Source organism: Amycolatopsis sp. lyj-90 (assembly GCF_046549035.1).
In the GTDB taxonomy this organism is placed as follows: domain Bacteria; phylum Actinomycetota; class Actinomycetes; order Mycobacteriales; family Pseudonocardiaceae; genus Amycolatopsis.
Map to the genome: position 1 here is coordinate 172,845 of NZ_JAJPWP010000011.1, position 115,343 is coordinate 288,187.

A 115,343-nucleotide genomic window follows, 5' to 3' on the forward strand; every position below is an offset into this window, starting at 1 on the left:
CGCGCGGACGCGGTGGTCTGCGTGGCGAACAAGAAATTGACCTGGGCGGTGGTGAACGAACTCGAGCGCCGGGGCATCCCCACACACGGCGCGATCTGGGATTCCTGAACGGCACCCGGCGCCTCCGGGTGCCCTTTCCACCGCACGACGACTGCGTTCAAAGCCTGCCCCAGCAAGACCTCGGTGACGGCCGCCTCGCAGATCGAGCCGACATCGCGACCGGGAAACCTTCAGGACCGCGGATTCGACTTGCGCAAGTGCAACAGGGTTCCCGGATTCCGAGAAATTGCTCGCGGCGACCCTGATCACGATCGTTGGCCGTCACCCGCTCGATTCCCATGCCCGAATGGGCAGATTTACTGACCAGAAGCCCTCCACCTGACCGAATGTGATACCTGCCACTTAAGGTCGTTTCACCTGGCCACGCCTACCGCGAGACCTGTCACCGAGTCCGTGACCCACCTTCGTGCGATACCGGCCCAGGAACGCCCGTCGGCCCCTGCAAACCCACGGACGGGCGACCGATCAGAGGAGGAAGTGTGATCATCCAATTCTTGCATTTCGCGTTCCGCCAAGAGAGCACGGAGGAACAGCGAAACCGGGCCTTGAAGTTGATCCGCGACATCTCTGCGGTCGAATCGGTGTCGTTCGCCGTACACGGCCGCTTCATCGGGGATCCGGCCGCGGGCTACAGCCACGCCTACAGCTTCGGACTCGCCGACCTCGACGCGGTCGAAAGATACATGTACGACCCAGTGCATTTGGCCCATGACCCGGAGATCCTGCCTCACCTGGCCAAATTGCACGTCGGCATCGCCGCCTCCGACGACCCGGACCCCAATCTGTTCACCAAGATCACCCAGATCTACCAAGGCAAGGTCGCCAGGCATCCCGAATGGGAACGGCTGATGGCATCGATCCCCGAAGTCCGCATCGGCTGACCCTGCGATCTGCCCGCTCGCCGCGAAGTGACGCTCGCGGTAAGGACTTGCCCCTCACGAACCGGTAACCCACCCCGCGCGCCTTCCGTCGGAGCCCGGTCCCATCACGCCATCGGCCAGACAAGTGTGTCAGCGGGTTTCATCGTCCGGAAGCGCCGACGCGGCTTCGCAATGCCGACCACACCATGTCCGGCTTGGGGCGCCGGTCCAGCAGTTCGGAAGCGGCCTTCGCTCGCGCTCCCAGCTTCGGCTCGTGCAGCAACATCGACACCGCCTCTTTCAAGGTGACCTGTTCATCGCAGACGAACCCGGCTCCGAAATCGGAGACGAGGGAAGCCACAAGTGGCTGGTTCGCGACACGCGGCACGAACGCCATCGGCAGGCCTCGCGACAGCGCGGCGAGCGTGGTCCCCGAACCACCCGCGGCGACCACTGCCTGAACCTTGTCCAATAGCTGGCTGATCGGGGCGAACGGAATCGCGTGGACTCGGCCGGCTTCACCGTCGATCTGCTCGGGCGTCGCGGTGAACCCGGTCGTGACCAGGGCGTCGGCACCGGCGTCGAGGACACCGCGTACGGCGGAGTTGAGCAATTCCAGATCCTCCACGACCGTGCCGAGAGTCACCAAAACGACCGGGCGCGGACCGTCGAAGGCCGGGAGATCAACTTGGTTCGAGGTGTTGTACGGGGTGGCTCCGATCGTCATCGCGGCGACCTGGTCAGAGGTGTTCGTTTCGAGCCATTCCGGCCACAACTGAACAGTCGCCAGCCGCGCAGGCATCGTCAGCTCGCGCTGCTCCAACGCTTGCACGAGGCCGCCTTCGAAAGCCGCATCGATCGCAGTAGCAGGGCTGTGCACGAAGTTCACCCACGGGATATCGAGTCGTTGCGCGACCATCGGTGCCACGTAGTCCCACATCTCGGCGACGATGACGTCCGGGCGCTCGTTGACGACGAGTTCGCATAGCTCGTCGAAGGCCAGGTCCGCACGGGTCGTGGTAAACAGCGCGACAGTCGCGTCGAGCAAGGCGTCGCTGTCACTGCGGAAGCCTCGAACGTCTCCCCCGGACCGGCGCTCGTTCTCGTCGAGAAGATCGGGCAACGACGTCCGGAGAGCACGCATCGCCAGGTCATCGACCGTCCCCCGCAATTCCTCCGAGGCGACCACGACCGCCTCGTCACCGGCCGCGACAGCCGCCGCGGCCAGCGGAAGCATCGGCAGCAGGTGTCCATACGCGGGAAAGGTGGTGAAAAGCGCCTTCACGACATCCTCGTTTCAGAGCCGGAGATATTCGGCAGAGCCAACTCTGATGAAAAGTAGCAGCTATGATCGACGACATGGCGCATGAGCGAGGAGACAGTGCCCGAAAGGGCAGAAGGAGTGAATACGCGCAGCTCACACGCCAGGCCATCCTTGACGCGGCGCGGGAACTGTTCGTCCGGAAAGGATACTTCGACACCAAGGTCGAGGAGATCGCCCTCATAGCTCGTGTCGCTCCCGCCACCGTGTACGCGGTCGGCGGTGGAAAGCACGGACTGCTCCGCACGCTGATCGAGTCCGGCACCACCGCCGAGGACATCACCGAAATCCTTGCTCGTATCAAGTCGATCACCGAGCCCCGAGAGTTGATCGGCTTCATCGTGCACGCCACCCGCGGCAAATTCGAGCAGTGGTCGGGACTGATGCGGCAGGTCGTCGCCGCAGCCCCCCGAGAGCCGAGTGTGCGTGAGGTACTCCAGATCGCTCACGACAGCATGCGCGGCGGACTGGCCCTGACCGCCCGCCGCCTCGCGGACATGGGCGCGCTGCGTGAAGGCGTCGAGGCTTCCCACGCCACCGATCTGCTCTGGTTGCACCTCTGCGATGCGGCCTACTTCATCCGCACCGACGACCTCGGCTGGTCACTGGAAGAATCCGAGACCTGGCTCAACGAGGCATTGCCTTGCGCACTGCTCGCCCCCTCGGCCAGGGCTCGTTAAAACACCGCGCCCAGCTCATCCACGACGTTCCCGTCGCGGATGGAGCCCGGTTCGGCCTCACCAACCAGGAAACAGGCCCGCCTATGGTCGCCCCGGCCGGACAGCGACCACTGCGACTTTGAGTCCACAGTGGAGGCCAGTTCCAGCCCGGCCCGCTTCGGCAACGTTCCTGCCCTGACCAAACGATCTTCGACCACCCGGAAGTTGGTCATTCCCCGCCAACATGCGCGGAAATCGCCACAACCGGTTGTGGACACAGCGAATGTTGTAGTACGTTGTTCTATAGAACGTCGTTCTACAGACATCCACCCCTACCTTGAGGACCAGCTCATGGAGATCCGTCGCCGCCTGACCGATGAGGGCACCCTCGCGATCGAGACTCGCGCTTTCCAAGACACCCAGTGGGTCGCCAGCGACCCGAAGAACGCATGGGGTTACGAGCCCGCTTTTTCCCAGGAGTGGGAGGCGGAAAGGGCGACAGAGCAACACGCCCGCTCGAACGGCGGGGTGCTGCCCTTCCAGCCCCTTTCCTTCCGGGACTTCATGTTCTTCGAAGAGCACAACATCGCCGCCGCCCGCGGTTACGTCGGACGTTTCCGTCCGCGCGTTGCCAAGCTGGTCAAGGGTTTCGAAACCCTTACCCGCAAAAATTTCCCGCGTTTTCGGCCCGACCGTTTGTGGTATCAGCAGCCGACCTACTACATGGGCAACATGGCCACCATCGTGCCCAGCGGTACGCCGGTCACCGCGCCGCCGTTCACTCAGGCGTTGGACTACGAATTGGAGCTGGCCTTCGTGCTGAAGGCGCCGCTGCTGAACGCCCATCCGACCGAGGCGGAGGACGCGATCGGCATGTTCGTGCTGCTGTGCGACTTCAGCGCTCGCGACGTGCAGATCCCCGAAATGGACAGCGGCTTCGGCCCGCAGAAGTCCAAGCACTTCCTGACCTCACTTGCCACTACCGCGGTCGCCGCGGCGGACCTGCTGCCAAGGTGGCGCGATTTGACGTCCCGGGTGATCATCAACGATGAGGTGGTCGCCCGGCCGGACGCGCGCGGATCGCGGTGGAGCATGGGACAGGCCCTGGCCCATGCTTCGGCAGGCGAACAACTCTACCCCGGAGAACTTTTCGCGATCGGCACGTTGACCAGCGGTTGCGGCATGGAGATCGGCCGCTGGCTGAGGCCCGGCGACCGACTGCGCCTGGAAATGGACGAAGTCGGCGCCATCGAACACACCATCCACTGAGTCCGAGTCCGCCCGCGTTGATCGCCGCAGCTCGCAAAGTCCATTAGGAGAAACAATGACCGGCACGACTCCCCTGGCGTCCCAACGCGCACCCGGCGCGACGACGCCGGTACGAGCGCTGTCCCAAGGAGAACGGGTGGGCTTCGGCGTAGGAGCCGTTGCGACTGGCCTTTTCACCACGGTGCCCGGGCTCGTCCTGCTGTACTACTTGACCGACACCCTGGGAGTGGCCGCCGGCCTGGCCGGCGTGGTCGTCACGATCCCCAGGTTGCTCGATCTTGTCTTCAACCCTCTGACCGGCCGTCTGTCCGACCGCACCACGGGCAGGTGGGGCCCCCGCCGCCCCTGGATGGCGGCGGGAGCGCTTCTGCTGCCGCTGGCGTTCATGTCGATCTTCTGGTCGCCTTTCACCGGAACTGCCGCCGCGGTGTGGGTCGGACTCACCTTCGCCCTGGCGGGCATGGCGTTCTCGATGTTCGTGGTGCCCTGGTCGTCCCTCCCCGCCGAGACCGGCCCTGACAGCGCTACCCGGACCAGCATGATGTCCTGGCGCATCGTGTTCCTCGCCCTGGCCATCCTGCTGTCCGGCGGCTTGGCACCGGCCCTGGTGGAGATGTTCGGCGGCGGCCCCGCCGGCTACCGGGTCATGGCCTTGGCCTTCGCCCCGGTGATGCTCATCGCCATGGGCATCTCCACGCTCGTCGGCGCACGACGCTCGACCCGCGCCGGCATCGACACGGCCGCTGAAACCGGCACCCTGCGCGATGCCCTGCGCGCGGTCCGCGCCAGCCGGCCGCTGCGCAGCATGTTCGCGGTCATCGTCCTGTGCGAGGTCGCTGCGGCCATCGCTCTGGCCAGCGGCCCCTACATCGCAGGCCACATCATCGGCTCCGAAGACGCCCTCGTACCGCTCTTCATCTGCCTGGTCGCACCGTTGATGCTGACGATGCCCTTGTGGCTGCGGGCCGCGGCGCGCTGGGGTAAGCGCCCGGCATTGCAGGTGGCCGCTGCCGTCTTCGCCGCCGGTGCCGCCTTGCTGATCGCGCTGCTCTTCGCGCCCGACGCGGCCCGATTGCCGATCGCCCTGCTCGCGGTCAGCATCATGGGCACCGGATTCGCGGGCACATCCATGCTCCCCCCGGCGATGTTCGCCGACGCCGTCGCCTACGAAGCCCAGACCGTCGGGAAACGTCGTATCGGGTTGCTGACCGGCGCTTCCAACGCCGCAGAGACCATCGCGGGCAGCATCGGAGCAGGGGCGTACGCGGCGGTGCTCTCCTTCTCCGGGTTCACCTCCAGCGAGGGTGAGCAGGTCATCCAGAGCACGACCGCGCGATTCGGCATCGTCCTCGGCGTCGCAGGAGTCTCCGCCCTTGTCCTGACCGGCGTGATCCTGGTCCTGCGAGGCTATAGCATCGTCGAGGCCGACATCGACCAGCACGGAACCGCACACCGAACGGACGAAGCAACGACGTGAGCCTGCCACCCGCCGCCAACTCGGCTCGCCATCGAACCGCCAGTGAACAGGTGGGTTCGGCCCTCCTGGACGCCGCTCAAGCCGTCCTGGACCGGGAGGGTTTACCAGGAGTGTCCGTCCGGGCGGTGGCGAGCGAGGCGGGAGTGGCACCCATGGGGGTCTACAACCGCTTTCAGAACAAAGACGGCCTCCTGATCGCCCTGGCAGTGCGGGCCTTCCGTTCTCTGAAGGAAGCGGTGGTCCTCGAGGCACCTGACGAAGAACTCGAGGACCCACTGCGACGACTCCGTAAAGGGTGCCGCGCTTATCGCAAGTTCGCCCTGCGGCACCCTCAGCAGTACCACCTGATGTTCACCGGAGTGGAATCGCTGGCATCGCCGTCGCCATCCGCCGAACACGGCGCCGCCGCACTGCAGGTGCTGGTGGAGACCATCGACGCCGCCGTCCAGCGGGGAATCCTGCATACCGAGCCCGTCCAAGCCGCCCAGGTGGTGTGGAACGCCATCCACGGCGCGGTCAGCCTGGAACTGGCGGACCTGAATCTGACGCTGAAAAAACACGGTTTCGAGCCCGCCGAGACCTACGACAAGATGCTCGAGGTTCTCATCGACGGGCTGCGTTGACCCTGATGACGAGCGTCGCCCGCTTCTGTCCGGCGCTCCCTGAACGGCGGACCGGACGATCAGGGAGCGAAAGCTTGGCGGACGGCCGCGGCAAGGCTGGCTCGGCGGCGGTCGTGGTCGGTCTCCGCGTCCTCAGGGGTGGCGGTGTAGGTGAGGCTTCCGGCGGACCATGTCATGGCCAGCGCGATGACCATGGCGTGCACGTCAGCCGACGGCAAGGCGGGGTCGATGTGCCCGGTTTCCTGTGCACGAGCGATCGCATCGGTCTTGGGCTTTTCGTCGGCTTCGGCGAACAGGAAGCCCGTGGGCGATCGCTCTAGCCGAGCCCAGGTAGCCAGGCGCACGAGCTGCGGGCGGTCCACACAGGCGTCGTAGAGGCGGACCGCGTAGCCCGGCAGGTCATCGGCGGCGAGGGGGGCCGCGTCGAGAATCCCCCTGACCTGGTCGTCAAGCACCGCGTCGAACAAGGCCTCTTTACTGCCGTAATAGGCATACAGCTGAGCCTTGCTCACCTTTGCCAGCGCCGAGACACGATCGACCCGTCCGCCCGCTACGCCATGGGCGGCGAACTCCAGGGCGCCGGCGTCGAGAAGACGTCGTTTGCTCGCCTGCGTTTTGTGCACCATACAAGTCTAAACGAACTGGTTCGTTTGCGTGCTACGCACTAGCGAGCTACGGTCTGCTAGAACGAACTAGTTCGTTCCGATACTGAGGAGGCCCCGTGAGCACGAATCCCACCCTGGACGCGAGTGCGCGTCCGGCCCCCGAATTCTTGAACAGCCCCAAAGGCCTGCTGATCGACGGCGCATGGGTCCCCGCGCGCTCCGGCGCCACGTTCGACACCTACGACCCGTCGACAGGCAAGGCCCTGACCACGATCGCCGCCGCAGGCCCGGAAGACGTGGATCTCGCCGTGGCAGCCGCACGCCAAGCCTTCGACGACCCGTCATGGGCGGACATCACGCCCTACCAGAGGAGCCGGATCCTTCTGCAGATCGCGGACGTCCTCGAAACGCACACCGAGGAACTGGCGATCCTGGACTCGCTCGACATGGGCGGCCCGCTATGGATGACGCGGTGGCTGGTCGAGCACTCAGTGGAGGTGTTCCGCCATTACGCCGGCTGGCCGACGAAGATCTACGGTCAAACCGCGCCCTCTCCCCCGTCGGTGCTCAGCTACACCCTGCGCCAGCCGTTGGGCGTGGTCGGCGCCATCACCGCCTGGAATGGCCCGGTCCTGCAACTCGCTTGGAAACTCGGCCCGGCACTGGCCACCGGCAACACCGTCGTCGCCAAACCCGCCGCGTGGTCGCCACTTACCGCGCTGCGTATCGGCGAGCTACTGCTGGAGACCGACCTCCCCCACGGCGTGGTCAACATCGTCACCGGTGACGGCACCACCGGCGAAGCCATGACCAACCACCCGGGCATCGACAAGATCTCCTTCACCGGTTCGCTCGCGGTGGGCAAGCGCATCCTCGAGGTCTCCTCCCAAGACCTCAAGCGAGTAACCCTGGAACTGGGCGGCAAATCCCCGACGATCGTCTTCGACGACGCCGATCTGGAAGCCGCTGCCAAGGGCGCGGTCGCCGGATTCGCTCAAGGCAGTGGCGAGGGCTGCGTCGCCGGCTCCCGGATCTTCGTTCAGGAGTCCGTGCGTGAGCAATTCCGAGACCTCCTGATCCGCGAAATGCGGTCATACGCACTCGGCGACCCGTTCGCCCCCGACACCCAGATGGGCCCGCTGGTCTCTCCGGAGCACTTCGCCCGTGTCTCGTCGTACCTGGACGTAGCACGTGAAGAGGGCGGCACGCTGACCACGACCGGCGATCTGGGCGACGGCTTGTACATGCCGCCGACCCTCGTCGAGAATGTCGGCCCGAACGCCCGCGTCGTCCGTGAGGAGATCTTCGGCCCGATAGCCTCGTTGATGACGTTCACCGACACGAGCGACGCCATCGCCCAGGGCAATGACACCATCTTCGGCCTTTCCGCCTCGGTCTGGACCACCAGCCTCGAACGCGCCCACCGCGTCGCCGCGGATCTGCGCGCGGGCACGATCTGGGTCAACGCCTACGCCGACATGAGCACGGGCAGCGTCCCCTTCGGGGGGTTCAAGCAGTCCGGCATCGGCCGTGAACACGGCATCGAGGTCCTCGACGCCTACACCGAAACCAAAACCGTGATGATCCACCTCTGACCGCGGTGACGGCGCCGCGGCTGATCAACATCGTGTAATAGACGCGGAATCGCTACCACCCGTCGGCAAAGCCCCGGATATCGGCGCGGTGAGACCGGGACGCACCTCTGCTCCTGGCCGGTTGACCGGCCAGGAGCAGAGGTGCGGCACGACGCCTGCTAGCCGCTGACGTGCGACTCAGATTCCCGCAAGCTCATCGAACATCCCACCGTCGCCGACCTCCAGCACTGACTCACCTTGGGCTCGCCAAGGAAATCCCGCGGCGTGCAGCCGGAGGACTTGCAGCTGGGCCCACGGACTGAACAGATAAGGCAAGCGGCTGACTGCCGCTACCAGGTCTGGCCATTCCGCCCAGTGCCATTCGCATACCTCGCCAGGGTCCGGAATCGGATCCGAATCGACGACGGCTGTCCACACCGGACAGAACTCGTTCTCCACGATCCCACTCGCGTCGACTGCCCGATACCGAAAATCCGGGAGCACCGCACGCGGCTCGGCGACGGTGAGACCAAGCTCCTGCCGTCCCCGTCTCACGATGGCATCCACCATCGGCTCTCCGGGGCCTGGATGGCCGCAGAACGAGTTGGTCCACACACCTGGCCACGTCTTCTTGCCGAGCGCCCTGCGGGTCAGCAACACCTGGCCATCAGACCCGAAGACGTAGCACGAGAACGCCAGATGCAGCGGCGTGTCCGTGGTGTGCACGGTCGCCTTGCGCGCGACGCCGTTCTTCGACAGCTGATTGTCGAGAAGGACCACCAACTCCGCGTCCGGATTGCCGTCGGCTGACATGCCACCCATCACGAGACCCTCGCCGAACCGTCCAGGCCCGCATAGACGGTCACCACAGGATCCGCGGGTCGTTTATAGCTCACCCAACTGAGCCTGCGTCCGCAAGCCAGATCAGTACCGGAGATCGTGCCGGCGAGCGCGCCGAACGGCTCTGGTGCGATACCCGACATTTCCAGCAGATCCACGACTCGTGTGCTCGCCTCGGCGTCGTCGCTGATGTTCGGATCCAAGGGGCAATACAACGTGGCCGATACGGGCACCCGGCGGTCTCCCTGAAACGACAGACACGTCATCGGAGCCTTCACCAGGCGTTCGACAGGCACGTCGTAGACACGATCGAGGATCTTGGTGAACAAATCCGGCTGATGGTCCCCGCTCAGACCAGCGACCCGCTCGACCTGCTCCGGCGCGCGGCCGCCGTGCCGAAAATAGATCTTCACCCTGGACTCGGCCGAATCACCAAGATCCAGCGCGAACAAGGCGACCTCCTGTTCACGCGAGCCCAGTCCATCCCTCAGATGCTCCGCGACGAGCGCCCACTGCTCGGACAGTCCCAGACGGCTCATCGCCTCCCCGACGACCTGGTGCGGGCGCGGCTCGCCGACCGCGGGGTTCATGTACACCTTGAACAGCGGAGTTCCGCCAGTCCTCAACGCCGCGGAGCACAGCATCGAGCACGAACCGGCTGACGGCACCCCCGCGAAGAGATCCGCGACGACGCGGAACCGGCTCACGTCGATGGCGAGGATCTTGTTCAAGAGTTCAACGAAGCGATGCCCTGCCTCAGGTGAGGGTCGCGGGGGCCGACCGGCATCAAGTGGCTCGAACAGTAGCCGTACTTCCGCTCCTGACCTGGTCATCGCGCAAGAGAACTCCACCGGCGAGCCATCGTTCCCGGCAAACGAATGATGCCGGTCGAACTGCTCCACCGGCTGATCCGCCCAGGCTCCCAGCAACGAGCCCACGAGATCGATCTGCCGCCCAGCGAACCCACCTGTCGCCGAGATGGTCCTGCTCGCCAACTGGAGATGCGTCGTGGCGATGTCCCGGTATGTCGTCAGCGAATGATCAACGGCAATATTCGCCCAGGATTTCACACTGTCTGTCAACACTCACCCCCGCCTCTACGATGAGAAAGCAATTCGCCGCTCAGCGTGACCATTCTCAACCGACACGTTCAAGAGCACGAACCCGACTCGGGTCCGATAAGCAAGGACATCTGCGCGAATTTCCTCTCCTTCCGCTCCGCCGGCGGCGCCGGAGATGGCCTTACCCCCATGGTCACACCGGAAGGAGACCGATCCACAGAGATTATTTCGAAATCCGGCAGAATAACCGGCTCACACCCTCGCCTTAACCCCATCGCGACTTTTCGGGCAGAAAGATTGGACAAAAAACCGAGCCAAAGTGTCAAGTTACGAAAATCTTGATAATTATTCCTCCTGTCCAAGGTCAGGAGGGCTCATGCGAGATTCGTATGACTACATCGTGATCGGTGCGGGCTCCGCCGGCTGCGCCCTCGCCGCCCGCCTCGCACTGGGTTCCACGGACCGGATCGCCTTGATCGAAGCCGGCGGCCCCGACGATCACCCGGCGATCAAGATCCCGATCGCCTTCCCGACGCTGTTCGGCGGTGAGAACGACTGGGACTACCGCACCTCCCCACAGCCCGGCCTCGCCGGCAGGGTGATCCGGTGCCCGCGCGGCCGGGTCCTGGGTGGTAGCTCATCGCTGAACGCGAACGTCTGGACACGCGGCCATCAAGCGGATTTCGACGGCTGGACGACTGAAGGCTGGTCCTACGAGGAAGTGGAGCCGTACTTCCGCAGGGCCGAGCGCCGAAGCGGGGACGACGCCTCGGGGACATATGGCCTCGACGGCCCCTTGCACGTGGAGGACGTCCGAGGAGAGTCCGAAGCCACCGAGGCCTTCCTGCGGGCCTGTGCCGAACTCGGCCTTCCCGCCGCGAAGGACGTGAACGCCGCCGACAGCACGGGCTACTCGCGGATGCCGACGGCCCAATACCGGGGCGAGCGCTGGAGTTCCGCCGACGGCTACCTGCGCTCGCTCGTCCACCCGAACCTCGACGTCCTCACCCGGCTTCGGACGCTGAGGATCACGTTGTCCGGTGGGCGCGCCACCGGCGTCGAGGTACTGGACGAGGGCGGCACCCGCCGCACGATCACCGCCCGCCGTGAGGTCGTCGTCAGCGCAGGGGCCATCAACACGCCGCACCTGCTGATGCTCTCCGGCATCGGCCCCGCGGACCAGCTCGCCGAGCACGGGATCGACTGTGGGCATCCACTGCCCGGCGTCGGCAATGACCTGCAAGACCACATCTTTACGCCATTGATCGTCCACTGCCCCCGGCCGGTCACCCTCGCGGGCGCGGGCGAGGCCGCGGCCCTCGAAGCCTACGAGAAAGACCGGCGCGGCCCGCTGACGTCCAATGTCGCGGAGGCGGCGTACTTCACCGCGAGCGATCCCACGTTGCCCGGCCCGGATCTGGAGATCAGTTTTCTCCCGTGTGCGTTCGTCGACCACGGTATCGATCCGCCACCTCAGCACGCTTTGACCATCGCCGTGGTCCTCTTGCAGCCGGAGAGCAGAGGGCAAGTCCGGTTGCGGTCGGCCTCCCCGCTCGATAGTCCCGAAATCGACCCTGGGTATCTGTCCGACCCGGACGGCGCCGACTTCCGGCGGCTGACCCAAGGTCTGACGATCGCACGCCGGATGTTCGGCACGACCGCACTCGCGCCTTACACCGGCAAGCCGTGGTATCCGGATCTCGATCTCGACGACCCGAGGTCCGTGGAGGCTCACGTCCGTCGGCGTTCGGACACCGTCTACCACCCGGTGGGCACCTGTCGGATGGGAACGGACGACGACTCGGTGGTGGACCCGGAACTCCGCGTCCACGGCGTCGCCGGGCTGAGAGTGGTCGATGCTTCGGTCATGCCGCGGATCACCCGCGGGCACACTCACGCTCCAACGGTGATGGTCGCCGAACGGGCCGCCGATCTCCTTCTCGGCGCCTGAATCTTTCACAATCACAGTCGGGAACTCCCATGATTCATCCGAAAGTCAAAGCCTTTTTGTGGAAAACGATGGTCCGCTTGGCTCCGAAGCCCTGGTTCATCACCTTCATGCGGGCCGTGATGGTACCTGTCGACCGGTTCTTGCTGGGTCGTTCCCGCGGCCGGATCAGCTTGGGCGGGACGACCGGTGCCGGAACACTCCTGCTCACCACCACCGGCAGGCACACCGGAGAACCGCGGTCCACACCGCTCTTCTTCATGCCACACGGCGACGGGTTCGCCGTCGTCGCCTCGAATTTCGGCAGGCGCGCCCATCCCGACTGGTCCGCGAACCTGCTCGCCTTCCCGAAGGCGACCGTCACGGTCGGCAACCGGATCGCCCCGGTGACCGCGCGGCTGCTCACCGGGGCCGAACACGACGCGATCTGGAACCTCTACACCGGCGCCGGTCCTGCCTACCAGAACTACCTGGACGCCAGTGGCCGAGGCAGCTTCCGCATCTTCGCCCTCGACAAGTACGAGAACGGATCCAGCGCATGACCGCCCCCGCGAGGAGCGGCTCCGACCTCGCCGGCCTGAGGTCGAACGTGACTCAGCGCCTGGTGACCTTTCTCGACGAGAAAGAATGGCACGCCCGCGAACACGGGCTCGCCACCGAGATACCGGCTACGATCCGGGCACACATCACTGCCGGGGGCAAACGCCTCCGGCCGCTGCTGTGCCTGGCGGGCTGGCAGGCAGCCGGAGGCAGCCCAGACGCTCCCCCGATGGTGTTGCAGACCGCCGCCGCGTTGGAGATGTACCAGGCCTTCGCCCTTATTCACGACGACATCATCGACAAAAGCCTCACACGGCGTTCCCAGCCGACCGTCCATCGGGCGCTCGCCCGGCGCTACGCCCACGGCGACGACGCTCGTCATCTGGGACTCAGCGCCGCTCTTCTCGTTGGCGACATGGCACTGACCTGGTCCGACGAACTCGTCACCACCGCCGATCTCCCGGACAACCGCCGGCCCCTGGTCAATGGCCTGCTCGACACCATGCGTGAAGAAATGCACTACGGCCAGTACATGGACCTGCTGGCAACCCTCGGACCACTGGACGACCGGCAGACCCCCTTGACCGTCGCGCGGTACAAGACGGCGAAGTACACCGTCGAGCGTCCTCTGCACATCGGCGCCACGATCGCCGGAGCTGACACAGGCTTTCTGGATGCCCTCAGCAGCTTCGCCCTCCCCCTCGGCGACGCCTTTCAATTACGGGATGACCTGCTCGGGTTGTACGGGGATCCAGGGGTCACCGGCAAACCGGTCTTCGACGATCTCCGTGAAGGCAAACGGACCTTGGTGCTCGCGCTCGCGGTCGGCGAAGCCACCCCGTACCAGCAGGAATTCTTGCGCAAGCACGTCGGCGATGCCGGGCTCAGCGGAGACACCGCCCGGCAAATCCTCGACATCATCACCGCGACCGGCGCGACCGCCACAATCGAACGCATGATCGAAGAGCGCTATGCCGAAGCCGTCGGGGCACTCGACGACAGGGTCCTGTCCCGCTCAGCGGTGGCGACCTTGCGGCGGATCGCCGACGACGTGGTCCATCGCGAATCATGACCGCCGATTCGGCAGACCGGGCCAAGCACGCGTTCCTGGACATGGACGGCACCCTGCTGCCCGGCGTGCTGGGGATGCACTACCTGCGGGACCTGGCCGCCGATGGGGTGTGCGACCGCGCCTTGATAGAGGCGTGCATGGACGCGGTAAAGCGACACACCGCGTCCGCGATGGACCGCGAGCACCTCCACTCGGAGCCTTACCGGCTCTACGCGGAGGCGATCAGGGGGGCCTCTTCCGACCAGGCGCGGGCGACCGCCACGAGAACATGGAATGCCTGCCGTCGCCAGCTCTTCCCGTTCGTCGGCGAGCTGATCTCGCTGCTCAAGGTCAACGGCTACCGGATCCATCTGATCTCGGGGAACGCCGACACGATCATGACCGCGGCTGCCCTCGGGCTGGGCGTGGCTTCGGGGCACGGCGTCGGAACCGAAATCAGCGGCGGCCGGTTCACCGGACGGCTGACCGGCCCTCCCGGCCTGCCAGGAGGCAAGGACTCGATCATTCGTGAGCTCAAGGCCACCGAACCGTTCGACCATGACCGCGCGGTCGCCATCGGGAACACCATCCGGGACGCGGAGCTCTTCGACCACGTCGGCATCGCCGTCGCTTTCGAACCCGACGGCGAGCTGCGCCCGGTCGCCGTTCGGCGCGGATGGCACATCGTCGATCGCGGCACCATCGTCCCGGCGTGTGCCCGGTTGCTCGCCGGATCGTCCTCAGCCCGTACAAAGGAGTACTTACCATGAACGAGAACGAGCCCTTCGTCGAACTCGACCTGACGATCTCCGACAGGGCGAGGGAATGGCAACGGCGCGCCAGGGCGTTCGCGCGTCGGCACGCCTTACCGCTCGGGCGCGAACTGGACGTCATGAGCGCCGAGGACGCCGTCGCGCCCGGCTCCCCTTATTTCGAGTTCCTGTCGAAGGCACGGAGCGAAGGGTTCCTGCACCTGACAGCGCCGCCGGAGTTCGGCGGTCTCGGCTTGAGCCGCCTTGAGGAGTATCTCGTGCTCGAGGAACTCGCCACCGGCGACGCCGGGTTGGCGACCTCGCTGTTCATCGCCCCGCTCGCATACCAGTTCGTGTACAACTTCGGCAGTTCACGACTCGTCGATGAGCTGGCACGCCCCTTCTACACCGGGCAACGCCCGGAGTGGTCGAGTTGTTTCGCCATCACGGACTCTCGGCACGGATCGGACATGATGGCCGCGCACACCCCGTCACTGGCCGTCCCGGGTGGCGACCTCACCGCGCGGGAAGACGGCGACGGCTGGATCCTCGACGGACGGAAGGCGCCGTGGGCGAGCTGCACAGCGACGGCTACTCACGCCCTGGTGTGCTGCACCATCGACTCGTCGAACCTCGCCCGCGGCGGGATCGCTGTTGTGCCACTGGACCTCGACGGCGTCACGAGGGGAGAACCCCTCGACAAACTCGGCCTGCGGCCGATGAACCAGGCGTCGCTGAGCTTCGCCGACGTACGCATCCCCAAGGAAAACCTGCTCGTACGTGAAGATGCCTACGGCAAGGCCATGCATACCGTCCACACCGTCGCCAGCGCCTCCATGGCCCTGCTGGCATTCGGAACCGGCCGTGCCGCCTACGAGGGCGCCGTCCGCTACACCGCCGAACGAGTCCAGGGCGGGAAGCCTCTGCGCGAACACCAGGCCACCCAGATGCGCCTGTTCTCGATGTTCACCAAACTGGAAGCCGCTCGTGCGCTGACCCGCGCCACCTACGTGCACAACCACGATCTGATCGCCATGGGAAAAGCAGGCTCCCTCGCGCATTCCTGCGCCGCGAAGGTGTTCACCACGGAGACCGCGTTCGAGGTCTGCGACACCGCTTCCCAGCTTTGTGGCGCCCGGGCGACCGATCGGCGGGGGCTCCGCTTCTCCAACGGCGACGTCTTCTATCCCGAGAAGCTGCTTCGTGACGCTAAATCGTTCAAGATCGCCGATGGGGAGAACACCTTGCTAGCGCTGATCGGTGCGGCGCATCTCGACTGATGTCGGGAACGGGCATCCCCGACGAGGGATGCTCGCCGAGAACCGCGTCGCACCGTCTCCCAGCGCGTACCCCTCCGGTGTTCTGCGAGACGACTTCGCCGCAGCCATCGCCATCGCAGGGCGGGTCACCGAAACACTCGAGATTCCCAGCCGCCGATCCCCAAACAGTGGCCCGCGATGTCAGTTCGGGCACAGTCCCTCGCCATAAGTACTCTGGGCCCGCTTACCATCCGGCGCCGACAAAGCCTCGCCAACCTATGATGATCGAGGAGATCCCGATCTCATCCGCGCATATCGGCACCGGCAGGGACGCAGTCCGCACGTGCGACCGACCGATGCCGCCGAGTCCGCCCACAGAGTCGAGAAATTCGCACAGATCCCGCTGCTCAGCGCGGCGCTGCCGCATCAGGCGGCAGATCGCCGAGCGCGCCGGGATTGCCGACCGGGTCGCGACTCGCACTCGCCGAGCGCGGTCTCACCTCTACTCGCATAGAGGTCGAATGAAGAACCGTCATCGACAGTCGAAGCATGAACAAGGACGAGCCATACACGCGTCACAACAAGCCGCCGAAGCATGTCACTCACCAACATTCCGCCATGTTCGTGCGCAATTACGCTTCTGATCCGATCCTGCCGATCGACGTCAAATTATCTTACGACACACGTGATCCGTTCGCGATCAAAGCATCTTTTTTTCGCAACACGGAAGAAGAAGTCGACTGGCTGTTCTCACGAGAATTGCTGGCCCAGGGCCTGCTCGCCCCCGCGGGCCAGGCCGATGTTCACATCAGACCAAATGACGAAGATCTCACCTTGATGCGAATCGAATTGGTAAGCCCGGACGGGGCTGCCATGTTCGCGGTATCGAGGGAAGAATTGAGCAACTTCCTCGAGTGCACCTACGACATCATCCCACTGGGAGCGGAGTCGTTATGGATCGACTTCGATTTCGAAATTCACCGGCTCGTTTCCGGCTAGAACCCGCCGGGGTCTCAGTCGCCGGGATTGCCGCTCCCCCGGAAGCACGATCTCTCGATCCAGAGAGAAGGCGCTCACGACCAGATTCAGCTGAACCTGGGCACAGACCGAAGATTCTCAGCGTGTGCCAGGAGACACCGCCCGGCGGGCCGAGTGCGGCACAGCATCCGCTTCATGCGCCCCGACGGCCGGCCGGGGTCGATCCCACTCCTCGCCTCGGTTCCGGGGCGGACGAATCGCGTCTACACGGTCTCTTCGTTCGACAGCTCAGCCACCTGGCCGACCTCGGCATAGACAGGTGCGATGTCGAGGTAGACCCTGATGCTGTCGACGAGCCCACCGGTCCGATGAAGGATCGTCACGGATGGCACTTCGACGGCGCGTCCATCCAGCCGCGTATAGGTCACAGTGGCTTCGAGGACACTGGTGTCACCGTCCGTGAACACGTTGACAAACTCATGCGAGAGCGACCTGATGGTGGACAGGAACGCGCGCTGAGCCTCCATCACCTCGACGAGGCCGCGGACCGGAGGCGCACCTCCCCTCAGAAACATGACGTCAGCGGCACAGTACGCAGGGAAGCTGTCGATGTTTCCCTTGTCGACCTCACGATAGAAGTCTCGCAGCCAGTCGCTCATCGTTCCTCCGGTTGTCGCTGAGGGGGAGAGTACCCGGACGGGGCCGGCGTTCTGACGCCATGCGGACGACCGGTTTCACGTTGAAAAAAAACCACTTTGCTGCATACCTTGTCAAGAATTCCAACCACAGTGCCATAGGTGATCGCTCACACTACGTGATCATTTTGACCACAACGTCGCGCCACCCTCGCAAATTAGGACTCCCTTAAGACGCTTGCGTGACAAAGAGGCCAAAAAGTGAACCATGTTCACATTCGGTCTCGCAACCTGGGGTTGAACCACAGGTTCCCGCTTTCGATGACGTACGCCGGACGTAATCCGCAGATTATGGGGCCACGGCACCGATCCGTTCGGGTGATGTCGAACAACCACCTAGTTGGCGGACCAGCATGAATCTGACGACAACCAGTTCTCGAGAGCCCGCTGCGGAGGCGATGATGCGGTTGCAGCTCAAGCTCTTCGGCCCGGTACGGGCCTGGCGCGGAAGCCAAGAGCTCGCGCTGGGGTCGGCACAGCGCCGGACGCTGCTCGCCGTACTCGCCTTCCAAGCGAACCAGGTCGTCACCCTGTCGGAACTGATAGACGCCATCTGGGGAGACCGGGCTCCCACCAGCGCCAAGGGAAGCATCTATACCTACGTCTCGTCGCTCAGGGCCGCGCTGGATCCAGCCCGGCCCCCTGGCAAGACCACCGAAGTGCTGACGTCGAGCGGGCCTGGTTACAGCCTCCGCATGGACGCCGAATCGATCGATGTCGTTCGATTCGAGCATCTCCGCGAGCGTGCCCGGTTGTGCCAGCGCGAACACGACTCTCGCGGAGCGCTCACCGCGCTGGACGACGCGCTCGGGCTCTACCAGCACGATCCGATGGACGGCCTGGCCGGTCCCTTCGCGAATGCTCAGCGCGACCGGCTGCGGGAGCTGCGGCTCGAGATCATCGAGCGACGCGCCAAGATCATGCTTGATGCGGGCGACCATCAGAGGGTGCTCGCGGGGCTGAGTCCTTTCGTGGCCGAACACCCCACCCGGGAAGGATTGCAGAACCTCTACCTGCTCGCCCTCTACCGATGCGGACGACGAACTGAAGCTCTGCATGTGTTCGAATCGATTCGCGCCGTCACCATCGAGGAGCTCGGCGCCGAGCCTGGCACAGCCCTGACCACTTGTTATGAACAGATCAAGGTCGACGACCCCGCGCTGTGGCGAGGTCAGGTGACCACACCGCGTGCCACGGTCACCACCCGGCGGCCGCAGGTCGTTCCACCGCCTTCGTTCGTCGGCCGCGACCGCGAACTGACGTCCATCCGGACATCGATCGGCAGGCTCGGCGAGGGACGCGGGAGTTCACTGTGGTTCGAGGGCGAACCGGGCATCGGCAAGTCCGCGCTGATTTCCGCCGGGTTCGCGGACGCACAGGGTTTCGGGTTCGCCATGGCCTCCGCGGACGAGTTGACCCGGCGCGCACCGTTGCAGGTCGTGCTCGACTGCCTTGAGATCGGAGTGAATTCACCCGACCCTCGCCGCAATGAAGTGGCGTCCGCCGTACGGAACCTCTCATTCGATGATGAGGAAGCCATCGAGGGCGCGATAGGCCTGACTGTCGATCTTGTGGCGAAACTCTGCGAGGAACGCCCTCTCGTCTTGGTCACAGACGACCTTCACTGGGCGGACCCGGCCAGTCTCGAAGTCTGGCGCAGGCTGGCGATCACCTGTGCCGAACTGCCGCTGGTGCTGATCGGCGTGACTCGGCGCGCGGCCGGTGATCACCAGCTCGAAAGGCTTCGTGCCGAGATCGCGGCGTCGGACACGCTCATTCACGAGCTGGGACCGCTGTCATGGACGGAAGTCCAGGACCTGGTCGCCGGTCTCACCGGCTCCACTCCGGAGCCAGGTCAGCTTGAACTCGCCCAGGCCGCGGCGGGGAACCCGCTGTTCGTCCGTGACATCATCACGGCGTCGGCCGGGATCGAACGCCAGGAGTCCGCCCCTTCAGGGCTCGTAATCCCGCAAGCGGCGCTCAATGCCATCGGCAGGCGACTGGGTTTCCTCTCCGCGGCCGCATCGGAAATGCTTCGTTGGGCTGCCCTGCTGGACAGCTCTTTCACCTTGGCCGACCTGGCGGTGGCCCAGGGTCGGCCCGCAGCGGAGTTAGGCTCCGTGCTCGACGAGGTTGAAGCCTCCGGCTTGGTGATCAGCAGTCGAGGGAAGCTGTCCTTCAAGCATCCGGTGGTCCGTGAAGCGCTTTACAAGCGGACCCCGACAGCGATCCGGCTTGCTCTGCACAGGCAGCTGGCGGAGGCACTCGCCGAGGTCGGCGCCCCGGTCGAGCGGGTGGCTTTCCAGCTGCTCGCCGCGCCTGTCCAGGTCGACAAATGGATCTGTGAATGGCTCGCGCACGAGGTCTACAACTTGGCCTCACGTTCACCTCTGTCCACTGTCCGGCTGCTCCAGAACGTGAACACCTCCGGGAGAGTGCCGTCGCTTCTTCGTGAGCGTCTCGGGATCGCGACGGCGCGGATCATGCTCTGGCTCGAACGGGACCTGACCAGCGAGGTCGGCCAGGTCGCCGCGCGAGCGAAGACGCCGACGGTGGTGGCCGAAATGCGGTGGCTTCTCGCCTATTCGAGCCTTGTACACGGTAAAGCGGACCAGGCCTCGAAAAGCGTACGAGAGGCGCTCCGAGACGCTGATACACCGAAGACTTGGCGGACCATGCACGAGGCGCTCCTGTCCCGGGCGCGGGTCGGGTGGCCAGTGTGCGCGCCGGTTTACGAACCCGCCGCCCTGGTCCCCGCGCAGCGGACCATGTCCGTCGTCACGCCCACGAACTCATATTGGGTGGGCAAGTGGGACGCTCCGTTACACGAACTTACCCGTCGGCTCTCCGGCGGGCCGACGCTCGCCCGCCACACTCTCAGCCGTCCCATGGACCTACGACAGCTCAGTGGCGTCGTAGCGGCGATTGCGGCACACCGGGGCCAATTGGACGACGCACGAGCCCACCTGAAGTCCGTTTGGACCCTCTTCCCCACCGGAGAGTTCCGCACCGACGGTACCGACTTCATCTTCGCGACGAACGCCTTGCTCGCCGAGATGCAAGGCCAGCCCGAGTTCGCCTATGGCCAGCTTGCGAGTTTGCTTGATTTCGGAGACGAGGTGGTCTGTCCATGGATGCCGGCTCTGGTGCGGCTGGCGATCTGTGTCGGCGAGTACGACAACGCCAAGGCAGCGACCCTGCTGTGTGAGAAGACTCCCGGGCAGGAGGCCACGGCACTTCGGTGCCGGGCGCTCCTCGACGAGGATCCGCTGCGCGCGCTCAACGCGGCCGCTCGTCTCCGCGCGGTGGGCAATCGATTCGGCGAAGCGCAGGCGATGGAAGACGCCGCGGTACTTCTTTCCCTCGCGGGCAACGCGACCAAAGCAGAGGCAGCGTCGCGCATCGCGTTGACCGGCTATGACGAACTCGGCGCCTTACTGGACGCCCGACGTGTGAAGCAGCGAATGCTCTCGAAGACCATCCGGACCTTCGGATGACCAGTGGCCGGCTCAGGGTCCAGGCGCTCGGTTCGCTGCGCGCCTGGCTCGATGGCGCCGAGGTCGACTTGGGCCCGGCCCGGCAGCGTGCAGTGTTCGCCGTACTCGCAACACGCGCGACGAAACAGCCCGTGACGCGAGCCGAACTGATCCAGGCGGTTTGGGGCGACGCCGCGCCCGCGAGCGCGAAAGGCAGCGTCCATACCTACATCTCCGGTTTGCGACGGATCCTGGAACCTGATCGGACTCGCTGGTCAACGGACGGCATACTGCTGTCGGACGGCACAGGCTACCGTCTGCGTTTGGAAGACTCGTATCTGGACATCGACGCGTTCGCCAGGCTTCGCGATACCGCTCGATCGTTCCATCAGAATGGCGACGCGGTCCGAGCAGTGGAAACCTTGGACAGCGCGCTCGCGTTGTGGAGCGGCGACGTCCTGTCCGGGGTTCCCGGTCCTTATGCCGAGTCGCTGCGGAACAGTCTCTCCGATCATCGGGTGCTCGCGCTCGAGATGCGCGCGGAAGCTCTCTTGATGACGGGTTCCCACGAAGATCTCGTACCTGAGCTGACCGTTCTCGTACGCAAACATCCCCTTCGCGAGCCTTTGTGGCAGGCGCTGATGATCGCCCTGTACCGCAGCGGGCGTACGGCCGAGGCCTTGGAGTACTTCCAGCGCGCACGTGAGATCCTGCGGAGTGAACTGGGTATCTCACCAGGCCCTGAACTGCTGAAGGTGCACCAGCGGATCCTGACCAATGACCCCTCCCTGGCATCGGCTGACTCGGGTGTGCCTCTCAACGAGCGGCTCTCAGTACTCCCAGGGCAAGCCGCCCGCGTGATGGAGGCGACCCGGAACGGAGCGCATGTCTGCCGGGGACGTGACACCGAGGTCGGAATTCTCCGGGATCTAGCCGACGATGTGGTGAACGGGCGGGGCCGAACAGCGTGGGTCGAGGGCGAGCCGGGCATCGGCAAATCGGACCTGCTCGCTTCGGCTCTGGCGGACATAAGTGACCGCGGTTGTCACATCGCGTGGGCAGCCGCGAGCGAATTGGAGCAGCAGTTTCCCCTGCAGGTGATCCTGGAATGTCTCGGCCTGGGTGCCGACGAAATCAGGTCCGAGCCGGCGCCAAAGGGCACCGACCCGGTCGCGACGACAGCGGACAAGGTGCTCGACTACGTGGATCGGCTTTGCGCCACCGCACCGCTGGTCATGGTCGTCGACGATCTTCAGTGGGCCGACGAGATGAGCGTGCTCATGTGGAACCGGCTCTCGGCAGCCGCGCGCCAACTCCCACTGCTCCTGATCGCCGCCTCGCGCCCCGCACCCCGCAGGGAAGAACTGGCACAGGCGCGTCGGGCGGCCGAATCACGTGGCCTTGAGGTACTCCCGCTCGGCCCTCTCGCGGGGTCCGACGCGGAGGAACTGCTGACCGACCTCATCGGCGCTCGTCCCGGTGAAGAGCTGCGGTCACTGATCGCCAAGGCAGCGGGAAACCCTCTCTATCTCCGCGAGGTGACGGGCGCGCTGGTGCGCGAGCAAGCCTTGGAGATAGTCGACGGGACGGCGCACGTCCGTGCCGGGACACATCTGCAGGCACCTGAGTCACTTCTCGACGCTGTCGCCCGGACCCTGGACCTGATGGGAGAGCTGACGAGGGAGACGGTGCGCAGGGCAGCGGTGCTGGGTATGGAGTTCGGTCTCTCCCAGGTGGCGGCCACCATGGGCAAGATGCCGTCCGAATTGCTCGGTGTCTTCGAAGAAGTAATGGACATGCGGATCATCGTCGATACCGGAACCCACCTGGCTTTCCGGCACCCCTTGCTTCGGCGGGCGCTGTACAACGAACTCCCCGAGGAGGTCCGTGCGGACTGGCATCGCCGCGCAGCCGAGGCACTCGCGGAAATCGGCTCAGGCGTGGAGCAGGTCGCACAGCAACTCGTCGCGGTCCCCACGGAAGTGAGCGACTGGGTCATCAACTGGACCGTCGACAACCACGAGTCCTTGTCGAACCGCGCTCCCTCCATAGCCGTCGTGCTACTACGCCGGGTTCTGGACAGCTGTTCCGCAGACGATCCACGATACGAAGTCCTGCTCTCCGCAACCGTCCTCATCATGTTCAGACTCAGTCAGGAGCCTCTCGAACTGGCGCAAAAGGCCATGGTCCTCTGCCGTGATCCGGGCCGAGCCGCGGAGATGCGGCATCTCGCGGCGGCGATGACCCATCGCCAGGGGAACACAGCGGCGGCGAAAGCACTGCTCGAACCGAACGACTCACCCGACGCCCCGCCCATCTGGCGGGAGCGGCGACGTTCCCTGCTGGCGAATTTCAGCCGTGGCGAACTCGACGACCTCGGCAGAGTGGCCCGGAAGGCCCGAAGCGCTCATCGCGAAGCTCTGGCGATCGGGGAGCCCTACCCCATCGGGCACGCACTCCAGACACTTTGGCTGGTCAAGTCGATCGAACGAGACCATAAAACCGCCCTGCGCTACATCGATCGTGCGATCACCGTGCTCGACGGCCAGGAAGAACATGCGGGCTTCTATTTCGACCTGCTGGACAACCGTCTTTTCAGCCTACAGAACCTGGACCGGCTTGACGAAGCTACCGATACGTTACGAACGGCGCGGAGGGCGGCTACGAGATACTCTCTGCCCCATGGGCTTCAGGTCTCGTCGGCCATCCAGAACTACTGGACGGGCAACTGGGACGACGCTCTGGCAGAACTGGACACCGTCACCGAGGACGGGCCGGCGATCACGTTCCATGGGCTTCGCGAACCAGGTCCGGCGGCCTTGCTGCTCCATGGCGTCGCGGGGCTGATCTGTGGCCGGCGCGGGGACAGCGAAGAAGCCGCCGCGCGCCTATACGCCGCCGAGGAATACCTACCGATCACGGACTCCGAACGGGAAAGCTGCGACTTCCTCCTGGTGGCTCGCTCCCTTCAAGCCGAGCAGGCGGGTGATGCGGGCAAGGCCATCGACCTGCTGGCACCTCTACTTGATCTGACCTTCGCCGAGATGATGCTTCGTCATCAATGGCTACCGCGGCTGATCCGGCTCGCTCGAGCGCAAGGACGAGACAAGATCGTGGACGAGGCTTACAGGGTCTGCGAAAGAGAAGCCGCCAAGGAGGTGGTTCCCGCAAGAGCGGCGACGGCCGCACAATGGTGCCATGCACTCGTCTCGCGTGAGCCGGAGCCACTGATCCAGGTCATCACCCATTACGGCTCGGTCGGGCGCGGCTTGGAGATGGCGACCGCTCTGAGCGATGTGGCGGTGCTGTTCGCCGAACACGGTCGCCACGATGAAGCGCAGACCGCGGCCAACGACGCGGCCGTCGGCCTGAGCGCGCTGGGTGCGGTGTGGGACATGAGGGAACTCGAGGATCGGATGCGGGAGTTCGGCATCACCCCTGGCCGACCGGACTCCGCCGTTTCGACGACAGGCTGGGCGTCGCTGTCGGCGCTGGAGCGACAAATCGCGGAATTGGTCGGCCGAGGGCGCTCAAATCCGGAGATCGCCGCCATTCTGACGCTTCCGCGACGTACGGTGCAGGCACATGTCACGCGCATACTCGCGAAGACCGGCTTGGCCTCACGGAACAGCTTAGCCGATCTTTCACGCGAAATCACCGCTTATACCGGTAACGCATTGGCACCAATGACGCGTGCGTAATAATAGGCGCTGTCCTTGACTGTCCGATCAAGTCCATCGGCGAAATCGACGTGAATCAGACCGAAACGTTGACTGAAGCCGAGGGACCATTCGAAATTGTCCAGCAAAGACCACAAGACGTAGCCGCGGACGTCCGCTCCCGCCTTGATCGCGGTGAGCACCGCATGCAGATGCTCGTGGATATACCGCTCACGTTCGTTGTCGCGCACCCGGCCACCCGGATCGACTTCGTCCTCGAATGCCGCGCCGTTCTCCAGGACGATCAGAGGAAGGCCGCCGGTATGGTCACGCAACCACAGGAGAAGGTCTGTCAGGACGTCAGGCGCCTGCTCCCAGCCGAACGAGGTCAACGGTCCTCGCGGCGGAAGCACGTCCAGTCCGCGCAGACCCGGCAGCCCGCAATTGCTCAAGGCTTCCAGGTCGTTCAGAGGCGTCACTCTGGCGGGGGCATAGTAGTTGACCCCGAGCCAATCCATCGGCTGTGCGATGATGTCGAGGTCGCCTTCCCGGATCACCGATGTCCAGCCGAGACGCCGTGTGTCGTCCAGGACGTCGACCGGGTATCCCCTGCCCAAGGCGGCGTCGAGAAAGAACCGGTTGTGCAAGCCATCGAACTTGCGTCTGGCCTCGAGATGCGGATGTTCGTCCGCATCCGCCAGGGCGGGAGCGAAGTTCAGCGCGAGCCCGAATTCCTGCCCATTCCGGGCTCCGGCGCGCAAGGCCTGCATGGCCATGCCATGCCCTAGCATAAGGTGATGGGCCGCCTGCAGGGCGCGCATCTCATCGGTGATTCCCGGTGCGTGAACCCCGTTGCCGTACCCGAGAAAGGCCGCGCAGAAGGGTTCGTTGACCGTCGTCCAGTGACCGACCCGATCGCCCAGCGCCTCTTGGACGACCGAACTGTACTCCGCGAACCGGAACGCCGTGTCCCTCGCGGGCCAGCCGCCTTCATCTTCGATTGCCTGTGGAAGATCCCAGTGATAGAGCGTCAAGGACGGCTTGATGTCACGAGCCAGCAAGGCATCCACCAGGCGGTCGTAAAAGGCGAGTCCTCGCGGTTCGCGTGTACGCCCGTCCGGCATCACACGTGGCCAGGACACCGAGAAGCGGTAGCTTGGAAGGCCGATTTGCGCTATGAGGTCGAAGTCGGCCTCATTGCGATGAAAGTGATCGCAGGCCACCTCTGCCGTGTGACCGGAGTGAATCTTGCCTTCCGTCGCGGCGAACGTGTCCCAGACCGAGAGGCCTCGCCCGGCCTCGGCCGTTCCGCCTTCGACCTGAAAGGCCGATGTTCCCGCTCCCCAGAGGAAGCCGGCGGGAAAGCTGTATGGTGGTTCCTCTTTCATTTCCATCCTCTCATGGCCTGACATCCGTCCCAGGCACTCCGCGAACGGTTCCCTTGACGAAATATCGGGCCAGCAGTATGAACAGGACGATCACCGGCGTCACTCCCAGTGTCGTGCCAGTGAGCATCAGAGCGTAATCGGTGTAGTAACCGCTGGCGAGTGTCGCCAGCGCCACCTGGACCGTCGGGCTCTCGTTCGGGTCCAGGACTACGAGCGGGAAGAAGAAGTCGTTCCACGCCGCCATGAACGTGAGCATCGCCAAGACGACCGCCTGAGGCCGTATGGCGGGCAATGCGACATGCCAGTACGTCCGCAGCACGGAACAACCATCGACTGTCGCCGCGTCGATCAACTCACGCGGCACCGCTTCCTCGCAAGCCTGGCGCATCCAGAAGACGCTGAACGCGCTTACCAATCCGGGCACGATCACCGCAGGCAGCCTGCCGTACCAGTCCAGTTCGCTCACGACGATGTACAGCGGGATGATCCCGAGCTGGGACGGCACCATCACAGTCCCCAATACGAGCAAGAACAGGGTGTCGCGACCGAAGAACCTCAATCTGGCGAAGGCGAAGCCGGCGAGGCTGGCCAGCAATACGTTGGACACCATCACCGTGCCCGACACGATCAAGGAGTTCTGCAGCGCCAGCCAGAAGTCGACCGTGTCGAAGACCCTGCGTACGTTCTCGGCGAGATGACCGCCCGGCGTCAGCGGGGGGATCCGTTCGCCGATCGCAGAGCTGTCCCTCGTGGACACGACGAACGACCAGTACAGTGGAAAGGCAGACCCGCACACGACCGCCATCAATGCACCGTAGACAAGGATGTTCGGACGACGCCGGCGTCGGTTGGCCATGCTCCGCGGCCGCGGCACAGGTTCCGCGGTCTTCATCAATTGGTCCCGGGGATCCGTCTGGCGAGCACGAGGGCGACCACCGCAAGCGCCACACAGCCGAGGAACACCACCCAAGCGATCGCGGCCGCGTATCCGGCGTCGAACTGAGTGAACCCCTTCTCGTAGAGGTACATGACCAAGGTCTGGAACTGGCGGTCGTCACCGCCGATTCCCGCGACCCCGGAGGTGTCGAACAGTTGCGGCTCGACGAAGATCTGCACACCGCCGATAGCGGAGACAACCGAGGTGAAGACGATCGTCGGACGGATCCCAGGCAGCGTGATCGAAATGAACCGCCGCCATCGCGAGGCCCCATCCAGTTCCGCGGCTTCGTACAGTTCAGCCGGCACACTCTGCATCGCCGCCAGATAGAGAAGCGCGTTATAACCCGCCCATCGCCAGATGACGATCAGGGCGATCGCCGGCTGAGCCGACCATGCTTCGGCATGCCAATCGAGCGCCGGAACACCGAGTAGGCCGAGCAGCCAGTTCACGACACCGAAGTCACGCCCGAAAAGCTGAGCGAAGACAAGCGCCACAGCCGCCACCGAGACCACGTTCGGCAAAAGGACCGCCGCACGCCAGAACGTGGTCGCACGGAGGGGACGGTCGAGCAGAGCGGCGATGCCGAGGGCCACGACCAACTGGGGCACCGCAGACAGGAGGAACAGAGTGATCGTGTTACCCAGAGCATTATAGAAATGACTGTCGGTCAACAGGTCTGCGAAGTTGCCGAGTCCGACGAATCCTTGACCACCATTGATCAGCTGCCAGTCGTGGAGCGATATCCAGAAGGTATAGAGGAGCGGGAACAAACCGAAGATCGAAAAGAGGGCGAAGAAAGGCAAGACCAGGAGGAACGGCGTAACTTTCCGGTCCCACCGAGCCGCGATTTCGCGGCTACGAAGCCGAAGCACGAGCTTCCGTGACTGCTTGATCCCATGCCGCGTCCACCGACTGCTTGCCCGACTCCACCCGCCCTAGCGCCGTGCCGAACGCCGGGCGTACCGCGCCGTCCTTGAGTCCACGGTAGTTGGGCTTCAGGTTGTCAGCGGAGGCTGCATAGATCCGACCGATAGGTGCTCCGCTGAAGTACGCATCGACCTTGCCCAGGACTTCCGGCGAACGATACGCGGCCGGCTCACTGGGCAGAATGTTCGACTCTGTGAACACCCTCACCTCCTGGGTGGGGTCAGTGAGCCATTTCGCGAGCTCGTATGCCTCTTTTTGGTGTGCTCCCTGCGCAGGCACGGTCAAGAAAGACCCGCCATTGTTGCCACCGCCGCCGGGGACAGCGGCGACATCCCATTTCCCTGCGTTCTCCTGGCCACCCGCTTCCTTGACCTGGGTAAGCATCCAGGCAGGGCAGGCGATGGTGGCGAAACCACCCTGCTTGATCGCGACATTCCAGGGTTGGGTGAACGGCGTGACCCTCGCGGTCTGCCCCTTGGCACCGATCTCCGCGGCGATGGTGAAGGCCCGGCGGAGGGCGGTGTTCTTGTCGGCTATGAAGGAATCGTCAGCCGCCGAGAAGTAATTCTCAGGTGATTGATTGAGGATCGCGGTGTAGACACCGCCCGCGGAATCGACGAACTTGCTCGCCGGCAGCCGCGACGAGTACTGATCCGCGATTTTGGCGTAGTCCTCCCACGTGGGCCATAGCCGCGAAACAACGTCGCGGTCAGTCGGCAGGCCGGCCTGGGCGAAGTAGTCCTTGCGGAAGCACATCGCCAGGCTTCCCATATCGGTACCGAGCCCCAGGACGACCTTACCTCCGTTCGCGAGGCCCTGCTCCCACTTCCATTGCGGCCACCGGCTCCGCAGATCAGCCGCACCCAGCGTGCTCAGATCGACGAACTTGTCGGTCGATTGGCGAAACTGCGGCATGTACTGCTCTTCAATCGCCAAGATATCCGCGGCACCGCGGCCTGCGGCCAACTGGGTCGCAGCGCTCTTGTGATGCGCTTCGAATTCGGCGACCCTGGTCTCGATCTTGATACCCGGATGAGTAGATTCGTACTCGCTCAACAGCGAGTCGTAGCCGAAATCACCAAAGGTGGCGATCGACAACTCTATGTTTTCATCCGAAGCCGGTCCGCAAGCCCCTGTCGCCACAATCAACAGCGCGATCGCCACCCCAGGACAGAAGCGCTTGAACCTACCGGAGACCATGCCAATTCCTCTCGATCACGGCGCTCGCCCACCGACGATAACGTTCTTGCGCGACCTGAGCCCTTGTGCCGCAAGGCTTCAGGTCGCAACCACGCGGGCGGGAGACATGAAAGTCACCGATCCACGTCGACTACACATCCCGCAGTGTCGCCACCCTCGGCTCGGCTACCGCGAAGGAGCATCCGATCGTTTCGGACGACCGTCCTATAACACTCGGTCAGCTCGTCCGAGCCGACCGCCGTCGATCCGATCGAAGTCCGCGGTGAACTCGAGAGCGCTGTATCGGAGAACGGCTCGATCGCCGACGCTGCCGCACACCACGGTTCCATAACGCACCAGCTCGGCCACGGACCCTCCGCGCACGCCCGAAAACGGCGACCTCCTTGCACGAGCTGTCACCTGCACACCCGTCGCGTCGGCAATAGGCAGGGCTCGCGGAAATTTTTACCACAAGACCATTCCGGGATTCGCGCCGTCGAGTAGATTTGTACAAACTGTTTGCCTGTCAGTACCCTCACCGCGCTCCAGGCTGGTCGCTCAAGGCCGAAGCAACAACCGGACCGGATCACCGTCGTGGTCGCGCATTCTGCGCACACCCTCCTGGGCCTGCTCCAAGGGCAGGACCGCGGTGATCGACGCCGAGACGTCGAGCCGGCCGCGGTGCGTGAGTTCCACTGAGTCCTGGAGGTGCCTCACGCGATATCCGCTATGACTGATGATGGTCTGACTGTTGCCGGTCAAGGTGAGCCGCTGTTGCCTCTGCATCACATCGGGCGTGGTCCCCACTACCACCAAGCGTCCTCGGCGGCCGAGGGCCGCTTGCGCTTGACCGAAGTCAGGCATGCCTCCGAGGAGGTCAAACGCCACGTCCAGTCCCTGCCCCTTGGTGATCTCCTTGATATATCTGCAGACACGACTGTTGGCCGGATCGAGGGCGACATCCGCGCCTCGCTCCAGCGAGCGTTCCCGCGCCGCCGGACGCTCGTCCAGCGCGACGATCGGTGACGCGCCGCAGATCCGAGCCAACTGGATCAAATGTGTGCCGAGACCGCCCAGCCCCCAGACTCCGACCGCCTCGGCAACTCGCAAGCGCGCGGTATCCATGGCCGCGTAAGGCGTAGAGACAGAACCGGAAAGAACGGTCGCGTGCTCAAGCGAAATGGAGCTGGGGACCGCGACCAGCGCGGTCGCCGACGTGACCGCGTACTCGGCCCAGGCACCGTCATAGTGAAGAGCCATCATCTGAAGGTCGGAGCAATTCTGCCACCCGCAGCCCACTCCGCACTCGGCGCACATCCCACACTCCCGGCCTGCCGCCATGACGACACGGTCTCCAGGAATCCAGGCCTTCACGCGGGAACCGACAGCCGCGACCACACCCGCCGCCTCATGGCCCGGCGTGATCACCCGCAAATGCGGCTTCACCCGACCGTCGATCAGGTCCACATCGGAATCGCAAATGCCACCGGCCTCGACCTTGACCAGTACCTCGTCCACATCCAGTTCAGGCAGTGGCACGGTTTCCAGAGTCAATTCCCCGGTGCCTGAATCGAAACGCACCGCGCGCATGGTGGCGGGCAGCCGCGCGACAGCACTCGCTTTCCCGACGGACGGCTGCCCTGAGCCGGGTGGGACTCGCTCGCCCATCCATGCTCCCCTCGGTCTCCAGACATCCGATGCCTATCGAGCCGTTCCAGGCCGGACGCGACTGTCGCGAAAGCCGAGCATACAAGCAACACAGGCGACGGCACAGCAGAAAACCGGCGCTTGCCCCTTCGACGCCTGAACAATGTCCGTTAATCCCGGCAGGCCACAACCATTTGACAGGCGAATGTGGAAATCATCCGTGCCGAACGCTACAGCCCTGGCATCCCCGAGGAAGCCACCGTCAGTTCACTGCTTCGCCATTCCCTTGGGCGCACGCCAGTGGATCATGACTCTACGGACTGTCGAATTCATCCGACAGCGACCGCACCGACGCTAGCCACGGAGAGCGGGCCTCCAGGAACCCTGAGCGATGCCCTGATCCTGCTGACCGTGGTCAGCGCGCGACAGGCAGTCCCTCAGGGGCCCCGCCCGGCCTCGGCGTTCCTTCGTTGAAGGCGGGCGTGAAGACGGACCTCAGATCGTCCCTGCCGGAGATTCCCAATTTGCGGTAGACATTCGACAAGTGGAACTCCACAGTGCTGCTCGCGAGCCGGAGGCGGTCGGCCATCTCCTTATTACCCAACCCCGCTTGCGCGAGGTTCATGACTTCACGTTCTCGCGCCGTCAGGCGCTTCCCTACGTCCGACGCCACCCACCGCCGAGTCGCGTCGTCGACACGGGTTACCCAAACTTCGCTGCCCAACTCGCAAGCCGTTACGCGAGCTTCGTCCAGGAAGGCTCGAGCGTCGTCGAGCTGCCCGTCCAAGGCCATTTTGAGGCCGAACTCGTAGCAGGCGCGCATCAGTGTTCCGCGAGCCGGGCTGCACCGCAGGTGACCGATCGCCTCGCGAAGCGTCTCGAAGTCTTCGCCGTCCCCGGACACCAAGGCCGCTGCGCGCAGGGACGAGCCGATCACGCGCGAGGTTCCCCAGCTACGGGCGCTCAGGAGTTCATCGTCGGCCAGCGAATGAGCCAAGCTTCGCCGCTCGATCGCGGCGGCGCACAACGCCGCATGTGAACGCCAATTGCTCACCGCCGGATTCGTGACACCCCATTCGGCGAGAAAACGACCGGCAGCGACGAAATCCTCGTACGCGGAATGCGGATGCCCCATGGCCTCACGGAGCGAGCCACGTGCAGCGAAAATCACGGACCGGTCCACCGCCTCTTCAAGACCATGACCGAAGCCGAAAGTAAACAGCAGGTTCTCTCCACGGTCCAACTCGCCGAGGTCCACCAGCGCGTGAACGGACCAAGCCACCGCGACCTCGACGAACTGAGGGAATATCCCATGCTGAAGCGCATCATCCAGCAGCCGCACGGCGACTCTCGGCTCCCCGCCCTGCAAGGCGACCATCGCCCGCAACACGATCATCGCCGAACGATGGGGGTGGGAGGCATCCCAGCCCGAACGCTTCAGGGCCCGGTCCAGCTGATCTCGCACTGAGTCGAGCTCTTCCGCGTACAGGAGCGCCAACACTGCGTACCAGAACGTCCCCAGGTCTTCCCAGGCGAACGACTCCATTGCGCGATGAGCTGCGTCAACCGCCGCCTGACGCTCACCACAGCGGTTGACCTGCAAGATGGCCGACGTCGCGGCAAGTCGCGACGGCTGAATGGGTCCGCGGACAGGCCGGCAATGATACTCCGCCTGGGGCGTTCCCGCCACATAGACCAGCTTCTCGAAGTCACAGCCTGTAACCTTCGGCGAACCAGCCGAGAGCGCCTTACGAAGGGCCGACAAGACCGTTTCGCCGGCTTCACTCCATCTCCCCATGCGATCCAATCGGACTCGCTCGGCTCGAGCCTCCTCAAGGGAATGAAGGATCGTCGCGACGTCATCGGTCTCGTACTGCTCACGCAGGAGACGGGTATTCGTCTCCTCGGAAATCTTGCGCCCCGTCGCTGACATCTTGCGTTCCTTCCTGAGAGATACCATCGGCCGCGCGCCTCGACGCCCAGCTGACTCTCCGAAGAGTAGGTTACACCCAGACACACCCAAAACCCGAAGAATTTTCATGACTCGGGAGGTGCGCAGCACCAAACCATGATCACCATTCCGACTCTGTCGCCCATTAGGATTAAATCCGCAAAGCGGTCACTGAATGCGACAAGAAGTCAGCGGTCCAACTTCTTACGCATCACCTATACGGGTGACGGCTTACTGGTCCGCGTTCGGCGCGGTGTCTTACGAAGAGCCTGTGAGGTTCGCGCTTTCTCCGCCCTTGTCTTCATGGCCAGGAGAACCTTCGCGCGGCCGACCAGCCCCTGGGAGACACGATGCGGCTCAGGCGATCGACTCGGTGTCCAGATGGGCGACCGGAACCGCCTGCGTCCTGTCGACGGCCTTGATATCGGAACCGAAGCAGTGACCGGAGCAGTGGTCGGCGGCTCCCGTGACGAGCGCTACGACCGACATGGTATCGCGCACGGCACCGGTGCCGTCCGGGCTTCCAGGTTCGAATCCTGCCACGCAAACGCCTGCGTCGACGGTCTCGGTGGCCACGCGCGCGACGAAGTCACGATGGGCTGCCCTGACCTTGGGTAGCCGGTTGCGCTCGAGCGCCTGGTCCAGCATGAAGATCACCCGCCCTCTGCCGAAGTCGAACAGACGCAGCAAGCCACCCAGCACCGGATCGACACAGGTACTGGAACCGAGTTCATCACCGGCTTCGACGGGCGGGAGGGTCCGGGCATCGAGTATGACGTCGAGACCACCCAGTTCGCGGACCGCTTCAGCGGCGGCATCGGTCCCTGAGATCGAGGACGCAAGGTTCGCCTGACGGGCCACGATCGCGGTCCGAGCGTTGTCAGGTGTCACTGCCGTCCGTCCGTCCGCCGCGGCTTGGGCGTCCATGATCAGCACTGACATTCCCGCTGTCGCGAGTCCGGCTGCGGACTCCGATGCCAGCCGCGAGGAGCCCCCGAGCACGACTATCCTCAGTGGAGGGGGACGCATCGCCTTGCCCGTCGCCGATCGGGGTATTTCGTGTACCCGCTCCATCGCACGGACACGTTTGTACGGTGACACCCTCGCGGCGACGTGCGCCTCCAACTCGGCGAGGGACACATCGCGCGACGCCACGACGAATGCCTTCGGTATCTCACCGGCCAGCGGATCTGGTTGGCCGATCACGACCACGTCTTCCACCGCGTGGTGTTCGAGCAGCAATCCTTCGATCTCGGCAGGGGCGACCTGATGTCCTTTGTACTTGATGAGCGACTTGATCCTGCCGACGATGCGCAGAAACCCTTCCTGGTCGAGCAGAGCGAGATCACCTGTGCGGAACCAGCCCTGGTCGTCCCCGATCGGAGGAGCGGACGCGCCCAGATAGCCGGGAGAGACCTGCGGTCCACGCAACGCCAGCTCTCCAGGCTGCCCGCGGTCGACGGGTTCCCCGGTATCCGGATCGAGAAACCGGGCCTCCGTCCCGGGCAAGATCGTGCCAACGGAACCCAGCGGTCCGGGCCGGTCGTCGGCGGTGAAGGAGATACATCCCGCCTCGGTCATTCCGAATCCCTGCACAACGGGTGTTCTCAGCTTCCGCGTGCACCCCTCCGCCGCGGTGGCGGGCAACGGGCCGCCACCCGAGACGATCAAGCGCAGTGCAGGCAACGATGGTGGCACCGGCAGGGACGCGATCCCGCCGATGACGAAGGGCACGAGGTAGGCGACCGAAACCTTCTCCACTGCCACGATTCTGAGGAACTCGTACAGCTCGAACCGAGCGGGAGCGATCACCAGGGCGCTACCGGCATGCAGAGCCGGGTTCATCGCCATCTGCATGCCGTAGATGTGGCGCAGCGGGCCCGCGCAGGTGACCACGTCACCGTCACCGAGCCGATGGACCTTGGCGATCTGCTCCAGCCCGGCCACGAGATTCCCGTGCGTGACCTGGACCATTTTCGGCGGGCCCTGAGTGCCGCTGGAGGACATCAGGACCGCGGTGCGCCGGCGACCGGAAGAGGACGCCGGCAAGGACCCGTCAACCGAAGAGGTGATCGCCTCATCCCACGGGCGGCCCTCGGTTCCTGGTACCGGCCCTGCTCCGATGAGAACAGGGGAAAGAGGGAACGAAGACGGAGTTCGCCACAACGCGGTGTCGGCGATGATCGTCGTCGCGTCGCATTCGGCGGTGGTCTTCCGCCATTCCGCCTCCGCGGCCCGAGGATCCAGTGGCAGGACGACACCACCTGCGGCGAGAACACCGTAGTAGGAGATCACGAACTCCGCGCTGTTCTCGGCCAAGACAGCGACGACGTCGTCCTCTTGCAGTCCCGTCGAGCGAAGATGTGCGGCGAGTGCGGCTATCGCTGCTTTCAATGCCGCGTAACTCCAGCGCTGAGGGTGGACATGCGAGTAGTCGATCAGGGCTGTCCGGCCGTCGGAGGGCGCGGTCCCGAGAACATGACCCACGAGGTCGGTTTCGAGCCCAATGGCTTGGGAGATCACTGGATCACTTCCTCTCGATGGCCCGTGGTCACCAATGGGCACCTGCGGTGGACTGGTCCTCGACGAATCGGTCGAGGACGTCCGCCGCGGCCCGGACGTCCTTGTCCAAGGGACGGTCCCCGGTGATGGGATCCACCACTTCGGAAAGGGCCGCCACCAGTTCCGCGCATCGTGGCGCCATTCGCCTGCCCGCCCTGAGATATGCCGCCTGCCGTAGTCCTACGGCCAGGCTCCCCTGAATCAGCCGCAAGTTCTGAGCCTGCTCGAAGGCGGTCAGCGCGGCTTGGGTCCCGAAGGGAACGATGTCCTGGTTGTGCAGGTTCGTCGGCAGGCTCTGGACGCTCGCCGGGACACAGGCACGGCGCATCGACGCCACGATGGCCGTCGTCACCAGCTGGACTCCCTGAACAGCGTGTTCGGCGCCCGGTTTCGGGGACAACATCGGCGGCAGGCCGCTGCTGCGGACAGGATCGACGAGGAGATCCAGCTGACGTTCCGCGAGGTTGCCCATCTGAGTGGCGACGATCGACAGCATGTCCGCGGCGAACGCGACGGGCTGCCCGAAAAAGTTGCCGCCGTGGGCGACCAGATCGGCGTCCGGAAAGAAAAGCGGGTTGTCGCTCACCCCGTTCAGGTCCCGTTCGACGACGTCACCCGCCCACGCCAGGGCTGACCAGACGGCTCCCATGAGCTGCGGAACGCAACGAACACTGTAGGGCTCCTGCAGTTGCCGGTCGCCGGACGCCACGCTGCCTTCGAGAAGGCCCCGCAGGCGATCCCCCGCTGTCACCGTCCCAGGATGCCCGAATGCCTTGAGCAGTAACGGCTCCAAGAACCTCGGCTCAGCGCCGAGAAGATCGGTGAGCAAGGCGCTCAGCGCGAGCCCGCAGTCGTAGGATCGGCGCAGCGCCGCGACCGCGAGTCCGGCGGCGGCGCTGGTGACAGAAGTTCCGTTGACCATCGAGAGGGCGTCGCGTCCGGTGAAGGTCAAGGCCTGCAGGCGAGCCTTGACGAGCGCCTCCGCTGCCGGCATTCTCGCCCCCTCGAATCTCGCCTCGCCCACCCCACGCAGGCTCTGGGCGATGTAGGCCAGCGGAACCAGATCACCGCTCGCACCCACCGAGCCGAGCGTGGGGACGACCGGGGCGAAGTCGATCTCCAGCGCCGCGCGAAGTGCTTCTAGAGCCGCGGGCGAGATTCCCGAGATGCCCCTTGACAACGACCACGTTCGCGCCAGCATCGTGGCACGCACTACCGCATGCGAAAGGTCTGGGCCCTGCCCTGCGGTGAGATGCTGGAGAGCGTTGTCGCACTGTTCTTCGCTGCTGCCGCGCCCTCCGAAAGTGACGAGTGGGCCGAAACCGGTGGTAGCGCCGTAGACAGGTCGCTCGCCGGACAGGCACTCGCGGACGAACGCGTGGCCTAGGTCTGTCCGATTCGCGGTCTCACCTTCCAGCATTACCTTGAGTGGTCGCGCGGCGGCCTCCAGCATTCCCGCGGTGAGGTTACCGGCTGGATCGAGCATCACGGTCCCAGCAGTCTGCGCCATCACACCTCCATGAAATTCGCCACGGTCGACAACAACCAAAGAGACGGAGGAACTACCGAGTGATCGAGGGCCCGATGGCCGCCGAGTCGAATCGGTGCCTGAAACCATAGCCGCTTCCCCCTGCCGCCAGTTCCACGGGTTCCACCGTGCGGAATAGGAATGACAGGCGCCGAAGGGGCGAAATGGTGTGCCACTCAAAGAGTATATTCGCCGCCAAAGCGAACTCTGACGCACTGATTCGAATTACCGCACTCGCAACACCTCCCCCATGCCTGCGACAGCATTCGCCTGATAAGACCATCAAAGAGCTCACCGGCGGCTACCTGGCCGCCCTGTGCACAATCAAGGACCTTGAGAGAGAGTAGGCGGCCCGCCGCAATTCCCTGGCGGCGGAGGCGATGCCGACTTGCGTCAAATGTCCGGTCAGCGCCAGCGCGACCGGCTGCCGCAACCCACCCAGCGGCACCGCGACACTGGTGAACCGCTGCAGCGGATCGTCGGTCATCGCGAGACCGACCCGGCGAATCTCCGAGAATTCATCAGTGGATGGCTCGCCGGCACACTCGGCATCCGTGTCCATCCGATAGGCGCGCAGCACCTGCTCGATCGCAGAACGACGCAGAGTCCGGCGAGCCAGGGCGGCGCTTGACAACCGAGGAGTGCGATGTCCGAAGATCTGATTCACGTGATGAGGCTCTTCACCGGCCAATACGCTAATGCTCGCCGTGAGCCCGGTCATGTGATGAAGCTCCACAAGATGGGGTGTCGAATGATACTTGAGCGAGACCAGAAAGTGATCTTCAGTCTTCCGTTCAGGTCGCACCATTTTACCCGGCGAGTACCTGTCACCACTCCTTGAGATCATTCCATGCGCCAGAAGAACCGCGAGGACTCGGTGCACGGTCGCTTTCGCAAGGTGGGTATGCTGACTCAGCTGCGTAAGACTCAAAGCGACATCACTGTTAATCAGGGCTGCCAGCACGACCATGGCCTTGTCGACAGCCGTGCGACCCTTTCCGCAATAGATGCTGGAAACTTCTTCACTCACTGCCGAAGACGCGTTCATGGGAAATCCAGGTTTCTCGACCATCAGCGTTTTCTAACCTGCTGCCCGGATCGTAAGTCACTCGCTTGCCCAAAGATCCGCGATCGACCTCACCGGAGTCTTTCCGGTCAAGAAAGTTACACGAAAACCCTGCGCCACGGTGAGCTCGATTGACATCGTGTTACCGCACTGCCAACAGGCTCACGCGATTGATTCGCCGACTGCGCCGCGCACTCGCCCCGGAGCGAGTTGCGACTTCGACTTCGTCGCGTACTGCTCCGGCTACCCCGTGTTCGCGCCGCACCTCGCGGATATCGACAGGACGTCGTCGGGACATGCACCAGTGCCCGTGGAGAGCAGACGTCGTGAGTCATCGCGAACAGAGCGGACCGCCGCTCATGCTCACCGTTCGTTCCAGTCGATATGCTGCTCGATCCAGTCCACCAACCGGTGGTTGTAGTCGATCCGCAGGGAAGGCGCTCCGCACCTGACTGATCTATGCGAGGTATCCGGATAGACGACCAGTCGTGCAGGGACATCTCGTTCGCGCAGAGCGGCGTGCCACTGCTGTGCCTGGCCGAGCAGGCAAGGCCGGTCGCCTGCGCTGTACAGAAGTACCGTCGGCGTCCGGGAGGCGCTCACCGGATCGAGAAGCGATGATTCGGAGCGGTGCACGGCCGCCGGCCCCGGAGATCCGGAGTCCGCGCACCCGCTGCACGGCCGGCGATCTCCACAGGTGCCACTTGCGGCGTCCGGATCATCGACCGCACCGAGGACAGCGGCCGCGGCGAACCGGGCGTCGTGCCCGGTGAGCCAGAGCGCAATGACCCCGCCGGAGCCGTGCCCGGTCACCGCGAGCCGGTTACGATCGACGAAACCATCGGCGACGAGCTGGTTGATCGGCTCGAGCAAGTCGGTGGGGTCGGCGATCCCCGAATGGCTCGGGATACCGTCGCAGGACACTGGGCCGTGGCCGTCGCTTCCGCGCGGGTTCACCAGCAACACCGCCCAGCCCCGGCTGACCAGTTCTTGGTGGTAAAAGTACGTGTCGTCCGCGGCGCCGTTCCAGGCGTCACATGGCCCGCCGTGAATGTCGAGCAACAGTGGCATCGGACCGCCGCGATCGTGGTCGCAAAGCAGCCAGGACCGCACCTCGGCGCCATCGGGGAGGGTGAACCACACCTCCTGGCGAGAGTAGAATTGGAGGTCGGCGGCCGCCGCGCCATGATCGGTCAGCACGCTCTGGGTGCCACTGACGAGATCCACGACCGCGATCTCACCGAACGACGCGGATGTGCTGAGCGCGATGGCGGCCACACCATCACCAACCGACAGCCCTGTCACGTGGGCATCGCCGTCCACGAGAGGCCGGGGGTATCCGCCGTCGGCAGCGACCGACCAGAGTTGCGTCCAGCCCTGTTCGCGCAGGCAGAACCACGCCCTGCCGTCAGCCTCCGCAGGGCGGATCCCCGGGAAGCTCGGCTTGCCCGAGATGACGTCGCGATCCAGTTCGCCCGCGAGCTCCCTGGTCGCACCGTCTACGACGGCGACGCGATACAGGCCGGAGCGTCCCGGCTGAGGTCCCGACCATCCTGTCACCAGTAGCGCCGAGCCGTCTCCACTCCAGCTCACGGTGGTGGCCAGGCCGTCGGCGAAGGCCAGCACCTGCGGCTGACGACGCGGCAGATCGGCCTCGACGAGGTATACCGGCGCACGCGGACCTGAGCCACTCGTCACGTTCGTGAGGCCAACGTATGCAAGCGTCGAGCCATCAGGCGACCAGGCAGGGGTTGCCACACTGTGCGGACCGTCAGTGAGCTGACGGAGCTCTCTGCTGTCCAGGTCGAGGACGTGCAACTGGTCGCAGATCCGGCTGTGCACTCCCCACCCGCTGTGCTGGTAGTCGATGTCGTCCGAGACCAGCGGGCCTCGCTCCCCACCCAAGGCGTCGACCGGCGCGGCGAAAGCGAGCCGGCGCCCGTCTGGACTCCAAACCGGCACTCCCGCGCCGAGCGGAAGGGAAGTCAGCTGCTCAGGGTCGATCATCCCGGGCTCGAGCAACGTAAGTTGACCGCCGCGCAGGAAGACGATGAATCCGCCGTCAGGGGACCAGGTCGGCGCGGTGTCGTCCGAGCCTGCGCTGAGACGGCGCGGTGAACCCCCCTTGACCGGCACCAGCCAGAGCTGGTCGACGACGCGGTCATGTTCGACGTCCTGAGTACGCAGTACGTAGACGATCCGATCGCCATCGGGCGACAACGCAGGCTGCGAAGGGATCGCGACCCTCGCGAGGTCCTCGACACGCGGTCGTTCGGTCATGCTCGGCTCCTTCATGCGATTCGCCCCGAAACGACCACCAGGAATTCGTGAGTGGCGGCGACGAGCACACCTACCTGTGCGGAAGCCCGCCTCGACGATCCGGCCGGGGACGTGTGGCCACGATGCGCCACTCAGCGCCCGGGCCTCCGCGCGCGAGCGCGAGTCTCAGGACAGCAGACCTGGGCTCGACTCGCCCGGAAGCAGCTCACGAGCGACCTGGCCGGAAGGGTGCTCCTTGCCTCGAATCGGAGGTCGTTGTCCGACGGCCGGACTAACGACGAGGCCCCTTCGAGTAAACCCAAGGCCGAGAAATCGTGCTGAGGACTCCCGAAGCCAACGGCAGCCAGCGATCCTCTCGAGACGGTGCACGCAACCACGTCACCGCACCACGAGGGAGCACAGTCGGTGGAAGTAAGGCCATCGATGGAGGGCTGTGGTAGCGGATCCCCTCAGGCAGTTCGTTCTTCAGCACGATCACGTCGTCCGATTCCACGAGCGCATAGACCTGGAACGGCGCACCGGGGAGAACCAGGAGAGGGCCATCGGGCAGGGCACCCGCCGTCTGGAGGAGAAGCTGTGCGGTTTTGAAGGGCATCGATACCGCCGCGAGGCCACCGGTGAGCCGCAGCACGAGTTTCCGCTCCTGCGTCTCCACGGTCCAGCCGAAGTTCTCGCGGTAGTACTCCGCGGCCGAGGCCAGTGTGGGCGAGGCCCTGTGCGGCGTCCCGTCGCCGTGGTCAGCCGCAGTGAACATTTCTCGACCGTGTGCGGATGCCGTCACGGGGACGCTCTCCCTTCAGGGCACTTTCCGATCTTCGACCATTCTTGCGACTCTTGATCACCACTGGGATCTCCGGTCAGGAACTCGTCCACACGGGCTGCCTGTCTTCGGACGGCGCAAGCGCATCCATCGCACGGCCGATCGCGAACGTGTCCGGGCGCGGGGGCAGACCGTCGACGGCGTCGATGTGCTCGAGCAGTTCAGGGTCGGGCGCCAGGTGATACTGCTCGAGGTAATAGCTGATCGAGTCCGTCCATACCCACCGGCCGTCGGTGTAGAAATTGGTGGGCACCACGGCTCCCCGGTCCGGCTGCACCACGTCGTTCATCATCGCCGTCGTGACGAGCAGCCGGGTTCCCGCCGCGAGGTAATCGAGAATCGATGCCCTTTCCTCTTCATCGGCGATCTTCTGCCGGTCGGAATCGAAGCTGGGACCGTTCTCCGGATCGACCTTGTCGAAGATCCTCGCCACCTTGACCTTGAGATCGGGTTCGGCCACCCAAAGTATCTTTCCCCTTGCCTGAGCGGCGCGTTGGTACGCAGGCCTGGGATTATGCAGGGACACCACCTCGACTTGCGGATCTTTCTCGCCGGCGGCTATGAGGCCGGCCTGGAATCGCCCGGTCACCTCAGCGAGTGTGCCGGCGTCTTCGTGCTCGTCGTCCATTTCAGCCACATAGACGACCCTCGCCGGCGGATACGGTGCGTCGTCGATGGGCGTTCGCACAGCGCTCCACAGCCCTCGGAGGCCCGGTTCCTCGGCCACCGAGGTGAGCAAGTCCTGTTCGGCGAGCGCGGAGATCAGCATCGAGTGGCTGGCCTCGTCGTCCTGTTCGTCATCGGTCGTCATGCCCTGCTCGACCGCGAATCGCCACAGCGGAGCCGCGTTGTCGGCGGCGAGCTCCACCAATGCCAGCGAGGCGATATCGGCGTCCTCGCTTTCCATCAGCTCGGACAGCACATCGAGATCGTCCTCCGTCAGAGGTAGCACGATGCGCCTACCGGCGAAGACCAGCAACCGGACGACGTCACCCGAACGGTCCTCGGCCAGCATCGACCGCGCCCTGGTGAGCAGGTCGTCGGGCAGCCAGCCAGCGACACGAAGGAGGATCTCGTGCAGGTCGTCGGAGAACGGGTGGCCCATACATCACTCCCAAAGGTATTGCCGGTCAGATCCATAATGACGCGAAAGACGGGTTGATTCCGCTGTCACGCTGATCGCGTGCCCTAACGCGCATTCTTTGGAGAAATTCAGTACCGAGCTGTTCAACTCGACATCGGATGCCTTTGCGATGTGGTCGATCGGGCAGACTCCACCAACGAGAACACTTCATCGTCCGCGCGGCGATGAGACCTCGACGATCATGGCAACCGACGAGATCTTCAGGAGAAGAAATCATGCAGACGACCGGCAAAGTGATCCGCTACGACGAACTGCGAGGCTACGGCTTCGTGGCACCGGACAGTGGGGACGAAGACGTATTCATCCACGTGAACGACCTGACCTTTGACAAACGTCTACTGGCCGCGGGAGTCCGCGTTCAGTTCACCACCGAGGAGAGCGCACGCGGTCTGAAGGCGTCCCAGGTCACTCTGCTCGATCGAGGCGTTGACGAGCCCGCTCCCCGGCCTGAACGCGTGCCCACCGTCCGAAACGGCAACTACGAGGTACTCACTGCCCAGGACCTGCGCGAGGAGGTCACCGAGGTACTACTGCTCGGCGCACCGATGCTGACCGGCCAGCAGATCGTGGAGATCCGGCAGGGTTTCATCGCCCTCGCCTTGTCCCATGGCTGGGTCAGCGAGTAGCGGGTGAATAGCCGCTTGGACAGCGAGGCAGAGACCTGCGGAGTCACGCATCTGTCATCGCCTTTCCGGCGCCCGCCAAAATCTACCGCCGGGTAGCGTCGTCTACGCGATCCACCCGACCCTATTCCCCGGGCGGCCCACCGTCGCGCGAGTCTCCGGCAGAGCCGAGCCTCGCCGCGACGGAGGGCCGATGCCGCGCTGGGCTTGAGTCCATAGCGGGCGTTCCCCTGGCGAGTCCCGAAGTATCGACCGGACACGCTCGACCTCGGTCAGCCTGCTGTACCGGGAACGACGCGAAAACAAGGCTCGACCGGGCAGCTGCCATTCCAGGACTTCGGCGCCCAGCCAGGGATCAGCGTTAAGACTCAGAACATTGATCGATCAAGAATCGCCGAAAATGCACCAAGCGAGACCGAACCGGCAAGAATGTCAAGGCGATGGCGAACTCACATCTCAATGCTTCGGCACAGGGGCACCGTCTCAGCCATCGGCCTCGCGCTTCTCGGATTTGCCGTTCTTGACCTGGTCGACCTCGCCTCCCATGCCTTCGACCATGCCCATGAGCGGTGAGAGGAGGGCTTCGAGCATCTCTTCGGGATCGACCTTCCCGGCCGCGGCAGCGCCCAAGTCCACGCCTCCGATAGTGCTGTTTCCCATCAGGTCCGACATCTTCGCCATACTCTCGGCTTTACCACGCTGGAGTGTCTCGATGATGTTACTCGCCAACTTGGCCGGGGCGAGCGACCGATACTTCGCCTCGTTGAACACCAGTTCGGAGACCTCACCATGACCATCGAACTTCATGGACAGCGAGTTGTCCTTGGCCCTGACCGTCAGCCCCCCATCACGCCAGAGCTTGCCGAGCTTGGCAAGCTTCTCCCGCTCACGGGCGAGAGCGGTCATCGCCTCCTCGACGCCGGCATCGGGGTCGAAGGGAACTCCAGAAGACATCTCAACTCTCCTTTATCGGTTTGACAATCAGAGCACGAAATTCAGACGAACCAGTTCACTGGTCCTTGCCGGCCGTCCGGAGTCAGCGCACAACGCCCCGCAGGTTGACATACCGGTCCGTGCGAACGGAAATCACACGAACATCATCGTCCCCCGGTCTCCACGTCCGCGGCGGTCAACAGGGTCAGGTCCGCCGCGCTCACTTCTGCGGACTCCGCGAGCCGCGACGCTTGCCTATCGGTCATCCGCTCGAACACACGCCTGGCCGTCCTGCCGTTTCCGAACGTGCCGTCCTTGGGGATCTCCTCGAAATACCGCAGCAAGACGTCGGACGCCTCCTCGTCGATCCGGTAGTCGTGCCGGGCGCACTGCGACCGGACGATGGTGACGAGTTCCTCCGCCGTGTAGTTGGCGAACTCGATAGTACGGCTGAACCGGGACTCCATACCCGGGTTGGATTCGAGAAAGCTGGACATCTCATTCGAGTAGCCCGCCGCGATCACCACGATGTCGTCCCGATGGTCTTCCATCAGCTTCACGAGAGTGTCGATCGCCTCGCGGCCGAAGTCAGGGCCGCTGCCACCGGATCCAGAACTCAGAGTGTAGGCCTCGTCGATGAACAAGACGCCTCCGAGCGCGGTGGTGAACGCCTCGGTCGTCTTGATCGCTGTTCCGCCGATGATCTGCGCGACCAGATCAGCACGGGCGACTTCGATGAGATGTCCTTGCCGTAGCACCCCGAGCTGGGCGAGCACCTGACCGTATAGCCGGGCGACAGTCGTCTTGCCGGTTCCCGGCGCGCCCGCGAACACGAGATGTCTCGCCATCGGAGGGGCGGACAGCCCGGCGTCTTGCCGGCGTTTGGCCATTTTGTTGAGGTTGATCAGCGAAGTCACCTCACGCTTGACCCCCTCGAGACCCACGAGTGCCCGCAGTTCGGCAAGCGGGTCGCCACCGGTCTCGGAGCGGACAGGCTCGGCAAGGGATGTGGTCGCCGCCTCGACCGATGCGGTCGTCCCATAGGCGTCGGGCCGAAGATTGCCGCTGGTGATCAGGTCGAGTACTTCGATCGCCGTCCCCGGCTGAGTCTGCCGCAGCCCGCTACCGTGATTGTCCCGAACGGTGCACGCCAAGATCCGGACGGCGTCCCGTGTCTCCAGCCTCACACCGTCCGCCTTCCCGCCGGAGAACTCGGAATCGGTCACGTTGCCTGCCGCGCCTTCGGCGAACAAGCACCCCACTCCCGAGCTGCTGCGCACGCGGGAATGGGCGACCGAAAGATTGGCGCCGACACCTACGTGGATACCGTGCCCACCCGAACCGGTGATGGATCCACTGGCCAGTACCAATGCCGCGTCTGTGACCTCGACTCCCGCGCCGGTGGTGTCGCGGATACTGAGCCCGTTCGCGGTCAGCCGTGCCCCACCGGCGATACGCAGTCCCACCTCGCCGCCTTCGACTTCGACGTTCTCCATCGTGCCGCGACCGCTCTCGTCGACCTCGACAGCGGGCCCGTCCGAACCGAGCACGCGCAGCCGCCTGAAGAACGGATCCGCGGCCTCCGTGACCCGGACCCCGGCCTTCGCGCTGCCAGACACGAGGAGCTGGTCGAACTCCGGCACGGATCGATCCGTCACGTGAACACCGACTCCGGCAACGTCCACCACCTCGCAGTCGATGACCTTGCCCCCGGATCTACCGCCGAAATGCACACCCCGGGGACCGGCGTTTCGGATACGAAGACCGCGCAGCTCCGGCTTGCACCCTTCCGCGACGAAAACGGCCTCCCCTCCTACACGCTCCACCGAACTGGACTCGAGAGCGACCTCTCCGGAGGTAGCGAGGTAGAAACCGATTCCCCTGACATCGGACACCGATATCCTTGTTCCGGTGATCGTTGCCTGCTGCTCGACGGCGATCGCCGGTTTCCCTGTCTCCGAGATCGCCGTGTCCTCGATCTTCAGGGTGCCGCGCCCGTTGAGACAGATCCCGTTGCCGCCGACCTTGGTCACCGTGCACGCGCGCATGGTCAGCCAGCCGTCATCTGCGACAACGACCGCTGAGGTGCCCAACCCTTCGAACCTGCAAGACTCGAGGGCGCTGTTGTCCCGCGCGGTGACCACCACACCGGCACCGATTTTGTTACGGACAGTACAGTCACGCATCAGGACGGTGCCATCGCCGGAGGCGAAGACGGATGACCAGCCTGCTCCTTCGACCGAGCATTCGGTGAGGCCCAGCTGGCCTTGTACCACGACGACCGCGGGATTCTCCTGGTCGGTGGAGACGACAACGAGTCCGGACAACGCGGCGAAAGTGGTCTCAACCGCCACCGCGACCCCGGACACGGACTGAACCGTCACCGTCCCGATCCCCTGCTCCGCAGTGATCGTCACAGGCTTCGACAGTACGAGATTCTCGCTGTACCTCCCAGGAGCCACCACGATAAGCGCCCCTTCGGGCGCATCAGCCACGGCGTCGGCGATGCGTCGGTAGCCAGGGCCAGGCGTCTGGGTGACCGTGATGACATTTCGACCCAAGTTCCGCCCCTCCCTCACTTGCGTCATCGGCCCCGGGCGGCTGCCCAAAGCAGCAGCGAACCTTTCGCGACTCGACAAAGAAATCTCCACTTCCCGATATAGCCGCATAGGCAGGCGAAAGTCCCACCCGAAGCAGTACGTTGGAGAACTTCGGGCAGGAAGTCGGACGAAAGGGCCTTCCCCACATTTCGCCGCGCCGCAGGATCCCGAGTCGCCGACCGGCACCGCTGACAGCGGTGATGTGGGCGTGATCGGCCAGGGCTCGGACGCAAGCCGGCCGCGGCCAGCCCCGCCACGTGTGGAACATCCGTCAGCGGCAAAGCGCCGACGTCGTCGGCGGTCGCCCTTAACCCTGCGAGATCGATGATCCTCGAACGGGACCTTCGGCCGGCGGGACCGGGAGCGGTGACCGACGCGGCGGTACTGTACATCAGCTGGTCATCGGCACCAGGGTTCATCCCCTGAAAAACGGCGCCGGACGAAAGCATCGATAAGTCGCCCACAGCGGCAGAAACCATCATGGCCGGGGCGCCGTCCCGCCGGAAACGCTCACGTTCGATCAAGTGAAGCAGCTCCGGATCGACATGGCAGAGCTCGGCTTGTTCTCCATACTCCCGCTCCCGCGATATCCGCCATGGACACCACCGCCGCGTATCCAGGGAGCGACGGCTGCTGCGCGAGAATGCTGTCACTCGGACTGGTCATGCGATGGCATGGGGAAGACATCGGATACTCGCCTGCCCGCTTTGATATAAGGCTCCAAGGTCCAGCGCAGGCTCGTCGCCCGATGGCTTTCGAGATCGACCTCGTAGTCGATCCCGTCGAGCGCGAACCACACCGTCTCCACGGCCGTGACTTCCGCCTGCTGAGACTCGAACGGGACCATTGGATCGTCCAACGGGCAACTCCTTACGTGTCGTTCGAAACTCGCACGGCGGTCAGATCACCCCTGCTTGCATGGCATAGGCCACGGCGTGCGGCCGATTGCGCAGGTTGAGCCTCTTGGTCAGTTCATAGATCACGTTCTTGACGGTTCTCTCGGAGTAGCAGAGTTTATCGGCGATCTCCCCTGTGTCGCAGCCGTCCGCCATGAGCCTGAGGACGTCGACCTCACGAGTGGTCAGCCCCGCTGAACTCAACCCGCGCGGGGACAGGACATCGTGCTGCAGTCGGCGAATGTTGCCGAGCAACTGCCCGAGCAGATCCGGCGGCAGAAGCCCTCTGCCCGAAGCCGCCGATACGATGGTCTCGACCAGCCGATCAGTGGAAGTCCGGGTTTGTGGCAGAACCGCCACCACCCGGCACTCGACGGCACTCAGGACGTCGTTCTCCCTGATTTCGCCGGCAAGCAGGACCTTGACGATCCCTGCCCGACTCTCCTCACGGAGTCCGGCGACGACGCGTGGCGTCATTCTGCCGACCTGCACCACCAGCACGTCTCGTTCGGTCAACTCGTCGATGTCGACGACGAGCAGCTCGGGCCTTGTTCGCAAGAAGCTGGTCAGCCCCGTGTGTGTGATCGCATCGGCGGCCCGGACGGCCACTCGTACCGCTTCCATCACAGACCTCCACGATCCGACGGGCCCGCAGGCCATCCCCAGTCGACTCAAGCCGCGTACGGCATACATGGCGCCGCACGGGCGGATATCTCACATCCACCGGTGTCATCGGCTCAGATGACACCGGCGCGCATGGCGTAAGCGACCGCCTGCGACCGGGTGTTGAGGCGCAACCGGTTCATGAGTCCATACAGGACGTTCTTGACCGTGCCCTCGGAGTAGGTGAGCTTCTCTGCTATCTCGTCGGTCTGGTAGCCCTCCGAGATCAACTGCAGGACGTCCCTTTCACGGGTCTCGAATCCGCACAAAGTCAGACCTGCCGGGCCGAGCACCTGCGAGCGAAGCTGGGCGATCTGGTCCAGCAGGATCCCCTGCAAGCGGTAGGGAATCAAGGCGGCACCTCGGCTCACCGCAAGTACGGCCGAAGCAAGAGTTCCCTCCTTCAGCTCACCTCGTGACAGTAACGCCGTGACCCCACACTCGATCGCTACCAGCAGGTCCTCTGCCCGGAACCGCTCAGCCACAAGCACCACACGCGTCGAGACCCGACCGTTGTCGCGTTGATATTGACGCAAGAGCGCGAAGGTGCTTCTCTCCACCACGCCATCCACCACGACGACGAAGACGTCCGGAGCCTCACCCTGCCCGTCGGGTAACAACCGCAGGTTCTCACTGTCACTCAGCATGGCGTCGACACCGGCCTTGGCGAACTCGTCAGCCGCTCGCACCTGGACCTTCACGTAATCCACGTCCGCTCCTCCCGTCCGTCCCGGGACACGACTGAGCCTGATGCCGAGTACTCAATTTCGACTCTATTACCCAGTGTGACGCTTTTGGCTACACAGTGAACATGAGTCTCGGCTCGACATCAGGCCGACGGATCACCTGCATTTCGTCGAACAAGCCCGAGCGCCGACAGCACCGGTGCCCGGGCCTCGAGACCTCCACCAGGGGCGACCCGAAGCCAGCGGCACCGATGCCGTTCCGCACACCGCTCCTCCGACTAGTCGTCCTCACCCCGAGCGGCCTTGATCGCGCGACGGCTCGCGAACCAGCCCACGATCAGGGCCACCACGAGCAGGGGCACACACATCAGCGTCACCCGGCCCGCGCCCTCGTCGAGCCACATCAGCACGAGCACCGCGGCCAGGAACAGCAACGTGGCGATCTGCGGCACAGGCGTCCAGGGCAACCGGTACGACGGCCGGGCGACCTTACCCTCCCGGGAACGGCGCACGAAGATCAGATGACACAGAATGATCATTCCCCAGGTCGCGACGATGGCGACCGCGGTGAAGTTGAGCACGATCTCGAACGCCGACGAGGGCATCAGGTAGTTGAGGCCGACACCGAGCACACACACCGCACCCGTAAGGAGAATACCTCCGTAGGGGACCTTGCTCCGATTCATCACGCCCGTGAACGCCGGCGCGGAACCCGTCTTGGCCATCGACCGCAGGATGCGCCCGGTCGCGTACAAGCCGGAGTTCAGACTCGACAGTGCCGCCGTGAGCACGACAAGGTTCATGACATCACCTGCGGCAGGTACGCCGATGCTGGACAGCACGGTCACGAACGGGCTCTCACCGGCTCGATACTCGTCGGACGGCAGGAGCAGAGACAGGAGCACGACAGAACCCACATAGAAGACACCGATCCGCCAGATGATGGAGTTGATCGCCTTCGGCATCACCTTGGCCGGATTCGAGGTTTCACCCGCGGCGACCCCGACGAGCTCAAGCCCCGCGTAAGCGAAGACCACACCCTGCACCACGAGAACCAGCGGCAGCAGCCCGTGCGGCATGATGCCGCCCGAGTCCGCGATCAACTGCGGGCCGGGAACATGCCCGTCGACCGGCGTACCGGTGACCAAAAGGAAGATTCCGATGACCATGAAAATCACCACGGCGCCGACCTTGATGATCGCGAACCAGAATTCCATCTCACCGAATATCTTCACCGAGACCAGGTTCAGCGCGAGCACCACAGCCAGCATGACCAGCGCGATGATCCACTGCGGTATCGCCGAAAAGAGCGACCAGTAATGGGCATAGATGGCGATCGCCGTGATATCCGCGATACCTGTCGTCGCCCAGTTGACAAAGTACATCCACCCGGCTATGAATGCACCTTTCTCACCAAGGAATTCCCGGGCATAGGAGACAAAAGCGCCTGACGAGGGCCTGTGCAGTACGAGCTCACCCAGGGCACGCACCACAAAGAAGGCAAAGATCCCGCACACGGCGTAGACGATCGCCAGCGCGGGTCCCGCCGAGTTCAGCCTTCCGCCGGCGCCAAGGAAGAGCCCGGTACCGATCGCACCACCGATCGCCATCATGCTGATATGTCGTGGTTTCAGAGACTTGCTATAGCCTTGGTCGCCGACATCCTGGGACGCCTGAACGACCGCCGCTTCCTCACTTCCTGAAGTCTGCATCAGGTTCAGCCTCGTGTCCTGTGTGTACGGGCCGGCTCGAATCCTCCTCGATCCTCGAAGGCTTCGGGCCGACGAGCAGAAAGGGAGCTCGCAGCAGAGAACCTTGACGCGAGAAAGAATTCTGGTCAACGGGAAAATGAATTAATGGGACTTTCTTCGAGACTCGCAGGGGCTTCAGGGTATTTCTTAACAGTCCCTTAGCGTGGAATTGATGCAAATTTAAGGTGCCTCGCGGGCCACTCCGACACGGGCGATCCGGTTTCCCGAATCGCGATCCGAGGCTGCGACCGTTCGGTACCGAACAGATCGCCGACTCAGGAACAATTCGTCTTTTCAGCCGACCTCTCCGAAACATCGATCAGTGCGGACACCCAGACGCACTCCGACGTCACAACTGGGGCGATGCCGACGTAGATGGCGAGATGCCCGAAAGCGCCGAGGCCGTACTCGTCGACGATCCCGGGGAGGACACCTGGCAGCGGCCGGGGGCGCCGATGCCAGGCATCTCCGCCCCGGGCACGAGGCCGCGCAGCGGACAGGGCCTACCGTTTCCCGGTCATCGCGTCATCGGTCTCGGTGAGCCGGACCTCGGTCGGCGACCGGACGTGCTGGACCAGAAGAGGTGCCTCGGCTCCGATCTTGGCCAGAAAAGTTCCCCTGCCCAATCCCATGATGGTGTCCTCGGTGCCGGCCGGAAGATCGTACAGATCCACGCACGCCAGCGCGTCGCTGCGCAGGGACTGGCCGAAGATGAAGACCGTCTCGGCCTCCTGCATCAGTGACCGGGCCGCCGACCCTGCCGGCAGATCCGAGACATGGTGGAAGCCGGCCAGCGTCGCGAGGCCCAGACCGCGCGCGAGCTTGGTGTTCCGCTGGAAGACCCTGCCGAGCGCGCCTTCCGCCACGTGCCAGCCCTCCTCCACGATGTTGACCGTCTGCATGAGTTCCCGGGAGCGGCGGGCCAGCATGTTGGTCTGCCAGGTGTTGATCACCGTCATCACGAGCCGGAGGGCAGGCCCCTCCACCGGAAGGCTCGAGATGTCGAAGTGGACCAGCCCACTGGGGTGGTCCAGCTGCACATCGTCAGAAGTCTCGGCGTCCACCAGCCCCGAGAGATCCTCCTCGATCATGCGCTCCAAGGCGAACGCCGGATCGAATCCCCAGTCGCGCAGTTCTGCCACCGAGATGGCGATCTCTTCCGCGGCCTTCACCGCGGGATCGATCAAATGGTGGACGACATCGCGGATGACCGGTATCCGCCGCCGCTCGTGCGCGTCGCCGGTCGCAGCGAGCAGTGCGATGCGAAGCGCCTTGCCCTCACGCTCGCTGACGGCTCGCCCCAGCGCCTCGGCGAGAACGGCTCGAAGGAGCATCATCTGCCCGGTGGGGCGGCCGGACTGCCGATCCTGGTCGCCCTGGTCCAAGGAAATGACCGGATCGAGCAGATTGAGCCTGCTTCCCTTCCCGCTCACAGTGAACCGGATCGAGGGCGCACCCACCGCGCGTGCCAGCTGGGTGTACTCACCTTGCCCGGCTTGAGTCTTTTTGTCCAATATGACCACCCTGCGCCCGGCGAGCATCAGCTGCCGCAGCGTTCCCCAGGTCTTCAGCAGGGAGCTTTTACCCTTGCCGACGTCACCGATCACCGCGACGTTCGGCGACGACACCAGCCTGTCGTCGTAGGCGATGAACGGATCGTGGCACACCAATTGCCCGGACAGACGGTCCGTGCCGAGAATCAAGCCTCGATGTGTTGTCGGCGGCGACGACAACGCGAGATTCAACGCCTCGGCCTGCCTTGTCGTGGACCGGGCACCAACCTCCCTCGGCTCGTACCAGCCCGCTCGGTCCAGCCAACGGGTCCGTCGCCGCTCACGTCGTTTCTTCGGGAGTGGCGGAACCACCGCCTCCGGTCTTGTCATACAGACACCATCATTCTCTTCGGCGAACGAACGTCGGCTGTCTCAGAACAGAGCCGGGACAGAGCCTGTAGCTGTCTTCCCTGCGGGAACACCGCGTGATCGGGCGACTCGTCCATCCCCCGGATTTCGACCGGTTCTCGGCTTCGAGCCATCGAACTGTCAGGCATGCCGGTCAGGTCCTCCTCCCGGAATCGGGCGGACCGCTTCCGGCCGGAAGTCGCCACCGGTGCGAACCTGCGACACCTTGACGACATCGCCGCTTTGCGGCGCCTCGACCATGTACGGCACTCCGTTGACGACGCCGAGGAACAGGGCCACGTGGTGGACGACTGAGCCGTAGAACAACAAGTCTCCCGGGAGCGCGCCCGCCCAGGGGACGATCGCCCCGCCGTCGGCGTACTGGGCCCGGGACGTTCGTGGCAATGAAACACCCACTTGGGCGTAGGCATGGAGAACGAGGCCGCTGCAGTCGAAGCCGACCTTGGCGAAGTCTCCGTGGGCGTCGGCCACGCCACCGTCACGGATCCCCCGGGACGGCCCGGCGGCCGTTCCGCCGCCCCAGGCGTACGGCGTTCCTAGCCAGGACAGAGCCGCCGCCAACACACGGGCCGCCTCCGCGGTCGGCGCTTTGATCATTCCGGCGATTCCCGCTGAAGGCGGCAGTTCCACATCGACGCCGTTCGCGCTGACGGCCAACGGCCCGCTCGCGCCGGTCTGACACGTCATTTTGGCCGTACCATCGTAAAGCACATCGGCCAGCGCTTCGGCCAATGACTGCCAGGGCGCGTATTTGTCCGCGCCCGCACCACTTGCCTGGACGACTTGGCCGATGTCCGCATTGGAGCGGGGGTCCGAGTCGTAACCCGGCACACGAGCCAGAAGGACCGTGAAGAACCCCTTCGCGGCCATACTCGTGTTTCGCCGGTCGTAGCCGGCATAGGCTCCGGCAGGGCCAGGAGCGATCTGCTGAAAGGCACCGGTCGCCCTGCCCGCGACGGCGGCCGCGTCGAGAGTGGACTCCTGCCGTGCCACCTGGAGCGCGATGACCGTTCCGCGTTTGGTGACAGCCATGCCCTTGGCTACGCCGACAATCGCCTTCGCAACCTCCAATTGAGGCAGGGCCAGGTCCGGCGACGTGGCATCCCCGAGCGTTGAGTGGTCGGCCGCCCCTGTGCAGTTCAGGGCTTCCGCACGCTCAGGCGCGGGCAGGAGCAGTAGCACTCCGCCCCCGGCCAGCACCAAAGCGGCGAGCATGGCGCGCAGACGCATCAGCCTGCCTCCACTTGCTCGGCGACCAGCCAACGTCCGCGCGGCTGTAGGACGACCCTGCGCATCGACCGCACTTGTTCCGTTTCGAATGCGACGCCGGCCGCCGAATTGACCCGACGCGCCGAGAGCACCAGATAGCGAAGGTCGGGGCTCTGCGGCGCTTCAGGGCTCGGCGTCGCGACCACTTCGTCACAACCGCTGCTCAACTGTTGTTCCTGGGCGCTTCTGTACGTGTTCTCATCGTCGCCGTCGCGAAGGTCCGCTTTCACCGCGGAGGGCGTTTGGTAGCGCGCCGCACGATGAAGGTTCGCGTTCATGGGCTCGCGCCAATCGGTGGCGCACCATTCACGCAGCCACGCTGTCGTCACGGCAACCGGATCGGCGAACACCTCGGAGTCGTTCGGCCGCGCTCCGTCCGGCGGTACCAGTGGCCGGACCGAGGGTTCGGACGTCCGTCCCGGAGGCCCTGGCACAGCGGGCGACACAGGTACCTCGCTCCGGCCCTCGGCAGGTCGCGGTTCCGAAGACAGCGACGGACCGGACGGAACAGGAGATTCCGTGCCACATCCGGCACCGAACCCAGCGACGAGCAGCAACGCCGAAATCACCGCGCGCACGCACCTCACCTCCAAACGGATCGACACTCCGTCCGAAGTGTGTTGTTCCGGGCAAGGCAAGGCCAGGCAAATTCACATTTTATGTACGAAGTGCGAACAGTTGCGGCGTGGTCGGGCATCTACGGCCAGATATCCCACACTCGTCGAAGCTTCCCTGCCGGGTGCCAGAAATCTCCGAGTGCCCCGGTTACCTTTATTTCCTCCGGCACACCGAGACTCGCGGGCCAGATCTGGAGCAGGGTCTCCGCCATCGGATCCGGCCGTTCTCGAAGCTCGACCGCTTCGCCGCAGTGATCACGCACGTGATACCGAACGCGGTAGTCTCCCGCGCCGACCGGTAGCGGATCCCACGGGCACACCAGCGTCCGCGTCCAGTCGAGGATCGCGGCAAGCCCGGTCGCGGATCGGTAGCCGAACTCGATGACGTCGTCATAGGAGTCGGTCACGTCCGCGGGTATGCCTGGATACACCTCCGTCACGACCCGCACCCGGTCCGCCGTCCAGGGTACCTGCATCTGAAGCTTCCCAGGTGAGGCAGTAACCAGTCCGGTCCACGGGGAGAGGCCAGGGTTGACCAGTCCGGTGCACTCGCTTACGAAGAAGTACGTATGCGGCGGGTTGATAACACATTCGCCCCTGCCACGATACGTCGCCGAGCCTCCACCTGCTGCCATAGGTGCCGGTCTACTCTGCAGCTGGCAGGCCATCCCCGCCTCTCGTCGAAGAAGGGCCGTTTGTCGGCACTGAATGCCCGATTTTCGATTCAGGGACTCCATCCGACGCCATGGCCCGATCGCGAGATCAGCTACCGGAATGCACGAAGATATCCAGATCGACGCCACTGAGCAGGGCGAGTGCTGAGCGCAGTTGCCGCTCGGCACTCGCGTGATCGCATCGATACGCGGCGCGAAAGGCTTCAGCAGCGCTGGACAAGGCGACCATCAGATCGACGCGCTGCTCACGGAGCGAAAGATCGTCAACTTTGACTCCCATATCCAGAAGACTGTCGACATAACGATCGAGCCAGGCAGCCAACTCAAGTCCTGGAACCACGGCACCCGGCGGCATAGGCGGAGCCCCAGCCACATTTCCACACTCTTCGATATCTGACCAAATATCGTTCATTGGCCATCCATGATGTCCCTCTACATCCACGATGCCCCGCCTCACTCGTTAGCGTCAAGAGACCCCCTACTTCCGGGAGCCAGTCGATGATTACTCAAAAAACACCCGCGCGTCCACCGCCGTTCAGCGTCATCTCGCACTCGGGCCGGTGACATGGCGATCACTAAGCGCGATACGCCTGCCGAAATTCACACTACAGGGCATGAACAAGTATGAATTTCACCCTTTTTGTCATCTCGAACCCCCGGCGACCCTGCAGTCGTGGGTTCAATGCGAAGTTAGTACGTCCGACTTTGTCACAACAGAAGCGGCCAGAGAGATCAACCACATGACCCGACGACCTATACGGCGAACAACAAGGGTCGGTCGTCGCTGTCGTGCGCGACTGACTGCGACTCGCGGGCCGAGACAGAAGTACACCTCAACCCGCAAAGCGAGCTCATCAGGTAAGCGACGAAAAGACCGAGGCCTTGTCCATCAATTCCCGCCTACCTGAAATGTGAAGCTTCCGATACACGTTCGACAGGTGAAACTCGATGGTCCGGACGGTGAGGACCAACCGCTCCGCGATCTGCTTGTTGCTGTACCCGGTTCGCGCGAGCTCGGCGATCTTTCGCTCCTGTATGGTCAGCGTCGTTCGCGAATCACGATCGACGAGCCCACCCAACGCGTCCTCTGCCCGCTCCGTGAGCTTCCTGTTCCCCATCCGGCGCGCCAACCCGCCGGCCCGCTCAAGTCTCCCCTTCGCGGCCAGGTGGTCACCGTTCCGCGCCAGCCGGACACCCAATTCGTAGCACGCGGCAGCCAGGGCGATAGGCGAGTGGGCGACGTCCAGCAGATCGATGGCGTCCTCCAGGCTCGTCGTCGCTTCCCCGTCCTCGACCATCGCGCGCACGTACAGCGCCCAGCCGACATAGGCCGGCGCCCCCCACGCGAGAGCGGCATCGTGCTCCGCCTTCGCCGCCTCCTCGGCCACCTGATCGCGTCCGGCACCGCTCGCCGCCAAGGCCGCGAGTCCTCGGCAGCGCGGAACCGCGACATGCGCGGATGCCTCCGATTTCGGCAGCCGGGCACACCTGCTGAGATCTTCGAAGGCGTCGGAGAAGCGACCCGCCGCGAGATGGACCGCGCCGCGAGTGGCGAGCAGAAGTGGTCGGGCGGCGTCGTTGCCACCCAGATACCGTTCCCAGTCCAAACCCGCGAGCAGTGCGTCCGCCGCTTCCACCTCGTCGGCAGCGACGAAGGTCTCCGCCAGGAAAGGCAATGCGAGCTCTCGGACGAAGGAGGACTCGGCCGCTGCGGCCAAATCGCCGAACTGCCTCTGGGCACCCGCCAGATCGCCGACGAGGCGACCTTGTTGCGCCCGCAGAACGGCGAGAACGTCAGCGATGCCACCCCTGCTCCCGCGCTCCAGCCGACGCAGTGCCGCATCCGCCGCCACCAGTTCGCCGGCCCACAAGAGAACAGTCAGCCCGCGCCACAGGCAAGGCTCCAACTCCGTGCAGGCCTGATCTTGGAGCGCCGCCTCCGCACATCGGACCGCCGCGGCCCGATCAGTGCCCTGTTCCATGAGTTCCAGAGCGGCGGCGGCCTGACAGTCGCCATGCGATGACGTCGAAGTGCCCCAGATCGATCCGGCGGCCGGTCGTGGTCGCAAAACACCTCCCGAACTCCCGGCGGCACCAGACATCAACCTTGCCTACGGTACGCAACCGTATCGACCCGGTCACCGCCCCGATCGAGATGGGTGCCCACTCAGCCCGCTACGACCAAAACGTGAACGAAGTGCACTTTAGCAGGCTCGACCTGGGGTCGAACCACAGAATCCGTCGGTGGATTTGACGCACGGCGCGTAGCCGCCGACTATTGTGAGAATTTTCGCGAAGAGCGCTCGGCACCTGGCCGTCACAGGTTGCACACGGGGTGGAGAGCCACCCCTGCGGGACATCGCCGAGTACGTGCTCACAGCACCACAGGTGGACAATGCGAACCGACGGCGTTCCCGTTCGCGCGGTCGCTGTCGCCCACGAGGACAGGGCAAGATCGGCTATCACGTCGTCTGGGCAGCCGCGAAACACTGATCGAGTTGGTCAGCATTTGACTGTGGCTGGACCGGCAGATGAGGAACTCGCCCCGGCGGAGCGTTCCGCCGGGGCGACAGAGGGCATGATCATATCCTTCGAAAGCGGCGTTTGCCGAGCTCTGCGCGCCGCCGCGACGCGGGAAATCGCTGAAATCAGACAAGTGCACGGCGACTGCTCACGCGCCGGAGTCGGCCTCGATTTCGAGGAGTACCGACTTCCCAGTGAGCCTTCAGAGCACTCCTGCTCGCATGGCGTAGGCCACCGCATGCGGTCTGTTACGCAGGTTCATCCGGTTGGTCAGGGCGTAGATGACGTTCTTCACGGTCCGCTCGGAGTAGCACAGTTTCTCCGCGGTCTCGTGGGTGTCGTACCCCTCCGCCATCAACCGCAGCACCTCGATCTCACGCGTGGTGAGCCCTGCGGCCCCGGGCCCGCTGTCTGAGAGCTCTTCACGTTGCAGCTTCCGAATACTTTCGAGCAATCGACCGAGCAGATCCGCCGGGAGGTCGCCCCGCCCGGGCGCGACCGAGAGGATGGCCTCGACGAAACGGGCGCCCGTGGTCTTTGACCGAGGCAGCACTGCCGCCACCCGAGACTCCGCCACTGCCACGATGTCGCTTTCACGCAGCTCGTCGGCGAGCAGGACTTTGGGAACTTGCGAGATAGAGCTGTCGTCCCGCAACTCGGCGGCCACCTGCGAGGTCAGCCGGTCGACATAGACGACCAGCACGTCGTGTTCAGTCAGCGTTTCGGGATCGACCAACGCCAACTCGGCACGAGTCCGTACGAAGCTCGTAAGCCCTGCCTGCATGATCGGATCGGACGCCTGCACCGCGACTCGTACCGGTTCCACGATGTGTCCTCCTGGCTCGAATCCCTTGGACCATCAGGATCCGAAAACGGACTTCACAATCCCTCAACGCGCTGGCCAGGGCTCTTTCCCGCAGGGAACAAGTCAATGTGAATTCTTCTCATTCGCCAAAGCGGTCTCGATACCCATCGACCTCAGGTTGCTCTATACCATTGAGAAGCGCGCGAAGTCCCAACTCGAACACCTCGTCAGCTTCGATCCGCTCCCCGGCGCCATCGGCTCCCGGGACGAGGTGACTCATTTCCTGGCCGGCCCCGGCCTGGAGCTGTCCCGCGACGCCACGTATGAAGCTGCGCAAAAGGAGGCTGTAGCGAACCGAGGTGGTCCGATCCAACCCATGCCTGAGCAGAGCCCGCATCACCCATTCGGCCTGCGTCAACGCCACGGATGATCGCGAAAGGCGATCGACCTCGATCTGTGAGAGCCAGGGATGCCGCCGATACACATCCCACAACGCCCGGGCGACCGTCTCGACTCGTAGCCCTTCAGGAGTCTCGTCACACGGCAAGGCCTCGGCCAATGCCGTCTCCGCCATCAGAACAAGCAGCTCGGAACGATCCCTCACGTGGTAATACGACGACATCGTGGAGTTGTCGAGCTTCGAAGCGATCGCCCTCATACTGGCGGCTGCCAGTCCCTGCCGGTCCGCGATCCCGATCGCCGCCTCCACGATGCGCCTCCGGGCGCTCCCCCGAGCCGAGACTCCATCCAGCCCACCCGCGACCCTGGTGTGGACACCAGGATCGCCTCCGACAAGACCCTGCTCTCGTAGAAGCCGTATCGCCCTGCTGGCAGTGGCATGCGCCACACCCCACCGCTCGGAGATCTGCCGGATCGACGGCACTCGATCACCGGGCTTCAATTGACCCTCGATGATACGGAGCCGGATATCCTCCGCGATTTGTTCGAACATCGTCCTGGCCGTCGTTTCTCACTCCCTCACGAAAACGGCACCACCGCAGTGGGCACGTCGTCAACGATGCCCTCCGAGAAGCCGAACGCGAAGGGCCCCGGGAAGAATCAGGTATGAAAAGGCACAGATGTACGCTATCGATACACGGCCGCCGATCGCGTACTTGATCCAGGCGCGAAGTCAAGAGGCCAGAGGTCTCCAATTTCTTGGCTGGACTGGTTCGTGACGGGATGGGATCGTGGTTCCTTCCGTCCAGCACCTCGCTCCAAGCGAGAGAAGCGCCGCAGGATCCCACGAAAGGGAAGATGAACTCTACTCAAGCTGGCCTCCCGTCACAGCGCGCCGCGGACATCAAGACCGTTGCGGTCAGGAGACCCCAATGCGCGCACACCGCACGCTCGGGGCAAGCCTGCAAAGGCGTGGTTCGCTATTCGGCGCCATTGAATCGATACGCATCATCGTGTCGGCAGCACATGAGCGAACTCGAACGCAAAGCATCCGATGACGACCCCCTGTGGAGCCAATTCGGACAGGTTTTCTGGTTACTGCAACAGGCGGAACTGCGGTCCGTTTACCCGTTGCGCACGGTCGATATCGCGAACGCGATGCGAATCCACAATACCCGAGCTTCGGAATTACTCAATCACCTGATGCGCGTCGGTTATATCGCCGGAACGCGGCGGGGCAGGCAGCTCTACTGGTCTCTTCACAGCGGTGGCCCAACGGGAACCTTCGAGGACAATAGGGCATCGCTTACGGATATTAACGCAGTCAGGATGACACCGTTCGTGGGGGCGTCATAACATTGGGCATGGCCAGGGATCCAGACATCGTTCCGCTCGAACGGTGCGACATCAACGGGTGCGCTTGGCGCGGCAGGTGCCCCGAACATGACATCGAGGCCGAAGTGGATGCCGGGCTGGAGAAGCTGATGCGCTCTCGCCCCTTCGGCGCCGGACGGAAGACCGCCCGTTCCGCGGCCCGATACGCCGCCACTGAACGCGTGAAATCGAAGGTCTTCGTCACGACCGTCGAAGAGCGCCGGAAGAACCCCCCGAAACCTGTTCGACGGCGTCGCACCATCGTGCATCCGGACACCTTTCCTGCCGTCTACAACCTCAGCACGACGATGCGCGCGCAGGTCGTCCGGTATTCCGCTCCCACACCGCACGAAGTCCCTGCCACACCTCCGGAGATCTCCGGCGTGCCACCCGAACCAGCCGGGACGGCGCCTGCCGCCGGCGAAACAGAACGGCCCTTCCGGCCGACACCGGCATTGCTCGCCCAGTTCCGGCCGCCCACGTTCAAGACTGCCGATGACCGTGCCAACGTCAGCAGGGCGGTGGCCCCCGAACCAGTACGTGCCCGCACACGGAGTCATCGGACTCCGGTCGTACCCGCTTCATGCCCGGCGTTGGCGACAGCTCTGGACGCCATGCGCAGGGCTCGCCGCGAGATCGACGGCTCCGGGCATGGGAGGCGCAATTCGGCGAATCTCCCCGGGCAGGCATCTCGGTATTCACGGTGAACCGTGGTCCGAAGAGTGGCCTGCGCCGCGCCCCCGAAACATTCTTTTCCTCCAGCGGTGATGCCGGGCACACCAAGTACTGCTGGAGTTCGGCACCCGCGTTTCGCCTGGCTCTTCGACGAGGCGATGAACGTTCTCGCGTTGGTCGGCCACGCGGCGGCACTGGGCCAACGCGGGAACACCTGCAACTTGCTTGAGTAGGCACGACCACTATCAAATATCGGGCATGCGGACTGCATGGACCGAGTCGCTCACCATTGGCCTCTCCTCCAGCGAGCACCTGGAAGAGCCCGGGCAACCAGAGGTATGCAGGAGATGCCCGGCTTGGTCGACCCGAGAATCAGCCAGTCGAGATCGATCTCGACGAGCAGCTTGACCGCTGGAGTTCCGCGTACCAGCCGACGAAGCTCCAGCGCTTCTGACAGGGGCCGAGATGCCCGCTGAGCAGGAAGAAAAGACGAAGCAGAGGCATCAGCGGAACGGTCACTGGCCGTATCGTGAAACGAGAGGCGGACGGAGTCCCTGTCCACCAGGATACGGAGCGACTTCGATCCCGCAGTTGCTTCGAACGATTGAAAGGAGGCTCTTTTGCCGCCGCCTGCCGATCGCGAACCCTGGGGTGAGGAGGCCCACGACTGGGACACCGAGACCCACCGATCGTTCTGTGGGCCTCCTCGTCGTTTATTCTCCATCCTCGACGTTGAGAACGGCAACGACGCAAGAGCGATCATGCCCTTTCTTCTCATGATTTTGCCCTCGACCTCTGAAGCAGCCCTCCACCTTGCCTGAAGTCAGGGCATCGTGAGGAATATTCCTCGTCACGAACCCGACCAATGCCGAACCGCGAACCGGCATCAATTGTCCCCGACGCGACTTCGAGATTCGTGCTCAGGAATTCGGCGAACTGCGCATACACGGCCCCTGTACCGGTTTTCCCGCCGAGCGCGACATTATTCTCTTCCCGATTCGCGAGAACGGCTAGCGGGAGACCGAGGTTTCTGAACCGCTGCAAGCGGTTCAAGGCGTTGCTGGTGGCTGATGTCCTGACGGCGAGATCACCCGCGCGCTGCATGAGGGGGCAAGCCGTGGCTGATGCCGGCCATCGACGAATGCCGGCTCGGGCTGGAAAATGGGCAGCGACACCGCGACGGGCGAAGGGCCCGCGGCGGGTGATCGCGGACGAGGCCTCCTGGCCAGCGCGAAAGGACCGGCGGCGGTCGCTGTTCCGGCATGGCAGACGCGCGGAAGTTTGATCGACAGCAAGAGCACAGAGTTCAAGTCAAGACACGAAGCCCTGAGCATCCGGTCGCTGGTCACGCGGCAGCCGGCCGCCGGAACGGGACACGCGCTCGTCCAGACACAGCGAGTGCGGCGGCAAACCGGGACCAGCTCACCTCCGGCTTACAGGTCGAACCATCACCTCGAGGCGCGAGGCGCCCTGAGCGACAACACTTCGTGGCCCGCCGACGTCAACTCCCCTCACGACGTCGAAGACGATCCAGCTCCTGCAGCAACTCTTCACGGTCCTCGACACGCGTGATCGCCTCGATGGCGGCCAAAGCATTGTCGTCGGCGGACGGAGACAAAGGTGCCCGCCGCCCGAGCACCGGTACTCCCGCCTCGTCGGGGACCCATGCTTCGGCACCGGCTGTGAGGAAACCCGCCGGGTCCCCTCCCTTCGTCGCCTTCTCTTGCCCGGGCATCCCCTGGGCCATACCGCCCATGAATCCACCGGTACCCATGTCGCCACCCGACCGCGGAACTCCGGACACGCTCTGTGCGGCAGGCGGCATTCCGCTGGTCATGGGGTCCAGCCCGCCTGCCGACTGAAACGCCCCTGGGACCGGGGGTGTACCCGGCGAACGATGAACCCCTGGTGCCGAGGACGGGCCGTTCACCGGATGGGGATCGGGCGCGTAGGAGCCCATGGCTTGCGCCGACCCGGCTGGGCCGGGGGTGGACAGGTGCGCGGTGGGGAGAGAGCCCTGCGGAGAAGAGGCGGGCGCATTCACCTGTGCAGGTGGCGGCGCGGCGGGCGCACTCACCTGTGCCGGCGGCGGCGCGGCAGGGGCGCTCGCCTGAACGGGTGATGGCGCGGCGGGGGAACTCGTTTGAGCTGGCGGCGCCGCCTGCACATGCGCAGTGGGCGAAGCCGAGCTGGGTGCCACGACCGGTACCACCGCATGCGTCTCGGCGGTCGTACCGGCAGTGAGCGGCTCAGGAGTGCTCGGCTGGTGACGCGCCGGGCCTTCGGAGTCCGTCCTCGCCCCTTCCCTCTCGGCGTTCCGTTCTTTCTGCTTCTCCTGCTGCTGCCCTTCCTGAGCGGTCGCGGGGTGCTCGGTGACCTGTTTCTTCGCCTTCTTGGCCTGCGTCTGTCGTCCCAGTACTCCGCCGACCACGATCTGCCCGTGGTCTCGGGGGCGAGCGACCCCCTCCGACGGCGCCGCTCGGCCCAGCATGACGGGTACCACTCCGTCAGGCTCCTTCGATGGCGCCGCCGGTGCAGGTGACGAGCCGTGGCCTGACCACACATTGCGACGCGCCTCGCCCGGGCGAAGGAGGGCGCCGATGGGCATGACGATTCCGCCGGCCGCGTGGCCGCCCGGCCGCATCGGATCGTGGCGCTCTTCGCGGACGAGTGGCTCGCCTTCACCTGTGCCTGCGACCGGCAGGACCGGCGTCCCCGGCGAGACCGGGACGTCTGACAAGCCGCCGGGCATCGGAGACATGGCCGTCCCGATGTCCTGGTAGACGGTTCCGAGGTCGTAGAGCACTTGCCGCGCGGCTTCATGGTCGTTCAGCCGGTTCTGCGCTCGAAGGTCCTTGATGCGCTGCTGGGCCCGCGCCAGGGCGTCGCCCGCCCGTCGCAGCGCGGCGCCATACCCTGGACTCGCCATGGCTTGGACCACGGCGGCCGTGCCACCGGTCAACTTCCGGGCCAAGTCGTCGAACGACTCCGCGATCCGCCCGGACCATGCCGACCACATATTGCGGGTCTGGCGCTCGAAATCTTCCTGGACCTGTCCAAACCTCGCCATCGCGAGGTCGAACGCCTGCGCACGCTCGTAGAAGGAGTCGGGGCTCAGCTCCTCGATCAGACTCGCGAGCTGATCGAAAGTGAGGTTCTGCAGCTCCGGGCCAATGATCGGCGGCGGTGGTTCCGGTGCACCCACGGGTCAGTTCCTGCCCAGTACGTGGCTGGGCGGCTGCTCGTCGCTTTCGCCGTTACCCCACGCCCCCGGTTCAGCCTGCATCCAGATCTCCGGCTCCCGTTCCTTTTCTCCCTGAGGACCGCCGCCGCCCATGCCGCCACCGCCCATCGGTCCCATCGGTCCCATCGGCATACCGCCCTGAGCCGCGTTCGCCGCGACCTGGCCAGGACCCGGGACCGCGGGCGCGGCCGGACCACCCTGGGTGGTCAACCCGGAACCGCCTTGGAAGGGCTGTGTGTCGAACCGGCCACCGGGAGCACCGCCGGAGCCGACACCACCGGTGGTGGGGCCCACTCCGGCGGCGGGGCCCCCACCGGAGCCGCCGCCTCCGGCGGCAGGACCGCCTGTCAGGCCTGCACCGCCTGACTCACCCGGGTCCAGGAACCTGCTCATGGCGTTGCCCTTGTCTCCTGCGGCGATGCCATCGATGGCTTTGTTGACCGCTTCCTTGGTGGCGGCGAGCTCCTGTTTCTCGGCCGGGGTGTCGTCCGGCGCGGACAACGCGTCGATCGCCTTGCCCGCCTCTTGCTTCGCGTGTTCGAGCGCCTCCGTGTGCGCGGGGCCGGTCAGTTCGGGCGCGTCGCTGATTTCCCCGATCGCCTTCTCCGCGGCGGTCTTGGCCGCGTCCAGCGCATGGGTGCGCGACTGGTCATCGCCTTCCGCGCGGAGGCCGTCGATCGCCTTGTCCGCGGCGCCCTTCGCGTCTTGGACCAGCTGGTAGTGCTCCGGAGCGGCGGACTTGTCGATCGCGTCGGACACGGCGGCCTTGGCGTCTTCAAGTGCCTGCTTACGCTCGGGGTCGTCCGTGTCACAGATGAGATCGTCGATCGCCTTCTCCGCGGCCTGCTTGGTTTCAAGCAACTGCTCGCGGCCCTCACGATCCGCCGGATCGGACCATTCGGGTCCGCCTGGCTGGTCGCTCAAACCGCCCATCGCCTCCAAGGCGGCGTTCTTCGCGTCTTTGAGGGCGGTCTGCCGTCCGTCGGAATCTCCCTGCTTGGCCAGGTCGTCGATCGCCTTACCGGCTGCCTCCTTCGCCGCCTTGAGATCGCTCTCGCCCGGGCCACCGGTGAGTTGCCCCGGCCCGCCGGTCGGGCTCGCGAGCCCGTCGATGGCCTCCTCGGCAGCTTCCTTCGCTTCGTCCAGCGCTTTTTTGCGTTTCGGGTCTTCTGTTTTCGCGGTGAGACCGTCGATCGCTTTGGCGGCCGCGTTTTTCGCATCCGTCAACGCCTGCGGCATCGCCGCCGGAATGCCACCCACCCCGGGATCCGTACCACCTGGCCCGGCAGCCCCCTCGCCGCCGGCCCCTGGCATGTTCCCGAGGCCGTCGATCGCCTTCTCCGCAGCCTGTTTTGCCTCCCCAAGCGCATTCTGACGAGCCGGATCCTGCGTTTGTCCCGCCAGATTTCCGATCGCTTCACCTGCGGCGTTCTTCGCTTGTTGAAGGGCCTGCTGTTCCTGCGGGCTCGGCCCACCCTGTTCCGCACCACCCGCGCCCTGCTGTTCCCCTGGTGAACCCCCGATTCCCTCGCCCGCCGCACCCGGCTCGACCGGCCCCGGAGACGCGAGTCCGGCCGCCGGTGGCTCGGTCGACTTGATCGGCGTGGTCTCCGCTCCCGGCGTAGTCGGTTTCAGTTCGGAGAACGCGTTCCCTGGAGGAGTTTCCTGGGGCTTTTCCGCTTTCGGTTCCGGAGTCTCCGTTTTCGGTTGCGGAGTCTCCGCTTTCGGCTCCGAAGTCTCCGTTTTCGCCGGAGGTTTGTTCGCGTTGGCCTCTTTGGGCTTCTCCCCCGTGTTAGGATTACCAGTAGTGGTGTCGCCGTCTGAGATGTAGAGCGGGACGAGTTCCGCGCCTCGGGCGTTATATTGCTTGGCCAGCACCCCGAGCCTGTCCCTAATTCCTTGCAGCAGCGCCTGATCCAGGCTGGACCGCATCTCGCGAAGGTCTACCTCCAACTGCTGAAAAATCGCCGTTGAATTGGCGACATTCTTCATTACATCTTTCTTGGCGGCAGCTTTAAACGACTCAGTATACTCCGCCTTCTTGCTATCACGCGATTCGTGAAGCTTCCACCAATCGGTCGCAAACGCCTGCACCGCGTTACCGATATTGCTCATATTAGCCGCGAATTGCTTCGTCGACAGCGTCGAATAGAGTTCTTCGCTGATCTTCAGGACCGCGTTGGCGTACTTGTCGAACGCCTCCCCCGCCTTGCCCTCCAAGACGTCCCTCACGGCCTTGATCTGCTTGGCGAATCTGTCGTTGATGTCGGCCAGCGCCTTCTCGGCCGTCTTCAAATCCGCGTCAAGCTCGTGCCACGCCCAAGCCGGGTCGGACCTGCTTGCCCCGGCTTTCGAACCATCGTCGTTGTAGATTATTTCAGTGACGACATTGTCGATATCAGCCACCGACGAGTAGGTGTTCGGTTCCAACGCGGGCGAGACGCCCGTGTACTGACCGACCAACGTCGGCTTGGTCGAGGACATAGCAAGGGTCCTTTTCTTTGACGGACGGCGCCCGGTCAGGTCGTGATCGACGTGTTCAGGTTCTGACTGTAACCGTCTCCAACTTTACCCTTGCCCTGTCCCGGCGAGTAGTTGTGCTGATTGCTTTCGACTTCCTTGTCAAACGTGTTGACCGCGGAGACAACCGAACTCTCAAGGCCGGCGATGACCTTGCTGATGGCCTCCGCATTTTGGCCGTCAGCGTTCGAGAAGTCGGCCGCGATCTTCTTCAGTTTTTCTTCCATCTGAGCAAAAGCGATCTTGAGGTGTTCGGCATGAGCCACGACCGCATTGCGACGATCGTCCACAATCCGCTCCAGCCACATCGCCAGCGGCATCTTACCCGCATTCGGCCAATGTTTTTCCAACGCCTTGAACGCACTCATGTCATTCATGAGATCACCGATGGCATTTGCGGCTTCGGTTATTTCACCCTTATCGAACTTCGTTGCCATAAAAGCTCCCGCTCCTCACGTTTGAAGTCGATCAGACACGACTGCGGTGTGCCGGGCAGAATTCGCCCGGCACACCGCTCAAGTCAGACCATGTTCTTCGCACCACTGGCGTCAGCCGCCTGCATGTTGTCAGATGCATCCTTGAACGACTTACGAAGGTTGTCGAGGTTACTCTTGTTCGCCTCGATATCCGACCGGAGGTCATTGGCGAGCTGATCATAAGCGGTCGCCGTGGTCCCCTTCCAGTCGACCATGATCCGCTTGACGTCGGCCGCGAGTGCTCCTGCCTCGCCCTCGATATCATTGGCCTTCGCGATCATCATCGCCAGACATTCGTCGATGACATTGTAATCGTACGTGATCGTGCCGTCAGACATTTATTTCTCCTAGAATCTTGGCTTGGTCGGACAGATCAGGCGCCGAGGAAATTCCCGGTCTCCATCGGGACATTCAGGATCGCCTGCATGCTGTCGGAGTCCATGGCCTCCTGCCCCTTGGCCTCACGGCGCATGATCTCGGCCATCCCGCGCATGTGCTCGAGAACCGACTTGCGCACCGACTCCACCCAGCGATCGATGGTCGAGTGGAGCGCCCTCGTTGCGTCGCTACTGCTCCTAGCCAAAGTGGTGACGACCTGTTCCTTCAACTGGTCGAGTTGTCCACTGATGTTGTCTGCCGTGTCTTCGTGTCGACTGGCCTGCGCGTTGATCGTCTGAGCGTTGAGCTGAGTGGAATGCGACACCTAAATCCTCCTGCGATGAGTGTTATAGCTTCGGCGCACGCTGCGATGATGATTGCGTAGCACGATGACCACATTTCAAGATTAGCTATCGTCGACCATCCTGATGGCATTACGATCAAAGTTGAGTCCCGCGATAGGGATTCCCCTTACGAGGGCCGATAACGCATCACGACCTCCCTGGCTGGGCTTGTCGTGCCGCCTCCGCGCTGAGCACCGGCCCGGTCGGGAGCAGGTCGAGCAAGGACATCGGAACCGGAATCGCCGCGGACGCGGTGTACCCGAGCGCGGCGGCCGTTTCAGCGTCACGCAGCGGATACTTCTCCCCGATTTCGGTGATCAGGTAGGCGGCTCCGCCAACGTCACCGGGGGCCGACGGGTCACGGGCGAGCACGCCACCCCCCGCCGGTATCGCGACGCGATCGGCCGTCGTGCCTGCGTGGTGCGTGCCCAAAGGCACCGAGGCCTGCATGACCTGGCCGTCAGGAACCAGCAGCGCGGTCAACGCCTGCCCCGAGCCTGCCGTGGGATCCTGCCGCACACAAGGCTGCGAACCCGGCGGCGGATCGATGACCGCGGGAGGGGCTGAAGGCATGTCGCCGACAAGACCTGCAGAAGCCGTGGTCGACACACCCGACATGGCACCCGGTCCGACCTGGATGGGCTCGATCACCCCGTCCGGATACGCCTGCCGAGTGCTCGGAACGGCTAGGAGTAGCGCGGCGCCTGTCCGGCTGAGGACGGCCAGCCCATCACGCCGCACGAGGTAGTTCTGCTCGGCGTTGATCGCCGAGTTCCGTACCTGGTAGATCTGGCCGACCAGGCTCTGCTTCCCGTCGATCACCGGCCCTGGCTCGCCGATTCCGGGGACGACCGGCGCGGCGAGGTCCGGGCCCTGCGGGATGCTGTTCAGCCAGGCCGGCGGCACGTCCAACGGTCGTAGCGCATCGTAGCCGAGCGCGGCGGCGGCCGAGCGGTTCGGAACTCGGAACCGTTTTCCTTGCGCCACCAGATAGAGCCGTCCCCCTTGGGTCACGAGCAGCGCCTGCCCGTCGCCGAGCACCGTGCCTGCCGGGTTTCCCAGCAGCAGGGTGACCACCGGGCCCTGCGAGGGGGTCGTGCCCGCGGGGAGCTGGGCACAGACCGTCCACGGTCCCGCGTTCGCCTGGTGAGGCGCGGGCAGAGCGTCCGGAGCACCGGGGATGCCGATCGGCTGGCCGACCGGGGTGCCCGCGAGCGCGGCGGGTGAGACCGAGGTGACCGCGCCGCCGGAGTGGGCGGCCACCAGCCGGGCGGACGAGTAGTTGAGGACGGGGCGGAGCTGACCGCCGAGATAGACGTAGCGGGCGCCGCTGGTCTTGTCCATCACGATCGCGCCGTCCTGCCGCCAGGAAGAATCACCGGTCGAGGGCACGAACAGCCCGAAGATGCCGAAGACACCCATGATCAGCGCGGCGAGCACGAACCCGAGCACCGTCCCGGTGGTCATCCGTTTGGCCGGTGACTCCAAAGCATCCGGTCTGCCGTGCGTCACGGCGGCCGCCAGCCGTCCGACCACGAAGAAGTACGCCTGGACCTGATCCTTGCGCGATTTCATCAGCCCGCCAGATTCCGCATGAAGGTGTAGACGTGCAGCACCTGCAGGAGGATTGGCAGCACCGCGATGGCCGTGATCAGCTCGAAGATCTCGACCGCCCGTCCCCAGTACGGCCGGAACCTCCGGCCAGGCAGGCGTTCGCCGCCGAGCAGAAACATCCCCGCGACGAGGGCGAGGGGAACCACGACAACGAAGCGTGCCTCCATCGGCTGGGCCGCACCGAGCTGGGCGACGGCCACGATGACCACGACGGCGGCGGGCGACAGGACGGCCCACCGTTGGATCGCTCCGCTCGGATGACGGGAACGGATCACCAGGAGCAGGGCGATGACGAGCGCGAACACCAGGAGCCACACGTCTCCGCCCGCGGCCAGCACCGGCAGCAAAACAGCCTGCACGAGTCCTAGTCCCGTGTAGAGGGCCGTGGAGTATCCGAAGGTCGCCGCACCCCGGTCCACGACGACCTTGTGCGGCACGGCGTCGACGTCCTCGTGCAGCTCGTCCGCGCCGGTCGGAAGCATGGGCAGCGTCAATCCGGACAAGCGGAACGCGGTCGGCGGAATGAACAGTCCCAGGATCAACGAGATCGTCAGCCCCACGGCAGCCGCCTGGGCCGGTACGACGGGAGTCGCGACTCCGATGACGCCCGTGATCAGCAGAAGGACACTGAAAAGGATCGCGCCGGCGAACAGCAGCGCCGCGTCCGCGACCACGATGACGCCGACGACAAGGGTGAGCAGCGCGCCCGCTGCCCCGCCGGTGAGGGTCGCCATCATGGCCGCCGACGGATCGAGCAGGAGCACGGCGTGGACCCCGGCAAGGGCGCCGTAGCCCGCGGCGGCGCCCGCCAGTACCACGGCTGGTGCGGGTTTCGCCGCACCACGCGCCACCAACGCCGCCGCCACCAGCAGCGCGAAAGCCAGAAGGCCGGGCACCAAAGCCTGCGCCGCCACCGCGGATTCGGGCAACAGCAACCAGCAACCAAGCAGCAGCGCCGCGATCGCGCCTGCGCGGAACATCGACCGCACCCGCGCGGGAGTCAGTGTGCCGGGGTGTTCGTGCACCTGTTCCGCGACACCGTCGACGAGGTCGTCGTAGTCGATCGCGGTGAGCTGCTCCGCCCGGGGAAGCAAATGCAGGCTTTCCCCGTCGACCACACTCAACTCGACGAGCGTGCGATCCTCGTCGAACGCGGGCTCACCGATCCGTTGCACCACCCACCCTTCGTGCTCTGCTCCCTGTTCGATCGTCTGTGCCCCGAACTGGGTGAGGATCGCGGGAAGCAGGTCGGCCAGCGGGACTTCCGCCGGCAGCGCGAGCTCCCTCGCCCGCTTTCCCAAAACGAACCGTAGCCTCGCCGAACTGGTTGTGCGATGCTGTGTCTGCTCTTCCATCAAGCAACAGGCCTTTCCTCCACGGTCCAGTCCCGAGACCGGATCCGACCGTAATGACGTGCCCGCCCATCGGCGCCCGTTCACGACCGTCGGCCCGGAAATAGAGGGAGACCACTCACCAAGGGGAGAGCCTGTGAGCACCACCTTGTTCGCCCGGCAGGCACGTCGGCCGGTGCCACCCGCGCCGGACTCCGAAATCGAGCTGCAGCCGCCACCCGGCGTACCCGAGGACACCGGCGGTGGCATCAGCTCAGTGCTGATGTACGCGCCCATGGCGCTGGGATCGCTCGCGATGGTCATGATGTTCGTCCGTCCGGGAGCCGGTGCTTTCGCCTATATCGGCGGCGGCCTCATGGTCGTGTCCGCACTAGGCATGCTCATCACCCAGATGCTGCGCAATTCGGTGACCCACAAGCAGAAGCTCAATGGTCACCGACGTGACTACATCCGGTACCTCGCGCAGCTGCGCAAGCAGGTGCGCAAGCAGGTGGGCGCCCAGCAGAAGGCTGCGCGATGGATCCATCCGGACCCGCGGTCACTGTGGTCGATGGCGCTCGGATACCGGTTGTGGGAACGTCGCCCGGCCCACGACGATTTCGGGGAGATCCGGCTGGGCCTGGGCACCCAACGCTCGAATACCAAGCTGGTCCCCCCGGACAGCAAGCCGATCGAAGACCTCGAGCCTCTCGCCGCTCACGCTCTGCGCCGGTTCATGAACGCGTACAACACGCTGCCGGACGCACCGATCGCCCTTTATCTGCGCGGCTTCGGGCAAATCCAGTTCAGCGGCGACGACGAGGCCATCCTGGGCCTCACACGGGCCGTCCTCGGTCAACTCGCGACGGCTCACGCTCCCGGAGACGTGCACATCGCGGTCTGCGCCGCGGCCGAACGCATGGAGCGGTGGGATTGGCTGAAGTGGCTCCCCCACAACCAGGACGCGGAAAGCCGGGACGCGGCAGGAGCGCGACGGCTGGCAGCCGGCGACATCAGCCAGATAGAGCTCCTGCTGGGCGGCCCCTCTTTCACGGGCAGGCCGCGCTTCGAAGCGGATACTCCGATCACCGCGTCGGAACCGTTCGTCGTCCTGGTCCTGGACGGTGTGCCGGTGCCCTCCGACCACCGGATCGCCGACGAGGGCTACCGGAACGCCGTCGTCCTCGACATCTCCGGATCCTTGCCTTGGCAGCAACGTTCCGGAGTGCTGTTCCTGGAGGTCGAGGCCGACGACCTCCGGACCGTGTCGTTCGACCGGGTGGGCAAGCAGCAATCAGCTTCCTTGGGCCGTCCCGATCGACTCAGTGAGACCTCGGCGAGCGCGCTCGCGCGGATCATGGCGCGGTTCCGCGTCGGCGAAGCGGTGACGGAGGATGAGCCGCTGGCCGGCGACTACGATCTTGCCTCCCTGCTCGGAATCGGCGACGTCGCGACGTTCGACCCGGTCAGGTACCGCCGGGATCGGATGACCGGCAAGCGACGGTTGAGGGTACCGATCGGCATCGCCGGCGCCGGTACACCGCTCGAGATCGACATCAAGGAAGCCGCCGAAGACGGCATGGGTCCCCACGGGCTGTGCGTCGGCGCGACGGGATCAGGGAAGAGCGAACTCCTGCGCACACTGGTGATCGCCTTGGCTACCACGCATTCGCCGGAGGACCTGAACTTCGTCCTGGTCGACTTCAAGGGCGGCGCGGCTTTCCTCGGCTTCGACCAGCTGCCTCACACCTCCGCGGTGATCACCAACCTCGCCGAGGAACTCGAACTCGTCGACCGGATGCAGGACGCTTTGACCGGCGAAATGAACCGGCGGCAGGAGCACCTGCGGGCGGCGGGCAACTACGCTTCCCGGCGGGACTACGAGGCGGCCCGCGCTCAGGGGGTGCCGTTGGAGCCCATGCCCGCACTGTTCATCGTCGTGGACGAGTTCAGCGAGATGCTGTCGAGCAAACCCGAGTTCATCGACGTGTTCGCCATGATCGGCAGGCTGGGCCGGAGTCTCGGCGTACACCTGCTGCTGGCGTCCCAGCGGCTTGACGAAGGCCGGATTCACAAGGTCGAGACGCACCTCTCCTACCGGATCGGGCTCCGGACGTTCTCCGCGATGGAAAGCCGCAGTGTCATCGGCGTCCCGGACGCCTACGAACTGCCGAACAGCCCGGGCAACGGGTATCTGAGGCCGGACACGCAGACTCTGGTGCGGTTCAAGGGCGCTTACTCATCAGGGCCATACCGGGCGAAGCAGAAGAAGATCACCTCCGCCGCGAAACAGCACATCGTCCCGTTCACCACTCAATACATCGAGCCGATCGCGACGGCGGAACCCGAGTTCGTCGACGAGCCCCAGCCCGATGAGGCCACCAAGACCGTGATCGACGTGCTGATCAACCGGCTGCGCGGCATCGGCCCGCGCGCGCACCAGGTCTGGCTGCCCCCGCTCAAGACATCGGCCACCCTCGACCAACTCCTGCCGCCGCTCGTGGACCACCCCACGTACGGGCCACGTCCGGTCGGTGACCTCGACACCGCGCGCCTGGCCGTCCCGGTGGGGCTGATCGACCTCCCCGCGCAGCAAAAGCGTGAACTGTTGCTCGCCGATCTGTCGGGCAGCCAGGGTAACGCCGCCGTGGTCGGCGGCCCGCAGAGCGGCAAGAGCACGCTCCTGCGTACCTTGATCTGCGCGCTAGCCCTCACCCACACACCCGAGCAAGTCCAGTTCTACTGCCTGGACTTCGGCGGCACACTGTCCGCGCTCGCCGCCATGCCCCATATCGGTAGCATCGCCAATCGGCTGGACCGCGATCGTGTCACACGAACCGTGCTGGAAGTCACCAACCTGATGGAACGCCGCGAAGCCATCTTCGCCGAGCACAACATCGACTCGATGGCCAGCTACCGCCGTGCCCGTGCCCAGGGCAGGTACCAGGACATCGATCCGTACGGCGACGTCTTCCTCGTCGTCGACGGCTGGTACACGATCCGGCAGGACTTCGAAGACCTGGAGGACAAGTTCACCGAACTGGCCGCGCGGGGTCTGAGTTTCGGCATCCACCTCGTCATCTCGTCCAACCGGTGGTCGGAGATGCGGCCGTGGTTGCGGGATGTGATCGCGACCCGTTTCGAACTCAAGCTGGGCGATCCCGTCGACTCGGAGATCAACAGCCGGTTCGCCGCCACAGTGCCCGCCATCCCTGGCCGAGGTATCACACCCGAGCGGCTCCATTTCCTGGCCGCGCTGCCCCGGATCGACGGGGACTCCCGGACCGACGATCTCGCCGAGGCGACCATCGAGCTCGCCGAGACGCTGGCGCCGCCCGGCGTGCCGCGGGCGCCTCAGGTCCGGCTCCTGCCGCAGAGCTTGTCCGTACGCGAACTGCCAGGGCCGCGGGCGCCGTCGCCATCCGCCGAGATGCGCATGGCCCTCGGCCTCGAAGACCAGCATCTCGAGCCCGAGTGGCACGATTTCGACGCTAGCCCGCATCTGCTGATCTACGGTGACGCCGAGTCAGGGAAGACCAACCTGCTCAAGCACATCGCCCGGTCGATCGTCGCCCACCACACCACCGACGAAGCCCGCATCATGTTCGGCGACTTCCGCCGGGAGCTGCGGACCTCGATCCCGACCGAGTACCAGCTTGAGTACGCCGTCGGGGCCGAGGCTCTGACCAAATCGATCGCCGGCGCGGTGTCGGTGATCGAAAAGCGCATTCCCGGACCTGAGATCACCCCCGACCGGCTGCCCCTGCGGGACTGGTGGGAGGGCGGACGGCTCTACATCATCATCGACGATTTCGAACTGTCGGAGTCGAGCGGAAGCGCCGGCCCGTTGCAAGCGTTGATGCCGGTTCTCGCGCAGGCGGCCGATGTCGGGGTGCACGTCATCCTGGCGCGCAGTACCGCGGGTGCCAGCCGGTCGATGGGCAACCCGGCCATCCGCCGGATGTGGGAGCTCGGCACGCCGGCCCTGATGTTGTCCTGCCCCAAATCGGAGGGGGCCTTCCTCGGCAACCTCAAACCGCGGGTGCTGCCGGCGGGGCGCGCTCAGTTCGTCAACCGACGCCGGTCGGTGCGGCTGGTGCAGACCCCGTTGATCGACGACGAGTCCTGACCCGTCGTCGGCTGAACGGCTGCCTCGTCATCCGGTGACGGAGATCTCGCCTCCTGGGTTCTCCGTCACGGGATGGCAGCGGGGAAACCCGCTCGCAAGCGCGAAAACGGCTCCCTAGTGGAGGCTCTGTCGACCAGCCGACTCGACAGCGATCATCGCAAAGGTCGTGCCGCGTAGGTGAGACGCGAAGTGCATCGGCGGATGGCCGACGCCGTCCTATTCGGGCTTCGCCGTCTCCTGGTTAGCCTGTTCTTCCGCTGAGGGCTCCCATCGAAACACCTGCACGCCCGAGGCATCCTGAGCAGCGCTCGCATAGAGCTCGGAGAAACTGACCTCGTCCATTTCCAACGTCTCGCGCATGAAGTCACCGGCCAGCCTGACCGAAGCCGGACCGCCCGGATTGAACAGTACGTCGATGCCGTCGGCCAGCAGTCCGGTCAACTCGCCGAGGTCGATGCGCCGCCAGCCAGGTGAAGCGATCCGCCTCCGGTACGCCTCGCCCGTGGCGACGACGCAGCAAGGCACATCGTCCGGAGACTTCGTCACCAGCGGACGGCCGTCACCGTTCATGGCGATGTCGAACAGCGAGTCGCGAAGCATCAACTGGATCTGCTCGGGTTCAGCGCGTCCCTGCAAGACCAGGCGCAGGACGGCATCCAGCGGATCCGACGGCGAGTCCTCGCCGGCTGGCAGGTAGTCGGGATTGGCCCGGAACTTGCCGACCTTGCCGTCCGCCTCGACCGGCCAGAGCCCGACAACGGCCTCGATCGGCGGCGAGTCGTTCTCCGAGGACGGGCTCCAGACCGGATCCATCAAAAGGAACCAGTTCTCGAATGGACCTTCCGTCTGTGTTCCGTCGGTGTCGGTCATGGGGGCCATGATTGCTCCTTCTCGTTCGGAATCGGTGGGGAGGTCGGCGAACGCACGGACGCCGCTGGGGTTCCCGGCGCCTGCCACCCAAACTCACGCAAACACTGGTGAGGTATCACTTCCGCAGCGCCGCGAACTCCTTGTTGAGCTCCGCGATGGCGGCAGCCGACCACTCGCCATCGTAGATTCTGCGGATCGCCCGCTCGCCAAGTTCGCGCTGCTCGAGTTGGACATCGACTCCAACAACCCCTCCAACCACCCACGACGCTGCGGCACCGAACGAGTGAACAACGACGTCCTCTGCTCGAACATCGAAGCCCAGCCCCCTCAACCGTAGTATCTCGGCCAACAGCTCCTTCCGGAAAACCTTGGCCACCGCGTCCGCCCAGTTGCGTCCAATCTGTTCAGCACGCACTGCGTCCCGCGTTCCGCCAAGTTTGACGTGGCCCCCGATCCGTACGTCCGGCAGGCCAACGTTGCGCCGCTGTCGCCAGGCCGCAGCCCGCGCGACCCGCCGCGCGGCCAACCGTATCGCCGCAAGCTCCGGCTCCTGCAGAACCACGCTCTCTCCGGTGAACTTGATGGACTCGACATCGATCCTGCTTGCCGCTAGGTCGGACAAGGGAACTTCCGGAACATCGGGTCCCTTCGGCAGTGCCTCGACAAGGCTCCGGCCGCCAGCGACAGAGCGAGTGCCCATGGAGGTCTTTACAAGAACCTCGTCAGCAGCACCGAATATCCGGCCCGGTCCTACGATCTTGTGCCACTCGGTCGCGAACACCGCGCCACCAGGCCCCACCGCGAGGGGCTCCATCGTACCGCACTCAAGCAGCCGTACCGTCGCTGCCGGGTGGAGTCCGGCCCGGCGATACAGATCGCCGCCGACGACAATCTGTGCTTTGACGGTGCCATCTACCAGCAACGAATCGCCGATGTCCAAGGGGCGATCGGTCTTCAAACCGATCGAAAAACGCCCGGCCTCCGCATGCCCGTCCAAAGACCACACCGGGTCGTCGATACCCGCCCACGGCGCGACGAACGGAATGCGCCGGGCGACTGTGCCCCCATCCACCGTCCGCTCTTTGATTACACGGAAGTAGTACTGCTGCTGTACAGCGGAGTCGAATTGTGCCGCGGTGAACATTTCGTAGCTGTCCTCCGCCGTCAGCGGGAAGAACTGACCGTAGCCGCCCAGGGCTCCATTTGCCATAGCGTGCGTGACAACATCTTTCGCTCCAGGCATCGGCGCCGCCAACGACTCGAAGGAGGCTCGAACGGAGGCGGTGGGATGGGTTGCCTCAATGGCGATTCGACCTTGCCCGGAAAGCCTGAGGTTTCCTTGCGTGTAGTGAATCACGCGCGAGTAACCGCCGGGGAGTAGTGATTGAGCGAACTCCTCGGGCTTGCCGAGCTGCCCATGCAGCGCCGCGAGCACGAGCGCACGGCCCAAGATGGAATCACTACCTCTGCCGAGAATCTTCCGCAGTTCGCGATCTCCTCGCAAGGTCCAAGCGAGCCCTGCCTGAGTCAGCTCAATTGTCGTCCGGTCTTGGCGAATAGCCAGAAAGCCTTGATTGCCGATACCGGTAAACAAGAACAGTGGCATAATGTGCCACGGCGACATCACGGCGAAACCCCCGCCATCCACGTAGGTCGCCAAAAGATCGTTAGTCGTATTCTTGGCCCATTCCTCAGCATTTGCAAAAGGTATGTCGTCCTTCGGATACCGCACGAACAGCGCGACCGGAAAATCCACTCTGTTCTTCAGCACGTCGATCTTCAAGTCGCCGGCTCTCAGAACTGAAACAAGCTGGAAACTGCTGGATGAGCCCGCAATGATTCGACGTCCCTCGATTCTCACCTGCCCATTCGGCGAGTACACATCAGCGAATACACCCGCCGCCCTGAGCGCACCCGCGAAATCGAAACCCAGACCACCGAAATTCACCAGGGTGCCACCACCACGCGCCACCAGCAAAACCGACCGCCATCTCCCCGGAGCAATGTTCAAACTCCGCCAAAAGCCCGGATCGGCAACAAGCATCTTCCCTAGCTGCGCACCATCCAGTTCAAGCACACTATGGAATTTGGTCGCGATACGAGCAAACGTCCCGTCCGGGGAATCAACCGAAACCACCAAAGGCAAGCCGGGCAATGAAATACCTAGGTCAACGACACCGTTTTTAATCGCAGCGTCGAAATCTGCCAATGCCGCAGCTTCCACTGCCGGCTCACGCACCCCTCCAGGAACAGGAAATCCGACGACGTCGTCGGATGAAAAATGCGCCACTTCCGCGAGCAGCGGCACCGGCCCTTCCGCAAATTCCACACCCCCTTGAACAGTCATCAGTCTTTCTCCGGGAGTTGAGAACGGGCCTGCATAGTCGTAGGTCTGCCAGTACCCGGTCAGCTCAATCAACTTCCTCAGAAACCGCCGGTTCGCATCCTTCGCCATAACACGCCCTGACAACTCGCTAATGCTGATCAAGATCAGAGACGGACGAGTTTCCCCCGAGGTCAATTGTCGAAACGCCGATGACCTCGCAACCAACTCGGCAGTCATCTCAGGTCCAACAGGCCAGGAACTGCCGTCGGACATCGTTACACCGAACTCGCCTCTGACAACCTCAGTAAAAAGCATTACTGGACGCTTACGAACACCGTCGGTCTGCGCAGCCCATGCTTGGATTCGAGAATCATTTCGGACATTCCCATTGGCATTCACCTGCTGCTCATTTACAGCGCGCATGCGATGATCATTCATCATTCTTAACTCATTTGCATGAGCAGTACCGAAAATATGTGGACGAGCGAACCCCATGCCGAACTGCCGCCCATCGAGTCGGTTCAACCGTACCCACTGGACGTCGTCAGGAAAGACCTTCGCTACCTGGAGGAAGCGGCCCTGGTGCTCTAGTACGGCCACGCCGGCGGGGCCTATCACCAGTCGCTCGGTCCCCACGGATACTGAACGAAACTTCCGAGTGCCTCGCAACGAGGCCGCGAACTTCGCCGCCTCGTTGAGCATCACGCCTGGACGCGCGGGATCCGCACTGATCAGCGTTACGGAGACCGTAGGGTCGTCGACGAACGGCTGGAAAGCCGGCGAATTCAGAACTTTCGTCGCCAAAGCGGCCCCATCGATCAACGCACCGCCGACGAGAAACTTGCCATTACGGCCGGTTGCGTAGACGTAGAACGGTTTGACGAGGGCAATACTCCGAGGCAACGCGGCGTGCAACCGGTCCCAAGCTGCCCGTTCCGGCACAGCCCCAGAGTCGAAACTGATCCCACCACTCGAATTCGCCGTAGAAGAATGCCCGGCTGCCTGCGGCACATGGAGGAGCGGAACGCTGACGAGGCTCAGACCTCCTGTCCCCCGACCAGACCGGGAAACTCCAGTCGCATCAGCGCTTATGAATGACACCCATGGATCCAGGCTTCCCCGCTCAAAATTGGACAGAACCGGCGCACCATTTCCATCGACGGCGAACGGTTCATAGCCGAGCATCGGGGAAAGCGGCTCGAAATCCTGTACAGACCCACCGCGACGCCGAACATCTTCTCCAGCAGAGGGTGAGATCCACAACGAAGCCGGAAGATCGATCTCAGGCACCTGACCCCCAGGAGCCTCAGAACCACCTTCCGGATTTCCCTCACTCGACACGATCTCGTGCGTTACCGAACTCTCTCCGAGGAAATCGTCAATCAGCCCACCCGCATCAACCGGTTCAGACCACGCCGAAGCATTAGCCGTCCCCCACTCAATATCCTCAAGAAGCTCAGCCGGGTTCACATTGTACGGCGGAATCATATCGGCGCCCTGAACACCCCCAGGGACGTTACTGAATGTCGACCAATTGCCCTCCAGTGTCGCATCGAAGTTCTGCGTGAAAAAATCTTCCTCGCGCGAAATAGGAATACCGTCCTTGTCGAACTCGACAACAAAGCCGCTGTCGCCTCCAGGCATTATCGGGTAGTCGATGTCAAGCCCTTCCTCGATACCGAAGGATTCCTCTCGGGCACCGTCAGCCAGGGTATCGAGTTCATTTGGACGATCGTCTACCTCGATGTCCACCGCTTCAGGATTGATATGCTCCGACTCTGCGCCGTCCCCACTTACACGCTGCCGCTTCCCCCGCGGACCAATCAAGGCAGCATCCAAGGATTCACCGACTTTCATAGTTTCCACGAGTTCATTGATCAACTCAGAATTCGGCATCTCGCCAGATGCGGACTTTGTCGCCCCGACTGGATGCTCGGATGCTTCTCCCGCCGCATGGTCCTCAATATTGTTCTTTTTCCTCTTCCTCTCCGTCTGCCAAGCCCACTTAAGTTGTACGTCTTTCACTTCCAGAAGGGGGTAGCCTGACCAGCTTGCGGCATCCTCCGCAGTGACTGGATCACCGTTTGAACCTGTCGCCCCCTGCAATCGCTGGAGCCACCTGTCGATCAGTACCGCCATATGAAAGACCGCGCGCTCAGATTCGCCTGGAATTCGATAAGACACAGGAAGCTCTCCGCGTTGCTGCAGGATTCTTGCCTTATCCAAAAGATTCAAGGCCGCCTCCGACGGCCGGAAGTCCAATAGTTCCTTTACCGCCCCGGATGTCTCAATGAGATAGCCACGTCGTACCTTTGCTGCCAATCCTTGCAACGTCTTAGGAGCGAAGCCCACCTTTCCAGCCAACCTTTGAATATCTGCAGGCTTAAAGACCCAGCTACCGTCCACATTCTCGAGAAACATTCGCCGCGCCCATTTCTCGAACAAATTGCGATACAGAAGACTCTTTTTTGAGGGCTCACCGTAGCTTTTTGGCAACATTTTACTCTCATACTGCCTTTGGGCTTCATCCCACCACGTTTCCGAATCAGATAGCCAGGGTTGCCACCCTTCAAGTGCCGCCTCTCCAAAACTCTGAGCAGCCACTCCTCCAGGCGCACTGGAATTTACTGGCAGAACGCTATCGAGGACCGATCCCGAAGCTGACATCTCCTCCCGAACACCCACAGCTCCCGAAGTCGTCCCAGTTGCCGCGCGCTGCCTCCGAAGAACCGCATCGATTTCCGCCTCCGACACAATAGGAGCTTTGGGATTCAGCAGCGCTTTCAAACGATCTTCGGAGATTGCCGACTGGCCGGTCACTCGCCGCAACAACGTGTGACCAACCCCTGGTGTTTTCCTTCCCGGAATCCACGCATTCTTCGCGCTGAGCAACCATCCTTCATACAGCTCGGCGACGGGGCCGCTCGTCGGAAGGCGCTCCCCTTCAGGCGCCTCGTACGCCGACCCCAGCTTGTCCCGCAGCCCATGGAGTTCGCTTACCCACGTCTGCGTCCCATCCCACACATTCGGCCGCCAGTTCTTCAAATGGTCGATCGCGTCCTCTGCCGTAACGATCTGTTTCGCGGCAGTCCCGGCTCGTGGAGGATCGCCGTCCAGCGTGCCTGTCGATCGCATCTTCACCGCGGGACCGAAGTGCATTGCTTCCCCGCCCCCGGGACCGCCAGGAACAGGCGGCAATGTGTAAGGACGGCCCCCCAGCCGCTCCGCGGGGTTCTCATCATCGAGCCACTTCCACGCCTCCTCTTCAGACAGAAAGGACGGCCTAAGCGTTAGATCATCAGTAATACCCATCCTTGCGACACGAACCGCCGGGCCACCATCAGGGAAACCTACAAACGCCAATGCGACCGGAAAACCAACAGGAACATTCCTCTTCGCCTCCTCGACCGCCAGCATCCGCACTTCGCGCGCCAGCTTCTCCAAACTCCCCAGCTCATCCTCACAACCAATAATCCGAATAGCCTGCGAACCGTCCCAACCACCAATCGTTGCAGCCTCAACCAGCAACCTCGCCCTACCCTCCCGATCCACACCATGCGCCAACCCCACAGCCACCACACCCGGCTCCGGCCGCAATCTTTCAATCCACTCTTTACGCACATGATCAACCACACCAACAAACGCGCCAGCCATAAACCGCCACACCGACACCCCATCAACAACCCGCGATGAATCCGGAGAATCGAAATCAGGCCCCTGACCACCAAGGACCTCAGAACCACCACCCGAACCAATTCGATCAGAAACAATTCCACGCTGCTCGAACCGAGAACGATAGCTACTCAAACGCGCATTCAACGAACGCGCAGCCGTAATCCGTCCCTCCAGAAAAACATGATCCAAACCAGACGAATCCAACCCCCGCAGGCGCTCCAATCGCCGACCCCACGCCTCCACCGACGCCCGCAACCTCGAAGCATCCGGAGCAAAATCACCCGGCAACACCCTCAAATTCTCCCCCATCCGCACAACCTCGCCAGACAAATCCCCCAACAGACCAAACAGCCTGCGGCCCCTCCACCAGCGACCAATTGTTCGTTCGCTAATCTGCAGACCCGCGACGTCCTGGATATTATGACTGGTTACGGCAAATCCGCTGTCGGCCCACTTCTCCCCTTGCAAGCCCGTCACCCACCCCCTGAACAATTTAGCCGCGCGCGTACTTGGCCTGAGTGTCGTCCCCGCCGGCGGAACCACATAATGCACAGGCAGCCCATCCTTCACCTCGTGTAGCCGATCTATCCACGTCCGCGCTCCCCCGCCCTTGGACGGCTGCCACGTAAGCATTCCCCTCTCCGTATCATTCATTTCCGCCAGTTCGTCCGCAGAAAGACCGAAACGTGCCGGGTCCAGCGCCGGAACAGCTACCGTGACGGCTGCCCCCGACGCCTCGCCCGTACTTGGCCCAGCCGGCACCAGCGCCGGTGGGCCCAGATGGACCTTCTGCGTCAATCCCAGACGCGGAGCCCGGTCAGGAGCGGCCAGCATGTATGTACCCGGCTTCGGTTCGTGGCCCGGCTTTCTATCAATCCACCCCTTGCCATCGGCCCGCAACGTCAGCCGCGGCTCGCCGTCGACGTACTTGACCTGCCCCACCCGCGCCGCCGGACGACCAGCCTCATAGTCGCCCTCCATCCCGAACCACACCCACTCCTCAGGATAAGAAACGTGGATCTCCCACTGGTCTTCCAGCCGCGCGGCAAGCTCAGGCAGACCGTCCTGAGCGCAGAGGAACAGCCGCACCTCGTCCGTCCCGTTCCAGCCCGCGGCCAGCAGAGCCTTGACCAGGCTCACCGAATCCGGAACAAGATGATCCGTGATCACCACACCGAACACCCCAGGCTCGTCTCGCAACCAGCTCCCCGCCGACGCCGCCGGCGAATCCAGATCACCCAAAACCATCCCGGCCTGAACAACACCGACACGATCGCTCACCGGCACCAACCAACCCGACTCCACCACAGACCCCAACCGACCATCCCCCTCAGACCGACCACCCAGAACACCCTTCGCTCGACGCAAACCCACCCAACCGGCCAGCCTGCGCGCCAGCACGCTCGCCATAAACTCCTGGTCTTGCATGCTGCGGACGGACCAGAAGACTCCTTCCCAGGCAACCATCTGGACTGCCGCCTCGAACCGAGCCTCGTACAAGCGAAGCAGGGGCGATTTCGGCTCGGTGAAGTCCTTGGGATCTTGGTTAAACTCGTTCACCAGTTCGCGGGCACGCGTGAAGACCGCGTCCTCGCTACTCCAATCGAGCAGTTTCGCCTGCGCCTCACGGTACTGATTGTGCTTTGAGGAATTCGGGTCGTTGACATCGTCGTAGATCTCCGGACCGTAAAGCCCACCGGGAGGCGGCTGACCGTCCACGTGAACGTGAACGGTATCGATCCGTGGGTCTCCCGGCGGCAACGCCCGGGTCCGAATGTCCACCCGCGCCAGCAGCCTCTCCACCGGCATCGACTTGGGCCACCCGTATTCCTGCAGCCGAGCATTCACGGCCCGCTGCATCACCGGGCGCAACACATCCGGCAGATCATCATCTTTCACCGGCAAGCGCGGCCGCTCCGGCAGTTTCCCCCTTGCCAACGCCTTCGCAACCGACTTGCCAGACCTCACCATCGACTTCACCACCGTGCCTGGATTTTGCTTCGCGACGTCTGGATTTCGCTTCGCGACGTAACGCACCACGTGCACGCTAGGCAGCGCCCCACGCCGAGCCTGCACCGCGGCATCGACGAACCCTGCCATCATCGATGCGACAGCCTTGCGGCCGAAGTCCGGCAGCCTGCCGAACGCGTTTAACCGCCCATGCCAGTCCGATCGGGCGAATTCCCTCAAGTCATTCACGACCCAGTGGTCGACCAACCCATCCGACATCTCCTGCACTTCGCTGGAGAAATAACGGTAGTCGCCGCGCTGATCCCTTTCGTCCTTGATGAGGTTGACCCACTCCCGGACGGCAGAGACTTCTGGCCTTTCCGGCACGGGATCGAGTTCCACCTGCCTCCGGATCATTTCCAACAGTTCCAGCGGAAGCTCTGTCCCCAAACGCGTTTCACGAAGAAGAAGCTTGACATCCTCACCCAGCGTGCCTCTCTCAAAATCTTCGAGACGCAGCCGATCCTTGATCCCACGGTTGTCCAGAAATTCCTTCAAGGTAGGGCCGAGATGCGTCGGCTCGTCGACAACACGCCCGCCCGGTGCAGGCTGCAGCGTGTAAGGACGTTCCCCGCGCCACCCCCCAGAATGCATCTCATCGAACCACTTCCAACTCCGCTCCTCAGCCCAGAAGGCCGGCGCAAGAGTCAGGTCCGCTCCAAAAGCCAACTCTCCGACACGAACGGCCGGATAGTCCCCTGTACCAACCAAGAACGCCAGCCCGACCGGAACACCGACAGGAACATCCCGCTCCGCCTCCGCAACCGCCAACTCCCGCACCGCAAGCGCCAACTTCTCCAAACTCTTGGCCCCATCCTCACAACCAATAATCCGAATAGCCTGCGAACCATCCCACCCACCAGTCCTCGCAGCATCCAACACCAACCTCGCCGCCCCCTCCCGGGGCACTCGATGTGCCAACGCAACAGCCACAACACCCGGCTCCCGCTGCAACTCCCTGACCAGCTCTTCAGACACCCCACCAACCAAATGCACCGACGCACCCGCCACAACCCGCTCCACCAACACCTCACCCACAACCCCCGACACCGGAAGATCAATCTCAAACCCCCGACCACCAAGAGCCTCAGAACCACCTTCCGACAAAACTTTCACACGCTGCTCAAACTGAGAACGATAACTACGCAAACGCGCATTCAACGAACGCGCAGCCGCAACTCGACCCTCCAAATCACGACCATCCCAACCAGACGGCCCCACCGCCAGAAGAGCCTCCACAAGACCTGACCACCCCTCCACTCGCGCCCTCAACGTCGCAGCATCCGGAGCAAAGTCATCCGGCAACACCCTCAAATTTTCCCCCATCCGCACAACCTCATCCGACAACTGCTTCTTGAGAACAGACAGCTCACCAGTACCCCCTGGATCAATCTCACCCACCCGCGAATTCCCACGAACACGTCGGCGGAAATTCTCAGCCTCCTCAATGGCCCCCCTCGGAATCACCTGTCCTCTTGCCGCGAAAACCCCACCGGCCTTTACGGCAAAGTCCGACGAAGGCCCACCAGAGCTTCGATTAGAGGCCACCACAGCAGATTCGTTGGCGCCGTCCTGGGTTACCGCTTCCTCAGAAATACCAACCGACGACGCCGGCGGTGGGTTCCCCACATAGATTGCCGCACTGACAGACTTTTTGTGACGATCCGCAGTCGTGAACTCTACTGTTACCGTGGGCCTAGCGATCTGCAGTCCAGCCGCCATCTCGTCTGAATACTCTTCCAGCGCCTTGGACACTTTCTCATTTATCAAGCTGCGCAATCGGATTTGCCGAGCCTTGTTGAGTTGCAAATTTGCGTGGCCCCCATGACTGACAATGGCTTCGATCCGCTTCACAGCAGCCACCTGGTCTTCTGATCCCCTGACGAGATCCACCGCACGTCTCACAGCGCCCGTCACGACCTGACCCACCTGCCACTCCGACACAGGAGTCAGCTGGGACCTACCGGACACGAAATCCAGCCCTTCCATTGCCGACGTCTTCCGATAGTCGGCCCGCGTCCAACCGAGATGCCGATCAGGATGCAGCTTTAACTCAAATGACTGGAACTCGAATTTTGCTGGATCTTTTCTCTTACCGGATTGCATCCGGTTTTTTCCGACTGGAAAAAGTATCCCTAAATCCGCCGCCGTCAACTTGTTTTCGCGATTCGACTGCTCCGCGATCAGCGCCTCATCGAAGACGCCGCGCACAATAGCAGACAAGTTGTCGCTTAGGCTTTCGTCGCCATGTTCATATCTTGTTTCGTTCACGCGAACATCTACAGGGCCGACAGGATCACTATCCCGACTATCACCGTAATACCGACGTAAGGAAAGCCGTGCGATCCACTGACACACTTCGAGAAGTGCTTCACGGTCATCCGAGTAGATCTTTATCGCACCACTCTCGTCATTCCTGTCCAAGCTGCCACCGGTCGAAATCATCCACAGTTCTCTCTCCCGAATCACCCACAGTCCTTTATCCGGATCAAGATCGTCTTCCAGCGCAACGGCGGCTTCGCCTTCGACGCTCACCCGAACCGTAATATCCGTGAATTTTGGTGCACCCTCATACCTCATCTTCACTATCGGTGCGACCCGGTAGCCTTCCGAATCATCAATGTCACCAAACGTCCGATTCGTGCCTTCTGACACTAGATCGACGAAGCGCTGCTTGCGCTTGATCCGCGCTTCGTTGGAGTCTTTGAATATGGGACTCGAAGAAAGCAGAATGGACTTCACTGGCGTTTTCCGGGAAATCGCGACTAATTGCCTTGAATGCACCCACCTTGTCAACCTTTCAGCCGGGACCGCAGGCAGATCACTGATCTTCCCCATGTACTTTAGATCCAGCACCAATGAGTTGTCGTAATAGGTCAGCGGCGTGCCGCCCTCCACCTCATCCGGCATCACCACCAACTTGAGCATCGCCCGCCCACTTGTCTTCCCCAGCAAGACCGGGCTGATCTCAGGAACCTCGCCCGCCCCCAACATCTCCTTAATCAGATAGCACATTTCGTCCAGATAGCCGCTCAATGCCCGCACCTTGCTCTCATCCCCTAAAAAGCTTTCTCTCACAAAGAGCAGGAGGCGAACATCCGCATGCTCCAGGCTGTTATTTGTCCTCCTCTGGTGATCGTCCCGTATCCAGGGCCCATTTTCTTCCTCAAATTTTTCCAAAGTGCTCGAATACGCCTCCATGCTGACCTTCTCGCCTCGGAACTTATCTTCCCACAACAGTTTCATGCCCGCGTCAATGGCCGACTTGACGGATCCCCACCATTTCTTCACCGTAGTGGCGGAAACCATATTTTCACCCGCCAACTTGTTTGCAACCCACTCCGTGCCGATCTTTTGCGTTTGCAATGTGCCGGTGCTCGTCTTGGTGACACGGCTCTCTCCTCGCAAACCCATCACCCATGCCTTAAATAGCTTACGTGTAGCCTCATTAGCCGCAGCGATCTCTAACTCCCCATACTTCGACGGCAGCCGGTGCTGCAATTCGCGCCGCCTTTTCACCCACGTCTGCGTCGGATCATTCCAGTCGGCCGGCCGCCACTTAAGCAGCTCAACCTCGACAGTGGTCATCCCCGCCAACTGTTCGTCGGTAAGGCCATAATGCGCGGCGTCCGACGATGGAGCGGCTCCCGAAGCACCGCCCGCACTTGACCCAACCGGCGCCTGCGGGCCGAGATGCATCGGCTTGTCGACCACACGCCCGCCCGGAGCAGGCTGCAGCGTGTAAGGACGTTCCCCGTGCCACCCCTCAGAATGCATCTGATCGAACCACTTCCAACTCCGCTCCTCAGGCCACAAGACCGGCGCAAGAGTCAGGTCCGCTCCAAAAGCCAACTCTCCGACACGAACGGCGGGACCATCCCCTGCACCAACCAAAAACGCCAGCCCGATCGGGGCACCGACAGCAACAATCCGCCCTTCCTCGGCAATCGCCAACGCCCGCACCGCACGCGTCAGCTTCTCGAGACTTCCCGCCGCATCCTCGCAACCAATGATCCGAATTGCCTGCGACCCGTCCCAACCACCCGCCTTCGCAGCAGCAAGCACTGAGGCGGCCGCGCCCTCCCGAACCACGTCGTGCGCCAACCCCACAGCCACAACACCCGGCTCCCGCCCCCACGCCCCAGCCAAACCCACGAGCTCAGCATCAGCCTCACCCACCAACGCACCCGCCACGATCCGCCGCATCGGCACGCCACCCACAACAGGATCAGCCGCGACGAATCGGGGCCGCCGCCGACCCCCGAGATCGCGAGCGAGTTCCTTCGCTGTGAGCCTGGCAAACGCCGCTGCCGACGCGTCACTCTCGTTGGTGGTCTTCGCCTTCACCAGATCTGCCGTCAGGATCGTGTGCAGGACGTGATCCCGCCCCGTCAGCTCGGCCGGATCCCCGGTGGGCGTCCGCAACCGGAAGTGTTTTGCCAGTTCAGTCCGAGCCTGGGCGGCGAGCTTCCTGAGTTCGTCCGCCGGCACGAGATCGGTCGCCAGGATCCTCTGCGCGTCTTCCCAGCGCCTCTCCACCCATTCCGGCAGGGAAAGCGCCGGCCCGCCTGTGGTCGGTATCTGAGCTTCTTCGATCCGATGCTGGAGTTCAGCCTTGGCATCAAGCCAGGCGTTCAGTGCGATGTCGGCTTCGTGAGCGGCTTCGGCCAGGCTCGCTCGTGCGGGCCTGAGGCCGCCGGTCAGGTCGTCGAGGATCGCTTCCTCCCGCACCTGAATCTCGCCGAGCTCCCCCAGCCGTTCCTCGATCTCGGCTCGTCCGGCCATATCGGCCGCCGCTTCCAGATCAGCTTCGGCGGCAGCCCTGGCGGCGACGATCGCGCTCCGTGGATCGTCCGAGAAGTCGTTCTCCACGCCGGCAGCTTCACGGAGGTGTCGCTCCGCCGCTCGGCTTTCAAGCCAGAACTGGTCGACGACGTGCTGCTTGCGGCTGAGAATGTGTTCCTTCGCCCGCCAGAGCGCAGCGGCCTGCCGCACGCGATCCTGTGCTTGGCCGACGTCGGCCGGGAGAGCCTTACCCAGCACCTTCGGCAGCTCGGATTCCGCTATCCGGGCCAGGACCGACGCCGGGCTCGGAACGACCACAGTGCTGCTGACACCGCCGACCTCGACCACGATCAGATGCTCGGCGCCGAACTGCACCAGCCCGGTCCGACCGCTCGACCGCAGTGTGATCCACCGTGGCGCCGTCGTCGTACCCGAGGGAAGATGGTGCGGGTTCGTGCTCTGCGGACCGCCGCCGCCCGGCATGTGCTGGTCGCCCGCCTCACTCGAACTGCTGCCGTCCCCCGCGTTCACCAGGGTGGAAGCAGCGGAGGAGTAGCCCGTCTCGGGCAAGAATGTCTCGACGATCCTGGCGGATTGGTCAAGCCGGACCTCATCGCTCACGCCGGCCAACCGTGCGTCGTCCAACCGGCTGTGGATCGTGACCTTCGCTTCTTGCCCCCCTCTCAAGGTCATCGAGTACATCGTGGGCAGGTTTTGCCCGGACGCGGACGCCTTGGGCAAGCCTGCGCGCATCGCGGTGTTGCTCACGGCCGCGGCCAGCATCGCCATCGCGCCCGTCTCCTCACCGCGCAGGCCGGCTTTGGCGCCCGCCTCGGTGGCGGCCTGCACCACACCACGCCGGATATCCGCGGCGCCACGGAACCCCTCTACCACCGAGGTCGGCGAAAGCAGCAGCCCCGGTTTACGCCATTCTCCGATTTCCGCCTCGGAAACTGGATCCACCTTGCGCACCGTCGCGTGATGCTCTGTGCCCTCGCCACCGCCGATGCGCTGATCGTCGGCATTGACCTTGATCTTCGTATCGCGCGCGAGCGTGGCCGAGGCAAGCGTGATCCCCTGCCGTTCGACACTCAGCTCCCAGCTCAGCCGGACCCGGTAGCGGCCCTGGGGAGCCGACGAGGTTGTCGTGCGGATCCCGGTCAGTGCAGAGGTGGTGACAAGGCGATTGACACGACTCTTCGTCCCACCCAAACCTGCTGCTCCCCCGATACCGGTGCGGCCGCTCTCCCCGGTAGCGAACAGGCTCCTCCAGCCAAGCCTGGATGACGCGGCCTGTGACGTCGAACGCTCTTCAGCGGTTCTCGTCGCGTTCGTGACCGTGACCGTCTGCTTGATCTTGCTGCCATCGTTCTCGTAACCCAGGAACTCGGCTTCTTCGGCGGTCGCCTTCAACACGACGTTGTAGTCGTCCGACCAGAGCTTTCCGGGTTCGTGCAGGCGGTTCGCCACCCCACCGTCCATCGCGTCGTCGAGTAGCGAAACGGCGCTCTGAGCGTCGAGACGGCCGGCAAGGCGCTCGACGTTCCCCATCGCGTCGTCCAAAATGGACTTAGGGAGCAGCTTCTCCCCCTTACGACCGAGTCCGGTTCGCAAGTCGTCGAGAAGACTGGAAAGGTCTGGTGTGTCTTCGACCGTGTAGGCACCAAGCGATCCCGACGAACCGAAGGCCAGCGTCGGCGCCCCGAGCGCCGAAACAACGAGTCGTGGTTCGGCAGCGGGCAGCAGCCCCTGGTTCCGCGCTTGCTGCTCGGTCATCCGCACGTAGGCCGAACCAGGGAGATACACGTCCGCGCCGGCACGCGATACCCGCCCGTCGATGCGAGCCTCTCGACGTGCCTCGGCGATCAACCGGACTCGGGCGTCGTATTGGACCAGGACTGTTCTGCCGTGTCGCGACGACCTCAGCTTGTGGTCGATGGCAGCGCTGGTCTCCATCGCCCGCGAACGCTTCCGCCCCCAGAACCTCAAGTCGCCACCGAGCGCCAGCCGGCCCGCGGCCGCCGAGCCGGAATCCGTGCCAGGAAAGAAAGTATCGAAGTGGGCGCCAGGACCCGCAGCTTTCGCCCGAGCGTAGTGTGAGGTCGCCGTTGTTCCCCCGCTGTGTGTCACCTCGTCCCGCCCCGCGTCGGAGACCATGACGACCTGCGGCTTCGAGAAGTCCATTCGCATCTCGAGTGCGCCGGTCCGGTAGGCGAGCCGACGTTCATAGCGCAGGTTTCCGGAACGGACTCCCTGCGCCAAGGCGGATTTCGAAACAGCTCGGATGGCATCGGGCGCGAGCATGTCCTGGACACGCTCGTGCACGTCGCTTCCGACGATCCCGAGTGCTGTGTCGCCGCCGGCGGCCTCGGCGAGCAGCCGGATGCCCAGGTCTCCCAGTACCTCGGTTCCGGCGATGGCCTCCATGTGCTGGAACTCGGGGACGGGGCTGGTGGTGGCATCATCGTCGTCCATGACACTGTCCACACGGGACAATCGGCCGACCGCAGGCAAGTCCTCAGGATCGAGGTCGATGACCTTTGATTCCCCCGGCATGAACGCGGACGGGTCGTCCTGATGGACCAGGGAGTCGTTCACCCACAGTTCCGTAGTGCCACGCAGCTCCGGTATCTGAACCGGCGCCCCGGGCTGCGTACCGGCCAGCGCGTGCACCTCAGGCGTCGTACGGACCGGCGATCCAAGAGTAAGCCGCCGGACCCACGGGCGAGGGCGCCGATGTTCTTTGATCTTGATCTTGAAGACTACGCCGTGTTCGAAGACCTGCGCGCGATCGGACCCGCCCAGTTCCACGGTCGTGGCGGTGACCGATGCACCGGCGTTTCGGCGAGACTTGCTGTCGATGTACTTGAGCGGACTGCCGACGAAGTTCGCGATGCCCGCGGCGTCATCGAAACCCACTCGCCCGCGCGCCTCGAGACCCAGGCTCCCACCGATTTCCGTGGCAGCGGCACCGACAATGGATGTGCCGGCCGTCTGGATGCCAGTCACTGTCCGGGCATCGGCCTGCCCGAGGTGACGTCCCTCGGAAAGTTCAGCCTTGACCGTGACGCTGATGAAGTGGTCAGTGAAAATGCCGCGACGCTTGAGCCGGGTCGACACACCTCGGCCGAACAACCTTTCCGGGTTCGATTTCAAGGCCGTCGCCGAGAACTTCGTCTGGAGTTTTCGCAGGTTCGCCAGCCGCGGCAACGACGCGTCCCCGGAGCGCGTGGTCATTTCAGTCTCGAACGAGCTCCATTTCGGCAGCAGGTCCTTCAAACCTGGTGCTCGACGCAGTGCCGACTCGATCCGGGGAAGCACCTGAGCCGCGGTGGGCATGGAACCGATACGGACCTGGCCTCCGGTCGTCCCGGCCGCCAGGTAGGGCGGCGCGAACCGCGGTCCCACGTCCTTGAACCGCTCGCCGTAGCCAGGCGGGACCGGCAGGTTCTCCGCGGCCGCCTCCCGCAGGTCCAGCCGGACATACATCTTGGCGGGCACCGTGACCCACTCGCCGCGCACGGTCTGCACGTCGACCTTGCCACTCACCAGGTACAGCCCGACGTCCTTGCTGACGTACATACCGGTCCCCGTGGTGAGGCTCCTGCCGTCGTGCACGGTGTCGGAAACACTGGCGGCAGGACCTCCGACCGCGCCCCCATACCCCATCGCGACGCCAGGAAGTCCGGCCCCGCCACCGAGGCCCCCGGTGAAGTCGGCTCCTGCCGTGGTGGTGGTCGTCGTCGAGTGTTCGACGCGCGATGTCTCCTGTTGACGGGACTCGCCCTTGTCGCTTACCAAACGGACAAACTCAACGTTCTCAGGCCGTATTTCAAGGCGAACCGCCTCGCGATGAGCCCCGTGGGGACTCACCAGATCCGGCGAGAGCACAGAACCGTCCTGCAGTGCCCTAGGCGCCATCGCGCGGACGCTCGTCTCTGCCACGAAATCGCGGAGTTCGCCACGTCCTGGTGCTTCGAACTTCGTCACCGATGGGTGGAGCTTCTCGCTGACCTTGTCGAACAGGTCGCGTTCGTCGAGGCCAACCACGTCGACGGCGAGGTAGGCGACTCTCTTCTCCCAGCCAGGCCGGGGTTCTCCGTGCGACACGACTTCCGACGGTTCGGCGAGCTCACTGACTGAATCCGGATTCATCAGGCTGACCGCACCGTCCGACGTACCCTCGCCGACCACATCGCCGTTCTCGGCGGTAATCGTGAAGTGATAGGTAGTCGGCACCTTCGCGCTCAGAACGTCCGTGTTCGGACGCCAGACGGTTTGCTGGTTCGTGGCCACTTCGGCCGTCTGGACCGGAACCGGACCGGCCAACGACACACTGGGCGCGGCGATGACCGGGATCCCCTGGGAAAGCAGTGACGTGGTCGATACACCCACCCGCTCGGATGACCGGCCTTGTTCGGCCTCAGAGTGATTGACCAGATGCTGCTCGCGGACCTCCCAGACACCTGAGTTCTCAGGACGGGTGACCTCCGTCGCCTTATCGAGATGCAAAACCGCACGGGCACGGACCTCGTACCACTTCTGGCCGACCCGGACCATCAATGTTCGCCCATGTTTGAGGAACCTCTCGAACCTGTTGCGGCCCGCCTTCCTCGAGATGGCCGCCACACCTTCCGGCTCCTCCGGCCCGAGCTTGGCGAGCTCGGCGGTGATGTTCCGCTGAAGGTCCTCTCTTCCCATCACCTCACTCACGACCACGAGACCTAGCGCGTCGCCATCACGGGCGTACACCGGCAGGGACTCCCGGAACAGACGCCGCCTACGAGCCTCGCCGGGTGAGTCGACATCGGATCCTCTCGCGCCGGACGTCCCCTCGGATGCGGCTGTCTCGGACTCCTCCTCCTCGAGAATGGTGGGCAGACCACGCCCATCCCACCCCGTACCCACCGGCACATGTCCGGTCGCTCGATGTGTCCGTTCCGCTCCCGACAAGTCCACCTCAGACACCCTCGGACCAGCAACGTCCCCGAGCCCATCCGCATCGGGCTCGTCTTCCTCGCGAATCGTCGGCAGACCACGCCCATTCCAGCCCGTGTTCACCGACACAGGCTCGGGTACCGAAATCTCGTCGTCGATCCAAACCTCGATGACCGGATTCCCGTCCCGTGCGACGATTTGCGGCGCTTGGGCCAAACCGAGCTCTTCGCGCCCGAGACGTCGCGCTCCGTCGGGAACCGAGGGTTGTGCCAGGTGAACGACCGAGTCGAAGTCCGGCATGACCACCGCGAGGAACTTGCGCACAGCTTCTTCAGGATCACCGAGAACGCGGTAGCGAACTCCGGGGGTACGCCCCTGCGCACGCTCGTCGAGGAGCCTCCGAGCGATCTGGAACAGCTCGTTCCGCCCCTCGACAGGCACGCGGGCGGCTCCTGCGGGAAGCTCGATACGGGCGGCAGGCCGTCCCCCCCGAAGCCAAGGATCAGTTCGTGCGGCGTTCAGGGCTTTTTCGTAGCCGATGTATGCCTTCAAGACCTTCGCGGCGGCCCGTTGCTCAGCTGCGGTGGCGCCGGCGGTAGGAACCCTCCCTGCCTTGTCTATTGCGGCAGACCATTCCTTGATACGCCGCGCGAGCTCTTCGACCCTTCGGACCAGCTCCTCAGGCAGCCGATGTTTCTGGTCGGTGCGCCGGATCACGAAGCCCTTGTCGAAATCGACCTCGAGCGCTCTGGTCTTGCCTGAATCGCGTGGATCGAAAACCAACAGGAACTTCGTGGGATAGGACCAGGTACTGGTGAACGGGTCTGGTTTGGCGGCGTTCGTCGACGTCGGTAGCTCCGCGCCGCCGGAATGAGACGCGGTGTCGTGTTCGTGACCACTTCCCGAGGCCCCATGCTCCATGAGGGCGAAGACGAAGTCGGAGACCGCGCCGAACGACCGGCGGCCGTCCTCATAGGTGGTGTGTCCGGGAGCTTGGGGGGCGCCAGCCCACGCCATCGGCGCGCTCAGGACCGCCTGCGCGTTCTCGACGCTGGTTTTGGTCTCCGAGTCGCGCGAAGACTCAGTGCTTCCCCCCAGAACAATCCGGCCGCTGGCGCTCTCGAGCCCTCCCGGCCCGTCCAGCTTCGGATACAGGGTCAGCTTGCCCTTCATCCAAGGCGGCAAGACCAGTTCGACACCTGCTTGGTCCGAGGCCAGGGCACCCAGGGCGCGGGGAGTCAGCTGTGAATTCAGCATCGCGCTGGTCAGTGCATCCACCGATCGCCCGGTTCCGTTCCGCAGGAGCGACTCGGCCCCGGCGATCAGGTGCTTGGTATCGCCCTTGAACTCGACAGCTCGGAAGTGGGCGGGATCGGAGGGCAGTTGTTCCGTACCAGGACTGTTCCGCCATCGATCGATGCTCTCGCCGGTGGCTTCGTCGCTCGCGCGTTCCATCACCGTGCCGGGCCGCAGGTCGCCATCGGCACTTCCCCGATCTTCGATAGGGGTCTGACCACGTACGGTGCGTACGTCGGCAAGTCCTGCCACTCGTCGGCCGTTGCGCTCGAAACGGATGTCGAAGGCGATTTCCAGATCGCGCTCGGCCAGCGCTCCACTGACCGTTTCGGATTGCACCAAGTCAACGGTGCGGGCCCTCGTACGATTCCTGATCCGGTTCAGCCAGTCACTGATGTGCCCGAATCCATAACCGAAGGCCCAGAATGGCGCACCGTGTTTTCCGGGGTCGTTTTCCGCCTTGGCGATCTCTGAGTCCGACTGGAAAAGCGGCCCCGCGGACGGCAACACCATGATCTCGGCGACGCTCCGGGTGTCACCGCTGGACGATGTCGTCGTCTTCCGCACCGCTGACGTCTTGGTCAGCTTGCCGTGGATCACCCGTGCCGGTGACGCGCTCACGAGTTTCGCCTCGACGACGAGCTCATGAGTGGTTCCCGAACTTCGCCCCTGTTCCATCCGCAAGAGTGCGCGACCGCCGCCATTCGCGAGGTCGGGCAACGCAACCTGCAGGTTCGACAGGAATTCGACCATCGCCCGCTGGTTGTCGTGTCCGGTATCCGCGGAGGCGTTGTTCCGCAGCAGTTCGATCTCCTCGGCGGGGAGCTTTCCCTCCAGTGCGCCATAGAGTTCGTCGAGCCGCCCGGAAAGGTCGATGGGATCGATCACGCTGTCCGCCCAGTCCCCGTCGCCGAGCGTGGAAGGCGGAAGGACGATACTCCCGGCAGGTTCCGGGCGTACCGGGTCTGAGGGCCGTTCGGCTCCCGCGCGTCGCGCCTCCTCCGCGGCCTGCTCGGTCCGGATCGCGTGCAACTGTTCCTCTGTCACCCAGGCCAGGACGGCACGCGGAATATTCCGTCGTCTGGTATCGCTCGTCGCCGGACGCCGGCGGCGCACGTGCCAGAAGTCCCACGGGTTGCGGCTGGTCGTCTCAGCCACCGCGGTCGCCTCGAGGTCGGCCCAGATCAGATGCTCGGTCCGTGGCCCACGCTCCAGCGTCTGTGTCGTCTTCACTCGCAGGGCGCGCCCGAATGCCTTGCGGAAGCTCAAGGTCCAGAAATTGAGCTCCAACAGCGTGGGGCCGACGCCGGCCACGCGGGCTCCGGAGCCATCCCCAGAGGCATCGGAAACAGGGAAGAAGGCCGGCTCGACCTGGAACCCGAAGGTCCAGGTTCTCGTCTTCTCCGAGGAGGTCGTCTTCGTACCCTTCACGGTGACCTCGGGCTTACGTTCACGCCGCGCGAGCACTACGGGTTCGTGCAAGCGGTAACTCAGCGCCACGTTCCCGGTCAGAATCTTCTTCCGGCGCAGCCACCGGAGCCCGTCGATACGGGTCAGGCGGGTGAGCAGCCGCGGATCGCTGCGCACCGCCGCCGACGAGATCGCCAGGTCGATGAGCTGCGAGTTCTCACCGTCCTCGAAGGCCAAGGCCCGGTCGCCGCCCGAAGCCGCCTTCAGCGAGTCCCGCACGAGGTCCCTTACTTGGTCCAGGCCCCGGACCCACTGTGGTGACACACCATCGAGAATCCGCGACACCTTCGTCTGCAAGTGGGGATTGCGATAGATCGGGCGTGACGGCAACACCACCGGGATCTGCTCGTCTGCCTTCTCCAAGGCTTTCGCTTCGTGCTCGGTCAGCTCCACGACCACATCGACGGTGAGCTTGCCCGCCTCGCGCCCGTCCGCTTTCGCGAACGGGTCGACGATCGGCAGGTCGGGATGATCAGGAATGTGTAGGCCGGGCTTCCCGACGGTGAGCTTCCGGACCATATCGGTCAACCGTGACCAGGAACCACCCTTCACTTCCAACTCGACGGTCGCGGCATACCGGTTCAGGCGCAGGGGATTGCTCTTGCCCGCTTCATCCGGTGCTTCCGCGACAGCACCACCGGTGACCGTTTCGATGCCACTCTCCACACTTGCCATACCGGAGCGCGAGTATCCGACCTTGACCTGAGGAGTGGCCATGACGACCTCACCGGCCATCCTCGAATAGACCCGACCTCGCGCTCCCCCGGTCACATTCCAGTCCCGGCTGACCGAGAAGTTCCGGCTCTCGGCATCGCTCAGGTCAGCCCTCTCGATGCCGCCCTTGGCAGGCCCCAGCAGCGTGAGCTTTCCTTTGAGTTTTGGCTCGATCTTGAATCCGGTGTGATACTCGTGCGCCCTGCCCTGTTCGGGTTCGAGTTCGACCGCCAACGGGTTGCCCAGGATCAGCTCATCCAGTTTGCGAGCGATGCTCTCCTTGAGCATCGCTGCATCGATCGCTTCGGAACGATCCAACTGCAGTCCCCGTTTGGCGTTCAAACCGTCCTTCAGGACGGGGTCGTCAGAGGTGGTGATGAGCCTTGCGTCCCGCCACGCCCACCGGCTGTGCCCCGGGATCGACTTCGCCGATGCCTTCAGGATCGCGCTGAGGCGCCCACTCACCTCGTGAAGCTGAAGCTCACCCGCGGCCGTCACGGCAGATGGTGTCTCGGAGGGAGATTCCTCCGAGACACCATCTGCCGTGACGGCCTTGTTCGTGCCGGCGTCCGGAACCAGGCCCGCAGTCAGAGCATCCTCAAGCTCAGCCAGTTCCGGTGCTTCGAATGCTTCAGCGAAATTGATCGCCGGTCGGCCGAGGGGACGGACCTTGAGGTCGTACACGGTGCGATATACGACGACGCCGCCGTCGTATTTCTTCTCGACGGAACGGCTCTGTTCCTGCTCGTGGGCGGCTCTCCTGTTTCTTCCGCCACCGGCTCCGAGCACAGGACCGCCTCCGGCTGTCAGTACGCCGACGTCGTATCCCGGCCCACCGGCCAGGAAGGTGGTGATATTCCGCCCCGTGGTACTCGACGCGCTCTTCGAACCGGATTCGACTTCCTTGACTTCGAACTGGGCGCCTTCGAGCGTCTGGTGATAAGCAACCTTGCGTGCCACCGCCTGGATCTGGACCTTCTGCGAACGAGGCGAGAAGGTGCGTTTGAACCAATTGCGTCGAAGCTGCAGTGACGGCGAGGTGAACCACTTCTGCGCGGCGCTGGGGTTCCCCGGCTCGTCGGCTTCCTCCGCCGAGACCGCCATCCTCGGCAACAAGGAGATGATGGTCTGCGGATCAAGGAACTTCCGGAGCTCATCCTGGGATTCGACCTCGAGCTCTCCGAGCTGGGCGTGAACCTGCTCGAAGAGCTTGCGCGGAACATCTCGCTTCAGGGGAACAAGCTTTCCGAGTACACGGCCCATCACCGTGGACCTCAAAGCGCCGGATAAGGGGAACGACGGTGGCAGTTTCGACGGGACGGCTACCTCCTGTCCGTTCTGTTCCAAGCCGATCGGCACCGCCAACGTCGCTCGGATCTTCTCGGTGACGCGACGGCCGGCGCCGAAGATGCTCGTCGGGCCAGTGGGATTGCCGTGCTTGTCCAAGCGGGAGAACCTCAGCGACATCGGTACGTTGACCGCGGTCATGCCCTGGTAGCCCTCAGCACCGGAGTCACTGCCCTTCGGCAACGACACGCCGACCTCTACGCCCCCGCCCTGTGACTGGCTGTGTGACCAAGCGGTGGCGATAGCGGTCCAAATGCTGACCAAGCCGGTCATGAACGCTCCCGGAACGCCCGGAAGGAAGAAGACGAAGTCGGCCTTCGGCGTCAGCTTGACCGACGTCTTCGCCTGGGCGCTGTCCGCGGTCGCTTTTGTCGCCGCTAGGTCCTTCTCAGTCTCACCCGCGACGGTCGCGCCAGGCCAGTGATACTCCGCCTCGATCAAGAACCGCTCGCCACCGATTTCGAGCACTCGGCCAGGCCCGACGAACGACGGCATATTCGACCCGAGTTCGTGAACGACGGTCTCGATCTCAGTCTCGTCCGGCGTCCGCGTCGAGTTCGCTTTGAGCGCCTCGACGACTTGGTCGATGCCCTCGGTCTTCGTGAGTTGCGTGACACCTCCCTTCGCCTTGCTTCGGCGTAGGTCGTCGGGAATGGCCCCGGTGAACTTCACCGGACCCTTCTCGTTCGCCGGGCGTTGAGGGCCTCCGTCGACCAGTGTCGATTCGTGCATGAATGGCAGCGATTCCGGCTCGCCATCCGTTGAATCACTGGACTCGTCCGTAGCGACCGGTTCTTCGTCGCGGACGCTGTCCGAACCTCTCGCGGAGACTTCCGCCACGGCGCCGCCTCTTGCATCACCTTGCCGCCGAGAGTCACTTGGATCCGGCACCCGCAGAACCGGTGCTCCCCGCTCATCGACGCCAGCCTTACGCACAACCGGAGGGTTATCAGCTTCGTCTGTGGCTCCTCGTGCGCCGCTAGCCCGCGATGGCCCTGCCGACCCGGCCGACGCCAGCCTCGGTTCGGTGGATTTGCCTCCTCGCCCCCTACCCGTTGCCGACCCCGGAACCCGCTGCGGCGCACGGATCACGTCCTGCAACCGTCTAACGAGCCCCTTGATATCTTTCTCGGAATCAACCGCACTTTTGTTCTCTCTGCGATGCTCCACCAGCCTCGCCGTAACAATTGTCTTCAACACACGACTAAGACTTTCCCGAGACACTTCGTCAGCTCTAAGCGGAACAATAAACGGCCTGGGCTGAACCACCTCCAACAACCACGCCTTCGCCTCGTCCTCCAGCACTTCCACCTCACTCGTCTTCAGCTTCGAACGGCCAAGCACTTTACGAGCATCCCCCCACTCCTTCTCCACGTCCTTCAACCGCTCCTGAGCCACCTCCGGAAGGACCCCTGTACTCTCACCACCCTCACCCGCCACAGCCCCGTCATCGGCCAGCCCAGTCTTCTCCCAGCCCTTATCCGGTAACACAAATTCTTCCAGGAAATCATCAACCGTGGCCCCAGGCCTCGAAGCCAACTCACCCATACGCTCAAACTGCGCCATGAACCCATCGCCACCCGGCACAGGAGAACCATTCGCAGCAAAACCAACAAAAGAATCATCCGCACCCATTAAACCCGAAAAATCATTCTCAATCGCCTCGAACTCACGAGCCCCAGGCACCTCAGAACCAACTTCCGAAACCGGTCCACCAACACCCCCCACCACCGACACATATGAACCAGCCCCCATCCCTTCACCACCCACCGAACCGACGAAATCATCAACCGTCGCCCCAGGCCTCAAAGCCAACTCACCCATACGCTCAAACTGCGCCATGAACCCATCGCCACCCGGCACAGGAGAACCATCCACAGCAAAACCAACAAAAGAATCATCCGCACCCATTAAACCCGAAAAATCATTCTCAATCGCCTCGAACTCACGAGCCCCAGGCACCTCAGAACCAACTTCCGAAACCGGTCCACCAACACCCCCCACCACCGACACATATGAACCAGACACATCACTCTCACGACGCAGCCGCTTCCTCCCGCTGCCACCCGAACCAGCCATACTCGCAGGACTCACAGGCCGCTTACCGCCCCCCCTACTCACAGACAGAACAGGAGAACCACCCTCATCAGAAGAAAATACAAACCCGCCCCCGACTTCCCCAGGACTCTCCGGGGACACACCAACCTCACGAGACATTGGAAGACCATCATCGTTCAAACTAAAGACTGGATCGCGCCCACCCGATACGCCCTCAATAACGGCATCCGGCAAAGAGGACAATACTTCCGAACGCTTCGCTTTAAGCAATTCTTGCCTCACTCTCTTCCAACGGTCCCGCACGAATTCCACAGTAAAACCGACGTATCCTGACCATTTCACAAGATCAGCGGTGGAAATCGACGCATTCTTGGCATATTTTTCGACGCCGACTTTTCGCAGCCACTCGTTGAGAAGTTTCGCCGTGTATCCCACCGCTTCCTCGGAGTCCTCTGGAATCTGATAGGAAGCCGGCAGTCGTCCGTCATGCCTTAACAATCGCATCACCCCAAGAAGGGTTTGAGACTCATTCTCCGGCCGGAACACCAGCAGCCGTTCCACGATCTCAGGACTCGCACCGCCGTAACCGCCAGTCGACCGAGCCTTTTTCGCCCAATTCAATAGTGTGAACCGACTGTTGAGGCTCGCGCCGGCATACCTCTCAACATCCGCAGCTTCGTAGACCGGGATACCCGCCATATTCTCCGCGAACATCCCCTTCGCCCATTTCTTGAACGACCGAGAAACCGATGCAGACAGCAAATCAGCAACCACGTAGTATGTTGGCGGCAACATGCCCTGAGTTAGCAGCGCAGACAGTTCCAGCCACCATGTTTCCTCCACCCCCGGCAACCAGGGCCTCCAGCCCTCAAGCCGCGCGACAGCAGGATTCTGGGGATCTGAATTCGCAGCTGTTACAGTCTCCCTCGGTGGCCCGCCTGCAGTGATGGCCTTCTTTCGGATTCCGAACGCCGAATAAGCCTCGTCTCCCACAAAAATCCTCGCCGCCGCTGCACCTCGCGCCGAACTCCCTAACTCCACCTGAACTGAAGGCCAGTTTGTCTGCGCACTGCCGTATTTCCGCATAGCATTTCCCAGCCGCCACTTCGCAAGCTTTTCCAGAGCGACTCGCCTGATCTCTTTCTGCGGTTCTTTTTCCGCCAGGGACGCAATAATTACAAGACGGATTTGCTCCACCGTAGAAGACTTGCCCGACTCCACCTTGTCGGCAGCACTCGATACCGCGGCCTCCAGAATTCGATCCAGTTTCCACATCGCGAGGTCTGTCAAATCGAGCCTATTCGCGAACTCCAATACCTCATCACGATAATTAAGGGCATCCTGTTCAGGATACGTCTCCAGCGAGAGCCCTCGCTTAATCGTGAAGTCCCTACCCATTACTTTTGCGGTCAATTTTTCGTCTATCGGGAACTTGTATCCGAGACTTGCCGATGTCACCCTCTGCACTTCATCGACATCCGACTGCATCTCTTTCAGCAGTAGATCGAGGTCGTCTCGCATATCCTTTGAAGCCTGGTCATTATCAAACCCTGGGGTTTCCTGATTATTGCGATATTGCACAAGTCGCAGATCCAGGAGCGGCCGTCGCTTCTCGTGCCGTTCTAGGATATTCGATATCAGCGGCCTGAGGCTCTCTTTACGCCGCTCCCGATCATCGCCAGGGATCTCCGGCTGCTGCACCTTGCCGGAAATCAAAGTGGACCAAAGCTGCGTAATCTTACCGCCTGAATAGCCGACTCCGCCCAGCGAACCAGCAACATCCTGTTGGCGCTCCGGTCGCGATGGGCCTGCCTGCGTTCCCGACGGGCCTGCCTGCCCAGCTGGCTCCGGCTCGCGAGCACCCACTGCCCCCCAAGTACGACGAGGCGAAGCCCCCACCGCCTCACGCAGAACCCGAGCGTAAGCCTGGATCTCGTCCTTGGACTCGGCCTGATCCATACCGCGTAGATGATGCTGGACCCGCATCCACGAAACGATCGTCCGAAGCACATGATCACGACTCACCAAAGCGCGCTTCTCATCATCAGGACGACCATGCAACGTCTGAGTCTGAACCACCTCGGACAACCACACCCCCGCATCCTTGCTCAACCCCCACACCAGATCCTCCTTCAACTTCGAGCTACTCAGCCCCACTCGAGCCTTCTCCCATTCCGCCTTCACCCAGCCATCAACAAATTTGATAGTCCCAGCCGGAAGCTTCCCAGTACCCCCACCATCCGCATTCACCTCAGTCCCATCCGGCGCCAACCCTGTCAACATCTGCGGCAAATGCGGAAAGCCGACGTCACCCACATCGACCGAACGACCCGGAGCCTCCACAGGACTCCGCTCGTCCGGCAAGAAATTGAAAACATCATCAGCCGTACCACCCGACAACAACGCAAACTCATTCAACGCACCAAAATTCCGCGCGAACACATCCCGACCCAACACAGCAGAACCATCCTCCACGAAACCCACAAAAGAATCATCCGCACCCGGCAAACTTGGCACATCATTCTCAAACGTCCTGAACTCACGATCCCAAGACGCCTCAGAACGAACTGACGAAGCCCGCCCACCAACACTCCCCACTACCGACACATCCGAACCAGACACATCACTCTCACGACGCAGCCGCTTCGTCCCCTGACCACCATCCGACACAACCGGACTCGCAGGCCGCTTACCACCCCCCGCCAAACCAGGCGACCCAACAGAATCATGAAGAACCGCAAAAAACTCATCGACCCCACCCGTTCGCGCAGCAGCAGCAGCCAGCATCGCCCCAAACCCCACCGCCTCAGGCACAACAGGAGAGCCAGCCCTACTAAGAGCAAAGGCAGGCACCCCCTCGCCACCCACACCACCCGGCGATAGAGACCTCTCCGAACTCCTGCTTGCCATTGGTTTCGTGGCCCATTCATCCCATTTGCGCCATACAGTTTTGTTGTCAAACTTGTCGTAGCCTGACCAGAACGAGACATCAATTGCAGCGGCAGAACGTCCCATCTCGTCTTTTGTGCCGCCTTGAACCGTCCGCAACCACTCGTCGAGCAGCACCCTCACATGACCTATCGCGGTCTCGGATTTCCCTGGAATCTGATAGGTAGCGGGTATTGTCCCCTGCTGCTGCAACGATTCCAGGTAACCCAGAAATTTTACGCCGCCTTCCGCCCGCGAGTTCCAGTGCCGCGGTCGCCATTGCAGAACCTCTTCCACAACTTCACGCCTCAGGCCACCGTAACTGACCGTGGCAGCCGCCTGCGACTTTTCCGCCCATCTTGTCATTGTTCTAGTTTTTGTCCCCGGCACGCCACCAAGCTCTTTAACCTCCGCGGTCTTGAATGCTGGGATGCCGTTTATGTTCTCCGCGAACATACCCATCGCCCACTTTTTAAACGACTTGAAGAAGTAATACGAAAGTTTGCCATCCGACATTAGTTCGCCATAGTAGGCCGGCACTTGTCCTTCACCGCGCACCACATTCGCTTCCAGCCACCATGTTTTTTCTGCCCCAGGCGCTCCACGCCGCCATCCCTCCAGCCTCGTCAGCGCAGGATTCTGGAGGATCGTCTGCGCAGGCCCGGCACGTTCAACTGACGACCCATCAGCGACCGTATCCGGCTCCAGAGCTTCGTTTATCGGCTCGGCGGCCTCTCCCACCCAGATCTTGGCTCGGGATTCGCCCGAATGCTGACCACCTGTAGACACGTCAAAATTCGGCCAAAGGGTCAGCGTATTGCCATGTTTCCGCATGGCCTTGCCCACTCGCCTGCGGATGAATGCCTCCGCAGCGGCTTTTCGCCTCTCGATCACCGCTCGCTTTTCGCTACTATGCGGTTCAATCAGCACATGGACCGACTCCACCACGAACGACTGTTCCGGTGTTGCCTTCGCGGCGGCCGCCGACACCAGCCCATTCAATACCTGATCTGTTTCCCAGCTCGCCATGTCCGTCATTTCGTCAATATTGGCGTACTCCAGGTCCCGACTGCCAACTTCCCGATAGTCAGGCACGGATATCAGATCAGGATACCTTTCCAACGAGAAGCCTCTGACCGGCCGGAAGTCTCGGCTACTCGCCGTTTCGGCGAGCTCTACCGTCCTTACCATTACCGGAAACGTATACCCCAACTTTGCCGATGTCACCATCTTTCCTTCTTCGACATCTTGCTGCTCAGCCTTCAGCAAAGAGTCGAAATCTTCTCGCATATCCGCTGAAGCTTGGTTAATGTCAAACTTGTTGTTCGCGTAGGAGATGCGGTACTGCACAAGACGAAGATCGATTAGAGGGCGCCCCATGGCGTGCCGGTCAAGAATATCCCGCATCAATGGCGCTAAGTGCTCTTTACGCAGATCCCGATCAGTAGTGGAAATCTCCCACTTATGACCACGCGGAACAGAGCGAGACCAAAGTTGCTTTATCTTCTCGCCAGAATATTCACGTTGGATCAGCGAGCCGGGAGCTTCCTGTGTGTTTGCGCTCCTTGACGGGCCTGCAGGCTCGCCACCCAACGGCACACCCGGAAGATCCTTCTCAAACTCCCCATAGCCATAATCCCAAGGAATCTCAGGACGACCTTCCGCCCCCTCACCATCAGCCAACACCTCTGCCTGAGTATCCACATCAACCCCAGACATACGCCTGCTTCTCTTCCAGCCCCTGCCGTGCAGATCCGCGGGCGCAGGCCTCTTGGAGCCGGTCTCCGAACCATCCTCGAGCAAATCAGGCTGCTCACTAACATCCTCAAGGACAGGAGACAGATCATTAACACCGAGCGTTACCGCCTCGCGTGCAGGTATCTCCACGAAGGCGCCCTCACCCTCAGTGAGAGTAGGTGCACTTTCCCCGTCGAGACCGACTCGAAAAAGGTCACCCAGCGACGAAGGCAAGGAATCATTCCGAATATCGCCAGACAGGCCTTGTGCGGAACGATCAACCATCGCAGCGAATAGATTCATACCTCCGGGATTAACAACGGATTCATCGGCCGTTGCAAAATTCGCATTGTCGTCACTGGGATTACCTACGGGCACGTCGGCATGTTTCGCCCTCGCCAGCTCGTCCTTCTGTTGAAACCAGATAGTCTCTACACGAGTGGCATTCCACGCTGAGTAGCCCGACCAGCTCGCGGCTAGTTTCGCAGTGAGTTGCTGACCGCTCCCGTCCTCCGTACCCATAAGACGCCGCAACCACTCATGGAGCAACGCCTTCGTGTACCCCACCACTTCCTCGGATTCCTTGGGAATCTGGTAAGCGTCGGGGTGTTTTCTCTGCTGCCGCCATGAGGCCAGCTCAGCCAGAAAGCTCTCGGAACCTCCCGTCGCCAACGGCCGCCACCCCAGCAACTTTTCCAGGTCCTCAGGACTCGCAACGCCGTCCGTGACGTCGACAACCGACTCCGACTCCAAGATGCGCTCTATCCCGGACCTTGAGTAGACAGGTGCGCCGGCCAGCCGTATGACATCCACAGGCGCGAAAACTCTTGTGCCCGCCAAATGCTCTGCGTAGATCCCCATCGCCCATTTCCGGAACAGCTCACCGAATGACTTCGAACGTTGTCTGCCCAATCCCGGCTTGCCGTAGCTTGACGGCAGGGCGCCCTCGTCATACAGCGCGTTCGCTTCCTCCCACCACGTCTTTTTTGCCCCTGGCAACCATGGCCGCCACTGTTCAAGCTTCCTCTCCGCATCGCTCTGAAGAACAGGAGTTCCGGCACGCTCCACGCCTCCCGCTGCGTCGATTTCCATCATCCTCGGACCCGCGCCCGCCCCGGAGGGCGAGTCATGCAGTATTTCCCTCTGCGAATCAGAGGTGCCACCCACCGCGATCGTCGCGGTGGCGGCCTGCCTCGCGGCCCCTATCTCGACCCTCACGGCAGGCCGAACGATCTGGACCCCGCCAACTGAATACTTTCGTATAGCCTCATCCACTCGCTGATCTAAGAATTTCTTCAGATTCTTCTTCCGCGCCTCAACTTTTTCGGGGGCCTCTCCCAGGCTTGGCTGAACCAGCGCAAGGATCGTCTCCATTGCAACTGACTCATACTGTTCGGCGCCCGCTTTATCGGCTGCCCTCGCCACCGCGTTTTCCAGCATCCGATCCACTTCCCACACCGCCACATCCACCAACGCGGATAAATTGGCGAACTCCAGGACCGGCTCACGATAATAGTGGTGGCCAGGCGCATAACTCGGATCAGGATACACCTCCACAGAGAGCCCCCGCCCCACCGGAAAGTTCTTAACTATTGCCACATCTATCCTTTTGTCACTGACGGGAAAGCTGTATCCCAGGTCCGCCGCAGTCGCCTTGTTTTCGACGCCTTTTTGCGCCACCTCCAACGCAAGATTGAATATCCTGAGCACATCGTTCGACACCAGTCGAGCATTGAAGGATTTACCCTCGCTGTGACCACGATAGTATATTGCACGCAAATCAAGAATACGGCTGCCTTTAGCGTACCGTTCAAGAATCAACGGCATCAGCGACCTGAACGCCCTGAACAGTTTCTGATCCCTCTTAGGAATCCGCAACAGATCGCTGGAGAAGACAAGGGGGGAAGACCAGATCTGCGTCACCTCGTAACCAGGATAGCCATCCTCAACCGTCGGTTCGTCAGCTTGATCCTTAAGCGCAACCTTCACCGGCCAGTCGGAATTCTGCAGGTCTCCCTCTTCGGCAACTTCCACAAGATAGGTAAAGTCACCCGGCACAGGCCTGTTTAATGACTGGAAAGCTTGCTCGATTCCCTGCTTGGCCAGTTCACGCAACTCCTTCTCTTGCCTCTCGCGGACTTCATAGGGATCAGATTCCATAGCTGGGAGCGTGAATTCGATTGGCAGCATCGTCCACCGCCGCCCGGAAACCTCCCGCACACCCCGCCGCTTCACCCATGCAACGACCCGCTCGGCATGGGCCAGCGGCAATTTGCTCACCTGCCCCGCATACTCCACATTAAGGACGGGTAACTCCGCATAATGAGATAGTGGCAGCCCGCCCTCATCTGCTACCTGCGTGAACTCCAGTTCCTGGTTGCTCACGTCTTCCAGACGCACGATCTGACTTACCTTTACTGCACCCCCAGCGACTCCACTACCCTTTAATTCATTCATCAACAACTCAGATGCCGCCTCCAGATCCATAAAGGCCTTGTTGTCCTCAAACGGATCCATGGAGACAGTTTTTTGTCTCGACTTTTTTGAGTACTCACGGAAATCTTTTGCCGTCAATCGCAAGGTGAGACGCCAATCCGCGGGCTGGGTGGAGCTATTCTGGTTCGTCCTCTTCTCTTCCTCCCGCAGAATCTCAGGTGCCGCAGTCTCGCCAAATGTCTTCAGGTCATCCGGAGACACCTTTTTGAGGCCCGGGCGTCTTGCTAGAGGTGCCGACCAGAGCGACGACTCACCGGGAACCACAGATCCCGCTTGCTTGAACTCTCTCAGCAGTACAGCTGCGTCTTTGCGGGTGATCGCCCTCCGGCCCGTCAGGTTCGCTAAGGCGTGCTCTTTAATAGGCTTTTCCCGGACTAGGTCAAACACCCAGGACCTGTACAGATCCCATGTATTTCCAGATTTTGTCAGCTTTTGCCCCTCCTCCGGCACCTCATAGCCCGGCGGCCGCAGGTCACGAAGCAGGTCCACCCACGTCTGCGCCCCGACGCCCCCCTTCTTCTTCCGCCACCCCCGCAACAACGTGACCGGATCATCAGTCGTTGAGATGTCTCCTGTGACTGGCCCAGCTTGTGACGGTTCGCTTTGCCACGTGCCTGCCGTTTGCGACGCTCCAGCCCCACCGAGCAGCCCCGAGTTCGACCTAGCAGGGCCCCCCGGCGCGCCGCCCAGAGCCCCCGACCTCCGCGGCCGCGCGCCAGTCGCCTCGCCCAAACGCCTGGCAACCTCTTTGATCCTTCTCCTGGACTCTCCCCGGTCCTCACCCTTGACGTGATCTTTAAGCCGCTCAGCCGTGACAATGGTCTTGAGCACACGATCACGACTCACCTCAGCCCGCTCGTCCGGCTTGAGCGGAGCATTGAACGGCTTAGGCTGAACTACCTCCGACAACCACCGGACCGCCTCCCTCTCCAACTTCTCCACATCTGGCGCGGCCACCTTCGACTCAGCGAGCTCCGCACGAGCCGCCGCCCACTCCTCCACCACCGCATCCGGCAGCAACTCCTTAGCCACAACCGGAAGGGCCCCCGTACCCACACCACGCTCATCCACCTCAGACCCATCCGACTCCAACCGCGTCAACTCCCGCGGCAAATGCGGCCACCCCAACTCCCCTGTCCACTCACCCTCATCAGCCGGCGCCTGCGAAGACGACACCGTCGTGTCAGCGCTCGAACCTTCCTGCGACGCGATACGTGTGAACTCGTGCTTCAACCGAGGGACAAGCGCATTATTTTCCTGCACCCAGGAATTCCACGCCTGCTTGATCTCTCGCCCCGGCAATGTCCCGCTACGCAGGACCTCGAACAGATCATCAAAAGCAGCCATACGATCAGACGAGAATTCCTCGCGTACCTGCGCGAGATCCCGCTCCGGCAACACCCCGTGCGGATACTCAGCACGCCATTGGCTCACGGCGGCCGCGAAATCGTGCGCCAGGGCTTTACCGGCGGAGCCGATGGCGTCCTTGTACGTAACGTCCAAACCGATCGGCGCCTGATGCGCAGCCGGCGGAGCGCCGAGGCCCTCACGCGTGGAATCGGCCGCCGGGGCTCGATCCTTGTGACCGCTCGACGCCGCGGGTCGGTCTTCGCCGAAGGGGGTTGCCGTCGCGGCGCGGGTGAACTTGTCGTCCAGGTCTTCCACGGCGTCGACAGGCTGGTTCAGCCATGCCTGCCATGCGTCCCAGGCCGCGGCCTCGCGAATGCCCTCGACGAGACGGAACTGAGCGTGCCTCGCGCCGAACTGGTCGACGAACGCCGTCTCGAGATCGCCGACGAACTCGTCGCGGATCTGCTGGGCATCCTCCTCGGACAGCACTCCACCCAGGTTCGCCGCCCGCCAGCTGGCAAGGCTGTCCGTGAAGATGCGTTCGGCGGCGTTGAGCGTGTAGGCGCGCGCGTGCTGATAGGTACCTGGAGCCGCGTCTTGGTGCCGATCGTCGGCCGAGGAGTCGCCGTTCCGTTCAGGTCCGACTAGGCGCGCGGCGTCCTGCTCTGCCGGCGCTGGTTGGTCGGGTGGCCGGCCCAGATCCGGGCCACTGGGCATCAGAGTGTCCGGAGCGGGGCCGACAGGAGGAGCGTTGGACCGAGCGGTCGTGGTGTCGATGGTTGGATGCCCGGAGTTGGGCTGCAATGGCTTGACGAGATCACGTAGATCCTGTTCCGCCGCAGCCAGCGCCTTGACGTCCCCAGTCTCCGCCGCATGGGTGTACTTGATGCGTGCCAGCTGCACGTCCGGATTCTTGGAAAGCCGGTAGATCGGGTCGTTCGGCGACGAATAGATGATAGCGGTACCCTCGTCGCCGCTGCGGCCTCCCCGGTTTATCGCCTGCACGTCGATGTCATGCGATATATCGGAGTGCCCGGTGACCCGCACGACCAGTCCCCCGACGCTCTTGGCCTCGGCAGTAGGTACGAAGTCAGCCGCGCGCGCACCCTGCATGTTAACCACCGTGACCTGGAACAGCTCTCCCGCCTCTTTGACCATTTGCCCGAAATTCTGCTCGAAGTTTTTGCCTTGCTGTACCTGCCACTTCGCATCGATCGCATTATGCGGCACTCTCAATTTCTTGAGCTCGTCCGAGATCTTGCGAACCTCGTCATTGGAAATGGCCAGGATCAACTGCGGCTGTCCTGTCCCGCCGGGCGCATACATGGCCTGCACATCCTGGGCGATCTTGGCGTGCTTCGCTTCCCGGGTGGCCGCCACCACATCGGCGGACTCATTGAGCCGCGACTCGTAGTAGCGAGGTATGTCCTCCACCAGCGGCGACATGCCCTTTTCGGCGAACTTCGCTCCGTGCCCGTTCGCCGTCCCCGATGCCCCGGTCTTGTGGGCATACTCCTTCATGGCGAGCAGTTCATGCGCGGTGACGCTCTTACTACTGGCTGAATCGCTGCGAACCTGCAGGCCGAGCATGAACTCAATGGCCTGCGCCAGACCCCCATTCCAACGACTTTCGGAGCTGGTTTCCGGGTTGAACATCACGTTGTGCGTGGTCGGGTCGATGATGTAGATCTTGCCCTCGTCCACGACGTAGTGCACGTCCTCCTTGTATTCCCATTTCGCGGCGGCGGCCATGTTCACCCGCGTGACCTCCTCCTGGGACAGCGGCCGGCCCATCAAGAGTTCAATCTTCTCCTGTCCCGGCTCAGTGAGGCGCGCCTCTCCGCCCTCCTGTCCCGGCTGGCGGCCGAAGTCCGCCTCTTCCAGCCAGCCACTGCCCGTCGCGTCGCGTACCAGGTCATGTGCCCAGCTGAGCTGGCTGAGGACCTCTGGCGATGCCGGCGCCTGCACCCCCTCGCTCAGGATGTACTGCGAGTTCGAATACACGAGTGCCTCGTCGATCTCGTCGATACTCACCGCGAGTATCACCGGGTCGTCCTTCTTCTCCTGCCCCGGTAGCATCCCGTACCGCAGGTACGTGAACCCAACTTCCTCCTGCGTGACTATGATCACCATCGGCCTGCCCTTCCGCAGCGCCGGTGGTGGATTGTCCGGATTCAGCCGATGCACATCCACGCCCAGTACCTTCTGCAGCAGCCCTTGATAGTGCACCATCTCCCGGTCCGCCATAGTCCCCCGGGTCGTCGTCACCTGCACAGCGTCCACATCAGGGCGCGCCGCATATACAGCCGCATGCGCGAAGAACAACCAAGACTTTCCCTCACCCGCCGCCATGTTGACCACGCGGCCCTTACCGAACGAGTGCACCGCCGATACCTGCGTCCACCGCAGCGCGATCCCTTCTTTTCGCCGGATCAGCTCGAACGCCACGGCGAACGCGTCCCCTGGCTGCCCTCGCGTATACAGTTCCTTCAGGTTCGCGTCACTCATGGTTGTCAGCCGCTGATCCGCTGGGATCGTCGAATCCGAACGCGCCGCGACATCCCACAACGTCAATGCCGCGTCGTGCGCTTTGTTGGCACCCGCCAGCCAGGCCTCGTACGTCATCGCGTCCGTTGCGTGCTCCACCCAGCCACCGCGTTTTTCAGGCACGAACACGCGAGGTTGCGGCAGCCATTTGCCGTGCTCGTCCTTCAACTGCCGGTACGCGACCCGCCGCTTCTTTCCACCGTTGCGGTCGAATACCTTCTCACTCTCTCGCGGCAAATTCACCAGCAGCGAACCGTCCGCTCGCTTCAGCTGCTTCCCAAAGGTCATCTTCTTCGCCCTGACCTCGCCGGCCTTCGAGCGGGGCGGCGACCAGTCACCGGTCAGGCCTCGTTCGAAACTGATCCCGCTGTCAAGCACGATGTGCCGAGGCTCGCCACTTGCGTCGAACACCGCCCGAGTCCCCTGCGGCACTGTCGTCGGCTTGCCTTTGTCGCGGAGGAGCGCTCCGGGCCCCTCTGACACGTACCATCCATCTGTCCCCCGCGCCCACGAGGTCCCCAGCGCTGTCAGCCGCGGCGCCTCGGCCGACGGGCCCGCGACAACCGCCGGAAGCTTCGGCTCTCCTTGCGGCCGCAGAGACTGCGCCTCAGCGGGGGTATCTCGGATCGCCCGCTCGATCTCCGCGATATCCGTGTCACCCAACCGGCCTTCCGGCCCGGCCCGTTCGGCACCGGTGAACTGCAACAGCCGTCCGATCGCAGCATCCGTGTCGCCCAGCCGCCAACTCAGCTGCCCAGTTCGTCCTCGCCTCGTGACCACCTCGACCGGCACCGACCGGGAGCCATCCCGTTCCCAGCCCGGTTGTGCCGTCCTGTTGGAAGTCCTGGCATCGATCACCAGATGCAGCTGGTCGCCATTGGGGAACGTGTATCGCCCGTTGATCCGCTCGTTCAGGGTCTTCTGCAGGTCCTGTACCCATTCCCGGCGTGCCTTCGGGCTGACCCGGCCTGTCCCGGACACGAGATCCACCGGGACCGACAGCTCGCGCACCCATCGGCCTGGCGTCACCTCTGCCCGCCGCAAGTCGAATCGGGTTTGGATCAGTCCGCCCGGACCGAGTCGTTCCCCGCGGAATCGGATCGGCGCAACCGAGTCGCGTATCGCGTTCCACTCCGAGGAAGCCACCGGTTCCACTTTCGACACCGCCAGGCGGCTGTCCTGCGTCGGTTGAGCGTCCAGCCAGCTCAAGGCGAGCTGGGCCGCCACTGGCGCCGGGCCCTGGTTTCGGTCATCGGTTGCGGAGTCACGTCGTTCGGGACCGGCTGGGCGCACGGCAGGCTGCTCGACCGGTGCTTGCCGGTCGGATGGCCGGGGGCTGTCGCCGGGCTTGCTCTGTGGGCCACCGGCCTTGTCCGTAGCCCGTCCATCCACGCTGTGAGCCGGCTCCTGCTGCGGTCGGCTGCCAGAAGGCCCATCGGGATCGAGACGCGCACCATCACCGCTCGGTTTGGAGGCCGTTGGTATGGGCGTTGAGGTAACCGGCGGCCGGTCTCCTCCGCCCTTCGGCGGCGGTGCTGCGGGCGAGTCAGCGGGTCGGCCCGCTTCGGCCCGCGCGGGCTGAGCCCCGCCCACGTCGCGACCGCTGGTTCCGGGCGCCGCGGGAGAACCCTCGCCGCGCAGGAACTGCTGAGTGCTCGATCCACCGGAACTGTCAGCCGTCGGCCGGTTCCCCACACCCGCCCCGCTACCCGCTCCAGGCTGCCCGGCCCGCACGCCTTCGTTCCCACCGGACTTACCCCCACCAACCTCAAGACCACCACCACTGCCCGGTGCGGGTTGCCCGGATCCCGCGCCCTCTTTCGCACCCGGCAGAACTCCACCGGCCTGGTGCGCTCCACCGCTTTGACCCGCCGGCGGCTGACCGCCGGCGGTCTGAGGTCGTCCCGTCTCGGTGGCGCCCGGCTGAACCAAGCCCCCGTTCTGGGCAGCGGGCCCGGCCGCCGCGGGGCGCGCGTTCTCCGTCGCCCCAGACGGTTGAGCCGTACTGGCGATCGCTCGTCCACCCTCACCCACCGGCGGCTGAGCGCCGGCCGCCGGAGATCGCCCGTTCTCCGATCCGCTCGGCTGGGCCGAATTCATGGGATTCGCCGCCGATTGCGGCGGGCCGCCCGTCGTCGAGGTGACCGGTCGTCCCTCTCCGCCCCCAGCACCAGACACAGGCGGGCCACCCGATGTGGCAGTGACCGGAGTCGAGCGTCCGTTCTCGGTCACGGTCGGCTGGCTCGGGCCAGCCGAGTGTGCGGAAGGTTGCCCAGAAGAACTGGTGACCGGCCGTGCCGCCTGCTCCGGCGTCTGTCCACCGGTCCCCCCGCCCTGACGACCGTCGGCACCAGCCTGCACGGACGGTTGGGCGGAGGAATTCGGGGCAACGCCGCCCATCCCCGGGTGAACCGTGGACGTTGGCTGCTGAACATCCGCCGGAGTGAACAACTGTCCCAGCGCGGTCCCCCCGCTGGCGACCGGTCGATGGACCATGGAGGGCTGCTCACCGGGCGTCTCCCGACCGGTCGGGCTCCGTGTATCAGCAGCTCCGGCTGGTGCTTGCTCACCTGCAGTCTCCCGGACCGGCACCTGCGTGCCAGCGGTCTGGCCCGTGGCGCCCTGCCCACCCGCGGTCCCGTTCGCAGCGGACTGCCCATTCGCCGTCTGCGACGCTGGACTCTGCACCCCGGTGGTCTCCATTTGCTGGCTCGGGATGACCAGGGGCGGGCGTTCCGTGACTTCCCTGCGCAGTTTCCACGGCATCTCGGAAAAGGCCGTGATCCTCTTGCTCTCTCCGCTCCCCGATTGGCCCTTCTTTTCGTCGTCGTAAGCAGGGGGCTGATCGGGCTTCTCGTTGTAGGAAGGCGGCCTAGAAGGCGGGGCCGGCTTCTCCGAGCTCCCTGGGAATGACACATCGGTCTTCCCGCCCGCCCCGCCTGCACGGTCCGGCGGGCTGGGATGACCGTAACCCGACGCCGCCCCCAGGAAGCCGCCCCACCACTCCGACTCTTTGTCGTTTACTGCCCTATGCGCCAGCGGATTACTCCACAACACTGAGAGCATCTGGCCACCCGCATAGCCGAGTTGTCCCAAGACCGCCATGCCGCGAGGGATCTTCTTGCCCAGCTGAGCGGCCGTCGATTTCACGCCGTGCAGAATGAACCGCGCCCCACTGGTCATCACTCCCGAAGCCGCACCACCGATCGCGCCACCCGCGGCGGCCTTCCAAATGGCCTCGCCGTCGATCTTGTCGCGCTTATGGTTCAGTTTCTGCCCAACCTGGGTTAGAGAATCCGCCGCCGTCATCACACTGGCACCGACTGCGGCGGAGACCCCGACGTCGAACACCACACGCTGCAGCGTCTTCTTCATCGCTTCCCAGCTGAGCTTCTGAAGCGAGTATGAGGCGAGTTTGCTGATCAGTTGCTGAGCGATCATGCGTACCGTCAACTGCGCCGCGGCCTGTACCGCGGGCGCCATATACGCGAAGAAAAAGGACGCCAGCAAGGCGAGAATCGTCGACAGCGCCAGCGCCGCCGCCACAATGGCTAGAATTTGAGCCTTCTCCACATCCGCCGCGGAGTTCCGGAGCATAGCCCCGAACTGCTCGGAAGCGGTCTCGAGCTCTTCCAGATACGCTGCCGTGCCGGACAGCCAATTCCCCATTTCACCGGCGTAGTCGCCGTCCATGGAACTATCGAATTCCTGGGCGCGCGACCGCACGTCCGCCGCGAAGTCAGCAGTCTGCGCTTTGACGTCCAGCCACGCCTGGGACATCGCCCGCATACTGCGCACATTGCCCTCCGGCCACTCCATTCCCAGAATGACCTTCAGGAAGTTCTGCAGGTCAGCAGGCGGCTCTACCGGCCCATCACCCGACACCACCCACCTCCCTTCAGACGACGAACTCGAGGGACCTCTTAACTACTCCGCCTCTTCCTTCTGCTCCCGCATCCAATCGGCCAAGTCGACGTCGAACAGTTTCGCATTGCTCTCATCAAGGTCTTTGAATTCTTCGACTGCGGACCCGACGCCGTCGACCGTATCTTCTACACTCTCGCCCGCGTTTTTCTGGGCTTCCCGCGTACTATTGGCGTTGCCCACATAGCCCTCCGCGAACTTCTTGCCCGCCTTGTCGTCGCCCCAGCACCCTTCATACCTGTCCAAGGTGGCGCCAAGTTTTTTGACCGCAGCGACGAAGTCCTCGT

Annotated in this window: 59 protein-coding genes and 1 pseudogene (2 of these 60 cut by a window edge); 17 read left to right on the forward strand and 43 right to left on the reverse strand. The window is 63.6% G+C overall.

All coding sequences use genetic code 11. From position 1 onward, the window contains the following. Together ACLJPX_RS35325 and ACLJPX_RS35330 are read left to right on the forward strand one after the other, a co-directional pair. On the forward strand, positions 1–108 hold the final stretch of the coding sequence (locus ACLJPX_RS35325; protein WP_410604690.1) for a hypothetical protein. 1,311 nt of this gene lie to the left of the window's left edge; only the last 108 of its 1,419 coding nucleotides appear in the window; the start codon falls outside the window, past its left edge; it ends in the stop codon at positions 106–108. Between the two features lie 431 nt (positions 109–539). After that, on the forward strand, positions 540–941 hold the full coding sequence (locus tag ACLJPX_RS35330; RefSeq protein ID WP_410604691.1) for a Dabb family protein: 402 nt from the start codon (positions 540–542) through the stop codon (positions 939–941). Between the two features lie 139 nt (positions 942–1,080). Here the strand turns inward: ACLJPX_RS35330 and ACLJPX_RS35335 are convergent, their stop codons facing one another. Further along, complete coding sequence (locus tag ACLJPX_RS35335; RefSeq protein WP_410604692.1) at positions 1,081–2,205, reverse strand: glycosyltransferase; 1,125 nt, start codon at positions 2,203–2,205, stop codon at positions 1,081–1,083. Positions 2,206–2,267: 62 nt separating this feature from the next. Here ACLJPX_RS35335 and ACLJPX_RS35340 point away from each other — a divergent pair, with 62 nt between their 5' ends. Continuing rightward, positions 2,268–2,921 (forward strand): TetR/AcrR family transcriptional regulator, encoded by a 654-nt coding sequence (locus tag ACLJPX_RS35340; RefSeq protein WP_410604693.1) that lies wholly within the window; start codon positions 2,268–2,270, stop codon positions 2,919–2,921. On the opposite strand, the gene ACLJPX_RS35345 is transcribed toward ACLJPX_RS35340, so the two are convergent. After that, positions 2,918–3,133 (reverse strand): hypothetical protein, encoded by a 216-nt coding sequence (locus tag ACLJPX_RS35345; RefSeq protein WP_410604694.1) that lies wholly within the window; start codon positions 3,131–3,133, stop codon positions 2,918–2,920. The genes ACLJPX_RS35340 and ACLJPX_RS35345 overlap by 4 nt on opposite strands. Positions 3,134–3,251: 118 nt before the next feature. Here ACLJPX_RS35345 and ACLJPX_RS35350 point away from each other — a divergent pair, with 118 nt between their 5' ends. Genes ACLJPX_RS35350 through ACLJPX_RS35360 form a run of 3 tightly spaced genes read left to right on the forward strand, consistent with a single transcriptional unit; the run spans position 3,252 to position 6,269 of the window. Continuing rightward, complete coding sequence (locus ACLJPX_RS35350) at positions 3,252–4,169, forward strand: fumarylacetoacetate hydrolase family protein (protein ID WP_410604695.1); 918 nt, start codon at positions 3,252–3,254, stop codon at positions 4,167–4,169. Between the two features lie 55 nt (positions 4,170–4,224). After that, the gene (locus tag ACLJPX_RS35355; RefSeq protein WP_410604696.1) at positions 4,225–5,646 is read left to right on the forward strand and encodes an MFS transporter; all 1,422 of its coding nucleotides are present in this window, start codon (positions 4,225–4,227) and stop codon (positions 5,644–5,646) included. Further along, positions 5,643–6,269: a TetR/AcrR family transcriptional regulator gene (locus ACLJPX_RS35360; protein ID WP_410604697.1), complete on the forward strand. Its 627-nt coding sequence runs from the start codon at positions 5,643–5,645 to the stop codon at positions 6,267–6,269. The genes ACLJPX_RS35355 and ACLJPX_RS35360 overlap by 4 nt, the downstream gene beginning before the upstream one ends. Before the next feature lie 59 nt (positions 6,270–6,328). Here the strand turns inward: ACLJPX_RS35360 and ACLJPX_RS35365 are convergent, their stop codons facing one another. Next, the gene (locus tag ACLJPX_RS35365) at positions 6,329–6,892 is read right to left on the reverse strand and encodes a TetR family transcriptional regulator (RefSeq protein ID WP_410604698.1); all 564 of its coding nucleotides are present in this window, start codon (positions 6,890–6,892) and stop codon (positions 6,329–6,331) included. Between the two features lie 98 nt (positions 6,893–6,990). Between ACLJPX_RS35365 and ACLJPX_RS35370 the strand changes: the two genes are divergently transcribed. After that, positions 6,991–8,469 carry an aldehyde dehydrogenase family protein gene (locus tag ACLJPX_RS35370; RefSeq protein WP_410604699.1) on the forward strand — a complete coding sequence of 493 codons (1,479 nt, stop codon included), beginning with the start codon at positions 6,991–6,993 and terminating at the stop codon, positions 8,467–8,469. Positions 8,470–8,646: 177 nt separating this feature from the next. Here ACLJPX_RS35370 and idi read toward each other — a convergent pair whose 3' ends face one another. Both idi and ACLJPX_RS35380 read right to left on the reverse strand, forming a co-directional pair. Then, positions 8,647–9,261 (reverse strand): isopentenyl-diphosphate Delta-isomerase, encoded by a 615-nt coding sequence (idi, locus tag ACLJPX_RS35375; protein WP_410604700.1) that lies wholly within the window; start codon positions 9,259–9,261, stop codon positions 8,647–8,649. 8 nt (positions 9,262–9,269) lie between these two features. Then, positions 9,270–10,373, reverse strand: a complete 1,104-nt coding sequence (locus ACLJPX_RS35380) for a tryptophan dimethylallyltransferase family protein (protein ID WP_410604701.1) — start codon at positions 10,371–10,373, stop codon at positions 9,270–9,272. 352 nt (positions 10,374–10,725) lie between these two features. Between ACLJPX_RS35380 and ACLJPX_RS35385 the strand changes: the two genes are divergently transcribed. The 6 genes from ACLJPX_RS35385 to ACLJPX_RS35410 all read left to right on the forward strand — a co-directional run bounded on the left by ACLJPX_RS35385 (position 10,726) and on the right by ACLJPX_RS35410 (position 16,898). Further along, positions 10,726–12,300, forward strand: coding sequence for a GMC family oxidoreductase (locus ACLJPX_RS35385; RefSeq protein ID WP_410604702.1), 1,575 nt, complete (start codon positions 10,726–10,728; stop codon positions 12,298–12,300). A 77-nt stretch (positions 12,301–12,377) separates the two neighbouring features. Further along, complete coding sequence (locus tag ACLJPX_RS35390; protein ID WP_410604703.1) at positions 12,378–12,839, forward strand: nitroreductase family deazaflavin-dependent oxidoreductase; 462 nt, start codon at positions 12,378–12,380, stop codon at positions 12,837–12,839. Next, the gene (locus tag ACLJPX_RS35395) at positions 12,836–13,909 is read left to right on the forward strand and encodes a polyprenyl synthetase family protein (protein ID WP_410604704.1); all 1,074 of its coding nucleotides are present in this window, start codon (positions 12,836–12,838) and stop codon (positions 13,907–13,909) included. Before ACLJPX_RS35390 ends, ACLJPX_RS35395 begins: the two co-directional genes overlap by 4 nt. Beyond that, a complete protein-coding gene (locus ACLJPX_RS35400) occupies positions 13,906–14,658 on the forward strand; it encodes an HAD family hydrolase (RefSeq protein ID WP_410604705.1) in 753 nt (250 codons plus the stop codon). Before ACLJPX_RS35395 ends, ACLJPX_RS35400 begins: the two co-directional genes overlap by 4 nt. Then, entirely contained in the window at positions 14,655–15,920 is a 1,266-nt protein-coding gene (locus ACLJPX_RS35405) for an acyl-CoA dehydrogenase family protein (protein WP_410604706.1), read from the forward strand. Before ACLJPX_RS35400 ends, ACLJPX_RS35405 begins: the two co-directional genes overlap by 4 nt. Before the next feature lie 528 nt (positions 15,921–16,448). Continuing rightward, positions 16,449–16,898, forward strand: a complete 450-nt coding sequence (locus ACLJPX_RS35410; protein ID WP_410604707.1) for an SsgA family sporulation/cell division regulator — start codon at positions 16,449–16,451, stop codon at positions 16,896–16,898. A gap of 242 nt (positions 16,899–17,140) precedes the next feature. On the opposite strand, the gene ACLJPX_RS35415 is transcribed toward ACLJPX_RS35410, so the two are convergent. Next, positions 17,141–17,536 (reverse strand): nuclear transport factor 2 family protein, encoded by a 396-nt coding sequence (locus ACLJPX_RS35415; RefSeq protein WP_410604708.1) that lies wholly within the window; start codon positions 17,534–17,536, stop codon positions 17,141–17,143. Positions 17,537–17,973: 437 nt separating this feature from the next. Between ACLJPX_RS35415 and ACLJPX_RS35420 the strand changes: the two genes are divergently transcribed. After that, positions 17,974–21,069, forward strand: a complete 3,096-nt coding sequence (locus ACLJPX_RS35420) for a BTAD domain-containing putative transcriptional regulator (protein WP_410604709.1) — start codon at positions 17,974–17,976, stop codon at positions 21,067–21,069. Continuing rightward, positions 21,066–24,749 (forward strand): BTAD domain-containing putative transcriptional regulator, encoded by a 3,684-nt coding sequence (locus ACLJPX_RS35425; protein WP_410604710.1) that lies wholly within the window; start codon positions 21,066–21,068, stop codon positions 24,747–24,749. The genes ACLJPX_RS35420 and ACLJPX_RS35425 overlap by 4 nt, the downstream gene beginning before the upstream one ends. Here the strand turns inward: ACLJPX_RS35425 and ACLJPX_RS35430 are convergent. From ACLJPX_RS35430 to ACLJPX_RS35485, 12 genes are all read right to left on the reverse strand, one after another. Further along, entirely contained in the window at positions 24,710–26,095 is a 1,386-nt protein-coding gene (locus tag ACLJPX_RS35430; protein WP_410604711.1) for a GH1 family beta-glucosidase, read from the reverse strand. The genes ACLJPX_RS35425 and ACLJPX_RS35430 overlap by 40 nt on opposite strands. A 10-nt stretch (positions 26,096–26,105) precedes the next feature. Continuing rightward, positions 26,106–26,951 carry a carbohydrate ABC transporter permease gene (locus ACLJPX_RS35435; protein ID WP_410604801.1) on the reverse strand — a complete coding sequence of 282 codons (846 nt, stop codon included), beginning with the start codon at positions 26,949–26,951 and terminating at the stop codon, positions 26,106–26,108. Between the two features lie 35 nt (positions 26,952–26,986). Beyond that, the gene (locus ACLJPX_RS35440) at positions 26,987–27,844 is read right to left on the reverse strand and encodes a carbohydrate ABC transporter permease (protein ID WP_410604802.1); all 858 of its coding nucleotides are present in this window, start codon (positions 27,842–27,844) and stop codon (positions 26,987–26,989) included. 46 nt (positions 27,845–27,890) lie between these two features. Further along, complete coding sequence (locus tag ACLJPX_RS35445) at positions 27,891–29,162, reverse strand: ABC transporter substrate-binding protein (RefSeq protein WP_410604712.1); 1,272 nt, start codon at positions 29,160–29,162, stop codon at positions 27,891–27,893. Between the two features lie 537 nt (positions 29,163–29,699). Further along, the gene (locus ACLJPX_RS35450; RefSeq protein ID WP_410604713.1) at positions 29,700–30,809 is read right to left on the reverse strand and encodes an alcohol dehydrogenase catalytic domain-containing protein; all 1,110 of its coding nucleotides are present in this window, start codon (positions 30,807–30,809) and stop codon (positions 29,700–29,702) included. Positions 30,810–31,203: 394 nt separating this feature from the next. Further along, on the reverse strand, positions 31,204–32,721 hold the full coding sequence (locus ACLJPX_RS35455; RefSeq protein WP_410604714.1) for a helix-turn-helix transcriptional regulator: 1,518 nt from the start codon (positions 32,719–32,721) through the stop codon (positions 31,204–31,206). A 375-nt stretch (positions 32,722–33,096) separates the two neighbouring features. Next, a complete protein-coding gene (locus ACLJPX_RS35460; protein WP_410604715.1) occupies positions 33,097–35,304 on the reverse strand; it encodes an AMP-binding protein in 2,208 nt (735 codons plus the stop codon). Beyond that, a complete protein-coding gene (hutH, locus tag ACLJPX_RS35465) occupies positions 35,291–36,811 on the reverse strand; it encodes an HAL/PAL/TAL family ammonia-lyase (protein ID WP_410604716.1) in 1,521 nt (506 codons plus the stop codon). The genes ACLJPX_RS35460 and hutH overlap by 14 nt, the downstream gene beginning before the upstream one ends. Before the next feature lie 319 nt (positions 36,812–37,130). Then, positions 37,131–37,901, reverse strand: coding sequence for a helix-turn-helix domain-containing protein (locus ACLJPX_RS35470; RefSeq protein ID WP_410604717.1), 771 nt, complete (start codon positions 37,899–37,901; stop codon positions 37,131–37,133). Positions 37,902–38,258: 357 nt separating this feature from the next. After that, positions 38,259–40,175: a S9 family peptidase gene (locus tag ACLJPX_RS35475; protein ID WP_410604718.1), complete on the reverse strand. Its 1,917-nt coding sequence runs from the start codon at positions 40,173–40,175 to the stop codon at positions 38,259–38,261. Positions 40,176–40,446: 271 nt separating this feature from the next. Then, positions 40,447–40,956 carry a hypothetical protein gene (locus tag ACLJPX_RS35480; protein ID WP_410604719.1) on the reverse strand — a complete coding sequence of 170 codons (510 nt, stop codon included), beginning with the start codon at positions 40,954–40,956 and terminating at the stop codon, positions 40,447–40,449. A 76-nt stretch (positions 40,957–41,032) separates the two neighbouring features. After that, the gene (locus ACLJPX_RS35485; RefSeq protein ID WP_410604720.1) at positions 41,033–42,100 is read right to left on the reverse strand and encodes a hypothetical protein; all 1,068 of its coding nucleotides are present in this window, start codon (positions 42,098–42,100) and stop codon (positions 41,033–41,035) included. Between the two features lie 254 nt (positions 42,101–42,354). Between ACLJPX_RS35485 and ACLJPX_RS35490 the strand changes: the two genes are divergently transcribed. Further along, a complete protein-coding gene (locus ACLJPX_RS35490) occupies positions 42,355–42,765 on the forward strand; it encodes a cold shock domain-containing protein (protein ID WP_410604721.1) in 411 nt (136 codons plus the stop codon). Between the two features lie 480 nt (positions 42,766–43,245). Here ACLJPX_RS35490 and ACLJPX_RS35495 read toward each other — a convergent pair whose 3' ends face one another. The 22 genes and pseudogenes from ACLJPX_RS35495 to eccD all read right to left on the reverse strand — a co-directional run bounded on the left by ACLJPX_RS35495 (position 43,246) and on the right by eccD (position 70,480). Next, positions 43,246–43,716 (reverse strand): YbaB/EbfC family DNA-binding protein, encoded by a 471-nt coding sequence (locus ACLJPX_RS35495; RefSeq protein ID WP_410604722.1) that lies wholly within the window; start codon positions 43,714–43,716, stop codon positions 43,246–43,248. Between the two features lie 143 nt (positions 43,717–43,859). Next, a complete protein-coding gene (locus ACLJPX_RS35500; RefSeq protein ID WP_410604723.1) occupies positions 43,860–46,481 on the reverse strand; it encodes a right-handed parallel beta-helix repeat-containing protein in 2,622 nt (873 codons plus the stop codon). 463 nt (positions 46,482–46,944) lie between these two features. Next, the gene (locus ACLJPX_RS35505) at positions 46,945–47,154 is read right to left on the reverse strand and encodes a histone-like nucleoid-structuring protein Lsr2 (protein WP_410604724.1); all 210 of its coding nucleotides are present in this window, start codon (positions 47,152–47,154) and stop codon (positions 46,945–46,947) included. 40 nt (positions 47,155–47,194) lie between these two features. Next, positions 47,195–47,815, reverse strand: a complete 621-nt coding sequence (locus tag ACLJPX_RS35510; RefSeq protein ID WP_410604725.1) for a helix-turn-helix transcriptional regulator — start codon at positions 47,813–47,815, stop codon at positions 47,195–47,197. Positions 47,816–47,928: 113 nt separating this feature from the next. Next, positions 47,929–48,564, reverse strand: a complete 636-nt coding sequence (locus ACLJPX_RS35515) for a response regulator transcription factor (RefSeq protein WP_410604726.1) — start codon at positions 48,562–48,564, stop codon at positions 47,929–47,931. A 254-nt stretch (positions 48,565–48,818) separates the two neighbouring features. Next, on the reverse strand, positions 48,819–50,252 hold the full coding sequence (locus ACLJPX_RS35520; protein WP_410604727.1) for an amino acid permease: 1,434 nt from the start codon (positions 50,250–50,252) through the stop codon (positions 48,819–48,821). Between the two features lie 542 nt (positions 50,253–50,794). Then, positions 50,795–51,994: an ATP/GTP-binding protein gene (locus ACLJPX_RS35525; RefSeq protein WP_410604728.1), complete on the reverse strand. Its 1,200-nt coding sequence runs from the start codon at positions 51,992–51,994 to the stop codon at positions 50,795–50,797. Positions 51,995–52,333: 339 nt separating this feature from the next. Further along, positions 52,334–53,443, reverse strand: a complete 1,110-nt coding sequence (locus tag ACLJPX_RS35530; RefSeq protein ID WP_410604729.1) for an NlpC/P60 family protein — start codon at positions 53,441–53,443, stop codon at positions 52,334–52,336. After that, complete coding sequence (locus tag ACLJPX_RS35535; RefSeq protein WP_410604730.1) at positions 53,443–53,832, reverse strand: hypothetical protein; 390 nt, start codon at positions 53,830–53,832, stop codon at positions 53,443–53,445. The genes ACLJPX_RS35530 and ACLJPX_RS35535 overlap by 1 nt, the downstream gene beginning before the upstream one ends. A gap of 347 nt (positions 53,833–54,179) precedes the next feature. After that, the gene (locus ACLJPX_RS35540; protein WP_410604731.1) at positions 54,180–54,575 is read right to left on the reverse strand and encodes a hypothetical protein; all 396 of its coding nucleotides are present in this window, start codon (positions 54,573–54,575) and stop codon (positions 54,180–54,182) included. A gap of 286 nt (positions 54,576–54,861) precedes the next feature. Then, a complete protein-coding gene (locus tag ACLJPX_RS35545; RefSeq protein WP_410604732.1) occupies positions 54,862–55,185 on the reverse strand; it encodes a hypothetical protein in 324 nt (107 codons plus the stop codon). Positions 55,186–55,627: 442 nt separating this feature from the next. Beyond that, on the reverse strand, positions 55,628–56,755 hold the full coding sequence (locus ACLJPX_RS35550) for a helix-turn-helix transcriptional regulator (protein ID WP_410604733.1): 1,128 nt from the start codon (positions 56,753–56,755) through the stop codon (positions 55,628–55,630). 743 nt (positions 56,756–57,498) lie between these two features. Beyond that, on the reverse strand, positions 57,499–58,122 hold the full coding sequence (locus ACLJPX_RS35555; protein ID WP_410604734.1) for a helix-turn-helix transcriptional regulator: 624 nt from the start codon (positions 58,120–58,122) through the stop codon (positions 57,499–57,501). A 118-nt stretch (positions 58,123–58,240) separates the two neighbouring features. Continuing rightward, positions 58,241–58,810 (reverse strand): TetR/AcrR family transcriptional regulator, encoded by a 570-nt coding sequence (locus ACLJPX_RS35560; RefSeq protein WP_410604803.1) that lies wholly within the window; start codon positions 58,808–58,810, stop codon positions 58,241–58,243. Positions 58,811–58,873: 63 nt separating this feature from the next. After that, a pseudogene (locus ACLJPX_RS35565) lies at positions 58,874–59,053 on the reverse strand (GntR family transcriptional regulator); the annotation flags it as partial. A 2,997-nt stretch (positions 59,054–62,050) separates the two neighbouring features. After that, on the reverse strand, positions 62,051–63,754 hold the full coding sequence (locus ACLJPX_RS35570; RefSeq protein WP_410604735.1) for a hypothetical protein: 1,704 nt from the start codon (positions 63,752–63,754) through the stop codon (positions 62,051–62,053). Between the two features lie 3 nt (positions 63,755–63,757). Then, the gene (locus ACLJPX_RS35575; RefSeq protein ID WP_410604736.1) at positions 63,758–66,277 is read right to left on the reverse strand and encodes a large repetitive protein; all 2,520 of its coding nucleotides are present in this window, start codon (positions 66,275–66,277) and stop codon (positions 63,758–63,760) included. A gap of 35 nt (positions 66,278–66,312) precedes the next feature. Continuing rightward, a complete protein-coding gene (locus ACLJPX_RS35580; RefSeq protein WP_410604737.1) occupies positions 66,313–66,750 on the reverse strand; it encodes a hypothetical protein in 438 nt (145 codons plus the stop codon). Between the two features lie 83 nt (positions 66,751–66,833). Further along, positions 66,834–67,127: a WXG100 family type VII secretion target gene (locus tag ACLJPX_RS35585; protein WP_410604738.1), complete on the reverse strand. Its 294-nt coding sequence runs from the start codon at positions 67,125–67,127 to the stop codon at positions 66,834–66,836. 35 nt (positions 67,128–67,162) lie between these two features. Continuing rightward, entirely contained in the window at positions 67,163–67,492 is a 330-nt protein-coding gene (locus ACLJPX_RS35590; RefSeq protein WP_410604739.1) for a hypothetical protein, read from the reverse strand. Between the two features lie 166 nt (positions 67,493–67,658). Further along, on the reverse strand, positions 67,659–69,086 hold the full coding sequence (gene eccB, locus ACLJPX_RS35595; RefSeq protein ID WP_410604740.1) for a type VII secretion protein EccB: 1,428 nt from the start codon (positions 69,084–69,086) through the stop codon (positions 67,659–67,661). Next, a complete protein-coding gene (gene eccD, locus ACLJPX_RS35600; protein WP_410604741.1) occupies positions 69,086–70,480 on the reverse strand; it encodes a type VII secretion integral membrane protein EccD in 1,395 nt (464 codons plus the stop codon). Before eccD ends, eccB begins: the two co-directional genes overlap by 1 nt. Before the next feature lie 133 nt (positions 70,481–70,613). Between eccD and eccCa the strand changes: the two genes are divergently transcribed. Beyond that, complete coding sequence (eccCa, locus tag ACLJPX_RS35605) at positions 70,614–74,585, forward strand: type VII secretion protein EccCa (RefSeq protein ID WP_410604742.1); 3,972 nt, start codon at positions 70,614–70,616, stop codon at positions 74,583–74,585. Between the two features lie 216 nt (positions 74,586–74,801). Here eccCa and ACLJPX_RS35610 read toward each other — a convergent pair whose 3' ends face one another. From ACLJPX_RS35610 to ACLJPX_RS35620, 3 genes are all read right to left on the reverse strand, one after another. Continuing rightward, positions 74,802–75,455, reverse strand: coding sequence for a type VII secretion system-associated protein (locus ACLJPX_RS35610; protein ID WP_410604743.1), 654 nt, complete (start codon positions 75,453–75,455; stop codon positions 74,802–74,804). A 115-nt stretch (positions 75,456–75,570) separates the two neighbouring features. Continuing rightward, positions 75,571–112,359 (reverse strand): hypothetical protein, encoded by a 36,789-nt coding sequence (locus ACLJPX_RS35615; RefSeq protein WP_410604744.1) that lies wholly within the window; start codon positions 112,357–112,359, stop codon positions 75,571–75,573. Between the two features lie 2,700 nt (positions 112,360–115,059). Further along, positions 115,060–115,343: the 3' portion of a hypothetical protein gene (locus ACLJPX_RS35620; RefSeq protein WP_410604745.1), read on the reverse strand. Its footprint extends 67 nt past the window's final position; only the last 284 of its 351 coding nucleotides appear in the window; its start codon lies beyond the right edge, outside the window; the stop codon is at positions 115,060–115,062.

What these genes read in the sequence shown, in the direction of transcription:
- ACLJPX_RS35340 (WP_410604693.1), top strand. Translation starts at nt 2,268, where the DNA reads ATGATCGACGACATGGCGCATGAGCGAGGAGACAGTGCCCGAAAGGGC.
- ACLJPX_RS35345 (WP_410604694.1), bottom strand. Translation starts at nt 3,133, where the DNA reads ATGACCAACTTCCGGGTGGTCGAAGATCGTTTGGTCAGGGCAGGAACG.
- ACLJPX_RS35350 (WP_410604695.1), top strand. Translation starts at nt 3,252, where the DNA reads ATGGAGATCCGTCGCCGCCTGACCGATGAGGGCACCCTCGCGATCGAG.
- ACLJPX_RS35355 (WP_410604696.1), top strand. Translation starts at nt 4,225, where the DNA reads ATGACCGGCACGACTCCCCTGGCGTCCCAACGCGCACCCGGCGCGACG.
- idi (WP_410604700.1), bottom strand. Translation starts at nt 9,261, where the DNA reads ATGTCAGCCGACGGCAATCCGGACGCGGAGTTGGTGGTCCTTCTCGAC.
- ACLJPX_RS35385 (WP_410604702.1), top strand. Translation starts at nt 10,726, where the DNA reads ATGCGAGATTCGTATGACTACATCGTGATCGGTGCGGGCTCCGCCGGC.
- ACLJPX_RS35395 (WP_410604704.1), top strand. Translation starts at nt 12,836, where the DNA reads ATGACCGCCCCCGCGAGGAGCGGCTCCGACCTCGCCGGCCTGAGGTCG.
- ACLJPX_RS35400 (WP_410604705.1), top strand. Translation starts at nt 13,906, where the DNA reads ATGACCGCCGATTCGGCAGACCGGGCCAAGCACGCGTTCCTGGACATG.
- ACLJPX_RS35405 (WP_410604706.1), top strand. Translation starts at nt 14,655, where the DNA reads ATGAACGAGAACGAGCCCTTCGTCGAACTCGACCTGACGATCTCCGAC.
- ACLJPX_RS35410 (WP_410604707.1), top strand. Translation starts at nt 16,449, where the DNA reads ATGAACAAGGACGAGCCATACACGCGTCACAACAAGCCGCCGAAGCAT.
- ACLJPX_RS35415 (WP_410604708.1), bottom strand. Translation starts at nt 17,536, where the DNA reads ATGAGCGACTGGCTGCGAGACTTCTATCGTGAGGTCGACAAGGGAAAC.
- ACLJPX_RS35420 (WP_410604709.1), top strand. Translation starts at nt 17,974, where the DNA reads ATGCGGTTGCAGCTCAAGCTCTTCGGCCCGGTACGGGCCTGGCGCGGA.
- ACLJPX_RS35425 (WP_410604710.1), top strand. Translation starts at nt 21,066, where the DNA reads ATGACCAGTGGCCGGCTCAGGGTCCAGGCGCTCGGTTCGCTGCGCGCC.
- ACLJPX_RS35430 (WP_410604711.1), bottom strand. Translation starts at nt 26,095, where the DNA reads ATGAAAGAGGAACCACCATACAGCTTTCCCGCCGGCTTCCTCTGGGGA.
- ACLJPX_RS35435 (WP_410604801.1), bottom strand. Translation starts at nt 26,951, where the DNA reads ATGGCCAACCGACGCCGGCGTCGTCCGAACATCCTTGTCTACGGTGCA.
- ACLJPX_RS35445 (WP_410604712.1), bottom strand. Translation starts at nt 29,162, where the DNA reads ATGGTCTCCGGTAGGTTCAAGCGCTTCTGTCCTGGGGTGGCGATCGCG.
- ACLJPX_RS35450 (WP_410604713.1), bottom strand. Translation starts at nt 30,809, where the DNA reads ATGGGCGAGCGAGTCCCACCCGGCTCAGGGCAGCCGTCCGTCGGGAAA.
- ACLJPX_RS35455 (WP_410604714.1), bottom strand. Translation starts at nt 32,721, where the DNA reads ATGTCAGCGACGGGGCGCAAGATTTCCGAGGAGACGAATACCCGTCTC.
- hutH (WP_410604716.1), bottom strand. Translation starts at nt 36,811, where the DNA reads ATGGCGCAGACTGCTGGGACCGTGATGCTCGATCCAGCCGGTAACCTC.
- ACLJPX_RS35470 (WP_410604717.1), bottom strand. Translation starts at nt 37,901, where the DNA reads ATGGTCGAGAAACCTGGATTTCCCATGAACGCGTCTTCGGCAGTGAGT.
- ACLJPX_RS35475 (WP_410604718.1), bottom strand. Translation starts at nt 40,175, where the DNA reads ATGACCGAACGACCGCGTGTCGAGGACCTCGCGAGGGTCGCGATCCCT.
- ACLJPX_RS35485 (WP_410604720.1), bottom strand. Translation starts at nt 42,100, where the DNA reads ATGGGCCACCCGTTCTCCGACGACCTGCACGAGATCCTCCTTCGTGTC.
- ACLJPX_RS35490 (WP_410604721.1), top strand. Translation starts at nt 42,355, where the DNA reads ATGCAGACGACCGGCAAAGTGATCCGCTACGACGAACTGCGAGGCTAC.
- ACLJPX_RS35495 (WP_410604722.1), bottom strand. Translation starts at nt 43,716, where the DNA reads ATGTCTTCTGGAGTTCCCTTCGACCCCGATGCCGGCGTCGAGGAGGCG.
- ACLJPX_RS35510 (WP_410604725.1), bottom strand. Translation starts at nt 47,815, where the DNA reads ATGGAAGCGGTACGAGTGGCCGTCCGGGCCGCCGATGCGATCACACAC.
- ACLJPX_RS35520 (WP_410604727.1), bottom strand. Translation starts at nt 50,252, where the DNA reads ATGCAGACTTCAGGAAGTGAGGAAGCGGCGGTCGTTCAGGCGTCCCAG.
- ACLJPX_RS35530 (WP_410604729.1), bottom strand. Translation starts at nt 53,443, where the DNA reads ATGCGTCTGCGCGCCATGCTCGCCGCTTTGGTGCTGGCCGGGGGCGGA.
- ACLJPX_RS35540 (WP_410604731.1), bottom strand. Translation starts at nt 54,575, where the DNA reads ATGCAGGTACCCTGGACGGCGGACCGGGTGCGGGTCGTGACGGAGGTG.
- ACLJPX_RS35545 (WP_410604732.1), bottom strand. Translation starts at nt 55,185, where the DNA reads ATGAACGATATTTGGTCAGATATCGAAGAGTGTGGAAATGTGGCTGGG.
- ACLJPX_RS35550 (WP_410604733.1), bottom strand. Translation starts at nt 56,755, where the DNA reads ATGGAACAGGGCACTGATCGGGCCGCGGCGGTCCGATGTGCGGAGGCG.
- ACLJPX_RS35575 (WP_410604736.1), bottom strand. Translation starts at nt 66,277, where the DNA reads ATGTCCTCGACCAAGCCGACGTTGGTCGGTCAGTACACGGGCGTCTCG.
- ACLJPX_RS35580 (WP_410604737.1), bottom strand. Translation starts at nt 66,750, where the DNA reads ATGGCAACGAAGTTCGATAAGGGTGAAATAACCGAAGCCGCAAATGCC.
- ACLJPX_RS35585 (WP_410604738.1), bottom strand. Translation starts at nt 67,127, where the DNA reads ATGTCTGACGGCACGATCACGTACGATTACAATGTCATCGACGAATGT.
- eccB (WP_410604740.1), bottom strand. Translation starts at nt 69,086, where the DNA reads ATGAAATCGCGCAAGGATCAGGTCCAGGCGTACTTCTTCGTGGTCGGA.
- eccD (WP_410604741.1), bottom strand. Translation starts at nt 70,480, where the DNA reads ATGGAAGAGCAGACACAGCATCGCACAACCAGTTCGGCGAGGCTACGG.
- ACLJPX_RS35610 (WP_410604743.1), bottom strand. Translation starts at nt 75,455, where the DNA reads ATGACCGACACCGACGGAACACAGACGGAAGGTCCATTCGAGAACTGG.